This window comes from Cupriavidus sp. Agwp_2 (genome assembly GCF_040784895.1).
In the GTDB taxonomy this organism is placed as follows: domain Bacteria; phylum Pseudomonadota; class Gammaproteobacteria; order Burkholderiales; family Burkholderiaceae; genus Cupriavidus.
Map to the genome: position 1 here is coordinate 1,184,823 of NZ_CP088083.1, position 110,187 is coordinate 1,295,009.

The window sequence follows — 110,187 nt, forward strand, 5'->3', positions numbered from 1 at the left end:
CCGGTGCTGTTCGCCATCACGCTGCATGAGGCGTCGCACGGTTATGTGGCCAAGGTGTTTGGCGACAGCACGGCCTATTCGCTCGGGCGCGTCAGCCTGAACCCGATCCGCCATATCGACCCGATCGGCACCATCGCGGTACCGCTGCTGCTCTACATCATGACCAGCGGCCAGTTCGTGTTTGGCTACGCCAAGCCGGTGCCGGTGGTGTTCGAGCGCCTGCGCAACCCGCGCTGGCATGGCATGTGGGTGGCGCTGGCAGGTCCCGCCAGCAACGTGGTGCAGGCCTTTGTCTGGGTGCTGCTGGCGATCGGCCTGACCTGGGGCGGCGTGCGCGAACCCTTCTTCGGCGAAATGGCGCTGGCGGGGGTGCGTGTCAACCTGGTGGTGGCCGCCTTCAACCTGTTCCCGGTGCCGCCGCTGGACGGTGGCCGCGTGCTGACCGCGTTGCTGCCGCAGGGAATCGCGCGCGGCGTGTCGCGCATCGAGCCCTACGGCATCTTTGTCGTGCTGGCGCTGGTCGCCGCGGGCGTGATCACCACCATCTGGATGACGCCGGTGGTCAACGTGCTGATGTCGCTGATCGAGCTGATGCTGCGCCCGGTCGTGATGCTGCTGCACTGACGGGGGCGCCATGACCGACGTCCCAGTCGCGCCGCACGCCGGCTTGTCCGCTCCGTCCGCGTGGGTCACCCGCTGGGCGCACCTGCTGCGTCCCGGCGCCCGCATTCTCGACCTGGCCTGTGGCAGTGGCCGCCATGCCGCCTGGCTCGCCGCGCGTGGCCATGCGGTGCTGGCGGTCGATCGCGATGCCGGCGCCATCGCCGGCCTGCCGGCCGGCGTGACCGGCCGCGTGGCCGACCTGGAGCAGGGCGCCTGGCCGCTGGCGGACGAGGCGCCGTTCGACGCCATCGTCGTCACCAACTACCTGCACCGGCCGCTCTGGCCGCACCTGGCCGGCGCGCTGGCGCCGGGCGGGGTGTGGCTGTACGAGACCTTCGCAGCCGGCAACGAAACCGTCGGCAAGCCGTCGCGGCCGGATTTTCTGCTGTGCCCCGGCGAATTGCTTGAAGTGGCGCGCACGCACGGCCTGCGCGTCATCGCTTATGAAGACGGTGTGCAGGAAGTGCCGAAAACAGCCTTCGTGCAGCGCCTGTGTGCGGTGCGCGAGGCCGCCGCGGCGCTGGATGCGGCCACCCCGGCACGCTACCGGCTAGACCCCTGAAAGTGCGCTTTCGCTGTCGGCGAGAATCCCGCTGCACACGTTGAAACAGTTGGTATCAACCCCTGCCCCGCCGGCGGTCGAAGCCGCCTGCGGTTCCGGTACAATCCCGTTATTCGCATCCCGAATTCCTTAACGTTATGACACAGATTACCGGCAGCATCGTCGCCATCGTTACTCCGATGCATGAGGACGGCAGCCTGGATTTCCCGGCCCTGCGCGCACTGGTCGACTGGCACGTCGCCGAGGGCACCGATGGCATCGTGATCGTCGGCACGACCGGTGAATCCCCGACGGTTTCCGTCGAGGAACACTGCGAACTGATCCGCGTGGCCGTCGAACAGTCCGGCAAGCGCATCCCGATCATCGCTGGCACCGGCGGCAATTCCACCAAGGAAGCCATCGAGCTGACCGCCTTCGCGAAGAAGGTGGGTGCCGACGCATCGCTGCAGGTTGTGCCGTACTACAACAAGCCGACCCAGGAAGGCATGTACCGCCATTTCCGCACCATCGCGGAAGCGGCGGAACTGCCGGTGCTGCTGTACAACGTCCCGGGCCGCACCGTTGCCGACATGAGCAACGACACCATCCTGCGCCTGGCGCAGGTGCCGGGTATTGTCGGCGTCAAGGAAGCCACGGGAAATATCGACCGGGCCGCGCAGCTGATCAACGACGCGCCGGAGAGCTTTGCCATCTACAGCGGCGACGATCCCACCGCGGTCGCGCTGATCCTGCTGGGCGGCAAGGGTAATATCTCGGTCACGGCGAACGTGGCCCCGCGCAAGATGCACGAGATGTGCGCGGCGGCACTGAAGGGCGACGTCGTCACCGCGCGCCGCCTGCACATGGAACTGATCGGACTGAACAAGGCCATGTTTGTCGAAGCCAATCCGATCCCGGTGAAGTGGGCCCTGCAGCAGATGGGCAAGATGGCCGGCGGTATCCGCCTGCCGCTGACCCCGCTGTCGGAATCCAACCACGAAACCGTACGCAAGGCACTGGCCGCCGCCGGCCTGCTGGCCTGATTTACCGCGGCGTCTTGCTGTCGCTCCCTCAACTAGGATTGCGTGTCAATGAAATCGAAGCTTAACCGCCGCGGCGCGACGCAAGTCCGCCGCGCCGCCCTGGTTGTGCCCGTGCTGGCCGCGGGCGTGATCACCGGCTGCAGCAGCATCAATGAAGCGATGCAGCCCGACAAGATCGACTACAAGTCGTCGGCGTCGAAGCGCACGCCAACGCTGGACATCCCGCCGGACCTGACCAAGCTGGAAGGCGACCGCCGCTACTCGGTGCCCGATGCGAACGGCACCTCGACGCTGTCGACCTACAGCCAGGCCACCAAGGTGCGCGAGCAATCCCCGACCGAGAACGTACTGCCCTCGGCGCAGGGCATCCGCATGGAGCGTGACGGCAACCAGCGCTGGCTGGTGATCAGCAACGGCATGCGCGGCGACCAGCTGTGGCAGCAGCTGCGCGGCTTCTGGCAGGAAAGCGGTTTCCTGCTGGTGCAGGACTCGCCCGAGACCGGCATCATGGAAACCGATTGGGCCGAGAACCGCGCCAAGATACCGCAGGACATCATCCGCAATACCATCGGCAAGGTGTTCGACGGCCTGTACTCGACCTCCGAGCGCGACAAGTTCCGCACCCGCGTCGAGCGCTCGCAGAATGGCACGCTGGAAGTGTTCATCAGCCACCGCGGCGCGCAGGAGCAGCTGACCGGCATCGACAAGTCCAGCACCGTCTGGACCCCGCGTCCGGCGGACCCCGAGCTGGAAGCCGAATTCCTGTCGCGCCTGGCGCAACGCCTGGGCGTGCAGAAGGAACAGGCCGACCGCATGGCCAAGAACCCGGCGGCGGCTGGCAGCAGCGCGGCGACGGCTGATACGGCTGCGGCTGGCGCAGCGGGCGCCACGGCCGCTGCAGCCGGCGGCGCTGCGCAGAAGTCTTACCTGGCCCAGGTCAATGGCGCCCCGGCGCTGCAACTGCCTGAGCCGTTCGACCGCGCCTGGCGCTCGGTCGGCCTGTCGCTGGATCGCGTCAACTTCACCATCGAAGACCGCGACCGCGCGCAGGGCCTGTACTACGTGCGCTACGTCGATCCGCGCACCAACGTGGACAACCGTGGCTTCTTCTCCAAGCTGTTCACGAAGCCGGACGATCCCAAGACCGCCAAGAAGTACCGCGTGGCGCTCAAGGGCACCGGCAGCGGCACGCTGGTGACGGTGCTCAACGATGCTGGCCAGCCGGAGAACGGCGAAATCGGCAAGCGCATCCTGTCGCTGCTCGACGAGCAACTGCACTGAGCCGGCGGTGACCGGCTCCACCGCCGGCTGTCCTGGCCGGCCTGCCAACTGCATGGCGGGGAGGGCGCGGCCATGATGCGCTTCGCCTTCCTTGGCAGCGGCAGCGAGGGCAACTCGCTGCTGATCGAATCCCGCGAAGACACCACCACCACGCGCGTGCTGCTGGACTGCGGCTTCGGCATCCGCGAGACCACCCGGCGCCTGGAGCGCCTGGGTGTCACGCCGGACCAACTCGACGCCGTGCTGGTCACGCACGAGCATGGCGACCATGTCGGTTCTGCCTACGCCTTTGCGGCGCGGCACCGGCTGGCGGTCTACACCAGTCACGGAACCTGGCTTGCGACCTCGCACATGCGCGGCGCCGATGTCGCCGATGTGCGTGTGTGCGGCGCCGACCACGCCTTTGCCATCGGCGGCGTCCAGGTGATGCCGTACACGGTGCCGCACGACGCGCGCGAGCCGCTGCAGTTCGTGCTGTCCGATGGCCAGTCGCGGCTGGGCGTGCTGACCGACGCGGGCATGGAAACGCCCTATGTGACGGCGCGCCTGTCAGGTGTCGACGCGCTGGTGCTGGAGTGCAACCACGACCGCGAGATGCTGCGCAACTCAGTCTATCCGGCATCGCTGAAACGGCGAATTGGCGGTGACTTCGGCCATCTGGCCAACGAGGTGGCCGCGAGCATCCTCGTGCAGGTCGCGCATGCGGGCCTGAACCGGGTCGTGGCGGCGCACCTGAGCAAGCAAAACAACACGCGCGAATTGGCTACGGGCGCGCTGGCGGCTGCACTGGGCGCACTGCCGTCGGAGGTGCTGGTGGCGGATCAGGAATTGGGTCTGGACTGGCAGACGGTGCGCACCTGATCGGCGCACGATGCGCTTTGCAGCGCCGATAAAAAAACCGGCCCGAAGGCCGGTTTTTTTATCGGTCGGAACCGAGTACTGCTGGCGATTATTGCTTGGCGGCCGGAGCCGAAGCGTCAGCAGCCGGAGCCGAGGCGTCAGCAGCCGGGGCCGAAGCGTCAGCAGCGGCAGCAGCAGCCGGGGCTTCAGCAGCCGGAGCCGAAGCTTCAGCAGCCGGAGCGGCGGCAGCCGGAGCAGCCGTGTCAGCGGCCGGAGCAGCCGGTTCTTCCTTCTTGCCGCAAGCGGCGAGGGCAACAGCGGCCAGCAGCGATGCGATCAGGAGAGACTTCTTCATTGTTCGTCCTTTAACTTGTAATAACGAAAAACAGGCGATGAATAATTACCGGTAATTATCGCTCTTGAACTGCAAAATAAAGGCCCTCCCGGGTGCCGACAATGCAGTGGTCCGCAGTACTAGCCAGCCGACGATTATATCCGCGTTTTCCCGGCTTGTGTAGCGCCGAAATTTGCTGAATTGCAATGTTACGCATTATTACAGCAGGGGGCCCAATTGTAGCCATCCCTCCTGCGTCCAGTGATGAAATGTCTCCATCAGGTCGGGAAGGCTGGCACATGCGCTAACATCGTCGCCACTAAGGTGGCGATTATCGGCCAGCTTTTTCAGCCACGGCATCAATTCGGCTGGCGGCTCGTAGGCTTCGCCATTGAGGAAGAAATTGTTCCGGTCGTAAAGTGCGATCGAGGCGGACGCAAGAACAACGCCATGGTGGGCCGCAAGTTTCTCATAACGGCGCTGTGGCAGGTCGGCTATTTCGGCGAATTCAACTCCGGGCTTGGGTTCGGACAGATGCGAGCCAAGGAATTCCGACACCATCTGCGTATTCCATTGCAGTGCCTTGAGCCGTTCGGCGACTGCCTTGGCCATGCCGGCGGGCAGTTGCGCGGGCTTGGTCGCCGCACGTTCGCCGGCATCGGCGTAACGCCCGGTCAGGTCTTCGTTGTCTTCCACCGTCTCTGACAGCCAGGCGAGAAAGTGCCCGGCCAGTTCACGGTAGGCCGGGGCGCGGAAGCCGATCGAGCAGGTCATGCATTCCCCCTCGGCCACGCCGTCGTGGGCGTACTGCGGCGGCAGGTACAGCATGTCGCCCGGCTCCAGCACCCATTCCTCTTCTGTGCTGAAATCGGCAAGGATCTTCAGCGGCATGTCGGGGACCAGCTCGAGGCTGGTCTGCGACGAGATGCGCCAGCGGCGCCGGCCCGAGACTTGCAGCAGGAACACGTCGTAGGAGTCGAAGTGCGGACCGACCCCACCGCCGTCCGATGCGTAGCTGATCATCAGGTCGTCCAGCCGCGCGTCGGGCACGAAGCGGAAGCGTCCCATCAGTTCCGCGGCGGCGGCGTCGTGCAGGTTCACGCCCTGAACCAGCAAAGTCCACTGACGGGTCTTGACGGAAGGTAGGTTTTCGCGCGCAAATGGACCATGTTCGAGCTTCCAGCGATTGCGGAAGTGCGTCACCAGGCGCGATTCGACTTCGTCGCGATCGGCAAGGTCGAAAAGCGCATCGCGCGACACAGGCGGCACGATTCCGGGTACCGCCTGTCGAATCAGCAGAGGCTTGCGGTGCCAGACATCCCGCATGAATGCAGCCGGCGTCATGCCACCAAGCAGGTCGAGCGGAGTGTCTGGATCGACGGGGCCAGGGGGCAGGGCCTGCGCGTATAATGCGGAATCGTTCATGGAGTCAAGAATTGAAAATCGCTAAGAACACGGTAGTGTCCGTGATGTACAAGCTGTCGGACACGCAAGGCAATCTGATCGAGGAGTCAGATGAAGCCATGGTCTATTTGCACGGCGGGTATGATGGCACGTTCCCCAAGATCGAGGAAGCGCTCGACGGCCATGACGCCGGCTTCGAGACCCAACTGCAGCTCGAGCCCGAAGATGCCTTTGGCGACTACGATGCTGAGCTGGTCAAGGTCGAACCGCGCGACCGCTTCCCGGAGCCGCTGGAAGTCGGCATGCAGTTCGAAGGCATGCCCGAGGACGGCGATGAAGACGACTCCGTCATCTACACCGTGACCGACGTGGCCGAAGACAAGGTGGTCCTGGACGGCAACCACCCGCTGGCCGGCATGGCGCTGCGCTTCTGGCTGAAGGTCTCCGAAGTTCGCGAAGCCACCGCCGAGGAAATCGAGCATGGCCACGCCCACGGCGCCTCGGGCGTCGAGGTGGTGGACGAGGACGAGGACGACGATACCCCGCGCACGCTGCACTGATCCAGCGCCTGCGTGGTCCATGAAGGAAGCCGGCTCAGCCGGCTTTTTTCATTGGCGCGAGCCCAGCGCGGGCCCGGCAGCTCAGGGCGTGGTTGGTGCGTCCCTGAGCGATATCGAGAACGGCGCCGCCGCGTTCGGAGTGATCACGAGCTCCGTCCATTGCGCCATCGTGTTGTTCGGCAGCGAGACGCGCGTGAAATTCTGCAGCACCTTGCCTGCGCTGTCGCGCAGCGGCTTGTCGATGCCGAAGCCATTCTCGCCCGCATGCACCAGCAGCACCTGGCCGGGAAAACGCGCGCTCAGGTCGCGCAGTTGCCGCTTGAACTCCAGGTAGCCGTCGCGCGTGCGGTGGCGCATGAAGCCGTCCAGCAGCGTCGGGCGGCCTTTCTTTTCCCAGCCGTTGGCGAATTGCGGATCGGCATGGGCCACCACGACGATGCCGTTCATGTCGCGCTGCCGCGCCAGCGAGAATGCACGCGCCAGCCACTGCCGGTTGGCCTCGCGCCGGTCTTCGAACTCGCTGTTGCGCCCGCCCTCGTTGCGGAAGTGGTTGTTGTCGCCAGGCACGTTCAGGCCGACGATCAGGATGTCGCCCAGGGCGAGACGAACGTTCTCGCGGAAGGTGCGGAACAGGGCCTGGTCGGACTGCCGCAACACCGGCCGCGGATGCTGGCCCAGCGTGGCGTCTTCGGGGAAGAACAGCTCGCGCAGGCGGTTCAGCCGCTCGACCGCGTCGAACTTGCCATTGACCGGGAGCCGGCATTCGGCCCAGTCGGTTTCGCCGGGCACATAGAGCAGTGGCAACGGCGACTGGGCCAGCAGCTGCTGGCGGCTGGTCAGGATCGAGTCGCTGCAGGCTTCGGTATCGCCCTTGATGCCGCCGGCGTGGATCACGAAGTCGAGCTTACGTTCGGCAAAGCTGTCGAGGAGGGCGGTGGCGTTGGCTTCGGCGGCAGGCCATTGCGGCAGGTCGGCGATCAGCGCGATGCGGATCACCTTTGGCTTGGGCGCAGGCTTGCTGCCGCGACCGGCCGGTGCCGGCCACGCGGTGCTGGCCGCGCACAGCAGCAATGCCGCGGCGAGGATCCGGCCAGTGTGCCGGCGCGTGGCGTTCATGCCGTGCCGACCGCCTCGCCTGCAAGCGCCTTGAGCCGGTACAGCGCATCGAGCGCGGCACGCGGCGTCAGGCTGTCCGGGTCCAGGTCTGCCAGCGTGTCGATCAGCGCGGCATGCTCCGGTGCCAGTGCGGCCGGCTGCGGCACGGCCATCGTATAGTCGTTGTCCTCGTCTTCGGTGTCCGGCACCGTCGGCGCGGCAAACAGGTCGAGTTGCGGCGTCGGTGTGGCATCGGACGATTGCTGTTCCAGCCACGCCAGGTGCTTGCGCGCGGCGCGGATCACCGGCTGCGGCACGCCGGCCAGTTGCGCCACCTGCAGGCCATAGCTCTGGCTGGCAGGGCCGTCCTGCACCGCGTGCAGGAACACGATGCCGTCGCCGTGCTCCACCGCCGACAGGTGCACGTTGGCGGCCTGCGGGAATTCCTGCGGCAACTGCGTCAACTCGAAATAGTGGGTCGCGAACAGCGTATGGCTGCGGTTGTGCGACAGCAGGTGGCGCGCGATCGCCCACGCCAGCGCCAGGCCGTCGAAGGTGGACGTGCCGCGGCCGATCTCGTCCATCAGCACCAGCGACGACGGCGTGGCGTGATGCAGGATGCCGGCGGCTTCAGTCATCTCCACCATGAAGGTGGAGCGCCCGCCCGCCAGGTCGTCGGCAGCGCCGATGCGGGTAAAGATGCGGTCGATCGGGCCGATCATGGCGCGTCGCGCCGGCACGTAGGCGCCCACGCAGGCCAGCAGCACGATCAGCGCGGTCTGGCGCATGAAGGTCGACTTACCGCCCATGTTGGGGCCGGTGATCAGCAGCAGCTTGCGCGCTTCGTTGAGCTGGCAGTCGTTGGCGATAAACGCCACCGATTCCGCCGCCAGCTGGCCTTCCACGACCGGGTGGCGACCTTGCACGATATCGATCACGTTCTCGCGCACGCGTTCGGGCGCGGACCAGTCGAGCGTCTGCGCGCGCTCGGCCAGTGCCGCCAGCACGTCGAGGCGCGCCAGCGCACCGGCCACGCGCTGCAGCTCGCCGATATGCGGCAGCAGCGACTGCAGCAGGCCGTCGTAGAGTTGCTTCTCGCGCGCAAGCGCGCGGTCCTGCGCCGACAGCGCCTTGTCCTCGAACGACTTCAGTTCGGGCGTGATGTAGCGCTCGGCGTTCTTCAGCGTCTGGCGGCGGCGGTAGTCGTCAGGCACCTTGTCGGCCTGGCCATTGGTGACCTCGATATAGAAGCCGTGCACGCGGTTGAACTCGACGCGCAGGTTGGCAATGCCGGTGCGCGTGCGTTCGCGCGCTTCCAGGTCGATCAGGAACTGGCCGCAGTTCTCGGAAATATCGCGCAGCTCGTCGAGTTCGGTGTCGTAGCCGCGTGCGATCACGCCGCCGTCGCGCACCACGGTGGCGGGTTCTTCTGCGACCGCGCGCACCAGCAGGTCCAGGGACGCCTGCGGCACGGCCAGATCCTGCAGCGTCTGCGCCAGCAGCGCGCTGTCCTGTTCGTCGCGGATGCAGGCCTGCACGTCGGGCAGCGCTCGCAGCGTATCGCGTAGCGAGGACAGGTCGCGCGGGCGCGCGCTCAGCAGCGCGAGCCGCGAGGTGATGCGCTCGACGTCGGCCAGCCGGCGCAGCGCGGCGCGCAGCGTATCGGTGCCCTGGTCGATCAGCACGCCGATGGCCTGTTGCCGCGCCTGAGGCACGGCCGGGTCGCGCAGCGGGTGGTGCAGCCAGTGACGCAGCGCGCGGCTGCCCATCGTGGTGCAGCAGGTATCCAGCAGCGAGAACAGTGTCGGCGACTCGCCGCCGCGCAGGGTCTCGGTCAGCTCCAGGTTGCGGCGCGTGGCCGAATCCAGGCCGATGTATTCCGATTCACGCTCGACTTTCAGGCCCTGCACATGACGCAGCGACTGGCCCTGCGTGGTGGCGGCGTAGTTCAACAGCGCGCCGGCGGCCCCGATCGCAGCGCCCAGCCCGGCACAACCGAATGGATCTAGGCTGGCCACGCCCAGTTGCTCGCGCAGGCGGCGCGAACCGGCGTCCTGGTCGAAGTGCCATTCGGGCAGGCGCGTGCGCGCGCAATCGAGCGCCGGCAGGTCGATACCGTCGGCATAGAGCAGCTCGGCCGGGCGGATGCGCTCCAGCTCGCGGCCCAGCTGCGCAACCTCGCACTCCATCAGGCGCAATTCGCCGCTGGCCAGGTTCAGCCACGCCAGACCCGTCTTGCTGATGCCGCGCCGCGTGGTCTGCTGGTGCACCGCCATCAGGAAGGTGTCCACCTTGTCCGGCAGCAGCGCCGCGTCGGTCAGCGTGCCCGGCGTGACAATGCGCACTACCTTGCGCTCCACCGGCCCCTTGCTGGTGGCGGGATCGCCGATTTGCTCACAAATCGCCACCGACTCGCCCAGCTTCACCAGTCGGGCCAGGTACTGGTCCGCCGAATGGAAGGGAATGCCGGCCATCCGGATCGGCACGCCATTCGAGGCGCCGCGCGCGGTCAGCGTGATGTCGAGCAGGCGCGCGGCCTTCTCGGCGTCGTCGTGGAACAGCTCGTAGAAGTCACCCATGCGGTAGAACAGCAGGGTGTCGGGGTGGTCTGCCTTGATGCGCAAATATTGCTGCATCATGGGCGTGTGGCGGCTGCCTGCGGCGTCTGCCTGTGCCTGTTCAGGGTCGGTTTTCTTCTGCAATCCCATTGCCATTTAGCCTGTCTGGCGGTGGGCCTGCGTTGTGCCGCCCGATCCGCTCGGAGCGCCGCCTTGCGTGTCCCGGAAAAGCGCCCCCGCGGGGGCGGCCGGGCGCTGGTCCGGCGGCCTGTGGCCGCGGCACGAAGGGGCGTTTTCGAATATGGGCGATATGGTACAGCACGGTGCCGCCGCCGATGTGCCGCGCCGATGTGCCGCGAACAGGGCGATGCGCGTGCCGGCCGCCGATCAGCGGAACACCAGCACCGGGATGTCGCTATGGGTCAGCACTTTCTGCGTTTCGCTGCCCAGCAGCAGCCCGCTCAGGCCCCTGCGCCCGTGCGATGCCATGAAGATGACATCGCAGCCCAGTTCCCTGGCGGCATGGATGATGCCCTGGTACGGTACCGAGGCGCTGGAGACGTGGCCGGTGCAGGGCACGCCGGCCAGCGCGGCCGCGCTCTCGACCTTGGCGAGTTCCTGGCGCGCCTCGGCTTCCACGCGCTGCTGGTACACCTCTCGCTTTTCGTGCGAGCTGTCGCTGGACAGCACATAGGGATAGCTCTCCACGCACATATAGGGCGTGAGCCGCGCCGCCGCGGTGCGGGCAAACTGGATGGCTGCGGAAACGGCCTTGTGCGAAAGCTCGGAGCCGTCGACGGGGAGCAGGATGTGCTTGAACATAACGTCCTTTTCAGGTGAGGGAGACGAGAGGGTTGGGGCGGCGTCCTGCGTTGCCGCCAGGAATCAGTTGGCCAGCGCGCGCCCGACGATCAGCGGATCGGCCTGGCCGATGGCGGTGGTGTCCCGGTTGGCATACGGAAAGCGCGACAGGATGAAGCGCAGCGCATTCAGCCGCGCGCGCTTCTTGCAATCGGAGCGGATCACGGTCCAGGGTGCGTCGGCGGTGTCGGTATGCGCGAACATCGCCTCCTTGGCGTGCGTGTATTCGTCCCATTTGTCGAGCGAAGCAATGTCGACCGGGCTGAGCTTCCACTGCTTGAGCGGGTGGATCTCGCGCTCGCGGAAGCGGCGGCGCTGCTCTTTCTGGCTGACCGAGAACCAGAACTTGAACAGGTGGATGCCGCTGCGCACCAGATGGCGCTCGAACTCAGGCGCCTGCTGCAGGAAGTCCTGGTACTCGCGCGGGGAGCAGAAGCCCATCACGTGCTCGACGCCGGCGCGGTTGTACCAGGAGCGGTCGAACAGCACGATTTCACCGGCGGCCGGCAGGTGCTGCACGTACCGCTGGAAATACCATTGGCCGCGTTCGGATTCCGTCGGCTTTTCCAGTGCCACGACGCGCGCGCCGCGCGGGTTCATGTGTTCCATGAAGCGTTTGATGGTGCCGCCCTTGCCGGCCGCGTCGCGGCCTTCGAACAGGATCAGCACGCGCTGCCCGGTCTCGCGCACCCAGGCCTGGAACTTGAGCAACTCGACCTGCAGGCGGTATTTCTGCTTTTCGTAATTGCGGCGCGACATCAGGTTCTGGTACGGGTAGGCGCCGTCGCGCCAGCCGGCCGCGAGTTCGTCGTCGGGATGGCGCCGGCGGCCCGCCTGCCAGGCACCGGGGTCGCCCTCCAGGATGAGGCTGCGCAGCTGCGCGGCCTCATCCGGAGCGAGTCCGTCGAGCAGCGTGCGCATGGCGTCGAGCATGCTGGCGCCCTGGCCGGCGCGGCTGGCGAGAATGTCCTGCATGCTGCTGGCGGCCACCTGCACGGCAGCGTCGACGGCGCCGCTGACTTCATTGCGCTCGGCGGACAGGGCAGTATTGGTCGGCAGTACATCGCCGCGTGCGGCAGGGCGGCTACGGGCCTGCGAAGGGGTGCGGGGGTTGGCGGCAGGCGTGTCGCGATCGGTCATCTGCGGTCCTCCGTTCAGGCCGCGCGCTGGCGGAGGATCCGGTAGAGCTGGTCCTTGATCTGCAGCTTTTCCTTCTTCAGCCGCTCGATCTCGAAGCCCGAGGACGGAACCAGTCCGGACTCCATGTTGTGGATCTCCTGGTCCAGCGCATTGTGGCGATGGAACAGGCGGGCGAAATGGGCGTCCTGCGTCTTCAGGAGCGAGATCTGGTCGCGGTATTCGGGAAACATGCGGGCTCTCCTCGGCTTGATCCGCGCGCACGGGGCGTGGCGCATGGATTCATTCTGGGGAGAGCAGGGCGGTGCGACCTTGACGCGGATCATGGTCGGCCGGGGCGGCGGGAAATATGCGACTAGTCTCTGCGCGCCGGCAAGCGCAGCAGCTGGAAAGCAAAACGCCCGCCGGGGCGCGGCGGGCGTTTGTGTTTGGCAATGCCCGTCAGGACATGCCGCGGACTCAGGCAGTGGCCGGCTTGGCGTTGTCGAGCGAGTACCGCGACAGCAGTCGCACCATCTGGGCAAAAGCCTTGGGGTTGCCTGCGAGGACTTCGCCTTGCTCCATCTGGCGCGGCTCGCCGTTGTAGTTGCCAACCAGGCCGCCCGATTCGGTGATCAGCAGCATGCCGGCGGCCATGTCCCACGGCTTCAGGCCGCTCTCGAAGAAGCCATCCAGGCGGCCGCAGGCGACATAGGCCAGGTCCAGCGCGGCAGCACCCGGGCGGCGCAGGCCAGCGCAGCTGCGCGTCATCAGCGCGAAGATCTCGAGGTATTCTTCCAGGCCTTCCATGTCGCGGAAGGGGAAGCCGGTGCCGATCAGGCAGTCGGCCAGCTTGTCGCGGCGGGTCACGCGGATGCGGCGGTTGTTCAGGAAGGCGCCGGCGCCCTTGCTGGCGGTGAACAGCTCGTCGCGGGTCGGGTCGTAGACCACCGCCTGCACGGGCGTGCCACGGTGCAGCTGGGCGATCGAGACCGCGAACTGCGGGAAGCCGTGGATGAAGTTGGTGGTGCCGTCGAGCGGGTCGATGACCCAGGTGTATTCGTGGGCGTCTTCGCCCTCGGCCCAGGACTGGCCGGACTCTTCCGCTAGAATGGCGTGTTCCGGGTAGGCGGTGCGGATGATCTCGATGATCGCGGCTTCGGCGGCGCGGTCGACCTCGGTAACGAAATCGTTGTGTTGCTTGCGCGAGACGCGCACCAGATCGACGTCGAGCGACGCGCGGTTGATGATGGATCCCGCCTTGCGGGCCGCCTTGACGGCGATATTGAGCATCGGATGCATGAATCTCTCCAGGCCGGCTCACGAGGAAGCGGCGGGGTGCTCATGGCACCGCGCGCCCGCTCATGGGCAGCTGACAACACAACGGATTGTAGAAGAACGTCGGCCCGTCGCCGGTCTTGTGCAAAATGTGCCGCGAAGATCTCGCGGGCGAGCAAAAACCTGGCGCCGTGCCAAAGAAGAATCCCGAATTGTATATGAACCCGGCAAATGATACGAGCCAGCCCGCTGGCCGGCCTGATGCGTCACCCACGGCCGGCGCCGATGCCTTCGGGCGCGTGCGTTTCGTGCTGGTCGAGACCAGCCACCCGGGCAACGTCGGCTCGGTGGCGCGCGCGATCAAGACCATGGGCTTCGGCAGCCTGGTGCTGGTCTCGCCGCGCGAGCCTGACGTGCTGCGGCACGCCGATGCCATCGCCATGGCCAGCGGCGCCGACGATGTGCTGGCCGGTGCCGTCATCGTCGACCAGATCGACGCGGCGCTGGCCGGCGCGGCATTGACCGTAGCCATGACCGCGCGCCAGCGCGAGTTTGGCCCGCCCCGGCTGCTGCCGCGCGCCGCGGCCGCGCGCGCCTGCCAGACGCTGGCGGGCAGCGGCGACATTGCCTTTGTCTTCGGCAACGAGCGCTACGGCTTGCCTAACGAAGCGGTCGAGCGTTGCATGGCGGTCACCCATATCCCCGCCAACCCCGCATACACTTCGCTCAACCTGGCGCAGGCGGTGCAGCTGGTCGCCTACGAGATGCGGCTGGCGCTGCTGGACGCTGCTCCCGCCGGCGCGGCGGCGCCGGACGCGGGCGCCAATATCGGCTATGCTGGTGAGCCCGCCACGGCCGAGCAGGTCGAGGCCATGTTCGGACACCTGCAGTCGGGCCTGGAGGCAATCGGCTTTCTCGATCCCGCCAATCCGCGCAAGCTGATGACGCGGCTGCGGCGGCTGCTGGCCCGCAGCGGCCTGGAGCGCGAGGAAGTGAACATCCTGCGCGGCATCGCCAAGCACATGCTGATGACGCAGCATCGGCCAGCGCCAGACCGGAAAGAGTAAGCGAGCAGAGGAGCAAGCACAGTGGCAGCAACCCGCGGCATTTCGAGGCTGGACGACGCAGGCGTACGCGGCAAGCGCGCACGCTGTCGGCCCGTCGCGGCGGGTTGGCGCGTGCCGGGGCGATGTTGATCGTCGCACTGCCGCTGCAAAATCCCTGACGGATCAAGGGCCAATGGCCGGCGCCAGAGCGCCGGCCGCAAATCACTTACACTCCCTGATCCCGTCTCCACCGGCCACCGACCTCGCCGGCGACCCTGCCCCAGGCGCAAGCCTTGCGTGGCGCGGCGCACGGCGCGGCAACACGACACGACCAAGATGTTCTCTCGCCTGAAGGAAGATATTGACACGATCATGCTGCGCGATCCCGCCGCGCGCAGCCGCCTGGAAGTCCTGACCTGCTACCCCGGCCTGCATGCCGTGGTTTTCCACCGCTTTGCACACGCATGCTGGAACACGGGCTTCCATTGGCTGGGACGCTGGATCTCGCACTGGTCGCGTTTTTTGACCGGCATCGAGATCCATCCGGCGGTGAAGCTGGGGCGCCGGGTGTTTATCGACCACGGCATGGGCGTGGTGATCGGGGAGACCGCCGAGATCGGCGATGACTGCACCATCTACCAGGGCGTGACGCTGGGCGGCACCTCGCTGTACAAGGGCCAGAAGCGGCACCCGACGCTGGGCGCGAACGTGGTGGTGAGCGCGGGCGCCAAGGTGCTGGGCGGATTCGTGGTGGGTGACGGCGCGCGCGTGGGCTCGAACGCGGTGGTGCTCAAGCCGGTGCCGCCTGGCGCGACCGCGGTGGGCATCCCGGCACGCATCATCCTGCCCGATGCGCCGGCGGCGCAGCAGGGCGCCAAGCAGGAGTTCTCGGCCTACGGCATCACGCCGAATGCGGACGATCCGGTGTCGCTGGCGCTCAAGAGCCTGATCGACAATGCCGCGCGCCAGCATGAGCGCATCGAGACCGTGCTGGCGGCGCTCGACCGGCTGGGCGAGCATCTGGAAAAAACGCCGAACGATCGCTTCGATGCGAGCGAGTTGCGCAAGCTGATGAAGTAAAAGGAAGAAGGCGGCCGGCAACGGCCGCTTTTTTTCTGAGGCGCGATCTCAGTCAGTCTGCGGCAGCAGCCGGAATCCGCCGCCGTCGAGCTGCAGCACGGCCGCGCGCGGATGGCGCCCGTCCAGGTCCCAGTCAGTCAGCACCCAGCGCACGCCGGCATCGTCTTCGTGGCGCGCCGGGCGATGGGTGTGGCCATGCACCATCAACCTCGCGCCGGCCATGCCAAGGAGTTCGGCCGCGGCAGCGGGCGCCACGTCGCCGTAGACCATCCGTACGCCATTGCCTGAGGCGGCCTGGCGTGCGCGGTTGCCTTCGCTGTCCGCGCGCAATTTCTGCGCGATCCCCAATCGCGTACGCAGCGGCAGCGCCAGGAACAGCCGCTGCACCCAGCGCTTGCGGGTCCAGCGGCGGAAACGGTTGTAGCGCTCGTCGTCGATGCACAGCATGTCACCGTGGCTGAGCACCACGCGCTGGCCGGAGCAATCGATCACCGTGGGGTCGGGCAGGAGCTTCGCGCCCGCGGCGGCAGCAAAGCGTGCGCCAAGCAGGAAGTCGCGGTTGCCGTGCATCAGGTAGACGGCAACACCGCGCGCGGCCAGCGCGCGCAGGGCGCCGGCCACGCGTTGTGCGAACGGCGAGTCGGTTTCCTCGTCGCCGATCCAGAATTCAAAGAAATCGCCCAGGATGAACAGCGTGCGCGCGTCGTGTGCCGCGCGCTCGAGCGCGCGCTCGAAGGCTGCCAGCGTGCGCGGCATGCCGGGCGTGAGATGGAGGTCTGAAATGAACCACGCCGGCGCCTGTACCTCGAAGGGACCGGCCACCGGCGTGCGGGGGATTGCGGTCATGCGCGGGGTCGGGAAGAAGATGCCGGCAGGGCCGGGCGCGCGTAACCGCAATCAGGGGGCATGGCTTGCTCGACGCTTTAGTCGGCGCGTTAGTCGACGATTACTCGACGATTACTCGACGACGGTAGCCTTCTCGATCACCACGTCTTCCAGCGGCACGTCCTGGTGGAAGCCCGAGCTGCCGGTGCGCACGCCCTTGATCTGGTCGACCACATCGGTGCCTTCCACCACCTTGCCGAACACGGCGTAGCCGAAGCCTTGCGGCGTCGGCGAGGTGAAGTTCAGGAAGTCGTTGTCGACCACGTTGATGAAGAACTGCGCGGTGGCCGAGTGGGGCGCGTTGGTGCGTGCCATGGCCACGGTGTAGCGGTCGTTCTTCAGGCCGTTGCCGGCTTCGTTCTCGATCGGCGCGTCGGTGCCCTTTTGCTTCATGCCGGGCTCGAAGCCGCCACCCTGGACCATGAAGTTCTTGATCACGCGGTGGAAGATGGTGTTGTCATAGTGGCCCTTGCGGACGTACGACAGGAAATTCTCGACCGATTTCGGCGCCTTCTCGGCGTCGAGTTCGATGACGATGACACCCTGGTTGGTTTGGAGTTGGACCTTGGACATGGTTTCCTCTGTACGGTGTGTTATTTGACGACAGTGGCCGACTCGATCACGATCGGCGAGGCCGGCACATTGCGCATGGGGCCGTAGGCCGTGGTCGGCACGGTCTTGATCTTGTCGATCGTGTCCATGCCTTCCACCACCTTGCCGAAGACTGCGTAGCCGTTGCCGTCCGGCTGCGGGTAGTCGAGATTCGGATTATCCACCACATTGACGAAGAACTGCGCGGTGGCCGAATCGGGGTTGCTGGTGCGCGCCATGGCCAGCGTGCCGGCCTTGTTCTTCAGGCCGCCGCGGGCTTCCAGCGGGATCGGCGCACGCGTGGGCTTTTCCTTCATGTCGCGGTCGAAGCCGCCGCCCTGCACCATGAAGCCGTTGATCACGCGGTGGAAGATGGTGCCGCTATAGAAGCCGCTCTTCACGTATTCCAGGAAGTTGGCCACGGTCTTGGGTGCCACGTCCGGGTACAGCTCGACCGTGAACTTGCCGGCGCTGGTGACGAACTGGACGCGCTCGGCAGCCTTTTGCTGCGCCAGCGCGCTGAACGACGACAACGCGAGGGCACCGGCGGTCAGCGCGGCGAGGGCGATGCGACGGGAACGGATCATGGATGGAACTCCGGTAAGTCGGGATTCAAACGGTCCGGGCGCATCGCGTCCGGACATTCTTGGCAGGGGCGTCAGTTGGCCGCCGGGGCGCTGGCCGGGGCCGGGCGCTGTGCCGGAGCCGGCTTGCGGGTGCCGGCCGGGGCAGCCGCGGGCCCGGTCGTGCCGGTCGTGCCCGTCGCCGCGGGCGTGCCGGTGGCTGCCTCCGGGCGCAACTGGCGCAGCCCGGCGCTGGCGCGGGTATCGGCCGGGTTGCGGCGCAGCGCCTCGGCATAGGACTGCTCGGCCAGGCGGCGGTAGACGTCGCCCAGGTTGGTGTAGGCAATGGCAAAGGCCGGTTTGACCTCGGTGGCCAGCAGCAGTTCGGCCTCGGCGCGCTTCAGGTCGCCGCGCTTGGCATAGAGCAGCGCCAGGTTGTTGTGGGGCTCTGGCAGTTCGGGGAAGTCCGCGGCCATTTCCGTGAAGGCCTGGATGGCGGCGTCCTCGCGCCCGGACTGCGCCAGCGCCCAGGCGCGCTGGAAGCGGGCCTGGGCATTGCGCGGATTGGCCGCGATCACGCGGTCGAAGCCCTTGATGGCCTCGTCATAGCGGCGCGCGTTGGCGGCCTGCTGGGCCTGGGTCATGCCGGGGTCGGTTGAACGGATGCCATCCACCGGCGACGTGGGCGCGGGCAGCGACAACGGTCCGTGCTGGGCCTGCGCGGGGCCGGCCAGCGCGGCGGCAAGCGCCAGGACGGCCGCGGCGGCCAGTGCCGGACGCGGGCGGAGCGGGCGTGCAAGGGCGGCGGGGGACGCGGCGGGGAGCGCGGCGATAGGCGAGGAGGGCAGCAGCAGGCTCATTGAAGACGGGTCCGTTATACTCGGCGGCATTCTAGCAAAGCGGCACGGCCGGCACTAAAGCCATGGCCCGGGCAAGCGTCGGCAAGCGCCGGCGGCCGCGGCAAATCCCCCGGCGCGCGGCCTACCGGCACATCGCCTTCCGGTAAGATATGGGGCGCGGCGGAATTGCGCCAGTGCCGCCTCCCCTGACCATTCACTTCGTTTCATGCAGCCTCTGAACATCTACAACACGCTCGCGCGTGAGAAGCAGCCATTCGTGCCCATCGAACCCGGCAAGGTCCGCATGTATGTCTGCGGCATGACGGTGTACGACTACTGCCACGTCGGCCACGCGCGCGTGATGGTGGTGTTCGACATGGTGCACCGCTGGCTGCGTGCCGCCGGCTACGAGGTGACATATGTACAGAACATTACGGATATCGACGACAAGATCATCCGCCGCGCCGCCGAGAACGGCGAAACCATCGGCGCGCTGACCACGCGCTTCATCCAGTACATGCACGAGGACGCCGCCGCGCTGGGCGTGATCCGTCCCGACCACGAGCCGCGCGCGACCGACTACGTGCCGCAGATGCTTGACATGATCGGCAAGCTGGAGGCGAGGGGGCTGGCCTACCAGGCCAGCGATGGCGACGTGAATTACTCGGTGCGCAAGTTTGACGGCTACGGCAAGTTGTCCGGCAAGTCGCTGGAAGACCTGCGCGCGGGCGAGCGCGTCAGTGCCAACGACGCCAAGCAGGACCCGCTCGACTTCGTGCTGTGGAAGTCCGCCAAGACCAGCGAGCCGCCCGAGACCAAGTGGGACTCTAAGTGGGGCAGCGGCCGCCCGGGCTGGCACATTGAATGCTCCGCCATGAGCTGCGCGCTGCTGGGCGAGCATTTCGACATCCATGGCGGCGGGGCGGATTTGCAGTTCCCGCACCATGAGAACGAGATCGCGCAATCGGAAGGGGCCAGCGGCAAGCCGTTCGTCAACATGTGGATGCACAACGGTTTCGTGCGCATCAACGACGAAAAAATGTCCAAGTCGCTCGGCAATTTCTTCACGATCCGCGAAGTGCTGAAGGCGTACGACGCCGAGGTCGTGCGCTTCTTCATCCTGCGCGCGCACTACCGCAGCCCGCTGAACTACAGCGACGCGCACCTGGACGACGCGCGCCATGCGCTGACGCGCCTGTACACCGCACTGAAGGACACGCAGCCCGGCGGCTGCGCGGTCGACTGGGAAGAGCCGCACGCGAAGCGCTTCGCCGAAGCCATGGGCGATGACTTCAACACGCCGATCGCGATGTCGGTGCTGTTCGACCTGGCCAGCGAGATCAACCGCACCGGCTCCACCGCCGCCGCGCGCCAGCTCAAGGGGCTGGCCGGCACGCTGGGGCTGCTCGAGCGCGATCCGCATACCTTCCTGCAGGGCGGCAAGTCCGAGGACGGCCCCGGCGCGGAAGAAATCGAAGCCAGCATCGCCGCGCGCAAGGCCGCCAAGGCCGAGCGCAACTTCGCCGAAGCCGACCGCATCCGCGCTGAACTGCTTGCCGCCGGCATCGTGCTGGAAGACAAGCCGGGTGGTGCGACCGAGTGGAGGCGTGCTTGAACGCTGCCGCGCGCAAGCCTGTCAACGCCGCCGTGCCGGCAGCAGCCGGCCGGTCGAAGGCGTCCGGCCCGCGTCCGGCCAAGGCAGGCGCCAGCGAGGCACCGCTGCCCGACGGCAAGTCGGCGGCCAAGTCCACGCGCAACGCCAAGGCAGTGCTGCCCGAGGCCGACGCGGTACCGCTGCAGGTCGAGACAGTCATCGACGCGGTCCGGCCCGCCTATTGGGACGAGGCCTGCGCCGACCTGATGAAGCGCGACCGCATCCTGCGCAAGATGATTCCGACCTACGGCCCCGCGCACCTGGTGTCGCGCGGCGATCCGTTCGTCACGCTGGCGCGCGCCGTGGTGGGCCAGCAGATCTCGGTCAAGGCGGCGCAGTCGGTATGGGAGCGCCTGCACGCGGCCTGCCCCAGGCTGACGCCGGCACAGTTCCTGCGGGCGGGCACCGAGAAGCTGGCCGGCTGCGGATTGTCCAAGCGCAAGGCGGAATACATGATCGACCTGGCCGACCACTTCAAGGCAGGCCGGGTGCACGTGACCGAATGGGCGCAGATGGACGACGAAGCGGTGATCGCGGAGCTGACGCAGATCCGCGGTATCGGCCGCTGGACGGCCGAGATGTTCCTGATGTTCAACCTGATGCGTCCCAACGTGCTGCCACTCGACGACATCGGCCTGATCAATGCAATTTCCGCCAACTATTTCAGCGGCGAACCGGTCACGCGCAGCGAGGCGCGCGAGGTGGCGGCCAACTGGGAGCCGTGGCGGACGGTGGCAACCTGGTATATGTGGCGTAGTCAGGACCCGTTGCCTGTGACGTACTAGGCATCGGAACAATAAAATTCAGAAGCAGGTGCATTGCAGGCTATCTGGCAGGCGCTAAGATAGCGGCCAAATTCCGGTAGAATGCGCCCCTTCACAGACAGGTACGTGTGATTTTATGAAAACCACCTTCCTGGATTTTGAGCAGCCCATTGCCGAACTCGAGGCAAAAATCGAAGAACTGCGCTTTGTGCAGGACGATTCGGCTGTCGATATTTCCGAAGAGATTTCGCGGCTGGCCGGCAAGAGCCAGCAGCTGACCAAAGACATCTATGCCAACCTGACCCCGTGGCAGGTTGCGCAAATCGCCCGCCACCCCCAGCGCCCCTACACGCTGGACTACGTGCGCGAGATCTTCACCGATTTCCACGAACTGCACGGCGACCGCACCTTTGCCGACGACCTGTCGATCGTCGGCGGGCTGGCCCGTTTCAACGGCCAGTCGTGCATGGTGATCGGCCACCAGAAGGGCCGTGACACGAAAGAGCGCGCCCTGCGCAATTTCGGCATGCCCAAGCCCGAGGGCTACCGCAAGGCCAAGCGCCTGATGGAACTGGCCGACAAGTTCGGCCTGCCGATCTTCACCTTCGTCGATACCCCGGGCGCGTTCCCCGGCATCGACGCGGAGGAGCGCGGCCAGTCGGAAGCCATCGGCCACAACCTGTACGTGATGGCCGGCCTGAAGGTACCCCTGATCGCCACCATCATCGGTGAAGGCGGTTCGGGCGGCGCGCTGGCGATCGCCGTGGGCGATGTGGTGCAGATGCTGCAATTCGCCACCTACGCCGTGATCTCGCCGGAAGGCTGCGCCTCGATCCTGTGGAAGACCGCCGAAAAGGCACCGGAAGCCGCCGAGGCGCTGGGCCTGACCGCGCACCGCCTGAAGGCGCTGGGCCTGATCGACAAGATCGTCAACGAGCCGCTGGGCGGCGCGCACCGCGATCACAAGGCCATGGCGGCGCTGCTCAAGCGCACGCTGGCCGAGTCGCTGCGCCAGTTCCAGGGCATGAGCATGAAGGAACTGCAGGCGCGCCGCTACGAGCGCCTGCTGGCCTATGGCAAGTTCAAGGAAACCGGCGCCCAGGAGTGATCCGTCCGCCCGGCTGACCGACAAGGTCGCACAGGCCCTGCAGGGCGGTGCGGCCTTTGTTGTTTCTGGGAGCGGCGCGCCGGTGATCGCGGTGGCGCTGTCGGGCGGGCGCGATTCGGTTGCGCTGCTGCATGCCGCGTGCGTCGCCACGCAGGGCACGGCGGCGCGCGTGGTGGCGCTGCACGTGCATCACGGCCTGCAGGCTGCTGCCGACGAGTGGGACCGCTTCTGCGAGGCATTGTGCGAGCAGTGGCAGGTTGGTTATTTCGTACGCCGGGTCGCGGTGCAGCCGGCGGCGGGCGAGGGCGTGGAGGCCGCCGCGCGCCGGGCGCGCTATGCCGCGCTGGCGGCGATGTGCGCCGACAGCGGGGCACGGCTGCTGCTGTTCGCGCATCACCAGGATGACCAGGTCGAGACCGTGCTGCTGCGGCTGTTCCGCGGCGCAGGCGTGGCCGGCATGGCCGGCATGCCTGCAATGCGCGCGCTTGATGCGCACGGCGGCGTGATGCTGTTGCGGCCTTGGCTGGACGTGAGCCGCGACGAGATCGATGCCTACTGCGCCGCTAATGCGCTGCGCTGGATCGACGATCCTTCCAATGCTGACGCGCGCTATGCGCGCAACGCCCTGCGCGCGCATTTGCCCGCGCTGGTATCGGCCTTTCCCGCGCTGCGCGCCAACGTGGTCCAGGCAGCGGCGCATTTCGCGCAGGCCAGCGAACTGATCGACCAGCTTGCCGCTGCTGCCCTGGCGCAGCTGGCGCGTCACGGGCGCGATGCCGATACGCTGGCCGAACTCGACCTTGCCGGTTTGCGCGCGTTGCCCGCGGCGCAGGCCGATGCGGTGTTGCGGCTATGGCTGCGCGACCTCGGCACGCGCGCGCCATCGACCGCGCGGCTCGCGGCGATGCGCGCGCAACTGGTCGCGCACGAGGGTGGCGAGCCCGCCATTGCCCATGACGGCCTGGTGCTGCGCCGATTCCGCGACCGCGTGCTGGCCTGCACGCCGCCGCCTGCGCAACCTCCCGAAGCGGTATTGCTCGACTGGCGCGGCGAAGCCCGCATCGTCGTGCCCGCGTGGCGCGGCGAACTGCGCTTCTTCCGCGACGACAGCTTCGGCGTGCCGGAAGCCGTGTTGCGGCAACCGCTGCGGCTGGCGCCGCGTGCCGGCGGCGAACGCCTGGTGCTGCGCCCCGGCGGCCCTGCGCGCGCGCTCAAGCAGGCCTGCCAGGAGGCTGGCATTCCCGCCTGGCGCCGGGCGTGGCTGCCGCTGCTGTGGGCAGGCGACACCCTTGTGCTTGCCGCCGGACTCGGCATGCACCGCCGCTGGCCGGCCGACACGGCAGCGCCGCGCTGGTGTGTCGAATGGCATGCACAGCCACCGCAAGTGCCGGGCGCGCCGCGCTGAGCGTCATCGCCGTCACCGCGATCCGCCGCGTGGATCACATCGAGAAGCCCGCAACCTCGGCTGCGCCTTGCCTGATAAGCCTTGTTCGTGTATTTTCAACGGCTTTGCACAATCGCTGGCGTCGACAAGAAGATGGCTCTCATCGTTCACAAATACGGCGGCACTTCGATGGGTTCCACGGAACGCATCAAGAATGTCGCCAAGCGCGTTGCCAAGTGGCACCGCGCCGGTCACCGCGTAGTCGTGGTGCCTTCGGCCATGTCGGGCGAAACCAATCGCCTGCTGGGACTCGCCAAGGAAATTTCGCCGCAGCCGAACCCGCGTGAACTGGACATGCTCGCCTCCACCGGCGAACAGGCCAGCGTTGCGCTGCTCGCCATCGCGCTGCATGGCGAGGACATCGATGCGGTCAGCTACACCGGCTGGCAAGTGCCGGTGAAGACCGACTCGTCTTACACCAAGGCGCGTATCGAGTCGATCGACGACGAGCGCATCCTCGGCGACCTCGACGCCGGCCGCGTGGTCGTGATCACCGGCTTCCAGGGCATCGACGACGACGGCAACATCACCACGCTGGGCCGTGGCGGCTCGGACACCTCGGCGGTGGCGATTGCCGCCGCGATCGAAGCCGACGAGTGCCTGATCTACACCGACGTCGACGGCGTGTACACGACCGACCCGCGCGTGGTGGAAGACGCCCGCCGCCTGGACCAGATCACCTTCGAGGAAATGCTCGAAATGGCCAGCCTCGGCTCCAAGGTGCTGCAGATCCGCTCCGTGGAGTTCGCCGGCAAGTACCGCGTGAAGACCCGCGTGCTGTCGTCGCTGACCGACCCGCTTATGCCGCTCGAGCAGGAAATGCACTCGGGCACGCTGATCACTTTTGAGGAAGAGTCTGAAATGGAAGCAGCCGTCATCTCCGGCATCGCCTTTGCCCGTGACGAGGCCAAGATCACCGTTCTCGGCGTGCCGGACAAGCCGGGCATCGCCTACCAGATCCTGGGCCCGATCGCCGACGCCAACATCGACGTCGACATGATCATCCAGAACCAGTCCGTTGACGGCAAGACCGACTTCACCTTCACCGTGCCGCGCGCCGATTACCAGCGTGCGCTGGCGATCCTGAACGACGGCGTGAAGACGCATATCGGCGCCGGCAGCGTGTCGGGCGACCCGAAGGTGTCGAAGGTGTCCGTGGTCGGCGTGGGCATGCGCTCGCACGTCGGCATCGCCAGCAAGATGTTCCGCACGCTGTCGGAAGAGGGCATCAACATCCAGATGATCTCCACCTCGGAAATCAAGATCTCGGTGCTGATCGACGAGAAGTACATGGAACTGGCCGTGCGCGCCCTGCACAAGGCCTTCGAACTGGAACAGGCGTAATCCGTTCGTAAGCATTTTCTGGCGACGCTGCAGATTTTGTGTTGAGTCATAGATTTTTTCATTGACCAACCTGCGTGGCGTCGCTAGAATACGCGCTTCGTTGTGTGGCTCCCTCACACAACGCAAGTTTGGGAGACGTGGCCGAGAGGTCGAAGGCACTCCCCTGCTAAGGGAGCATCTGGGCCAAAACCTGGATCGAGGGTTCGAATCCCTCCGTCTCCGCCAAGATCGTTGGTAAGACGCTGATTTTAAAGTGTTTTATCAGGCGGAACCTGCAGTACCCATGTTGCTACCCATGTGGTGATGTGGCGCAGTAAAAGCAAAAGGCCCTGTCCATCGCGGTGGACAGGGCCTTTGTCTTTCTAGGGCCTACAGCGCCGCAGCCTCCTGCCAGATCACGCTATAGGCGCCGATCTTCAGGCCGCCTGTTTCGGCGTCTACCTTCACGATGCTTGCCGGCGAGCGCGCCGCAAAGTCCTTCAGCGACTGCGTGAGGGTCCACGCCTGCGCGTCGTCCACGGTGATGATGCGATCATGCAGACTTCTGGCGGGCGCCAGCCGAATTTCCAGCGGCCTGGCAGCACCGTACTGCTTGGACCAGCTTTCGGCCGCAGGCTTCAGGCTCGGCTTAACGGTGCCGGCGTCAGAGAGGATGCGGACCTGCACGCCTTCAGGAGCCAGCACTGCGAAGTCCGTCAGCACCTTGGCGTCTGCATACGGATCGACAATCAGGACGGTTTGACGCGCTCCAGCCAGAACCTTTGATACGGCAGCAACGGCGGAAAACGACTCTCCTACGGGGATGAACGAGCCTTGCGCACTGGCCGGGGCGCGAATCTCGGCGCGCGCCAATGCCCGGTGCAAAAGCAACGCTATTTCTTGCGTTAGGCTAGGCCGCATCCCCTGAAAATGCAGCCGACCCGTGAGGTTCCTGAACGTAACGGAATCAGCTATATCCCCGGATGCTTCAATTAACGCTGCTGCACGGCCAAGCCATTGCAGTACGTCATTCGAATAGTGACCGACACGGGTCAAATCGGGCATGGTCGCTATGATCTGACCAATTTGCATGTAGAGGGACTCGGGTTCGATTTTCATGGCGGGAGTTTGCTACAGAATGACTGGTACTCTGCCATATGGCCACTGTCTTCGCCAGTTACATTGGGCGCAATAACGGCCCCTAAAAGGCATGGGGTTCCAGAGCGTCGGCGGCATCGTCAGCCATGGCGCGAGCTAGGTTCTGCAGCAGTGCGGCGCGGGCGTTGTCGGCGTGTTGTTGCGGGGTGGTGACACTTGTTTAAACGGCGCTGCGCTACTGGGCTTGGGTGGCCAGTTCGTCAGCACCAGCTGCGCGCAGTGCCGCAGCCGCCAGGGCCAGCGCATCCACGCGGCGTCGCTCTCGGTCCTGCTGCGTCACGATGGGGCCTAGCAGCCTGGCCACCGCCATATCCCAGGTTTCACGATCTTCCTTGGCCGCGCTCATCGCGCATCCATCGCCAGTTCGCTGGCCCGAAACGCCAGGTCATCGCGGCCGGCGCGCAGGAATGCCACCGTGACTTCCAGCATCAGTGCGGCGGCACGCTCCATCGCGGCGGCGCGCTCGGCTTCGGTTTCGTGCGGCGGCGTCAGGAACACCATTGCGCGCTCGGCGGCTTTCAGGACTTCAGGGTTGATCGTCTGCATAGTCGTCAGTCTCGTTGTGCAAGTCGGGGTCAGTTTCAGCGGCGGTCTTGAGTGCCTGGATCAGTTCGGCTCGCAGCGTCTGTTTGAAAATGGTTTCGTCGGTTTCCCCGAGTAATTGCAGCACGGCGCGCGCTGGCACCCCGAGTATGTTGGTCTGGATAATCTGATACTTGGCCGACTGCGCGTGCTCGAATTCGCTGACCAAGGCCACTTCGTCGCGCGCCTTCGCCAGTTCTAATTGCGCCATCTGCGCATCGGCGGTCAGCTTCGCCAGCCTGGCCTTGTTGATCTGCTCGCCAATGTCGCCGCCGGTCAGTTCGGCCACCAGCGCCGGCAGTGCATCGCCCAGGCGGTATCTGTTGCGACCGATTCGTTCCAGGGCACCGCGCTTGGCGAATTCACGAACCCAGCGCGGCGAAACACCAACCAGGGCGGCCAGGTCGGCGTCGCCCACTTCCAGGTCCAGCACGGCGCTCACAGGCGGACCCCTCGCGCCACCTGGCGGGCTTGCTCGATCAGTGGGCCGTCAGCGTCGATATGAACCGCGCCGGCTGCAGCGCGGTGTTTCCCGCGTCGCAGCTTACGGCGGCCCTTGTGCGGCTTGTCAGCAGCCTGGTTCGTGGCTGGTGCAGCGGCCTGGCTGGCCTTGCGAGCGTGAAACAGTTTCAGGATTGTTTGCAGCATGCGTCTTGTTCCAGTCAGGGGAGGTTGGCAGACTATTTCCGGCCGTCTGCCAGGGCGAAGAAAAACCGGGATTTCATCCCGTGGCTCCCGGCGGGCCACGCCACATTTCACCCAACGGCGGAAGTGGGCCGCCGTCTCGCCTTTGTACCCCCGCGAGCCAGGGGAGAAAACTTAGGTGTGTCGCTGTTCCAGCGCGCGCCGCATCAGTGCGGCGGCTGTTGCGCTCAAGCTGGCACGCAAACCGGTTTGTTGCTGGACTCGGCGCTGCTCGGCCCTCAGGGCTTCCACCAGCTTGGCGTCCGCTAGGAAAGTCACGCGGTGATCTTGTTTCGGTGCTTGCATGAGTTGTCCTTAGAGTTTGGGCAGCGGCCGCCAGTCGGCCCACCGCTCGCCGTGCTCGGCAATCTCAGCGGCTTTCGCAGACTCGCGCAGCGCGATGCGGGCACGGTCCAGCAGGTACTGCGCGGCGCGCTTGGCCTGCTCGTCGTTCAGGTCGGGGAATGCCGCCAGGATCGTCGCCACGGCGCGGTCATCGTTGAGCACGAAGCCACGGCGCTCAGGCAGCATCACGAAGGCGCGCGCGCCATCGTCGCTCTTGAAACGCGGCACGATGTGGGCGGCGTCGATGGCCGCCAGCACATCGGCCGGCGGCTCTGAGGTGAGCGGCTTAGGCCGCTTCACCAGGCGTTCAAACCAGGTGCTGGCCATGATTAGGCTGCCTTCCAGAATGCAGTCGCGTCGGGCACCAGTGGCAGCATGTTGGCGAACACGGTCAATTCTAGATTGCCGGCCAGGCTGGTGCGCTTGGCGTGCACCGCGATTTCCGGGTGAATGGCCACGCCGGCGCGCGCGAATGATCCGATAACCGTTTCCGCGATGGTCGGCGTCAGTTCGCCCAGCACACCAGCGGCGCGCAGGGTGCCTTCCTGGCCAATCGCTGCGCCGGTGGCAGCGGTGCCGATCAGGGCGCGCAGTTCCGCGAATTCCAGGCCGTGCGCAGCTGCAGCGCCAAGCGTGAAGGTCGGCGCTGCAGCCAGGGCGGTAACGATGGCAGACAGCAGCGCCTTGTCAGCGGCGCGAGCCAGGCCCAGGACGATGGCATGCGCCACGGCGGCTTCCACGTCATAGCCGCTGTCCTTGCGCTGACGGCGGGTGATGGCCGTGCTGAACGCGATGTTGGGCGCGTCGCCCCAGGTGATGGCGGCGGACTTCACCGGCAGCGCGCTGGTGGTCGCGTTCGCGCCATCGGCCACGGTGCCAAAGGCCGCCGGGTCAACGATCACCAGTGCGCCGGCGTCGCGGTACAGCGCCAGTTCGTTGACCACCGGCGCGGGGCGCTCGGCAGCGACGATGACGTGGGCGCCGGCCTTGGCCACCAGGCTGTTGGCGATGACCGATGCCGAAACGCTGGTGGTCTTGGCGGCAGGCTCGCCAGCCGGCGCACTGGTCACGATGCCGTCTGCATTCAGCAGCGAAGGCAGCGACAGTTCGCGCAGGTCGAAGAACTGGGACAATGCAGCGGGCTTGCTGGTGACCGCGTGCGGCATGTCCATGCCAGCGGCGATGTGCTGCACGGCGGCTTGCTCGGTGCGGGCGCGGGCGAGCAGGGCGGAAAGGGAGAATTGGTGCATGAGGTCGTTTACCGGGTTGAAGAACTTATGGCCCGAGTTTGAATGACCTTCGCAATCACTTCCTCTTGTGGTTTTTCCGTTCATTGCAGTGCCAATGAATTGGCACTGGAAGCGAAAAAGGATGCTTCGCAGAACTCGATAGCTGCGGGAGCACTGCCCCCGCCCGCCGTACTGGCCTTAGGAGGACCCCGAGGCTCTTTTTGGCCGCCGCCGCCTTAGCAGCCCGCCCGCTTGCGGCCCTCAGTGGTCAGGCTGTACCTGCTCCTGCTATCTCTGGCCACCAGCCCAGCACGCGCCATCCTGGCAACCCTGCGGATGACTGTAGGGCGCGGCATGCCCACATAGGCCCGCAGAGTTTCATTGCATAATGGTGCTTCCCCCTAGTGAGGCGTCTATACCTATCATCGTGTACTGAATATGGCTCAACTTACCGCAGAACAAATCACTTTTCTGAAGTCACAACATATTTCGTTGTCTATGGTCTTCGACGCAACGGGATTGTCAGCGCCGGAGCGAAAGGCTTCAATGACGGCATTGGAAGTGCCGTTTTACTATGGTGGCGCAGAGTGTGCAGCGGGCGGACATAGCCTCCGCACCAAAGCCGGGCATTGCATTCAATGTGACACGGCAAAAATTGCCTATCAATTACGCAATTCTGCGCAGGGGTATGTGTATTTAGCTCATTCTAAGAGCACAGGGTACATTAAGGTGGGTTATTCACGTAGCCACCCGCAGGATAGAGGTCATTTTCTACGCAACGAAGCCTACGGCGGGGTTAAAGATTGGGATATAAAGAAAATTCAGCATCTCGATAAAGAGGCTGGACGAAAGGAATTTCTCATTCACGCAAGATTGGAAAGATACAGAAAATCGATCTCTTATCAGAAAGGCGCATCCTTAGTAGAGTGTCGTGAGATATTTTTATGTGATCTCGATCATGCGCTGAGCGTGTTTGTCGAAGTGTTGTCGGCGTAGTGGGCGTACGCATGGCGACTATGGGCTGGCCTGTTGCAGGTGTTCCCACTGTTCCCTCAGTTCCCATGTTCCTGCTGTTTTCCTATATTTACCCCCGTTCTCTGTAACAGCCCCTGTTACAGCATCTACCTAACTCTTACTGGTAGGTGGGAACAGTGGGAACGTAGGAACAACCCAGAATTCACAAGGGTTTGCGGTGTTCCCACCAATTCGACTAGATGGGAACAACAGCGCGCAGGCAGGAACAAAAAGCCCCGCCGCAGCGGGGTCATGTTCAGAACGGCGCTGAATCGTCGTCGTCCACATCGCGCACCCAGGCCCAAAAGGTACGTGAAGCACGGCGGACTTTCTTGCGTTGGAAACCGAGTGAAGCGAGCGCACGTGCGACGCGCATCTGCTCAGCCTTGCCCTGGCGGGCCAGTTCCACACCAATGCCGGCCAGCACGTCAGAAACGAGAACTTCGCTATGGCCGATGCACCATTCGGCAATTGCCGGCTCCCATGCGTCAGTTTCGCGTCGCGCATCGGTTTCCGCCTTCGCGGCTTCGGCCGGCACTTCCCACCACGTCGCGCCGTCCTTGAATCGCTCAACGGCTTCCGCGAACAGTTGCACGCGATTGCACTGCAGCCAGTCGTGGTCAATGCTTGCGACGGTCAGCGGCCAAAAGCGCCGTGCGCCTGTTGCATCGCGCAGATATTCGTGTTCGTTGGTCGTGCCAGCGAATGCTACGCGACGTGGCAGGTCAACGGCGCGCTTTGCGTAGGGCAGTCGGCACCGGTCCTGCTGCGATGACAGGACTTGCTTGATGCGCGTCACGTCAGCACGCCGGAAGGCGTCCAGTTCGGCAATCTCGATCAGCCACTTTCCCTGGATCACCACGAAAAAGTCTTTCGTGTCCAGGCTCTCCGTCAGTTCGGCGTAGTAGCTACCGCCTAGGATTGCCAGCAGGCGCGATTTCCCCGCACCTTGCGCGCCTTCAAACACCGGCATGGTGTCCGCCTTGCAACCAGGCACCAGTCCACGCGCAACCATCGACAGGACGAAGTTTCGGCCGATGGCGTTGTGGTATTCGTCAGCAGGCGCGCCAACTGCGCGCTGCAGCCAGTCGTCCAGGCGCTGCGTACCATCCCAGCGTAGCGACTGCAGCCAGTCGCGCAGTTCGTCGCGTTGGTCGGCGTGCGCCACGGCGATGGCCGCCTTATCCACGATTTCATCACCGAACTTCACCAGGCCGAATTCGCGCTGGAACACGGTTGCGACGCGCAGGCGGTCAGCATCCACCCACTGGCGCGGCTGGTCGCAGTCCCACGTGGTCATGATCTCCTGGTGGAACGTGTCGTACCAGATGCGACCAGCGAAGCGCGGATGCCCCTGCAGGACGGCGATGGCGTTGTCCAGGTTCGGATAAGGTTCCTGGCGCGTGTTGGCGGCCAGCGTGATGCCGTGACGCGCCATTAGTTCGATGGCGTTCCAACCGCAGGTTGGACGCGGCGCGTCGTCGTTCACAGGCACGGGCATGGCTTGCACGGCGCGCGTAGCCCGCGCCACAGCTTCGCGCACCGCATCCGCCCCACGCTCCAGGTGCAGGTCGTTCACGTCCGCGCCGTTTGTCATGTCAGCAGGCAGCGTCACGTATTCGCAACCCTGGCGTATTGCAGCGGCGCGTGCGTCGCCTTCCTTGCCTCGGTCTGCGACGATTACAGGCACTGCACCTGCCGCTTTGATCGTTGCTGCGGCTTTTTCAATGTTCGCAGCGCCAAACGAGACAACAGCAGCGTGGCCGGTGACCTCGTGAAGGCTCCAGGCGTGGCCGATGCCCTCCACGATGTACGCGGGCGTGTCATGCTGTAGCGTGCCAACGGTGAACGTTCCGGCCATCGGGCAACCGAAGGCGTTCAGTTTTTCGCCGCCGCTCGGGCCGATGAACTGAATGGAAACCATTTTTCCGTCAGCGCCCAGCACCGGCACCATCAGCCAGCCTTCCAGACTGCGGCCTTTGAACGCCGCCCAGCCCTGCAGGGGCCATGACACCAGGCGCAGCCCATCAGGCGTGCCATGCTTCCTGGTGATGTAGCCATGAGCGGCGGTTGCCGTCTGCCCACGGTCCCACCATTCGCGCAGCGGAGCGGCACGTTTCGCGTCCCGTTCCTGCTTGCGATCGTTCGCAGGGTCAGCCCAACCGGCTTGGCGCGCCAGGTGAAACAGGGTGCCGGCATTCACGCCGCCGTCCTGTTTAAACGATTTCCAGGCGTCGCTGGTGTCACCTTGGCCACCGTAGTTGCCAGCAGTCGCGCTCCAATCGTTGAAGTCCTCAAACGCCAGACTAGCAGCCTTTGCCGCGCAGCCGATGCGGACCCATTCACGACGATTCACGCCAGCGTCCAGCGCCCACAGCGCATCGCGGGCGCGGTCAATGTCGATTGCGGGTGCATTCATACCCGCGCCCCGCAACCATGCATAACGTCCGTTACGATGCGCCAGCAATCCAGCATTGAAAGCCGCAGTCTGCGCGGACCATTGGTCGCGTGGGCGCGCATCAGTCGGCAGCAATCCCATGCCAAGGTCGGGCCGCCGTAGCAGTGCGGCTCGCTAAAAAACGATTTCGCAGCATGCCAAGCGGAAGCGTGGCGCTCCGCCAACGTTTCCCCAGTTGCGCACTTGCTGAAGTAATGCAACGAACTACAATTGGTGTTGCACGCAGAGTTTTTGTTTTGAAGGAGGTTCGGCATTCGTCGGGCCTCCTTTTTTATTGCACACGCGATGCCGCGATGCGGCAATTGATCCAGGTTTGGATCTCGGAAGCGAGCCAGCCGGCGGCTTTCGGCCCCAGCTTGATTTGCTTGGGGAAGGTGCCCTGCTTCATGTGCAGGTAGATGGTGGGTTTGGCCAGGCCGGTAATCTCCATGACCTGCTTGATGCGAAGAATGCGGTTCGCCGTTTCCATGCCGGTATCACCTAGATAAAAGTAGACGGTGATACGCATTCTTTAGAACAAATCAGGTCATTTCCTCTTGTGGTTTTTCCACGCTGTTTCGCAAACCGTTTAAACGTTCATTGAACGTCATTCTGCTTCACTTTGCATCACGGAGATTCACGAAATTCCGTTTAAGAAATCATCGCAGTGGATAAAAAAACCCCGCACATGGCGGGGTGTATTTCACGCTGCTATGGCTTCCGGCTCGGCCGGCTGCTCTGTTTCTATGTACCTGGCCCAGTCGTCCATCAGGGCGCGCCGCTTGTCGAATAGGGTCCCGCGCTGATAAGCGGCCTCGGCCTTGTCCTTCAACTGGTGCGCCAGCGCGTGTTCGATGACTTCCCGCGCGTGGTGCGTCTGCTCGCCGGCCCAGTCGCGGAACGTGCTGCGGAAGCCGTGCACCGTCAGGTCGGTGCGGCCCATACCCTTCAGCAGCTTCAGCATGGCCATGTTGGACAAGCCCTTTTCCCCTGACCAGCCAGGGAACACGAATTCGCAACCGTCGCGCTTGTCACGCGCGTCCTGCATTTCCTTCAGGATTTCAACGGCTCGCAGCGACAGCGGAATGCGGTGTTCTTTCCCTGCCTTCATCCGGCCGGCCGGCACGGTCCACACCTTGTTGGTCAGGTCGATTTCCTTATCCCACTGGGCGCCAATGACTTCGCCGGTACGGGCGGCGGTCAGGATCGTGAATTCCAGCGCGCGAGGGGCAACGCCTGGCTGCTCCCGCAGTTCCTGCAAAAAGGCGTTGATGGCGCGATAGGGCAGGGCTTCGTGGTGCTTTTCCTTTTGGACGGCGCTGGGCTTCGGTAGGAGGGTGTCCAAATGGTTTCGCCACGCTGCCGGGTTGTCGCCCTGGCGCAGCTTCCGGGTGGTGGCCCAGGCAAGGATTCGCTCGATTCGGCCGCGCACGCGGGACGCGGTTTCGTTCTTCGTGGTCCAAATCGGTTCCAGGATGCGGACGATGTGCGGCGTGTCGATGTGTGCTACGTCCAGACTACCAATGATCGGGGACGCGTAGGTTTTCAGCGTGGCGTCCCACTGGTCCGCGTGCTTCGGGTTCTTCCAGCCGTCCTTGTGGGCGGCGATGTACTTTTCCGCGCATTGGTCGAACGTCATACGGCTGGCGGCATTGGCCTTCGCTGCCAAACGCTCGGCCTTGGGGTCATCGCCTCGCCCCAAGGTGGCGCGAAGCTCGGCCGCTTTCTCGCGCGCCACCTTCAGGCTGACGTTCAGGTACGAACCCAAGCCAAGGTCATGGGTTCGGCCCTGGCGCGAGTACCTGAACACCCACGATTTCGTTCCGGTTTGGCTAACCTGCAGCCAAAGACCGCCACCGTCGCCGTAGTAGCCTGGCTGTTTCTGTTCCCGCACTGCGCGGTCTGAAAGTTTGTTGATCCCTCGCGCCATCACGTTCTCCGCCTAACCAGTCTACCCATGTTTCTACCCATGTTTTGGGCGTAGATTCTATTATCACAAGCTAGACCGAATTAGACAAGAAAATCAGGATAAACAAAGGTTTGCGTGATGCAGCGTGAAGTTGCGTGAAGCTCCGTGAAGGCGGAGACAGACTCCGTCTCCGCCAGCAATGGCGGCGAACCCCGGAAGATCGCGGTCTTCCGGGGTTTTGTTTTTTGTGGCGCCGGTTTTTGCAGCGCCACTCTTTGTGGTCCGCTGCAACGACCAGCCGCTGCCGTCATGCACCGCTACGTGCAATTTTCCCGATACGCCTGCTCCAGCTCCTTGCGCGACTTGTCGCGCTCGATCTTGGGGATCGTGCGACCCTGCGCGGTCTGCGTAGCGGCGCCGGACGACTGGTACGTGCGCTTCTTGGACGTGGCGTTGTACTGCTCTTTCAGCGACTCGCACTTGTCGCGCGTTATCTGGTCGGGGTCGAGGGTGGGTGTCGACGGCGCGCGGTAGGGATTGCTGCCTTCCTGCACCGCTTCCGAGATGGCGCCCGCGGCGCCCGTTGGCGGGGATTGCTGGGCCTGGGCTGCCGAGACGCTGCCCAGGGCCAGCAATCCGGTCACCAGCCATCTTGTCGATATTGGCATTTTTGTCCCTCCTCGATCGCTGGGCAGCCAGCCGGCTTCCATGACAACCATCATATGTGCCGTGCCCGGAATTACCAGAACCCAATGGCGCCGGCATCGACGGACCGGGCCTGCGTGTCAGGGAGGGGCAGGGGAGGGCCATGGCACGCTGCCAGGCCGCGATTTGCGTTCTGGCCTTGCCTGCCATAAACCTAGGTCAGGGACGCGCTTAAAGTGCCTCCAGGACTTCAGGGGACGTCAATGAGTGTGCTGATGCTTTCGAACGTCGACATGGAAACCACCGACGACGAGATCCGCGAGTTCCTTATCCGCTACGGCTTCCCGGCGTTCGACGAGATCGAGCGGCTGCCGGGAGATGGATCTCGCCCGGCGGTCGCGGTGCATTTCAATGCGGTGGAGGGTGCCGCGCTGCGGATGCTGCAGCCGCGCATCAATCATTTGTTCTGGAAGAAGCGCCAGGTTGATGCGATGGTGCTCAACGAGCGCTTCGAATAGGCGGGGTGGGCAGGAAGGGCGCCTGCGGGCGGGATGTCCCGCAGGCTGCAGGCTGGGCCTGCCGGGTGCCGGTACTTAGCCGACGAAGGCCTTTTCCAGCACGAAATGGCCGGGCTCGCTCATATTGCCTTCCTCGAAGCCACGCTCTTCCAGCATGACGCGGATTTCCTTGAGCATATCGGGGCTGCCGCACAGCATCAGGCGGTCGTTCTCGGTCGAGAACGGGGGCAAGCCCAGGCGCTCGAACATCTCGCCCGACTCGATCAGCTCGGTAATGCGGCCGCGCGTGTGGAAGTCTTCGCGGGTGACCGTGGGGAAGTAGACCAGCTTCTCGCGCACCATCTCGCCCAGGTACTCGTGCTCAGGCAGGTGCTCGTTCAGCAACTGCTGGTAGGCCAGTTCCTCGACAAAGCGGCAGGTGTGGGTCAGCACGATCTTGTCGTAGCGCGCATACACCTCGGGATCGCGGATGATCGACAGGAACGGGGCCAGGCCGGTGCCGGTGGCAAGCAGCCACAGGGTCTTGCCGGGCAGCAGGTTTTCAACCAGCAGAGTGCCGGTGGGCTTCTTGCCGACAAAAATCTGGTCGCCTTCGCGCAAGTGCTGCAGGCGCGACGTCAGCGGGCCATCCGGCACCTTGATGCTGAAAAATTCCAGGGTTTCTTCATAGTTGGCGCTGGCGATGCTGTACGCACGCAGCAGCGGGCGGCCGTTGACTTCCAGGCCGACCATGGCGAACTGGCCGTTTTCGAAGCGGAAACCCGGGTCGCGCGTGCAGGTGAAGCTGAACAGCGTGTCGGTCCAGTGGTGAACGGAGAGGATGGATTGCTGGTAGAGATTGCTCATCGGAGAAAGCGCGAAGGCCCGCGGGCAAGCCGCCGGGAAGGAGGGTGACCGGACATGTGCGCCTGTCGGCGGTTACCGGCAAGGCGGCGGATCACGGGAACGCAATGATCCACTTCGTCGCGTATTGTAAAACGGTAGCGCCGGGCGTGCCCGGACCGCGATGACGGAACCCCGCGCGGGATAGGGTTATGCGCAGCGATGAAATGCGAAATTTCATTTCTGAAATTCGCATGCGCGGGTTTGCGTGGCGAAACCTTGCCGAATCAACGGAATCCGCGTTGGCCCGCTTTTTGCGCTCCGAGACGCGCCGCACGTCAAAGCCATCGTGCCGGCACAGCCGCCGTGACCCGACGATCGCATTGCGTTGCAGGGCAGGCCCCTTGGTCTTGAACAGGATTGCACCGCGATGTACTACGGAACCAACGCAGCCGGCGCGGATGGCTGCGCGCCTGGCGCAGACGCCAGCCAGCCACATGCCGGCCACCACCACGAAGATCGTTGCGGCGGCAAGCCGGCGCAACCGCGCATTAACTGGGCCTGGGCGAGCGTGACCAGGCATGACGACTGGATGGATTCACACACCCCGTTTGCGCAGTTCGCGCATCTCGACTAGCCGCCGGCCACGGCCCCTGCCGTGGCGCTGTCCCTTCGACTCACCCGAGCCGCCGTGCCGCCAGCGCGGCGTCTCAGTTGCCTTGTGCGTGCCATGAACTACGCTCCCATCAAATCGCTGCTGATTGCCAACCGTTCCGAGATCTCGATCCGCGTGATGCGCGCCGCGGCCGAGATGAATATCCGGACCGTGGCGATCTATTCCAAAGAAGACCGCCTAGCGCTGCATCGCTTCAAGGCCGACGAAAGCTACCTCGTCGGCGAGGGCAAGAAGCCGCTGGCGGCTTATCTGGATATCGAAGACATCCTGCGCATCGCGCGCCAGGCAAAGGTCGATGCGATCCACCCGGGCTACGGCTTCCTGTCGGAGAACCCGGACTTCGCACAGGCCGTGATCGACGCGGGCATCCGCTGGGTCGGCCCGTCGCCCGAGGTCATGCGCAAGCTCGGCAACAAGGTGGCCGCGCGCAACGCGGCGATCGAGGCGGGCGTGCCCGTCATGCCGGCCACCGATCCGCTGCCGCACGACCTGGAAGCCTGCAAGCGGCTGGCCGCGGGCATTGGCTATCCGCTGATGCTCAAGGCCAGCTGGGGCGGCGGCGGGCGCGGCATGCGCATCCTGGAAAGCGAGCAGGACCTGGAAGGCTCGCTGGCGGCGGCGCGGCGCGAGGCGCTGGCCGCGTTCGGCAACGACGAGGTCTATGTCGAGAAGCTGGTGCGCAACGCGCGGCACGTCGAAGTGCAGGCGCTCGGCGACACGCATGGCAACCTGGTGCACCTGTACGAGCGCGACTGTACCGTGCAGCGCCGCAACCAGAAGGTGGTGGAGCGCGCGCCCGCGCCTTACCTCGACGAGGCCGGCCGTGCCGAGCTGTGCGAAGCGGCGATGCGGCTGATGCGCGCGGTCGGCTATACCCACGCCGGCACGGTTGAGTTCCTGATGGATGCCGATTCCGGCCAGTTCTACTTCATCGAAGTCAATCCGCGCATCCAGGTCGAGCATACGGTCACCGAGATGGTCACCGGAGTCGATATCGTCAAGGCGCAGATCCGGATCACGGAAGGCGGCCATATCGGCATGACCGAGAACACGCGCAATGAGAACGGCGACATCGTCGTGCGCGCCGCGGGCGTGCCGGTCCAGCAGGATATCCACCTGAACGGCCACGCGTTGCAGTGCCGGATCACGACCGAGGACCCCGAGAACGGCTTCCTGCCGGACTACGGCCGCCTCACCGCGTATCGCAGCGCCGCGGGCTTCGGCGTGCGGCTGGACGCCGGCACTGCCTACGGCGGCGCGGTGATCACGCCGTACTACGACTCGCTGCTGGTCAAGGTCACCACCTGGGCGCCGACCGCGCCCGAGTCCATCCGGCGCATGGACCGCGCGCTGCGCGAGTTCCGCATCCGCGGCGTGGCCTCCAACCTGCAGTTCCTCGAGAACGTGATCAACCATCCCGCGTTTCGCGCCGGCGATGTCACCACGCGCTTTATCGACAAGACGCCGGAACTGCTGGAATTCACCAAGCGCCTGGACCGCGCCACCAAGCTGCTGCGCTACCTGGGCGAGATCAGCGTCAACGGCCACACGGAAATGTCCGGCCGCACGCTGCCCCCGTTGCCGTTGCCCCGGCCGGTGCTGCCTGCGGTCGACAACAGCGGGGCGCTGCCCTACGGCACGCGCGACCGGCTGCGCGAACTCGGCGCGGAAAAATTCTCGCGCTGGATGCTCGAGCAGAAGCAGGTGCTGCTGACCGACACCACCATGCGCGACGCGCACCAGTCGCTGTTCGCCACGCGCATGCGCACTGCCGACATGCTGCCGATCGCGCCGTTCTATGCGCGCGAACTGTCGCAGCTGTTCTCGCTGGAGTGCTGGGGCGGCGCGACCTTCGACGTGGCGCTGCGCTTCCTCAAGGAAGACCCGTGGCAGCGCCTTGAGCAATTGCGCGAGCGCGTGCCGAACGTTCTGTTCCAGATGCTGCTGCGCGGCTCCAATGCGGTGGGCTACACCAACTATGCGGACAACGTGGTGCGCTTCTTCGTGCGCCAGGCCGCCAGCGCCGGCGTGGATGTGTTCCGCGTATTCGATTCGCTCAACTGGGTGCGCAATATGCGCGTGGCGATCGATGCCGTGGGCGAAAGCGGCGCGCTGTGCGAAGGCGCGATCTGCTATACCGGCGACCTGTTCGACAAGTCGCGCGCCAAGTACGACCTGAAGTACTACGTCGCCATCGCGCGCGAACTGCAGCAGGCCGGCGTGCATGTACTCGGCATCAAGGACATGGCGGGCATCTGCCGTCCGCAGGCGGCGGCCGCGCTGGTCAAGGCGCTCAAGGAAGAGACCGGGCTGCCGGTGCATTTCCATACGCACGACACCAGCGGCATCTCGGCCGCGTCGGCGCTGGCCGCGATCGAGGCCGGCTGCGATGCGGTGGACGGCGCGCTCGATGCGATGAGCGGGCTGACCTCGCAGCCCAACCTGTCGAGCATCGCCGCGGCGCTGGCCGGCAGCGAGCGCGATCCGGGCCTGAGCCTGGAACGGCTGCATGAAGCCTCGATGTACTGGGAAGGGGTGCGCCGCTACTACGCGCCATTCGAATCCGAGATCCGCGCCGGCACCGCAGACGTGTACCGCCACGAGATGCCCGGCGGCCAGTACACCAACCTGCGCGAGCAGGCGCGCTCGCTTGGCATCGAGCATCGCTGGACCGAGGTGTCGCAGGCGTACGCCGAGGTCAACCAGGTGTTCGGCGATATCGTCAAAGTGACGCCGACCTCCAAGGTGGTAGGCGACATGGCGCTGATGATGGTGGCCAACGACATGAGCGCCGCGGACGTGTGCGACCCGGCCAAGGAAATCGCGTTCCCGGAATCGGTGGTGTCGCTGTTCAAGGGCGAACTTGGCTTCCCGCCCGATGGCTTCCCCGCGGAACTGTCGCGCAAGGTGCTGCGCGGCGAACCCCCCGCACCGTACCGGCCCGGCGACCAGATTCCGCCGGTCGACCTCGATGCCGCGCGCGCTGCTGCGGAAGCGGCTTGCGAGCAGCCGCTGGACGACCGCCAGCTGGCGTCGTACCTGATGTACCCGAAGCAGGCCGTGGATTACCACGCGCACGTGCGCAATTACAGCGACACCTCGGTGGTGCCGACGCCGGCCTTCCTGTACGGCCTGCAGCCGCAGGAAGAAGTGGCCATCGACATCGCCGCGGGCAAGACGCTGCTGGTTTCGCTGCAGGGCACGCACCCCGATGCCGAGGAAGGCCGCATCAAGGTCCAGTTCGAGCTGAACGGGCAATCGCGCACGGCATTGGTCGAGCAACGCATTGCCACGCAAGCGGGATCCGCGCGCCAGAGCCGTCCGGTGGCCGAGCCCGACAACCCGCTGCATATCGCGGCGCCGATGCCGGGCTCGATCGTGACCGTGGCGGTGCAGCCGGGGCAGCGCGTGGCCGCGGGCACGACGCTGCTGGCGCTGGAGGCGATGAAGATGGAAACCCATATCGCCGCCGACCGCGACTGCGAGATCGCGGTGGTGCATGTGAAGCAGGGCGACCGGGTGGCGGCGAAGGACCTGCTGATCGAGCTGAAGCCGTCGGAGTGAGGTGAAGGACGGGCGGCAACTGCGCGGGTTGCCGCCTTCGCTTCTGGCGCTCAGATCGCGCCGGCCGCATCTCCTGGTCCAGCCCGGCACGATTGGCGACGCGCAGGAGGTTTGAGTTGAAGCGCTCGTTCGCAAAGGGTGAGCTACGTTCCCAACCGCTTCCGAAGCGCGTCAGAAGAAAAAGCAGCGCAAGGTGGCAAGCTGGCAGTCTCGCCACCTTCCGGCGTCAGAAAATCTGCCGGATACCCACGGTGACGCCGACCATGCTCTTTTGTCCCGCCATCGTCGGATAGCGGAAGGCATAGGCGGTGGCGGCGCTGTCGAAGCTCAGCCCGCCGTTGCGGGCGTAGCCGGCCGACAGGTACACGTCGGTGCGCTTGCTGAAATTGTAGTCGGCGATAAAGCTGACCTGTTGCATGTTGGGCGGGTTGGTTTCGGCCGAGGTCGGGGTCGAGGCTACGCGGGCGCCTTTGACGTCCGCGTAGTAGTAGGCGAGCGACAGCCCCAGCGCCGGCGTGGCCTGGTAGTTGATGCCGGCCCACCAGTAGTCGTCACGCAGCAGGGTGTTGCCGTTGGCGAACTCGGCCTTGTTGTAGCGGTAGCCCAGCGTGAACTTGAACGGTCCGGTGTTGTACAGCGCCGCCGCGCCGAGCTTGGTCATGGTGCCGGGCTGGCCGGTTGTCGCGGCCGGGCGCCATACGTCGGCGGCGATCGACGCGCCGAAGCCGCTGCCGTTCAGGTACATCAGCGAGGCGCCGTAGGCGGTGTTGTCGCTGAAATGCCCCGGCACTTCGCCGGCGCCGCCGTTGGCCAGCAGGATGCTGGCATTCTGCACCGCCACGCCGGTGCCGAACGACCAGTGTGCCACTGCCTGCAGCGGGCCGAACTGGCCGGTGTACTTCACCATATTGTCTTCGCGGTAGTTCAGGCCCATCCACCAGATGCCCGGCTCGTAGGTGGCGGCGAAGCGCATCGGCGCGAAGTTGGCCATGCCTTCGAAAAACGAGGTGTACTGGCGGCCGAAGGTCAGCTTGCCGATGCCTTTGCTCTGCATCCCGATGAAGGACTGGCGGTTGAACAGCGGCGCGCTTTGCAGTTGGCCCGAGTCCCACTGGAAGCCGCTTTCCAGCACGAACAGCACCTGGTTGCCGGCGCCGAGGTCTTCCACGCCGCGCAGGCCCCAGCGCGAGGCGCTCAGACCGCCCACGCTGGGCATGCCGAAGCGTTTGCCGCCCTGGGTGGGCGTGGTGGCCGATGCCGCCACCCGGTTGACGTATTCGATCGATCCGTCGATGACCCCATACAGCGTCACGCCGGACTGTGCATTGGCGGCGCCAGACGCTACGCCAAGCACGGCCAGGGTGATAAGCGATTTCCTCATGCTAAGTCGTCTCCTGTCGGTTTTGTCGTTTCGGTACCCGGGTGCGATGCCCGGGCCAGCACCCATTAGACCTGTGTGCGTGCCGCCGTACCCCATCCCAAAAGGAGTGGTTCGGGGACTGTTGCAACGGGACACAAGCTGCTGGCAGGAGCGGTTTCCCATTGAGATGAATCGATGTGACTGAACGCGGTATCAGTCGTTGGACTGCACCGGCCAAAAGAAACAGGGCCCCGCAAGCGGGGCCCTGTCGGGCACAGCAAAACCGTCTGCTTACTGCACGTTGCCCGCGACCGCGATCACCTGGCCGGTGATGTAGTTCGAATCGGGCGAGCAGAACAGGTACACGCCGCCTGCCGCTTCCTCCGGCGTGCCGCCGCGGCCGAGCGGGTTGCGCTGGGCGTGAGACTTGAGCATTTCCGGGTTCAGGCCCACGCGGATCTCGCGGCCTTCGATGTTCACCGTGGCGCCGGCATGCGCGTCGGCCGAGGTCATGCGGGTGTGGATCAGGCCGAAGGCCACCGCGTTCACGTTGACGTTGAAGCGGCCCCATTCGCGCGCCATGGCGCGGGTCATGCCGATCACGCCGGCCTTGGCGCCGGAGTAGTTGATCTGGCCGGCGTTGCCGTTCAGGCCGGACGTCGACGAGATATTGACGATCTTGCGGTACACCTCTCGGCCGGCTTCCTTGTCGGCTGCCGACAGCGCCTTGATATGCGGGTAGGCGGCGCGCAGGATGCGGAACGGCGCGGTCATGTGGCAGTCCAGGATGGCGTACCACTGCTCGTCGCTCATCTTCTGCACCACATCGTCCCAGGTGAAGCCGGCGTTGTTGACGATGATGTCGATGCTCTTGAAGTTGCTCATCGCCGTGTTGATGAAGCGGTCGGCGAAATCCGGCGCGGTCACGTTGCCCACGCATGCCACCGCTTCCACGCCCATCGCCTTCAGTTCTTCCACCGTCTGCTGCGCGGGTTCGGCGTCGAGGTCATTGATGACCAGGCGCGCGCCTTCGCGCGCCAGGCGCTTGGCGATTGCATTGCCGATGCCGCGGCCCGAACCGGTGACCAGTGCCACCTTGCCTTCAAGTGCTCCCATTGCTGACTCCTTTGTGCTCGATTGGATTTACAGGGCGACGACGGCGTCGCCGAGGATCTTGGTTTCGCCGTACTGGTTGGCGGTCTGGATTTCCAGCTTGATGCGCTGCTCTTTGCCATTCGGGCCGTGCACTTCCAGCTTTTCGACCACGCGGCCGCTGCAGGTGATGCGATGGCCCAGGTGCGTGATGCCGACAAAGCGCACGCCGAACTGGCGCAGCTGGCGCTGGTCGACCCACTGCGTCAGCAGGCGGCCGAGGTATGCCATCGACAGCATGCCGTGCGCAAACACATCCGGCATGCCGGCCTTGCGTGCGTAGTCGGTATCGATATGGATGGCGTTGTGGTCGTTCGACGCGCCGGCGAACAGCGCCAGCGTGGTGCGGTTGATTGGTTCCAGCGTCAGCGGCGGCAGGGTGTCGCCCACCTTGACCTGGTCGAAGCTCAGTTTGCTCATGTGGGGTCTCCCGTTCAGCCGTTGCGTTGCACCAGTACGCTGCGCAGGTCGGCCACGTGCTCGCCATCCTGGTTGGTCACGCGCGTGATGCGTTCGACAAAGTCCAGCGCGCCGCCTTTCTTGTCGTAGATGTCGGAGATGGTGGTCTTGAAGTGCAGCGTGTCGCCGGCATAAGCCATGCGGTGATAGGTGAAGGACTGCTCGCCGTGCAGGATGCGCTCGACCTTGATGCCAAGCTCGTCGCGCCAGCCGCTGGGCGGGTTGACCAGCTCAAGCGAGAACAGGAAGGTCGGCGGCAGCGGCAGGCCGGGGTGGCCGGCGTCGCGCGCCGCGGCTTCATCGATATAGACCGGATCGGTCTGGCCGGTGGCCTTGGCGAAGAAGCGCAACTGGCTGGCCGGCGCGGACGTGCGGAAATCCGCGACGACCTTGCCGATGTGCTTTTTGTCGATCATGAGAAGTCTCCTTGGATGCGCGCGCTCAGGCGTGCTTCTGGTACAGGGTCACCACGCAGGCGCCGCCCAGGCCCAGGTTGTGCGTCAGCGCCAGGCGCGCGCCTTCCACCTGGCGCTTGCCGGCCGTGCCGCGCAGCTGCTGGACCATCTCGAAGCACTGCGCCAGCCCGGTGGCACCCAGCGGATGGCCCTTGGACAGCAGGCCGCCCGACGGATTGACCACCCACTTGCCGCCATAGGTGTTGTCGCCGTTGTTGACCAGCTTCTCGGCGCCGCCTTCCTCGCACAGGCCAAGGCCTTCATAGGTCAGCAGCTCGTTCTGCGCGAAGCAGTCGTGTAGTTCGATCACGTCGATATCCTGCGGGCCGACGCCGGCCTGCTCGTACACCAGCTGCGAGCCTTCGCGCGTCATGTCGAAGCCGACCACACGGATCATGTCGCGCGCGTCGTAGGTGCTGGGGCGGTCGGTAGTCAGGGACTGGCCGGCGATCAGCACATCGGTCTTCAGTCCCTTCCTGCGCGCGAATTCCTCCGACACCACGATCGCGGCCGCCGCGCCGCAGGTCGGCGGGCACGCCATCAGGCGCGTCAGCACGCCTTCCCACAGTGCCGGCGCGGCCAGCACATCTTCGGGAGTCATGACGTTGCGGAACACGGCCAGCGGGTTGTTGGCGGCATGGCGGCTGGCCTTGGCGCGGATCTTGGCGAAGGTTTCCAGCCTGGTGCCGTACTTGTCCATATGCGCCTTGCCGGCCCCCGAGAACTGGCGGATGGCGTTGGGCAGGTCCTTGCGGTCGACCAGTTCGTCGACCAGGTCGAGCGCGCGCTCCAGCGCCGGGGCGCGGTCGTCCCAGCGCGACCTGAGCGCGCCGGGCTGCATGTACTCGAAGCCGACCGCCAGCGCGCAATCCACGGCACCGCTCTGCACGGCCTGGCGCGCCAGGAACAGCGCGGTCGAGCCGGTGGCGCAGTTGTTGTTGACGTTGACCACCGGGATGCCAGTCATGCCGACCTGGTACAGCGCCTTCTGGCCGCAGGTGGAGTCGCCGTAGACGTAGCCGGCGTAGGCCTGCTGCACGTCGTCGTAGCTCAGCCCGGCGTCTTCCAGCGCCTGGCGCACGGCCGTGGCGCCCATCACGTCATAGGTGTCGCTGCTGCCCGGCTTCTTGAACGGGATCATGCCGGCGCCGGCGACGAAAACCTTGCGAGTCATGTGTGTCCTCCGATGGATGTTCTGGATGGTCTGGCGTTACAGCTTGCGCGAGATCAGTTCGCGCATCACTTCGCTGGTGCCGCCGTAGATGCGCGTGACGCGCGAATCGGCAAAGGCGCGCGCCACCGGGTACTCGAGCATGTAACCGTAGCCGCCGTGCAGCTGCACCATCTGGTCCAGCGCCTGGCCCAGCGCCTCGGTCGCATACAGCTTGGCCACCGCGGCTTCTTCCAGCGTCAGGCGGCGGCGGATGTGCTCGCCCAGGTAGTGGTCGATCATCAGGCGCACGGCGATGGCCTGCGCCTTGATGTCGGCCAGCTTGAACTTGGTGTTCTGGAAGTCCCACACGGTCTGGTTGAAGGCCTTGCGGTCCTTGACGTAGGCCAGCGTGTGCTCCAGCGAAACTTCGAGCTTGGCCGCGGCGCTGATGGCGATCGACAGGCGTTCCTGCGGCAGTTCGGCCATCAGGTAGCCGAAGCCCTTGCCTTCCTCGCCGAGCAGGTTGGCCACCGGCACGCGCACGTTGTCGAAGAACAGCTCGGCGGTGTCCTGCGCGTGCTGGCCGACCTTGTCGAGCTTGCGGCCGCGGCGGAAGCCTTCGCGGTCGGCTTCGACCACGATCAGGCTGACGCCGCGAGAGCCGGCGCTGGGGTCGGTCTTGCAGACCATGATGATCAGGTCGGCATTCAGGCCGTTGGAGATGAAGGTCTTGCTGCCGTTGATGACGTATTCGTCGCCCTCGCGGATCGCGGTGGTGCGGATCGCCTTGAGATCGCTGCCGGTGCCGGGCTCGGTCATGCCGATCGCCAGGATGTATTCGCCCGAGCAGACCTTGGGCAGCCAGCGCTGCTTCTGTTCCTCGTTGCCGATGCGGGCGAGGTACGGCGCAATGATGTCGGAATGCACGCCGAAGCCCGGGCCGCTGATGCCGGCGCGCGCCTGCTCTTCGTTGAAGATGGCGGAATGGCCGAAGTCGCCGCCGCCGCCGCCGTATTCGGTCGGCAGCGTCACGCACAGCAGGCCTTCGCGGCCGGCCTTGAGCCAGGTTTCGCGATCGACCTTGCCGGCCTTGTCCCACTCGGCCTGGCGCGGCAGGCACTCGCGTTCGAGGAAGCGGCGCACCGTGGTGCGGAACATCTCGTGGTCGTCGCGGAAGATGGTGCGTTGGATTTCCATGGAGGTCTCCGTATGTCTGCCCGCAAGTGGCGCCCGCGGCTTGCGGTCTGCGGCGTGACGAGTTTTCTGGAAAAGCGGTTCGGGCACAGGTCGCCGGCTGTTGCGGGCCGGGCCACTGGCATGTCGCTAAGTTACTGGGGGGAGGGGGGCGCGAACACCACCCGCGTCAGGTGGTGGGGTGGGCGCGGTTGCCGCGCCCGGCGCGGACGGGGCGGGCGGGCAGGGAGGCGGGTGCCGGGAGGCGGATCAGTGTGAGGCGCGCGCCCCGGAGAGGGCGAGGCCTCGGGCGCGCATGAGCAGTGCCAGCGGTGCCAGCGGTGTTAGTGGTGTCAGCGCGCCCCGTCGGGCGGCTGGCCGCCCTGGCCAAGTTCGCGGTCGCGCACGCGCGCCACCGCCTCGTCGCGGCTGCTCACGCCGAGCTTGCGGAATATGTTGCGCAGGTGCCATTTCACCGTCTCCGGCGACAGGCCCAGCGTGCGCGCGATCTTCTTGTTGGGCAGCGCCTGGCCGAGCAGGCGCACCACGTCGGCCTCGCGGTCGCTCAGTTCTTCGGTGCGCCCCTCCGCGAGCCCCGCGGGGGCGGTGCCGGCGGCCGCTGCACTGGCCGGTGCCCGCTGCAGCATGGCCTGCTGCAGCCGCTCGATGTAGAACGCCAGCACCGGGTCGAGCCCGGGCGTGCCGGCGATGGCTTCGATCTGCCGCATTGCTCCCGGGTAGGCATCGATCAGGCTGCGCATCAGCCCGAGCCGGTGCCCGCGGCGCAGGCCTTCGAGCGCATGCTCGTGCGAGGCTTCGGGATCGCCGCGGCGCTTGGCGACGCCCGCGGCCAGCATGTGCAGCTGCGCCACGTGGCGCTGCCAGCCGCGCGTCTCGCAGTAGGCGATCAGCGGCGCCAGCCGCGTCCAGGCGGCGCGCAGGTCGTCGTGCGCCAGGCTTGCCAGGATGTGCGCACGCTCGGTCACCATGTGGATCGCGTCGAGGAAGCCGCGCGGCGCATCGCGGTGGCGCGCGGCAATGGCGTCGAGCCGCGCCAGCACCGCTTCGGCCGTGGCGATGTCGCCGCTGGCCAGGTGCAGGCGAACCTGGTTGGAGAGGCTCTGCGCCACCAGTCGGTCCAGGCCCTGCTGCGCGCCGTAGTCCTCCAGCCGCTCCAGCTGCGCGAAGGCATCGAGCCGGTGGCCGATGATCCAGTGCGCGGCGGCCAGCGCGATATGCACGCGCAGCACGGAATCGGGGATCGACACGCGTTCCAGCACGTCGACGCGGTCTTCGAGCAGCTTGCGCGCGGCGTCCAGGTCGTTGTGCTCGTACAGCACTTCGCCCAGCAGCGCGGCGGCAAAGTACTCCGGCTCGGCGCCGGCGCCGCCGTGCCCCCCCACCTGCTCGACTTCGCGCAGCACGTCGCGGCTGATGCGCTCGACCTGCGTCACGTTGCCTTCCATCGCATGGCTGAACCCGGCCAGGCAGCGGCCGTTGAGCATGCCGCTGGCGGTGCCCAGCAGCGGCACACCGTCGACCAGCAGCGGCGGCGTCTCGGCGTGGATGGCGCGCGCGCGTTGGTAGTCACCCAGGTGCATGTACAGCAGTGACAGCAGGTTGTTGCGCGAGCCCATGTAGAAGGGCGCGAGATCGGCCGGGGCGGCTTCGATTTCGGGCAGCAGCGCCAGCGCGCCGGCGGTGTCGTCGCGCAGCAGCACGAGGCTGAAGCGCAGCAGCGCCAGCCGGTAGCGCAGCGAGGCGTTGCCGGGCCCGGGGCCGATATCGGCTTCGAGCCGGTCGGCCCCGGCGGCACAGCCGTCGAGGTCGCGGGTGAGCATCTGCATGCGCAGCGCCAGCAGCCGCAGTTCCGGGCGCGCCTGGATCTCGCTGGCGGGCAGCAGGCGCAACAGTCCGATCGCCTTGCGCACTTCGCCGCGCGCCATCAGGGTGTCGGTATAGCGTTCCACGAACTCGGCCGCGGTGCCGGCATCGCCGGCCAGCACGGCATGGTGGACGGCCTCGGCCAGCATGCGATGGTCGCGGAACCAGCGCCAGGCGGCCCCGTGGATGGCGCGCTGCTGCGCTTCGCCGCGCGCGCGGAAACGCTCGGCCAGGGTCTCGCGCAGCAGCGGGTGCAGGCGGTACCAGGCTTCACGCTCGGGGCCGTGCGTGGGAGTGATGAAGAGGTTCTCGTGCTCCAGCCGCGTCAGCAGGGCCAGCACCTCGTGCTCGCCCATCGCCTGTTCGCCCAGCGCCTGGCACAGCGACGCGGTAAAGCGTTCGCACGCGGCGGCGCGCACCAGCAGCTCGGCTTCGTCGGGCGCCAGCCGCGACAGGACTTCGCGCTCGAAATATTCGGCGAAGGCGCCGGCGTCCTGCACGTTGGCCTGTACGAAGCCGCTGGCAAAGGTGATGCCGCTGGCGTTGGCCTTCTTGCGCTTCCAGTGCGCGGCGAACAGTTGCAGGCCGGCGACCCAGCCGTCGGCCAGCTCGTGCAGCAGTCGCGCGTCGCGCGCGGAGATATCGCCGAGTTGCGCGCGCAGGAAGTGCTGCGATTCGGCCAGCGTGAAGCGCAGGTCGCGCTGGTCCAGCTCCAGCAGCAGGCCCTGGTCGCGCAGGCGCCCCAGCGACAGTGGCAGCGCCATGCGCGTGGCGAGCAACACGTGGAAATTCGGCGGGGCGTAGTCGAGCAGCCATTGCAGCGGCTGCAGCACCCTTGCCGAGGCCAGGTGCTGCACGTCGTCGAGCACCAGCGTCACTTCGCGCTGGTGCGCGCCGATGCCGCGCACCAGCGCCACGATGGCGCGCTCGACGGCTTCGTCGTCGCTGCCGCGGTCGGCCAGCAGCACGGCCTCGCGGGTGATGTCGGGGCTGACCTCGGTCAGGCAGCCGAGCACGCGGTCGAGCCAGCGCTGGCGCTCGTTGTCGGTGGGGTCCAGCGCCAGCGCAGCCATGTCGAAGCCCAGTGCCAGCAGATCCAGCCGCCAGGCGCTCAGCAGCGCTGTCTTGCCGTACCCGGCCGGCCCCTGCAGCACGATGCAGCGCCGGCGGCGCGCTTCGGTCAGGTGCGCCAGCAGGCGTTCGCGCGCGACCACCCGCGCGGCGCTGCGCAGCGATGCAGGACGCGACGGCGGCGAAGGCAGCGTGGCGGGCTGGCTGCCAGGTGGCGACGGAGGGTTGGCGGATGAATGGGGCATCGGTGCGGCGGAATTTGCAAGCCTATGGCATGCCTATGGGTGACCTAGGGAAGGCCTATGCAAGGCGGCTGCGCTGGCTCGCAAGCGCCAGGGCGTCCAGCCCCGGCGGGACAAGAGGCAGTTGTTGCGGCGATTGTAATGGCAGAAACCACGGCCGGGAGAAACCGCCCTGGCGCGGCCATCGGCATGCCGGGCCGGGCCGTGCCGGTGCCATGCCGGTGTCATCAGCGTGCTGGGGCGCACGCAGCACCTGCGCGCCACCCGGAACAGGTGGGGGAGGGTTTGCCGGATGCCGGGCTTTGCCATGCTGCGCTTATAGTCGCCCCGCGAAGCGCCCCCCGGCCAGGCGGGCCGTGCCCCGCCGTTTCGATTGCGCACCGCGAAAAAAATCGCCCATGGAAACCCTGAACGCCGTCGTGGCGACCCGGCTGCTGCCGCCGCGCGTGAGCCGCTGCTCGATCCCGCGTACAACGCTGCTGCACAGCCTGCATGCCGTCCGGCACAGCCGGCTGGTGCTGCTGACCGCGCCCGCCGGCTATGGCAAGACCAACGTGATGGCGCAATGGCGCCAGCGCCTGCTCGCCGACGGCGCGCGCGTGGCGTGGCTGGCGCTGGCCGCCGAGGACGACGATCCGCGCCAGCTTTGCGCCAGGCTCGAAGCGAGCCTGCGCCAGGCCGGCGTCCAGCCCCGGCGCGCCGGGGCCGCGCCGTTCCCGGACGGCGCCGGTCCGGCGGCGCTGCTGCCAGCCCTGGCGGCCCTTGTCGCGTTGCTCGACGGTGTGCCGGGAGAGGTCTACCTGATGCTGGACGGCTTCGACCACCTGCGCCAGCCCGCCACGCTGGCGTTCCTGCAAGACTTGCTGCGCGCGCGGCTGCCGCACCTGCACCTGGTCGCCACCGCGCGCGGCAGCACCGGGCTGGCGCTGGCCCGGCTGCGCGCCGGCCGCGAGCTGGCCGAGTTCGGCAGCGCCGCGCTGGCGTTCACACTCGCAGAGACGCTGGCGTTCGTCGGCCAGCGCGCCGATGGCTGTACCCCGGGGGACAGTGCGCAAGCCGCCATCGACACCGCGGTGGGGCTGCACGAGCTGACCGAAGGGTGGCCAGCCGGGCTGGAGCTGGCCGCCGCGTGGCCGGACACGGCCGGGCCGCTACAGTGCGGCTGGCAGGCACCCGCGTCCTTGCAGGCGTACTGGCGCGAGGAAGTGACCGCCACTCTGGCGCCGGCGCTGCTGGACTTCCTGCAGCGCATCGCCGTGCCGCGGCAGGTTGACGCGGCGCTGGCCGCGCAGCTGACCGGCGCCGCCGATGCCGGGCAGCAGCTCGCGCAGATTGCGGCGCGCGGGCTGTTCGTGGACGCCGTGCCCGGCCATGCCGAAGGCGGCTGGTACCGGCTGCACCCGCTGTTCCGCAGCCACCTGCTGCACGAGCTGGCATGCGCCGGCCCGGCCGGGCTGCCGGCGCTGCATGTGCGTACCGCCGCCTGGCTGGCGCGGCATGGCCAGCCTGCCGGCGCCATTGCGCACGCCCTGCAGGGCGACGATTTCGAATGCGTGCAGGCGCTGGTGGCGGCCAATGCGGCGCAACTGCCCGGGATGCATCCGCTGCGCGAGTTCCTGCAGTGGGCCGACCGCATCGCCCCGGCGCGGCTGGCCGCGCATCCCGCCTTGCTGCTGGCCGCGGCGTGGGCCTGCGTGGTGTCGGCGCGGCCACGCCAGGCGGAGCACTGGATTCGTCAATGGGAGGCCAGTGCGGCGCACGGCGCCGCCCTCCGCGGCATCGATGCCGAGCGGCACGCGACCGTGATGCGCGCCACCATTGCCGCGCAACGCGACGACCTGCCGCGCACGCAAGCCCTGCTCGACACGCTGCATGGCAAGCCCGCCGGCAATCCCGAGCTCGAACTGGTGCGCATGAGCCTCGGCCTGCGCTGCGCGGCGACGCTGGGCCAGCCGGCGCGTTCGCGCGCGCCATTCCGCGCCGCGGCGCAGCCGGGCGCCACCGAACTGGGCCTGCTGGGCGGCGCCATGATGGCGATGGTGGCGTGGCAGGAGGGCAATGCGTATGAAGCCTTGCGCCTGGGCCGGCAGGTGCTGGCGCTGGCGCAGCAGGCGTACGGGCGGCGCTCGATTGCCGCCAGCGTATGTGCCGTGCCGGTGGCCGCGGCACTCTACGAACAAGACCGCATCGACATGGCCAGCGAAGTGCTGGCCGGTCGGCTGCAGACGCTGCGCACCGGCACGCCGGACGTGCTGATCGAGGCCGGGCTGTGCTATGCGCGGCTGCAATGGCTGGCGGGCGCGCGCCAGGAAGCGCTGGCCGAGCTGGCCGAGGCCGAGGCCATGTTCCACCGCCGGGGCCTGCCGCGCGGCGTCGCGCGCATGGTGGCCGAGCGCCAGCGCATGGTGCTGGCGGGCAAGGACCTGCGCCATGCGCAGCGGCTGCAGGGCGCACTGGACGAGCTGGCGCGCCAGCACGCCGGCACGGCGCCACGCGACCAGGAGATTGCCGCGCTGGCGGCGCTTGGCCGCGCGCGCCTGGCGCTGGCCGCAGGCGAGCCGGCGTCGGCGCTGGCTGCGCTGGTGCCGATGCGCGGCCTCGCCCTCGTGACGGTGCGCGAGCCGCTGATGGCCAGTGCCGACCTGCTGCAGGCGGCGGCGCTGGACACGCTGTACCGTTCCGACGAGGCAGCGGCATCGCTGCAGGCCGCGCTGGCCGCGGGCGAGCGACTGGGGCTGGTGCGCACGTTCGCCGACGAGGGCGCGTGTGTGCAGGCCTTGCTCGACCGCGCCGCGCCATGCGGTACGGAATACCTTGCGCGGCTGCGCGCAGCGTCCGCGCCGGCGGCGGTGGCCATCCCGGCCATGTCGCAACCGTCGCCGCCGCCAAAACCGCTGCCGCCGGCGGACGCCGGCAAGGGCCGGCAGCTGACACGCCGCGAGCGCGAGATCCTGGCCCTGCTTGAGCAATCGATGTCTAACAAGCGCATCGCGCTGGCGCTGAACCTGAGCGTCGACACGGTCAAGTGGAACTTGCGCCAGATTTACGCCAAGCTCGAGGTGTCACGCCGCTACGATGCCATCCTGGTGGCACGCAGCGCCGCCCGGCACGCGGACTGACGGCGCCGCGGCCAGGGCCTATTCCGCGGTGGCGCCGCTGGCCTTGATCATGCGCGCGATCACCGGCTCGGTGGCATCGAACTCGCGCCGGAATTCGGCCGGGCTGTTGCCGACCGGCTCCATGGCCAGCGCGTCCAGGCGAGTGCGCATGGCGGGCGAGAGGATCGAGGCGCGCGCTTCCGTTTCCAGCCGCGACAGGATCGCCGCCGGCGTGCCGGAGCGCATGAACAGGCCGAACCACGCCGGCGAGCGCAGTTCGTGTTCCTTGAGCCCGGCCTCGGCCAGGGTCGGAACCTCGGGCAGTTCCTTGATGCGCTGCTCGCTTATTACGGCCAGCGGACGCACGCGGCCGCTCTTGATGTGCGGACCCAGGGTAGTCATCGAGCCGATCACCCACGACACGTTGCCGGCAATCATGTCCTGCACCATGGGCGCCTCGCCCTTGTAGGCAATATGCGCCATGTCGAGGTCGCGGGTCTGGTTCAGGTGCGAGCCGACCAGGTGCGGAAAGGTGCCGACGCCATACGAGCCGTAGCTGACCTTGCCCTTGTTTCTGGCGGCCCAGTCGAACAGTTCCTGCACGGACTTGGCCGGGACGTCGCGGTTGACCGCCAGCACGATCTTGCCGATGCACAGCTCGGTGAGAAAGGACAGGTCGCGGCGCACGTCGTACTGCACATTGCGGTACAGATGCGGCGTGTTGATCAGCGGCGACGAATGGCTGAGCAGCATCGTATAGCCGTCCGGCGCGCCGCGCGTGATGGCCTGCACCGCGATCACGCCGGCACCGCCGGGCTTGTTGTCGACGATGATGGTCTGGCCCAGGCGCTTGCCCATGTCTTCGGCCAGAGCGCGCGCCAGCGTGTCGGTGGCGCCGCCGGGCGGCCCCGGCACCACCAGGGTGATCGGGCGCGACGGATAGGTCTGCGCGCCGCAGGCGGCGCTAAAGGCGACCAGGGCCAATGCAATCAGGGATGTCTTGCTGCGCATGTCGTATTGCCTCGGTGGATCAGGAGTGTGGGAAAGGCGGGATACGACCAAGGTAGCGGATGGGACGGGGCGGTACCCCCCGCCGGAATGGGCGGGGCGGGATAGTCCTATCAGTGTCTACCCTAGACGGGTTGCGGCGGAACGGGTGCCATGCGCCGGAAAAGATGCCGGCCGCATAGGCGGCCGGCAAGGGAAGTGCAGGAACGGAGGGTAAGGCCGGCGCCGCCGGCGACGTCAGCGCGGTGGCTCAGCCTGCCGGGAGCACGCCAAGGCCCATGGCCTGTAGCTGCCCGATGCCGTCACCATCGAAGCCCCAGTCGCGCAGTGCGGCCGCACCGTGCTGGCCGCGTTCGGGGGCGCTGCGCATCACCTCCGAAGGCGTGCCGAGAAAGCGCGGCGCGGGAGCCGGCTGCACCACGCCGTCTACTTCGATAAAGCTGCCGCGCGCGCGGTGGTGCGGGTGCTGCGGCGCCTCGCTGAACTCGAGCACCGGCGCCACGCAGGCATCGCTGCCTTCGAATGCCGCGCACCATTCGTCGCGCGTGCGGGACTGGAACACTGCCTCGAAGCGCTGGCGCAGCACCGGCCAGCCGCTGCGGTCGTACTGCGCCGGCAGCTCGCTGGCATCGAGGCCGAGGCGTTGCAGCAGCTCGGAATAGAAGCGCTGCTCGACCGGGCCGATTGAAAAGTACTTGCCGTCGCGGGTCCGGTAGCTGTCGTACCAGGGCGCGCCGCCGTCCAGCACGTTCGACTGGCGTGCTTCCTTCCAGGTGCCGGAGGCCAGCATGCCCCAGAACACCGCGCCCAGCTGCGCCGCGCCTTCGGTCATGGCGGCGTCGACCACCTGGCCCTTGCCGCCGCGCTGCACGTTGAGCAGCGCCGCGACCACGCCCAGCGCCAGCAGCATGCCGCCGCCGCCGTAGTCGCCGACCAGGTTCAGCGGCGGCACCGGCGCCTCGCCCGCGCGCCCAATGCCCGACAGCACCCCGGACAGTGCCACGTAGTTGAGGTCGTGCCCGGCGCGGTCCGCCAGCGGGCCGGTCTGGCCCCAGCCGGTCATACGCCCGTAGACCAGCTTCGGGTTGCGCGCGAGCGCGACGTCCGGCCCCAGGCCCAGGCGTTCCATGGTGCCGGGGCGGAAGCCTTCGAGCACGACGTCGGCGCGCTCGATCAGCGCCAGCGCCGCGCGCTGCGCTTCGGGCTGCTTCAGGTCCAGCGTGACCGAGCGCCGGCCGCGGCCGGTGATGTCGATGCGGCGGGCGCCTTCGGCCTTCTTCGGGCCGAGGTCGGCGGGCGCCTCGGGGCGGTCGACGCGGATCACGTCGGCGCCCATGTCGGCCAGCAGCATTGCGCCGAACGGGCCCGGCCCGATGGCTTCGAATTCGAGTACGCGGATTCCGCTCAGTACGCCCATGTTCGCTCTCTCCTGTGGTGTGGCGGTGGCGCGCGCGCGGCCCCATGCCGGCGCATTGCCGTCTGCCTGCAAGTAGACCAAATGCCCGTTGGCGGCGAACCCACCCGTATCAGGTAGGACGGCGCGATATTCTTTTGCAGCGCACAAACGCACTCCTATAATCGGCAGACGCTGACGGACGGTCCGCACCGGGTCGCACGGCAAGCGAAATCCAGTGAGCCGGAGGCAGCAGTGAGCCAGACCCAGCGCGCCAGCGCATTGCCAACAGGAGCCGACCATTCCCTGCGGACCGCTTCCCCGGCGCGCCTGCTGCCGGTGCTGAGCGAGCTCAGGGAGGAAGTGCGCGCGCTCAGCCGCCAGGCGCACAAGCTCGCGCTGGCGCAGGCCGGCCGTGAAGCGCACGACAGCAAGGCGCACGACGGTGAAGGTGCCTACCATGCCTGCCTGGCGACGCTGTTCGAGCGCTGGGTCGAAGACCGCGCGGGCCGGGCGCAGGTGGTGTGCTTTGCTTCGGCGGCGGAGTTCGGCCTGCCGCTGCACAGCCATGCGGAGCGCTGCCGCGCGGCGGCCATGCGCGATGGCTCGCACGCGGTGCGCGCGCTGTACTGGGCGGCGCTGCACCGCACGCGCAGCCGTGTCGGCATGACCGCGCAGATGGACGATGCGCTGGCCGCGGTGCTGCCACACGCGGCGGCAGAAGCCATGCAGGCGCCGGCTGCTCCCGAGGCGTCCCGGCAAGCGCTGTGCCGCCATTGCGAGCGGTTGCGGCTGGACGCACGCTGCGCCGACGGCCACGGCGCGCTGCGCGCGTTGGGCGAGGCGCACTGGCGCAGCGTCGGCGCGGGCGTGCCCTGCCAGACGCGCGAGCACCAGTGCGCCTCGTGCAAGACCCGCTGGACGCAGCATCGCAGCGCCGCGGACCCGTTCACCGTCTGGACCATCAGCCGCCGCGGCCGCATCGCGGACACGGCCGTACAGGATGTGAAGATGGCCTGAGACGGCGGGGAGGGCGCGCCGATCCGGCACGGCCTCCCTCGTGCCAGCCGCGCTCAGTTCACCGCGCGTGCCTTGCCTTCCCAGTGCGGTGCGCGCAGGTCCCGCTTGAGGATCTTGCCGGCACCGGACAGCGGCAGCGCCTGGCGGAACTCGATGCTCTTCGGGCATTTGTAGCCGGCGATATGCGCGCGGCAGTGCTCGCGGATTTCTTCTTCCGTCGCCTGCGCCCCAGCCTTCAGCACCACCACGGCATGCACGGCCTCGCCCCATTTCTCGTGCGGCACGCCGATCACCGCGCTCATCGCCACCGCGGGATGGCGGCCGATGACGTTTTCCACCTCGGCCGAATAGACGTTCTCGCCGCCGCTGACGATCATGTCCTTGATGCGGTCGACGATAAAGATATAGCCCTGCTCGTTCATGTACGCGCCGTCGCCGGTATGCAGCCAGCCGTCGCGCAGCGCGCGGGCGGTGTCTTCGGGCCGGTTCCAGTAGCCGGGCGTGACGCCGCCGCTGCGCACCAGGATCTCGCCGACGGTGCCGCGCGGCACTTCGTTGCCTTCAGCGTCCGCTATCTTCACCTCGATGCCGATGCCGGCGCATCCGGCCGACAGGTGCAATCCCTGCGCGCGCGCCGTGCTGCCATGGTTGCCTGGCGGGTTGGTAGTGACGATCATCGACTCGGTCATGCCGTACGAGTGCGCGAATTCGACGCTGGGCAGCTTTTCCATGGCCTGTTCCAGTACCGCGGCGCTGATTGGCGACGCGCCATACCCCAGCCGCTGGACGCTGCCGAGGTCGCGCGAGGGAAAGTCCGGGTGGTGGATCAGCATCTGGATGGTGGTCGGCACCATGCCCAGCTCGGTGATGCGTTCGCGCTCGATAGTTTCCAATACCTCGCGCGCTTCGAACGACGGCAGGATCACGTGGGTCTCGCCGGCGATGAACTGCATCAGCACGCGCGCGATCGCGGCGATATGGAAGAACGGATTGGTATGCAGCACGCGGCCGCCTTTTAGCGGCGGGGTGTCGGCCATGCGCTGCAGGGTGCCGCACCACAGCGAGCTGTGGGTCTGCATGACGCCCTTGGGAAAGCCCGTGGTGCCACCGGTGTACATGACGATGGCGAGGTCGTCGCCGCCGCGCTCCGCATCCGGCACCGGCGCGGCGTCGTCGATCAGCCGCTCGTAAGACAGCGTGCCGGCGGGCGCGTCGCCGTCGCCGGCATGGATCAGCACCGGTTCGCGCCGCGCCGTGGCGCGGATGCCGTCGGCCATCGGCAGGAACTGGTCGTCGACCACCAGGATGCCGGTGTCGCAATCATCGAGCGAGTAGACCACCTCCGGCACGCTCCAGCGCACGTTGACGGGGTTGAGCACGCCGCCGCCCCACCAGGCGGCCATGGCGAACTCGAGGTAGCGGTCCGAGTTCTGCGCCAGGATGCCGACGCGGTCGTTCGGCCGCATGCCCAGCGCCTGCAGCGCGCCGGCCAGGCGCGCGACGCGCGCGCAGAACTCGCGATAGCTGCGGCGCCGGCCGCGGAAGATGGTAACGATTTCGTCCGGCTGCTGTTGCAGCGAGCGGTGCAGGGCTCGGGTCAGGTACACCGTTGTCTCCGTTCTTGCCTTCTTGTCCTTGGGCCGGCGCATGGTCAGGCCGGGTTGGCTGTATTGTGCGACGCCCGGCGATTATGGAATTCGGATATGCCGAAGGCAGTGTTTGCCAGACGGAAGCGCGCCGCCCCGCTGTTGGCGCCGGCCGCTACAATCCGCATGGGACATTTCTGAATACATGCAAAAAGACTCGATGACATACATCGTTGACGCGGTGGACGAGGCGCTGGGCCTGCTGATGCTGGTGGCCGAACATCCTTCGCTGGGGGTAACCGAGCTGGCCCGCCGCGCGGGGCTGACCAAGGCCCGTGCCTTTCGCCTGCTGGCCACGCTGGAGCATCGCGGCATGATCGCGCGCGAGCCCGCGGCCGCGGTCTACAAGCTCAGCTACAACGCCTTGCTGGTGGGCAATGCCGCGCGCGACCAGTTCGACCTGGTCAAGGTGGTGGCACCGCGGCTGGCCGCGATCGGCGCGGCCTGCGGCGAAAACGTGATCGTGCGCGTGCGCGACGGGCTGGAATCAGTCTGCGTGGCGCGGCACGAATCGTCGCAATCGGTGCGCGTGCATACCGAAGTCGGCAACCGGCGGCCGCTGCATGTGGGCGCCTCGGGCAAGCTGCTGCTGGCTTTCGCCGCGCCCGAGGTGGCCGACGCCGTGGCGGCGCAGGGCCTGGAGCGCTTTACCGAGCGCACCATTGCCAGCGCCGAGCAGCTGCGCGACGAACTTGCCGCGATCCGTGCCGCCGGGCACGCCGTGTCGCTGGGCGAGCGCGATGCCGATGCGGTATCGGCGGCGGCGCCATTGCACGACCACAGCGGTGCGGTGGTGGCATCGCTGAGCATTGCCAGCCCGGCCAGCCGGACCACGCCCGAGGCGCTCGCCAGGCATGTCGCGATGGTGGTGGAAGAGGCCGCGGCGCTGTCGCGGGCACTGGGATTTGCCGGCGGCTGACGCCGCGGCCGCGTAACAGTTGTCCGGTCATGGGCGGCGCTTCGGCGCCGCTATTTTTTTGTCCTCATTTTGTCTTGCCGGGTAAACCCTCGTTACTGGCGGCAGCCGAATGTTTTATTATCCGACACATCGTATCGGTAAATGAAACAATGTTTCGATCAGCGAGATTTTCCAGGGCCGCGATGGCTACTGCGTTTGCCTTGTCCACACTGGTGGGCGGGAACCATCCCGCGCATGCCGCCGAACTGCGCATCGGCTACAAAGCCGAGGTCAGCGCTGCCGACCCGCACGTGCTCGACGCCGCTGGCCGCAACCTCTGGGGTCACGTGTACGAGACCCTGGTCGGCCTCGACAACGCCCTGCGCCCGGTGCCGCTGCTGGCCACCAGCTGGCGCCAGCTGGATGACCACAACTGGGAATTCCAGCTGCGCCCGGGGGTGAAGTTCAGTAATGGAGCGCCGTTCACTGCGGAGGACGCTCGCTATTCGATCGAGCGTGCGCGCAAGCTGCCGGGCGCGCGCACCTTCCGCACCTACCTGAAATCCATCGAGGCGGTCGAGGCCACGGGCCAGCTGACGCTGCGCGTGCGCACCCGCACGCCCAACCCGGTGCTGCCGCAGAACATCGGCATGGTGGCGATGCTGCCGCACGGGCTGGGACAGGGCGTGCGCGAGGCGGACTTCGCCCATGGCCAGGCCAGCATCGGCACCGGCCCGTTCCGGCTGGTGGCGTGGGAGCATGGGCAGCAGCTGACGCTGGCGCGCAACCCCGGCTACTGGGGCGGCGCGCAGCCATGGGATCGCGTGGTGTTCCAGTTCATTCCCAAGGAGCCGGCGCGTGCGTCGGCGCTGCTGTCGGGGCTGGTGGATGTGATCGATGCCTCTTCGGCCAGCATTGCCGAGGCCTTCGCGCGTACCAACGGCCGCATCCGCACGGTGTCGACGACGTCGTACATGCTCAACTACCTGCAGCTCGACCAGGGGCGGGCGGTCTCGCCCTATGTGCAGGATGCCGCCGGCCGGCCGCTGCCCGCCAATCCGTTGCGCGACGTGCGCGTGCGCCAGGCCATCAGCCTCGCGATCGACCGCGACCTGATCGCCGCGCGCGTGACCAAGGGCGATTCGGTGCCGGCCGGGCAGATGGTGCCGGCAGGCTTTTTCGGCTTTGCTCCGGCCGTGCCCGCGCCGCGCGCCGATGCCGCGCAGGTGCGCAGGCTGCTCGCGCAAGCCGGCTATCCCGACGGCTTCCGCCTGACGCTGCACTGCCCGAGCGACCGCTACCTGAACGACGCCAAGGCCTGCGAGGCCGTGGGCCAGATGCTGACCCGCGCCGGCATCCGCACCGAGGTGCGCACGTTGCCGTACTCGGTCTACATCACGCGCGCCACCTCGGGCGGCGAGGGCGGCAAGCCAGAGTTCAGCGCCTTCCTGCTTGGCATCGGCGCGGTCAGCGGCGATTCGCTGGAACCGCTGGTGGCGGTGGCGCATGCGCAGGACAAGGCCGCCGGCCTGGGCGCGAACAACCGCAGCGGCTATGCCAATCCCGCGCTGGACGCGCTGGTCGAAACCTCCATGCGCACCATGGTGCCGGCGCCGCGAGAGCAGTTGCAGCGCCGTGCCGCCGAAATGCTGGCCGCCGATGCCGGCATCGTGCCGCTGCACCACCTGCGCGCCGCCTGGGCCTACCGGGCCGGGCTGGTGGTGCAGCCGCGCGCCGACGGCTTTACCTACGCCGGCAACATCCGCCCCGCAGCGCCTGCAGCGCCCCCTGCGGCGCACCCCTGACCGATTCACCGATTCCTGTCCTGATCGCTATGCTCGAAACCTTGTTGAAGCGGCTGCTGCAAAGCCTGGTCGTGCTGTGGCTGATGTCGGTGCTGACCTTCTGCGCCGTCAACCTGATCGGCGACCCGGTGCACCTGCTGGTCAGCCCCACCGCCACCGAGCAGGAAATCGCCGACGCGCGCCACGCGCTCGGGCTGGACCTGCCGGTGCTGCAGCAATACCTGCGCTTCACGCAGGGCGCGCTGCGCGGCGACCTGGGCGATTCCTTTATCTACAACCGTCCCGCGATCGAGCTGATCGTCAGCCGCGTGCCGGCCACGCTGGAGCTGGCTGTGACCGCGCTGCTGCTGTCGCTGGGCATCGGCATCCCGATGGGCGTGTTCGCCGGGCTCAGGCCGGATAGCCGGCTGGCGCGCGCGCTGATGGCGGGCTCGCTGGGCGGCGTGATCATGCCGACGTTCTGGGTGGGCATGATCGGCATCCTGGTGTTCTCGGTGAACCTGGGCTGGCTGCCATCGGGTGGGCGCGGGCCGGTCAGCACCGTGCTGGGCATCCCGCTGTCGGTGACCAGCTGGGAGGGCATCCGCTTCCTGCTGCTGCCGGCGCTGACGCTGTCGCTGTTCAAGATCTCGCTGGTGGCGCGGCTGGCCGAAGCCGGCACGCGCGAAGTGGCGGGGCAGGAGTACATCAAGTTTGCCCGCGCCAAGGGCGTGGGCGGCGCGCGGCTGGTGTTGCGCCACGTGGTGCCCAATGTGCTGATCCCGATCGTCACCGTGGTCGGGCTGGAATTCGGGCACCTGATCGCCTTCTCGGTGGTGACCGAGTCGGTGTTCTCGTGGCCGGGCATGGGCAAGCTGATCATCGATTCGGTGCTGGCGCTGGACCGCCCGGTGGTGGTGGCTTACCTGCTGGTCACGCTGGTGCTGTTCGTGGTGCTGAACCTGGTGGTCGACCTGCTTTATGTGGTGCTCGATCCGCGCCTGCGCCACAAGGCGGGCTGAGCCCGGCTGCATCCACCATCCCCCACAGAAGCAAAAGAACGAACCGGACCCACAAACGAGAACCCATCGATGTCCCTGCCTGCATCCCAACCTGACACTGCCGCGCCGGCGCTGGCGGCAACCGCCGCGCCTGCCGTGCCGCCGCCACCGGTGCGGCCCTCGCTGCTGCGGCGCTTCGTCGCCAACCGCGTCGCGGCGGCTTCACTGGTGCTGCTCGTGGTCCTGCTGTTGATCGCCGCGCTGGCCCATGTCATCAGCCCGCAGAACCCGTACGACCTGGCCACGGTGTCGGTGATCGACTCCGAGTTGCCGCCCGGCAGCGCCGGCTATGAAGGCAACACGCACTACTGGCTCGGCACCGACGGCGCCGGCCGCGACCTGGTCAGCGCGATCTTCTATGGCATCCGCATCAGCGTGGGCGTCGGCGTCATCAGCGCGGTGGTGGCGCTGATGGTCGGCAGTGCGGTCGGCCTGGCCGCGGCCTACTTCGGCGGCATCGTCGATGCCGCGATCATGCGCGTGGTCGACCTGCAACTGAGCCTGCCGGCGGTGCTGGTGGCGCTGATCCTGCTGGCGGTGCTGGGGCAGGGCGTGGACAAGACGCTGCTGGCGCTGGTGATCGTGCAGTGGGCCTACTTTGCCCGCACGGTGCGCGGCGCGGCGCAGGTGGAGCGGCGCAAGGAGTATGTCGAGGCGGCGCTGGGTCAGGGGCTGCCGGCGCTGCGCGTGATGTTCCGCCATATCCTGCCCAACTGCATGGCACCGCTGGTGGTGACCGGCACGCTGCAGATCGCGCACGCGATCACGCTGGAAGCGACCATGAGCTTCCTCGGCATCGGCCTGCCGCGCACGCAGCCGTCCCTCGGCATGCTGATCGCCAACGGCTTCGAATACATGCTGTCGAACAAGTACTGGATCAGCATCTTCCCGGGCGTGGCCCTGGTGTTGCTGATCGGCTCGATCAACCTGGTGGGCGACCGCCTGCGCCGCGTCCTGAACCCGCGGCTGGACGGCTGAGGCCACGGAGACACACATGGCACTACTGGAAGTCTCCGGGCTGAGCACGGCCTTCGCTTTCTCCAAGGCGGGACGCAAGCCGCTCAAAGCCGTCGACGATGTCTCGTTCACGCTGGAGCCGGGTGAAATCCTCGGCATCGTCGGCGAGTCCGGTTCGGGCAAGTCGGTGACGGCGTTCTCGCTGATGAACCTGCTGGACCCACCCGGGCGCGTCACCGGCGGCTCGATCCGCTTCAAGGGGCAGGAACTGCTGTCGTGCTCGGCGCGCCAGTGGCAGGCGCTGCGCGGCGATCGCATCGCGATGGTGTTCCAGGACCCGATGATGTCGCTGAACCCGGTGATGCGCGTCGGCGACCAGCTGGTCGAGACCGTGCGGGTGCACCACCGCCGCACCCGCGCGCAGGCGCACGCGCAGGCGGTCGATGCGCTGGCGCGCGTGGGCATCCCGGCGCCGCAGGAGCGCATGCGCGCCTATCCGCACGAGCTGTCCGGTGGCATGCGCCAGCGCGTGGCGATCGCCAATGCGCTGATCAACCGGCCTGACCTGATCATTGCCGACGAGCCCACCACAGCGCTGGACGTCACCATCCAGGCGCAGATCCTTTTCGAGATGAAGCAGCTGGTGCGCGAGACCGGCGCCGCCGCGATCTGGATCAGCCATGACCTGGCCGTGGTCAAGGACCTGGTCGACCGGGTCTGTGTGATGTACGCCGGCAAGGTGGTGGAGCAGGGGCCGGTGGCCGAGCTGATCGCGCGGCCGCTGCATCCGTACACGCGCGGGCTGCTCGACTCGTTGCCCACGCCTGAAATGCGCGGCGCCACGCTGCGCGCGATCCCCGGGGCCGCGCCCGCATTGGCGGCGCTGCCCCCGGGATGCGCCTTCGCGCCGCGCTGCCCGCGCGTGCGCGAGGCCTGCAACCGGCCGCCCGCGGCAACCGTGGTGCGCGGCCGTGCGCTGCGCTGCTTTTATCCCCTGGAGGCCGTATGACTGTCCTGCTGGAAACGCGCCAGTTGCAGAAACGCTTTTCGCTCAAGCCCGGCCTGCTCGGCCGCATGGCCGGCAAGCCGGTGCAGGCGGTGCATGCCGTCAACGAGGTCTCGCTGCAGGTGTGCAAGGGCGAGGTGCTGGGCGTGGTCGGCGAGTCCGGTTGCGGAAAATCCACGCTGGGCCGCATGCTGGCCGGGCTGCTGCGGCAGAGCGGCGGCGAAATCGCGTGGGAAGGGCGGCGCGCGGATGTTGCATCGGCCGGCTACCACCGCGCGGTGCAGATGGTGTTCCAGAATCCCTATGCCTCGCTCAATCCACGGCTGCGCATCGGCCAGGCCATCACCGAGGGCGCGGTCTACCATCGCCTGGCCAGCCGCGCGCGGGCCGCGGGGTTGGCCGGCGATCTGCTCCAGCAGGTCGGACTCGACCCCAGCTACGCCGAACGCTATCCGCACGAGTTCTCCGGCGGCCAGCGCCAGCGCGTGGCGATCGCCCGCGCGCTGGCGCTGCGCCCGCGGCTGCTGATCTGCGATGAAGCCGTGTCCGCGCTCGACGTCTCGGTGCAGGCGCAGATTATCAACCTGTTCATGCAGCTGCGGCGCGAGCATGGGCTGACCTACGTCTTTATCAGCCACAACCTGGCGGTGGTGGAGCATATGTCCGACCGCGTCGCGATCATGTACCTGGGCCGCGTCGTCGAGAGCGGCGATGCCCGTACCGTGTTCGGCGCGCCAAACCATCCCTACACCCGCGCGCTGCTGGCCGACGCGCCGCGGCTGGGTGGCGGCGCTGCCAGCCACCAGCCGATCCGCGGCGAGTTGCCGAGCCCGCTGGCGCCGCCCACCGGCTGCGCCTTCCATCCGCGCTGTCCTCATGCCAGCGCACGCTGCGCCGCCGAAGTGCCGGTGCTGCGCGATATCGGCGGACGCCTGTCCGCCTGCCACCTGAACGACTAGTACAACATCCCGCAAATAGGTTTAATAATTATCAGGCTGTAGGTACGGCTCCAGGAGCGTGACGACCAACTGGGCCATCTCGTCGAGCGAGCCTGCGCCTGGCAACGGCTCCCAACGCCCACTATGGGTGCGAAAGGCGGCGCCATAACGATTGCGGCCGAGCTCGGTCAGCCGAGCCACCACGGTCGGCTCCTCGTCGTCCAGACGTTTGATCAGCAGGTGACGCCCGTAGGCTTGCGTGATGATCTGCTCGTGGCCGAGCAGGCTGCGCAGTTGCCCCTGCAATTCGGCAGCGTAGTGTTTGGCGGGTAAGGCTGGCATGTCGATTCTCGATTACGATGCGCCGGTTTGTAGCGGATAGCCCCGGAAGCTCCATTTGAACGGGCGGGCCACCTGATTGTGCGCGCGGACAAACTGTTCGGTGCGCTCGCGCAGGTGCGCGATGCTGGTGTGGCTCGCTTGGCGCAGCACTCGGCGCGTGTAGCAGGCAAACCAGAGCTCGATCTGATTGACCCAACTCGCGTGCAATGGCGTGAAGTGGAAGTGAAACCGCCCATCGTGCCGCGCGTTGAACACCTGCCAGACTGCTTCGGCGCGATGCGTGTTCAGGTTATCCCAGACGACGTGCACCTGTTTGCCCGGGTACGCGCTTGCCACGCGCTCCATGAAGGCGACCAGATCGTCCTGGGTGCGCCGGTCGCGGCATTCTGCCAGCACCTGTCCGGTATGCACTTCGAGCGCGGCAATCAATGCCTGGGTGCCGTGACGAATATATTCAAACTCACGCCGACGCAGTCGCCCCGGCGCGGGGGCACGTCCCGGGTACTTACGCTCGATGGCCTGAATGCCGGTCTTCTCGTCGATACTGAGCACCACCGCGTTTCGAGGCGCCTTGCGGTACAGCGTGCAAATCCCGTTGACCTTCTCGCGAAACGCCGGGTCTGGGCTATGTAGCCATTGCTGGACCCGGTGCGGACGCACGTCGCCGGCCTGCAGAATGCGCTGCACCTGGCTGCGGCTGATCTGCTCGACGACGCCGCGCTCCACGGCGCGCGCCACAATCTCGTCGAGCGTGGGCGTGACCCGTCCCTCAGGTTCCTGCGTTTCACACGCCAGCGCGATCAACTGTAATCGTGCTTCCTGTGTGATGCGGGGCGGACGACCACTGCGCTCACCCTCGCGAATGCCTTGGGCACCTTGCTGGGCAATGCGCTTGCGCCACAGGCAGACCGTTTGCACCGATATCCCCAGCTCCCGCGCAATGGCTGTATTGGAGTGGCCCTCGTGGGCCCACAACGCGATTCGCGCCCGCATCACATCTCGCTGCGCTGCCGTCTTCCGCTCGATCAGCGATAGCAGTTCCTGTCTTTCTTTCTTCGCCAGCTTCACTGGCGTTGCATGGCGACCTCGACTCATCCCGCCATGATATCGGAGACGATTAATTATTCAAGCTATTTACGGGATGTTGTACTAGCTAGCCGCCGCGCGCGGCCGCGCCTCGCTCCGTGACTTGCGCTGCCATCCCGCCGTGGCGGGTCGGCGGGGGAGCGTTCGCGCTGCGCGCAGGAACAAGACGACGGCAGACGGGAGATCCAACGGGGGAAGTCATGCATCGCCAACGAGGGAAAGGGAGAAAGGCCATGATTCAAGTCAAACCTCAAGTCAACCCATTTCGGCGGCAGGTACGCCATGCGTGCATCGGTAGCGCGCTGGCGCTGCTGTCAGCCGCGGCCGACGCATCGGTGGTGCTGTACGGTCGCCTCGACACCGACGTCGAATACCAGAAGGGACCGGACGGCCCGGCCACGCAGATGGTCGACAACGCCTCGCGCTGGGGCATGCGCGGCAGCGAAGACCTCGGCGGCGGCCTGCGCGCCGCGTTCGGGCTGGAGCAGGGCTTTTCCGCCGACAGCGGCATGGCCACCAACCCGCAGTTCCGCAATGCCTTCGTCGGGCTGCAGGGCGGCTTCGGCGCATTTGCGCTGGGACGGCTGGATTCGGCGACCATCGTCGGTTCGCCGATCTATTCGCAGGTGACGCAGAACGTGGACTTTGCCATCCACGATGCCGGCGCCACCGCGATTGGCACCAAGGTGCTGAATGCGCGCAACCGCGTGTCCAATGCGCTCGGCTACATGACGCCCGACTTCGGCGGCTTTTCCGTGCGGGCGCGCGTGAACCTGGCGGGCCCCGATCCGGCCACGCCCAACACCGGCTCGCCGGTGAAGGCGGAAGACGATTTCCGCCAGGTCGACATCGGCCTGAACTACGCGGCAGGCAATTTTGCCGCGGGCCTGGGCTATTCGCGCGATGCCAAGACCGGCGGGCTGGTCTCCAACGACTTCCGCGGCAAGGTGCAGGCGGTGGCGTCCTACGACTTCACCGTGGTCAACGTGTATGGGCTCTACGGGCGCGACCGCTACGTCGGCACCGCCACCACGCGCACCGACGTGCCGTACTGGCTGGTTGGCTTCACCGTACCGTACGGCGCGCACAGCCTGACCGTCAACTACATGGAGCGCGCGGTGCAGCGCGACCTGCAAGGCCGGCTGACAAAGGTGCAGGCAGCCTATGGCTACCGTCTCAGCAAGCGCACCATGCCCTATGTGTTCTTCGACCGCGAAGACCCGAACTCGCACAAGGCCGGCGATACCGTGACCACGGCCGGCATCGGCATCCAGCATAAATTCTGAGCATGACGTTTCCTTATACGCTTACCGAACCGGCTGGCGCGGCGTTGCCGCTGGTGATCGATTCTCCGCACAGCGGGCAGGCCCGCGCCGGCAGCCTGCCGTCCGCGCTGCCGCTGGCCGCGCCGCCCGAAGCCCTGCTGACGGGCTGGGACGCCTATGTCGACAAGCTGTTCGGGCATGCGCCGGCGGTGGGCGGCACGCTGCTGTGCGCGGAGTTCCCGCGCTGGCTGGTGGACGTGAACCGCGCCCGCGACGATATCGATCCGGCGCTGGTCGGCGGCGCCATGCCGTTCGCGCTGCGGCCCAGTGACAAGGCCGGGCGCGGCATGGGTGTGCTGCGCCGGCTGGCGCTGCCGGGTGTACCGGTCTACGGCGCGCCGCTGTCGCCAGCCATGGCCGAGCAACTGCTGAAGACCTACTACGATCCCTACCATGCCGCGCTTGCCAGCGCGATGGCGGCGCACCATGCGCGCTTCGGCGCGGTGTGGCATCTCGACTGCCATTCGATGAAATCGCGCGGCAATGCCATGAACGTGGACTACGGCTCGGAGCGGCCGGACTTCGTCCTCAGCAACCGCGACGGCGCTACCTGCCCGGAAGCGTTTATCGAGCTGGTGGGGCAATGCCTGCGCGGCCTTGGCTACCATGTCGGCATCAACTGGCCGTACAAAGGCGCGGAACTGGTGACGGCGTATTCGGATCCGGCGCGCGGGCGCTACAGCCTGCAGATCGAGATCAACCGCGCGCTGTACCTGGACGAGGCACGCTTCGTGCCGCATGCCGGGTTTGCCCGGCTGCGCGGCCATCTGGATCAGTTGCTCGAGCGCGTGGCAGACCACATACGCGCGGAGCTGGCGCGCGGCGCATGAGCGTGCTCAGAGCACCTTGCCCGGATTCATCAGCCCCAGCGGGTCCAGCGCGCCCTTGATTGCGCGCATCAGCGTCAGCTCGACCTCGCTCTTGTAGTGCTGCAGTTCCTCGCGCTTGAGCTGGCCCACGCCGTGCTCGGCCGAGATCGAGCCGAAGTGCGAGCGCACGCTGTCGTGCACGATGCGGTTGACCTGGTCCTGGTTGGCAAGGAAGGCGTCATGGTCGACGCCTTCCGGCGGCGAGACGTTGTAGTGCAGGTTACCGTCGCCAAGGTGGCCGAAGGTCACCATGCGCGCGCCGGGGAAGGCGTTCTGCAGCAGCGCGTCGGTGGTCTCGATGAAGTCCGCCACGCGCGAGACCGGCACGGCGATATCGTGCTTGATGTTCTTGCCGTCCTCGACCTGCGCCAGCGGGATATGCTCGCGCAGGTTCCAGAAATCGCGCGACTGCTGCACCGACTCGGCCACCACGGCGTCAAGCACCACGCCAGAGTCGAAGGCGGCATTCATCAGCGTTTCGAAGATGCCGCGCGCGTGGGCTTCGCCTTCGCTGTCGGACAGCTCCATCAGCACCAGCTGCGGGTGGATGTCGGCGAACGGGTAGCGCAGCTGGGGGTAGTGCTGCGTCACGAGCGCCATGCAGCGCGCCGACATCAGCTCGAAGCCGGTCAGCATCGCCCCCGCATGCGACTGCGCGATCGCCAGCAGCGCCAATGCGGCGCGCGGGCTCTGCACCGCGGCCAGCGCGGTGACCGAGGCGCGCGGCAGCGGGAACAGCTTCATCACGGCGGCGGTGATGATGCCGAGCGTGCCTTCGGCGCCGATATACAGGTCGCGCAGGTCGTAGCCGGTATTGTCCTTGCGCAGGCCGCGCAGGCCATGCCAGGTGTCGCCCGTCGGCGTCACCACCTCCAGCCCCAGGCACAGCTCGCGCGTGTTGCCGTAGCGCAGCACCGCGGTGCCGCCGGCGTTGGTCGACAGGTTGCCGCCGATGGTGCAGCTGCCCTCGGCCGCGAGACTCAGCGGGAACAGCCGGCCGTGCTCGCGTGCCACGTCCTGGAGGTGCTGCAGCACCACGCCGGCTTCGACCGTGATGGTGTTGTTGAGCGGATCGATCTGGCGGATGCGGTTGAGCCGCTGCAGCGACAGCACCACCGTATCGCGCCGGGCCGCCGGCGTGGCGCCGCCGCACAGGCCGGTATTGCCGCCCTGCGGCACCACCGCCACCTTGTGCGCATGGCAGGCATGGACCGCGGCGGCGACTTCCTCGGTGGTGCCGGGACGCAGCACGGCCAGCGCCTCGCCGCTATAGCGCTTGCGCCAGTCGGTCAGGTAAGGAGCCTTGTCGGCGGCCCCGGTCAGCACGTGCTGCGGGCCGAGCGCCGCGCGGCAAAGGGCGAGGAAGGAGTCTTGGGACGAGGTCATGGGCGGGGAATCGATTGCATGGGGAGCGCGGGCTCAGCGTTCTTTTGCAGCTGCCTTCGTGGCCGCGCGGGCGCGGCGCTTGTACGGCCGCAGGTACAGGATGGTGCTGACGAAGAACACCAGCGTCAGCGCCACCTCCACCCAGGCCAGCGTCGCCGAGAAGCCGCGGTCGCTGGTCGCGCGCACGATGCCCTCGGTGAAGAACAGCAGGATCAGCATCGACGACCACTGCATGGTGTAGCGGTTGCGCGTCAGCACGCCGCGCAGCGGCAGCAGCAGCGGCAGGAACTTGATGATCAGCCACGAGCCGCCTGGACGCAGCGGCGCCAAAAACCATTCCCAGGCAATGCACAGCACCATCAGCGCCACCAGGCTGCCAGCGCTGATCCGGTGCAGCCAGGGGCTGTGCAGCGTGTTGTCGCTGTCTGCGGGTGCGTTCATGCGTGCGCTCCGGACAAGCGCAGCGCGGCTTGCGCCAGGCGCCGGCCCATGGCCATGGCCAGTGCCGACTCGTCGTCGGTGATGGGGCCGCGGTTGTCGACGTAGGCATGGTGGCTGGGGCCGTAAGGCGTGCCACCCGACGTGGTCGTCATCAGGCCCTTCTCGGAATAGGGCAGGCCCATGATCAGCATGCCGTGGTGCAGCAGCGGCAGCATCATCGACAGCAGCGTGGTCTCCTGGCCGCCGTGCAGGCTGCCGGTGGCGGTGAACACGCAGGCGGGCTTGCCGGACAGCGCGCCCGACAGCCACTGGGCCACGGTGCCGTCCAGGAAGTACTTGACCGGGGCGGCCATGTTGCCGAAGCGCGTGGGGCTCCCCAGCGCCAGGCCCGCGCATTCTTCCAGGTCGCGCAACTCTGCATAGGGCGGGCCGTCGGCGGGAATGTCGGAAGCGGTGGCTTCGCACACCGTTGAGACCGGCGGCACCGTGCGCAGGCGCGCCTGGGCGCCGGGGACGCTGTCGATGCCGTGGGCGATCAGTTCGGCGAGTTTGCGGGTGCTGCCGTGGCGGCTGTAGTAGAGGACGAGGATGTCGGTCATGGAGCGGGATGGCCGGCGCTGCCGGAAAGGGGCGGCAGGTGCCGCAGGCAATGCGCGTATTATAGATGTGCCCCCGCGCGCGCTCCCCCGCGAAGCGCCGCTTCCGCATCCCGGCAGTCGCCGGTCCGCTTGCCGGCCGATGCCATCGTTCACAACTACCGATCCATCCACGAGGAGATTGCTGCCGCATGCTTGGTACCCGCGTTGCCCGTCTGCGCAGGGAATGGAACCTGCAGAAGGTCCGCGCACTGGCGCGCTATGTCGTACGCCGCGCCGGCGAGGACCGGCTGCCGCAGGTATCCGCGAGCCTGACCTTTACCACCGTGCTTGCCGTGGTGCCGGTGCTGACGGTGGCGTTCGCGCTGCTGGCCGCGTTCCCGGTGTTCCGCGAATTCCGCAATGCCATCGAGGCGTTCCTGTTCCAGAACCTGATCCCCGGCAACGTCAGCGAATCGATCTCGCGCTATATCGGCCAGTTCGCCAAAAGCGCGCGCGGGCTGACAGCGATGGGCCTGGGCGGGCTGATGGTGACGTCGGTGCTGACCATGCTGACGGTGGAAGACGCGCTCAACGCGATCTGGCGCGTCAAGCAGCGCCGTCCGCTGGCGCAGCGGGTGCTGGTGTTCTGGGCGGTTCTGACCTTCGGCCCCGTGCTGATCGGCGCCAGCCTGTCGATCAGTTCGTACCTGATCTCGATTTCGGCCGGCTACGTCGGCACCATGCCGGTGGGGCTCGGGCTGCTGGTGAGCGCGACCCCGGTGGTGCTGTCGGCGCTGGCCTTTGCTTTCCTGTACACCGCGGTGCCCAACGCCTACGTGGAGTGGCGCGATGCCATCGTCGCGGGCGTGGTGGCGGCGATCGCGTTCGAGTTCGCCAAGCGCGGCTTCGGCTATTTCATCACGCATATTCCGGCCTATACGGCGGTCTACGGCACCTTTGCCGCGCTGCCGATCTTCCTGCTGTGGATCTACCTGAGCTGGCTGGTGACGCTGCTGGGCGCCACCATCGCCGCCAACATGCCGGTGATCCGGCAGGGCTACTGGCGCCGCCGCACCTTTGCCGGCAGCGAGTTCTTCGATGCACTGGGCGTGCTGCTGCTGCTCTACCGCGCCCGCGACGAGGTCCCGCGCAGCGTGGGCGAACTGGACCTGGGACGCAAGCTGCGCGTGGAAGCGGATTACCTGGCGGGGCTGCTCGGCAAGCTCAAGACCATGCACCTGGTCGGGCGGCTGCAGCAGGAGGGCGGGCAGGCCCACTGGGCACTGCTGTGCGATCCGTCGCAGGTGACGCTGCGCATGTTGTACGACCGGCTGGTGCTGAATCTGCCGCGGCTGCCGCGCACGGCATTGGCGCAACACCTGCGTGGCGCCGACTCGCTCAGGTCGGTGCTGGACAACCCGCAGCTGGACCAGACGCTGGAGGCGGTCTTCAACCAGCAACCAGCCGGCCTGCCACCGGCAGCGGACGACGCCGCGCAGCAGCGGCGCACGCTGGAAGTGGTGCCGCCGGGCTGGCACGGGCAGGTGTGACTCCGCAGGCCGCGGGCAAGGTCGCCCGTGGTCAGAACGGGATCTTGCCGCGCCAGATATCGGCGTACATGACCCAGTCGCCCATCAGGCTGTAGAGCGGATGGCGGAAGGTCGCCGGCCGGTTTTTCTCGAAGCCGAAATGGCCGACCCAGGCGAAGGCGTAGCCGGCGACCACGGCGCCCAGCAACCACCACGCGTTGCCGGTCACTACCAGCGCCACCAGGCACAGCAGCGCCACGGTGGAGCCGATGAAATGCAGCCGCCGGCAGGTACGGTCCTGGTGCTCGCTCAGGTAGTTGGGGTAGAAGGCCGCGAAGTTCGCGAACTCGCGGGCGCGCGCGTGAGCCATGAATGTCTCCGGCAGGTCTTTTGTGCAGTGTAGACCTTCCATGCCCCTGAAGGGAGGATGGCCGCCGGCAGCCGGCCAGCCATCCTGTGCGGCGTCAGCCTGCCGCAACCACCTTGCGGGCGAAGCCCGCCAGCGCGTCCAGCACTTCGTCCGGGCGCTCGCCCATCAGCGCATGGCCGCACGGTACCGACACCATGCTCGCCTTGCCCATCTTGCCGGCCAGGGCCTGCGCCGCCTTGGGCGAGGTCATCATGTCCTTGCTGCCGGTGATGAACAGCGCCGGGCAGGCCACCGCGGCAGTGGCTTCCTCGCCGTGTGCGTAGGCATTGCAGGCGGAGAAGTCGTTGTGGAACACATGCGCCTGCGGGTTGTTTCTCGACACGCGCTCCATCAGCCGCTGGCTGCCGCCGTGCATCCACGCGCCCGGACCCGGCGACGAGGGCTTGTTGGCCAGGCTCGAATGCGACCAGGCGTTGACCATGGCGATGGCCTCGCTCTCACGGTTCAGCGACGCATCAAGCAGCGCATCGGAAACCTTCATCGGATAGGCCGTGGCCAGCAGGGCGATGCCGCGCACCGCCTGCGGATGCCGCGCCGCGCATTCCAGCGCGATCAGCGAGCCCATGCTGTGCCCGAACACGAAGGCCGGCGCCTTGACGCCGGCGGCAGCCACCAGCTCCATCACCCAGTCGGCCATGGCCTCGACAGTGGCCAGCGGCGTGCCCTGGCTGCGGTTATGGCCGGGCAGGTCCACCGCCAGCACGGAAAAACCGTGGTTGGCGAACCAGCGCGTCTGCAGCGCCCACACGCTGTGGTCGTTCTGCGCGCCATGGACGAACACGGCGCAGGGCAGGGCGGGATCGAAGGGTTTGCCGCCGGTATAGGCGTAGGCCGGCTGGCCTGCAACGTTCAGTTCCATCAGGCCTGACCTCCCTTGGTCATGGTCTTCTCGGCGGCCTTCAGGCCGCGCTTGAGGTCGTCGATCAGGTCGTCCGGGTCTTCCAGGCCGATCGACAGGCGGATCGTGCCCTCGGCGATGCCGGCCGACTGCAGCGCCGCCGCGTCCATGCGGAAGTGCGTGGTCGACGCCGGGTGGATCACCAGCGAGCGCGCATCGCCGACGTTGGCCAGGTGCGAGAACAGCGACATGCTTTCGATGAAGCGCTGGCCCGCCAGGCGGTTGCCCTTCAGGTTGAAGCTGAACACCGCGCCGCAGCCGCGCGGCAGCAGGCGCTTGGCCAGTTCATAGTCGGGGTGCGATTCCAGTTCGGGGTACGACACCGACTCCACCATCGGGTTTGAGGCCAGGAACTGCACCACCTTGCGGGTGTTGTCGACGTGGCGGCTCATGCGCAGCGGCAGCGTCTCCACGCCCTGCAGCAACTGCCATGCCGCCATCGGGTTCATGCAGGCGCCGAAGTCGCGCAGGCCTTCGCGGCGCGCGCGCAGCAGGAAGGGCGCCACCGTGCTTTCCTCGGTGAACACCATGTTGTGGAAGCCTTCGTACGGCTCTGACAGCTCCGGGAAGCGGCCCGACTTCTCGAAGTCGAACGTGCCGCCTTCCACCAGCACGCCGCCGATGGTGGTGCCGTGGCCGCCCAGGAACTTGGTCGCGGAATGGTAAAGCAGGCCGGCGCCGAGATCGAAGGGGCGCAGCAGGTAGGGCGTGGTGAAGGTGGAATCGACCAGCAGCGGGATGCCGTTGTCCTGGCCGAGTTGCGCCAGCGTGGGGATGTCGAGCACGTCCAGCCCCGGGTTGCCCAGCGTCTCGCCGAACAGCAGTTTGGTATTGGGGCGGATCGCGGCGCGCCAGGCGTCGATGTCGCGCGCCTTGACGAAGGTGGTCTCGATGCCGAAGCGGCGCAGCGTGTAGTGCAGCAGGTTGTGCGAGCCGCCATACAGTGCCGACGAGGCCACCACGTGCGAGCCGGCGCCCATCAGCGTGGCCACGGCAAGGTGCAGCGCGGCCTGGCCCGAGGCGGTGGCGATCGCGCCGGCGCCGTTCTCCAGCGCGGCGATGCGCTCTTCCAGCACGGCCACGGTCGGGTTGGAAATGCGCGAATAGACGTGGCCCGCGCGCTCCATGTTGAACAGCGATGCAGCATGCTCGCTGTCGCGGAACACGAAGGAGGTGGTCAGGTGGATGGGGGTGGCGCGCGCCCCGGTGGCGGGGTCTGGCGCGGCGCCGGCGTGCAGCGCCAGCGTGTCGAAGCGGGTTCCGGACATGGTCGGTCGGGTGTAGTTATCTCCGGCCAGCATCGTAGCATCGTGCGCGCGCCCACGCTGCGCCATCACCCGCAAACCGGCCTCCTGCTTTACTTTGCCGGCTGGTTTGGGCTAGGATCGGTCGCACGGGCATCTCTGCCCGCACATCCCTAAACAGATAACGAAGTGGCCGGCATCGCCCTGCGATGCTTTCAGCGCAGTTCGGCACAGCTCAGTACAAGGCAGCGGAGACCAACATGAAAGTCAGCGACATCCTGCAGATCAAGGGCAATACGCTCTACACCGTGACGCCTGACACCTCCTTGCTGATCGCCGCCAACACCATGGCCGAGCGCGATATCGGCTCGCTGGTGGTCATGGAATACGGCGACCTGGTCGGCATGCTGACTTTCCGCGAGATCATCGAGACCCTGGCCCGCAACGGCGGCACCCTCGGCACCAGCAGCATCCGCAAGGTGATGGACGATGCGCCGCTGACCTGCACGATGGAAACCGACGTCAACGAGGTGCGCCGGATGATGCTTGAGCGTCACACCCGCTACCTGCCGGTGCTCGACAATCGCACGCTGATGGGCGTGATTTCCTTCTACGACGTCGCCAAGGCGGTGGTCGAGGACCAGAGCTTCGAGAACAAGATGCTCAAGGCCTATATCCGCGACTGGCCGGAAGAGCGGCCCTGAACGCCCGGCCTGCGCCCATCCGGGCGGCGGGGCAGCCCATCCTGTAGCTTCCTTCGGAAAATTGTTGCGACTGGCGCCGCGCGGCCGCGTGGTGGTGGCATGATGGCGGCCGGTTTCCGGCTCCGGCAAATTGCCGGCGTTTCCATTTCCGCGGCGGCCCCAGCAGGCCGACCGGTCATCCATGAGCCAACACAGCCAGTTCCGACTGCTCGGCGCGCGCCGCTTCGCCCCCTTTTTCTGGACCCAGTTCCTGGGGGCGATGAACGACAACGTCTTCAAGGTCGCCTTCACCTCGCTGGTGACCTACCACACGGCGCTGTTCGAGGGCGTGGACGCGCGCAGCGCCGCCTTCCTGATCTCGGCCATCTTTATCGCGCCGTTCGTGCTGTTCTCAGCCACCAGCGGGCAGGTCGCCGACAAGATGGAGAAGTCGCGCCTGATCCGGCTGGTGAAGTCGCTGGAAATCGCCATCATGGTGCTTGGCCTGGCCGGCTTTGCCTGGCACAGCGCGCCGCTGCTCTACGCCGGCACCTTCCTGATGGGGCTGCATTCGACGCTGTTCGGGCCGGTCAAGTTTGCCTACCTGCCGCAGCACCTGGATGAAAGCGAGCTGGTCGGCGGCAACGGGCTGGTCGAGATGGGCACCTTTGTCGCGATCCTGATCGGCACGCTGATCGGCGGCGAGCTGGCAGGATTGCAGCAGGGCGGCACGGTGGTGGGGCCGCTGTATGTCGGCGCCGTGTGCGTGGCGATCGCCGTGGCGGGGCGAGTCGTGTCGGGCCGGATCCCGGTGTCGCCGGCGCCCCAGCCGGAACTGCGCATCAACTGGAATCCTTTTTCCGAGACCTGGCGCAACCTGGTGCTGGCGCACGGCAATCGCACGGTATTCCAGAGCCTGCTCGGGATTTCGTGGCTGTGGTTCCTCGGCGCGACCTTCCTGACCTCCTTCTTCAGCTATGCCAAGGACGTGCTGGGCGGCGACCAGAATGTGGTCACGCTGCTGCTGGCGGTGTTCTCGCTGGGCATCGGCACCGGCTCGCTGCTGTGCGAGCGGCTGTCCGGGCGCCATGTGGAGGTCGGACTGGTGCCGTTCGGCTCGATCGGCATGACGGTGTTCGCCATCGACCTGTACTTTGCCAGCCAGGGGCAGCCACCGGGCGCGCTCACCGGCATCGGCGGCTTCCTGGCCGAGGCGCGCCACTGGCGCGTGCTGGCCGACCTGTTCCTGCTGGCGATGTTCGGAGGCTTCTACAGCGTGCCGCTGTACGCGCTGATCCAGAGCCGCAGCGCGCCCACGCACCGCGCGCGCATCATCGCCGCCAACAACATCCTGAACAGCTTCTTCATGATCGCGGCGTCGCTGTTGGGCGTGGCGATGGCGCTGGCCGGCTACAGCATCCCGCAGCTGTATCTGGTGGTGGGGCTGCTCAATGCGGTGGTGGCGGTCTATATCTACTCGCTGGTGCCGGAATTCCTGCTGCGTTTTATCGCCTGGATCCTCGTCCACACCCTGTACCGGCTGCGCCGCGTGAACGCCGAGCGCATTCCCGCCGACGGCCCGGCGGTGCTGGTCTGCAACCATGTCAGCTTTGCCGATGCGGTGGTGCTGATGGCATGCAGCCCGCGCCCGGTGCGCTTCGTGATGGACTACCGCATCTTCAGCGTGCCGCTGCTGTCGTGGTTCTTCCGCCAGGCCCGCGCAATCCCGATCGCGCCCGCGCACGAACACCCGGACATGCTCAAGCGCGCGTATGACAGCGTGGCGCAGGCACTGGAGGAGGGCGACCTGGTCTGTATCTTCCCGGAGGGCAAGATCACCGCCACCGGCGAGATCAACCCGTTCCGCCAGGGCGTGCAGCAGATCATCCGCCGCACGCCGGTGCCGGTGGTGCCGATGGCGCTGCGCGGGCTGTGGGGCAGCTTCTTCTCCCGCAAGGACGCACCGGCGATGTCGCGGCCGTTCCGCCGCGGCATCCTGAACCGGCTGGAACTGGTGGTGGGCGAGCCGGTGCCGCCTGAGGCGGCCACGCCTGAGGGGCTCCAGCAGATGGTGCAGGCCCTGCGCGGCGACTGGCGCTGAATGCATGTTCTCCTACGCGGACCCCGACCCACCATGATCACGCTCTATACCTTCGGCCCGGCCTTCGGGCTGCCTGACGCCAGCCCCTTCGTCACCAAGGCAGAGATGCTGCTCAAGCTCGCCGGCCTGCCATATCAGGCGCGCCCCGGCAGCCTGCGGCGAGCGCCCAAGGGCAAGCTGCCGTACCTCGACGACATGGGCCGGGTCGTGGCGGATTCGACCATGATCCGCTGGCAAATCGAGAAGACCTACCACATCGACTTCGACGCCGGCCTGAGCCCGGCCGAGCGCGGCATCGCCTGGGCCGCCGAGAAGCTGATGGAAGACCACCTGTACTGGGCGGTGGCGCGGGTGCGCTGGCTCGACCAGGCCAATTTCGATAAAGGACCGGCGCAGTTCTTCCGCGGCGTGCCGGCGCCTGTGCGCGGCCTGGCCGAGCGGCTGGTGCGCTACAAGGTCAAGAAGACGCTCTGGGGGCAGGGGCTGGGCCGGCACAGCGAGGAAGAACTGGTGGCACTGGCCAGCAAGGGCGTGACCTCGATCGCCGATATCCTGGGCGACAAGCGCTACCTGATGGGCGACAAGCCATGCGGCGCCGACGCCACGCTGTTTGCCTTCGCCGGCAGCCTGCTGTGTCCCACGTTCGACACGCCGATCCGCACCGCGGCGGAAGGGCACGCCAACCTGGTGGCCTATATGGAACGGATGCGGGCGGAGTTCTACCCCGAATTCACACCGGAAACCGCGGCGGCCTGAGCCGGCCGGGCCGCCAGCGGCCGGGCATTGGCCTTACAATGGAGGCCGTCCCCAATTCCTGTGCGGTTTCCATCATGTCCGGCAACACCCTTGGCCTGCTCTTCACTGTCACCACCTTCGGCGAATCGCACGGCCCCGCCATCGGCGCGGTGGTGGATGGCTGCCCGCCGGGCATGGCGCTGAGCGAGGCCGATATCCAGGGCGACCTGGACCGCCGCAAGCCCGGCACCTCGCGCCACGTCACCCAGCGCAAGGAACCCGATCAGGTCGAAATCCTGTCCGGCGTGTTCGAGGGCAAGACCACCGGCACCCCGATCTGCCTGCTGATCCGCAACACCGACCAGCGCAGCAAGGACTACGGCAATATCGTCGAGACCTTCCGCCCGGGACACGCGGACTACACCTATTGGCAGAAGTACGGAATCCGCGACTATCGCGGCGGCGGCCGGTCGTCAGCTCGCCTGACCGCGCCGGTGGTGGCCGCGGCAGCTGTGGCCAAGAAGTGGCTGCGCGAGCAGTACGGCACCGAGATCCGGGGCTACATGTCGCAGCTGGGCGAGATCGCGGTGCCGTTCGCCGACTGGTCGCATGTGCCCGAGAATCCGTTCTTCGCGCCCAACGCCGACATCATCCCCGAGCTGGAAACCTATATGGACGCGCTGCGCCGCGACGGCGATTCGGTCGGCGCGCGCATCGAGGTGGTGGCCAGCAACGTGCCGGTCGGGCTGGGCGAGCCGCTGTTCGACCGCCTCGACGCCGATATCGCGCACGCGATGATGGGCATCAACGCAGTCAAGGGCGTGGAGATCGGCGCCGGCTTCGACAGCGTGTCGCAGCGGGGCAGCGTGCATGGCGACGAGCTGACCGCTGACGGCTTCCGCACCAACAATTCCGGCGGCGTGCTGGGCGGCATTTCCACCGGCCAGGATGTCACCGTGTCGCTGGCGATCAAGCCGACGTCCTCGATCCGCACGCCGCGCGAGTCGATCGACAAGGCCGGCAATGCCGCCACGGTCGAAACCTTCGGCCGCCACGACCCGTGCGTCGGCATCCGCGCCACGCCGATCGCCGAGGCCATGCTGGCGCTGGTGCTGATGGACCACGCGCTGCGCCACCGCGCGCAATGCGGCGACGTCAAGACCGACACGCCGCACATTCCGGCGCAGGTCGGCCAGACGCGCTGAGTTGAGCACGCTCCCTGGGGCTGGCGGTGCCATGGGTACCGCTCGCCCGGATTACGCCCGCTTCGGGCTTTTCTATCTTGGCTACTACGGCTATGTCGGCGTCATCTCGCCGTACGTGAGCCTGTATTTCGCCGATCGCGGTTTCAATCCGGTGCAGATCGGCGTGCTGATGGCCAGCTTCCAGGTCAGCCGCATCGTCGGGCCCTACCTGTGGGGCTGGCTGTCCGACGTAATGCACACACGCGTGCGCATCCTGCGCGTGAGCGCGTTCACCTCGCTGCTGGCGTTCCTGATGCTGCCCGGCGTGGGCAGCTACGGCGGCATGATGGCGATGATGCTGACGCTGAGCCTGCTCACCAGCGCGATGTCGCCGCTGGGCGATGCCCTCACCATCTCCACGCTGCGCCGCTACGGCGCCTTTGACCATAGCTATGGCCGCATCCGCATGTTCGGCTCGGTCGGCTTTATTGGCGCGGTGCTGGCCGGTGGGGCACTGTTCGAGATGGTCGGCATGCGCGCCTTCCCGTGGGTGGCCAGCGGCTTGCTGGCGATCCTGGCAGGCGTGGTGCTGAGCATGCGCGATGCCGTCGACGACGGGCCGCGCGTGCCCGCGCCGCGCGCGCTGCCCTTGCTGCTCCGGCCGGACGTGGCGTGGTTCCTGGCATCGGCCTTCCTGATGATGTTCGCGCACGCCGCGCTCTACGTGTTCTATTCGCTGTGGCTGGAGAAGCTTGGCTACAGCAAGTTCGCCATCGGCGTGATGTGGACCATCGGCGTGGTCGCCGAAATCGTTTTCTTCTATTACCAGGGCCTGTTGTTCGCGCGCTTCGCGCTGCGCACGATCCTGGCCGGCACTTTCGTGCTGGCTGCGGTCCGCTTTGGCCTGACCGGCTACTTCGCGCAGCTTGCCTGGCTGATGGCGCTGGTGCAGGTGTTGCACGCGGCCACTTTCGCCGCGCACCACAGCGCCAGCCTGAAGCGGCTGCAGGCATGGTTTGCCGGGCCGCTGCAGGGACGCGGGCAGGCGCTGTACACGGGGATTTCCTACGGCGTCGGCGGCACGCTCGGGGGGCTCGCCATGGGCTGGACCTGGAATGCGCTGGCGCCCGAACACACCTTCGGGCTGGCCGCCCTGGCCGCAGCGGCCGGCGCCTTCTGCGCGGCGATGAGCTTCCGCGCGGAGGGTGCGGCAGGCGGCGATGCGCTTCAGGCCAGCGCGGCGCAGACGCGCTCGGCGATCGCCAGCGACGAGGTCAGCCCCGGCGACTCGATGCCGAACAGGTGAACCAGCCCCGGCACGCCATGCACGGCGGGGCCATCGATGCGGAAGTCCGCCGCCGTTTCGTGCGGGCCGCTGATCTTCGGGCGGATGCCGGCATAGCCCGGCTGCAGCGCGCCGTCGGCCAGTCCTGGCCAGTAACGGCGCACCTCGTCATAGAAGCTGTCGGCATCGGCCGGGTCGACGCTGTACTCGATGTCATCGATCCAGCGCACATTGGGGCCGAAGCGCGCCTGGCCGCCCAGGTCCAGCGTCAGGTGCACGCCCAGGCCGGCGGCCTCCGGCACCGGGTAGATCAGCCGTGAGAACGGCGCGCGCCCGGCCAGCGTGAAATAGCAGCCCTTGGCGTAGTACTGCGGCGGGATATGGGCCTCGGGCATGCCATCGAGGCGGCGCGCCAGTTCCGGCGCTGTCAGGCCGGCCGAGTTCACGACCGTGCGCGCCAGCAGCGTGGTCGCGCCGCCATCCTCGCTGCCCACTTCCAGGCGGATCCCGTCCGCGGTGATCGCGCCGCCCAGCACCGGCGACTGCACCGCCAGCATCGCACCCGCGTTCTCGGCATCGCCCAGCAGTGCGGTCATCAGGCCGTGGCTGTCGACGATGCCGGTGGAGGGCGACAGCAGCGCGGCATGGCATTGCAGCTGCGGCTCCAGCGCCTGCGCTTCGTCGCGCGAGAGCAGCCGCAGGTCGTCGACGCCGTTGGCCGCGGCCTTGGCGCGGATGCCGTCCAGCGTGGCCACCTGCGCCGCGCTGGTGGCGACGATCAGCTTGCCGCAGCGCTGGTGCGCGACGTGGTGCGTGGCGCAGTAGTCGTACAGCATGGCCTTGCCACGTACGCACAACTCCGCCTTCAGTGAACCGGCGGGGTAGTAGATGCCGGCGTGGATGACTTCGCTGTTGCGCGCGCTGGTGATGGTGCCGAAGGCGTTCTCGGCTTCCAGGACGATCACCTCGCGGCCCTGCAGCGCGAGGGCGCGCGCGGCTGCCAGTCCTACGACACCCGCGCCGATGACGACGCAATCCACCTTTTCCATGCTCGATTCCTTGTTGCTGAGGTTTGTTGCCAGTGCTGACTGCTGTGTGGCGGAATTCAGCCCGCCAGGCCCAGCCGGGAGGCCGCGGCGGCCAGGTGCCGTTGCGCAGCCTCGCGCGCTGCCGGGGCATTGCCGGCGGCGATGGCGTCGGCCAGCGCCGTGTGTTCGGTGTCGGCGGCGCGCGGGCTGCCGGTGGCTGCGCCGAGCCGCGCGGTGTTCTCCCATGCGCGCTGTCGTGCCGCCAGCATCTGCTGGCTGACGAAGTCGGTCAGGCCGGTAAAGCAGGGGTTGTGCGCGGCTTCGGCGATGGCGTGGTGGAAGGCCATGTCGGCGGCAGCCGCGTTGGCCATGTCGCCACGGCCGTCGGCCTGCGCCTGCATGGCCGCGAGTGCGGCGCGGATCGCATCGACATCGGTTGCGGTACGGCGCTCGGCCGCCATCTCGGCGCAGGCGGTCTCGACCACGCGGCGCAGCTCGAACAGCTGCGCCAGCGTCGGTCCGCCGTCCGGTGCGCTCGCCACGCGCCAGGCCTGGCCGCCCGGGGTTTCCGAAACAAAGGCACCGGAACCCTTGCGCGTGACCAGCACGCCGTCGGCCTTGAGCTGGGCGATGGCTTCCCGCACGATCGGCCGGCTTACGCCGAAGGTGTCGGCCAGGCTCGCTTCGGCGGGCAGGCGTCCGCCCGCGGCGTAGCGGCCGGCGAGGATGTCGTCGTGCAAGGACTGGGCGATGCGGCTGGCCAGGGAGGCCGGGCGGTGCAGGGTCATGGGTAGATATGTCAGGCTGTCAGACAGCTTTGTGCGATTGTGCTGGCGAAGTTGTTGCGCGTCAAGCTTGCCGCAGATTGCCGGTGCTAAACATGGCGGCCTCGACCCGCAGTATTCGCTAAATTTCTTTGGCCAACGGCCGATAGATCCCGGATACAGGTGGCGGATACTGCCCGGCAGCTCCGCCGTGGGTTTGCCATGCCCCGTGCGCGGCGACAAACGCGGGGCCCTTTGCAAACAACCATGATCCAGCTCACTCCCAACGATCTCCCGGTCGGACACCCGCTGCCCTGGTCGCTGCTAGACGGCGACGGCAACCTGGTGCTCGGCAGCGGCAGCGTCATCCCCGATGCGCGCGACCTGGCGCTGGTGTTCCGCCACGGCGTGGTCTGCCGCGCCGGTAATAGCGGCAATAGCGATGACACCGACGATAGAGGCAATAGCGGCAATAGCGGCAATAGCGGCAATAGCGGCAATAGCGGCGATGCCGAGGCCGCCACCCGCACCGCGCCCGGGCCGCTTGGCCTGCAGGTCGGTACGCTGCTTCACGTCAAGCACGAAGGCGAGTCCGCGCGCGCCGCCGCCAGCCGCCTGATCGGCTTTATCGAGCAGGGGCTGTTCGTGACCTGGCCGCAACTGGGCGGGCGCGACCTGCCGCTGCAGGCGGGCGACACCGTGTTGCTGCGGGGCTTCTCCGGGCAGGCGATCCATAGCTTTACCTCGACCATCACCGCGGTCTGCCGCAGCCCGTTCCGTTACCTGGTGCTGTCGGCGCCGACCAACCTGCATGCGACCCCGGTACGCAAGGCGGCGCGCGTGCCAACGCGTCTGGCGGCATACCTGACCGAGCCCCCGGAAGACGACGATGACGATCATGGCGTGGCCGTCGCGGTGCGGACGGGTACGGCCCGGCTGGCGCTGCTGTCCGACCTCAGCACCGGCGGAGCGCTGGTGCAGACCACCGCGCCGTCGCCCGCGCCGGGCAGCCGCGTGCGGCTGCGCTTCCAGCTGCGGGCCGCGTCGTTCGACAGCGAAGTCATCGTCGACGGCTGGATCCGGGCGGCGCCGGGAGCAGCCAGCCAGGACGATGCCGAATTCCCGGCCTTCGGTGTGGCCTTCGACGTGCTGGCAGAGCGCGAGATGACGCTGCTGCAGTGCTACATCTACGAACAGCTGCTGTCCACGACGCGCCTGCCGCTGTAGCCGGCGACCGGCGGCCTCGGTACCTGCGTTCAGCAGCGCGCCAATAAAAAAAACGGCACCGGGAGACCGGTGCCGTTCCATGCGCCAGGCGCTTGCGCGCCGGGGGCTTACATGCCGACGTAGTTCGGACCGCCGCCGCCTTCCGGCGTGACCCAGACGATGTTCTGCGTCGGGTCCTTGATATCGCAGGTCTTGCAGTGCACGCAGTTCTGCGCATTGATCTGCAGCCGTTCCTTGCCCGAGGTCTCGTCCTGCACGAACTCGTACACACCCGCCGGGCAGTAGCGCGACTCGGGGCCGGCGTACTTGTCCCAGTTGATGTTGACCGGTACGCTGGCGTCCTTCAGCGTCAGGTGCGCCGGCTGGTTTTCCTCATGGTTGGTGTTGCTGATGAACACCGAGCTGAGGCGGTCGAAGGTCAGCTTGCCGTCCGGCTTCGGGTAGACGATCTTCTCGCATTCGGCCGCCGGCTTCAGGTACACGTGGTCCGGCTTGACGCGGTGGATGGTCCAGGGCGGGTTGCGGATGCCCAGCTTGGGCAGCAGCCATTGCTCGATGCCGGTCATCAGCGTCGCGGTGGTGCGGCCCTTCTTGAACCACTGCTTGAAGTTCTTGGCCTGCAGCAGTTCCTTGTACAACCAGCTCTGCTCGAACGCGGCGGGGTAGGCGGTCAGCTCGTCGTGCTGGCGGCCGCCCTGCAGTGCGTCGTACGCGGCCTCGGCGGCCAGCATGCCGGTCTTGATCGCGGCGTGGCTGCCCTTGATGCGCGAGGCGTTCAGGTAGCCGGCATCGCAGCCGACCAGCGCGCCACCCGGGAACACGGTCTTGGGCAGCGACAGCAGGCCGCCGGCGGTGATAGCGCGCGCGCCGTAGCTCAGGCGCTTGCCGCCTTCAAAGTACTGGCGGATTTCCGGGTGCGTCTTGAAGCGCTGGAATTCCTCGAACGGCGACAGCCACGGGTTGGTGTAGTCCAGGCCGACCACAAAGCCGACCGCGACCTTGTTGTCTTCCATGTGGTACAGGAACGAGCCGCCATAGGTGGCCGGATCCAGCGGCCAGCCGGCGGTGTGCACCACCAGGCCGGGCTTGTGCTTGGCCGGGTCGATCTCCCACAGTTCCTTCAGGCCGATGCCGTAGCTCTGCGGATCCTTGCCGGCATCCAGGCCGAACTTGGCGATCAGCTGCCGGCCCAGATGGCCGCGCGCGCCTTCGGCGAAGATGGTGTACTTGGCATGCAGTTCCATGCCGAGCTGGAAGTTGTCGGTGGGCTCGCCTTCCTTGCCGATGCCCATGTTGCCGGTGGCCACGCCCTTGACCGAGCCGTCTTCGTTGTACAGCACTTCGGCCGCGGGGAAGCCCGGGAAGATCTCCACGCCCAGCGCCTCGGCCTGCTGGCCCAGCCAGCGCACGAAGTTCGACAGGCTGATGATGTAGTTGCCGTGGTTGTGGAAGCACTCCGGCAGCAGCGCCGGCGGGGTGCCCTTGGAGCCGGATTCGTTCAGGAACAGGAACTTGTCTTCGGTGACCGGCTGGTTCAGCGGTGCGCCCAGTTCCTGCCAGTTCGGGAACAGCTCGTTGAGGGCACGCGGATCCATGATGGCGCCCGACAGGATATGCGCGCCGGGTTCGGAACCCTTTTCAAGCACGCATACGTTGACGTCGCTGCCCTTCTCCTGCGCGAGTTGCTTCAGGCGGATGGCCGTGGCCAGGCCGGCGGGGCCGCCGCCGACGACGACCACGTCGTATTCCATGGCTTCACGCGGGCCGAACTGCTCCAGGAGCTGTTGCTGATCCATTGTCTCTAACCCTCTATTTCTTTGCTGCTAGCTTTGCAATTGTGGGAAGTGCGGTGATCGTTCTGCTCGAACCTGCGCCGGCGGGCACGGGGAGGAATTTTGACGGCTGTTTGCGGCCGATAGCCGGCCGGATCGCTCGTTTTCCCTCTTTCCCTTTGCGGGCCAAGTTCTTAGAATCTCCGGCATTGTCCGGGACTCGCCACCCACAGGCAAGGATTTTTTTGGAACGGTCGTTCTTTTTTATGGTATGCCGCCTTCCGCACCTGAAGAGGCTGGAGGGGCGCCCGCACAAGAGGTCATCATGGGTTTGTCGATCAATCTGGAAGGCAAGGTAGCGCTGGTCACAGGCGCGTCAAGCGGGCTCGGCTCGCGTTTTGCCACGGTGCTGGCCGCCGCCGGGGCCAAGGTCGTGCTGGCCTCGCGCCGCACCGAGCGCCTCAAGGAACTGCGCGCGGCGATCGAGGCCGAGGGCGGCAGCGCACACGTGGTGCGACTCGACGTCACCGATCCGGACAGCATCCGCGCCGCCGTGGCGCATGCGGAAACCGAAGCCGGCTCTATCGACATCCTGGTCAACAACTCGGGGGTGTCGACCACGCAGAAGCTGACCGACGTCACGCCGGACGATTTCGATTTCGTCTTCGACACCAATACCCGCGGCGCCTTCTTCGTCGCGCAGGAAGTGGCCAAGCGCATGATCGCGCGGGCCAAGGGCGCCGAGAAGAACGGCAGCCCGCTGCCGCAGGCGCGCATCGTCAATGTCGCGTCGGTGGCTGGCCTGAAGGTGCTGTCGCAGATCGGCATCTATTGCATGAGCAAGGCGTCGGTGGTGCACATGACCAAGGCCATGGCGCTGGAATGGGCGCGCCATGGCATCAACACCAACGCGATCTGTCCCGGCTATATCGATACCGAGATCAACCACCACCACTGGGACTCGGACGCCGGCCAGAAGCTGATCCAGATGCTGCCGCGCAAGCGCCTGGGCAAGCCCGACGATCTAGACGGCTTGCTGTTGCTGCTGGCGTCCGACCAGTCGCAATTCATCAATGGTGCCGTGATCACCGCCGACGACGGCATGGTCTGACTCCGGCCGCCGGCGCCGCGCCGCCCGCTTTCTACCCGCTACCTGCCCGCGCGCCACAAGCGTGCGGCGGGGCATCCCAGCTGTCCACCCCAGGGCTTATCCGGTCCCCTTGGGCGGGCTTTTCGAGCGCGGCTTCCAGTTCCCCATCAAAGAAAGTTGATGCGCGTCGTGCCAGTCTTGGCATAATCCGCCATGTCTTTAGACTAAGTCTTTACATACAAGCAAAAAATGCCGCAGTGGCCGCCTGGCCCAAGCGGCCCTGGACCGGAGGCCGGGGAGATGGAGCAACAAGAAGAGGCACGGCGCAATGCCGTGCCGCAACACGTCGTCGATTCCGCGGTGATCCCGCAGGCGGCAGACGAAGCGCAGGACACTGAATTCCGGGTTTCACCCCGCCTCGAGGACTGGATTGGCGTGATCGTGATGCTGCTGCTGGTAGGCATCACCTTCGCCAACGTGGTAGTCCGCTATTTCACTGACGAGTCGTTTGCCTGGACCGAGGAATTCTCGGTCTTCCTGATGATCGTGCTGGCACTGGTCGCGGGCAGCGCCGCGGTGGCGCGCGATCGCAATATCCGCATCGAATTCTTCTTTGAGCGCGGCAGCGCGGCGCGCCAGCGCCGGCTGGCGATCCTGTCGGCGCTGGCGGTGGCCGTGATGTTCATCGCGCTGGCAGTATTGGGTGCGCGCATCACCTGGGATGAGTACACCTTTGGCGAAACCTCGCCGGGCATCGGCGTGCCGAGCTGGTGGTACTCGATCTGGCTGCCGGTGCTGTCGGCCGGCATTGCGCTGCGCGCGCTGGGCCTGGCGTTGCGCAACGTGCGTGCGCTCAAGGCGCTGCATGAAGAGAACCGGATGGCGAAGGAGCGTTTGCAATGACGCTGGTTGCCATCATCCTGTTTGTGGTCTTTATCGGCCTGATGCTGCTGGGCGTGCCCATCGGCGTGTCGCTGGGGCTGAGCGGCCTGATCGCGATCGGCCTGTCCAACGTGGATACCCAGATGTTCGGCCTGCTGGCCGTGCCGCAGAACTTCTACGCCGGGCTGGCCAAGTACCCGCTGCTGGCGATCCCGATGTTCGTGCTGGTGGGGTCGATCTTCGACCGTTCCGGCGTGGCGCAGCGGCTGGTGACCTTTGCCATCGCCGTCGTCGGGCGCGGACCGGGCATGCTGCCGCTGGTGGCGATCCTGGTGGCGATGTTCCTCGGCGGCATTTCCGGCTCGGGTCCGGCCAACGCGGCCGCGGTCGGCGGCGTGATGATCGCGGCGATGTCGCGGGCGGGGTATCCCGGTTCGTACAGCGCCGCGGTGGTCGGCGCGGCGGCCGCGACCGACATCCTGATCCCGCCGTCGGTGGCCTTCATCATCTACAGCGTGCTGGTACCCGGCGCGTCGGTGCCGGCACTGTTCGCCGCGGGCATGATTCCGGGCGTGCTGGCCGGCGTGGCGCTGATCGTGCCGGCGGTGTGGCTGGCTCGCAAGCACAACATGGGTGCCGCCGAGGCTGCGCTGCCGCGTCCGCCGTTCTGGAAGAGCCTGCGCGAAGCGGCGTGGGGCCTGGTGGCGCCGTTCCTGATCCTGGGTGGCATGCGCGCCGGCTGGTTCACGCCGACCGAAGCCGCCGTGGTGGCGGTGGTGTACGGCCTCTTCGTCGGCATGGTGGTGTACCGCAGCATCGGCATGCGCGACCTGTTCACGATCTTCCAGGAAGCGGCCGAGACCTCGGCGGTGATCCTGCTGGTGGTCGCGCTGGCCGGCATCTTCGCCTATGCGCTGTCTACGCTGGGCGTGATCGATCCGCTGGCGCACGCCATCGCCAATTCCGGCCTGGGCGAGTACGGCGTGCTGGCGCTGATCGTGCTGCTGCTGATGACGGTAGGCATGTTCCTGGACGGCATCTCGATCTTCCTGATCTTCGTGCCGCTGCTGCTGCCGATCGCCAATGCCTTCCACTGGAACCCGGTGTGGTTCGGCGTGGTGCTGACGCTGAAGGTGGCGCTGGGCCAGTTCACGCCGCCGCTGGCCGTGAACCTGATGGTGTCGTGCCGGATCGCCCGCGTGCGCATGGAAGAGACCGTGCCCTGGGTGATCTGGATGCTGCTGGCGATGTTCGTTGCCATGCTGATGGTGCTGGCCTATCCGCCGCTGGCGACCTGGCTGCCGGAATACCTCGGCTATTGATCGCTGTTGACTTCACTTTGCATTCACAAACAAGAATTGACGATTCCCGAGAGGAGATAAGATGAAACGTCGTGCCCTGATGCTCGCAACGGCCGCCGCCATTGCCGCTTCCGCCTTCGCCCCCGCCGGCGCGATGGCGCAGACCTACAAGTCCGAGTACAAGATGTCGCTGGTGCTCGGCCCGGCCTTCCCGTGGGGCAAGGGTGGCGAGATCTGGGCCGACCTGGTCAAGCAGCGCACCAATGGCCGCATCAATATCAAGCTGTACCCGGGCACCTCGCTGGTGGCCGGCGACCAGACCCGCGAGTTCTCGGCGATCCGCCAGGGCGTGATCGACATGGCGGTCGGCTCGACCATCAACTGGTCGCCGCAGGTCAAGGAACTGAACCTGTTCTCGCTGCCGTTCCTGATGCCGGACTACAAGGCGCTGGACGCACTGACGCAGGGCGAAGTCGGCAAGTCGATCTTCACCACGCTGGAAAAGGCCGGCGTGGTGCCGCTGGCCTGGGGCGAGAACGGCTTCCGCGAGGTGTCGAACTCCAAGCGGGAGATCCGCAAGCCGGAAGACCTCAAGGGCATGAAGCTGCGCGTGGTGGGCTCGCCGCTGTACATCGAGACCTTCAACGCGCTGGGCGCCAACCCGACGCAGATGAGCTGGGCCGACGCGCAGCCGGCGATGGCCTCGGGCGCCGTGGACGGCCAGGAGAACCCGCAGTCGGTGTTCGCCGCCGCCAAGCTGTACACGGTGGGCCAGAAGTTCGTCACCGCCTGGGGCTACGTGGCTGACCCGCTGATCTTCGTGGTCAACAAGCAGATCTGGGAAAGCTGGACCCCGGCTGACCGCGAGATCGTCAAGCAGGCCGCCATCGACGCCGGCAAGCAGGAAATCGTGCTCGCCCGCAAGGGCCTGGCCGAGGCCGGCGCGCCCGCCTGGAAGGAAATGGAAGGCCACGGCGTCAAGGTCACGCACCTGACGCCGGCCGAGCATGACGCCTTCCGCAAGGCGACCGCCAAGGTCTACGACAAGTGGAAGAAGCAGATCGGCGCCGACCTGGTGACCAAGGCTGAAGGCGCGATCGCCAAGCGCTAAGTCACGAAGCAGGCCCGCCAGTGTTGGCGGGCCTGTTGCATTGGAGGCTGTGATGAAACACGTCTATACGGTGGTCATGCCGATCCGCTGGGGCGACATGGATGCGATGGGCCATGTCAACAACACCGTCTATTTCCAGTACCTGGAGCAGGCGCGCATAGAGTGGTTCGCGTCGCTGGGGCGCGGCGGCAAGGATCCGCAAGGGCAGGGCCCGGTCATCATCAATGCGCATATGACCTTCCTGAAGCAGTTGCGCTATCCGGGGGATATCGAGTGTCGGGTCTATGCCGGGCAGCTGGGGCGTACCAGTTTCGAGACGCGCATGGAGATCCGGCGTACCGATCTGCCCGACGTGGTCTGGGCAGAGGGCGGGGCCAAGGTGGTGTGGTGCGATTATTCGGTGGAGAAGTCGGTGCCGGTGCCCCCGGAAATCCGCGCGATCATCGAGGGTTGAGCTTCAGTGGTTGACCAGCCGCTGGACCAGGTCGACCGACGTGCTCGCCCCATACTTCTTCATCAACCGCGCGCGGTAGATATCCACCGTGCGCGGGCTGATTGCCAGCAGCTTGCCGATCTGCTTGCTGGTCTTCCCCTCCACCAGCTGCGCCGCGATGTCGCGCTCGCGCGCGGTCAGCTCGGCCGTGACCTGCCGCTTCTGCGACAGGTCCTCAAAGGTCCAGATCCCCGCGCCCAGCGGCTGCGAACGATCGAGCGCGCGCCCGGTGACATGGCACCAGAACAGCTCGCCGCCGGCGCGCTTCATGATGCGCTCGTCCGAGTACATGCCGTGCTTGTTCATGATCGGCACGATGCGCGCGCCGGTGCGCTCGAATTCGTCCGGGGTGGGGTAGAGCACCTGGAACGACTGGCCCAGCAGCGCCTCGCGCGTCGTGCCGAAAATGCGGCAGACTTCTTCGTTGCAGTCTTCGATCACGCGCTCGCGTGACAGCACCAGGCCCACGGGGGCGAGCTGGAAAGCGGTCTGGTAGTCGATGGCGGGCATCTACTTATGTATTTTTACGTAATGGCGTAGCCGGCGGGGCTTGCGTATCCTGTCGGTCGGACGAGAGACGGTGGTAATCGCCGATTGTACCGTTACAATTTCCCTGCGTCGCCCGCCGCACAAGCCGGCGGGGGAAGCACGACAGCGGAACCCCGAGGAACTACCGAGGAAGGAGCGAACATGAACAAGGTCCACGCCAGCGCCGCAGAAGCGCTTGCAGGCGTCGTCCGCGACGGCCAGACGATCGCCGTTGGCGGTTTCGGGCTGTGCGGCATCCCCGAGGCGCTGATCGTCGCGCTGCGCGACAGCGGCGCCAAGCAGCTTACCTGCATCTCCAACAATGCCGGCGTCGACGGCTTCGGGCTGGGCCTGCTGCTGGCCACCCGCCAGATCAAGAAGATGATCTCGTCCTACGTGGGCGAGAACAAGGAATTCGAGCGCCAGTACCTGGCCGGCGAACTCGAGCTGGAATTCACCCCGCAAGGCACGCTGGCCGAGAAGCTGCGCGCCGGCGGCTCCGGCATCCCGGCGTTCTTCACCAAGACCGGTGTCGGCACCATCGTCGCCGAAGGCAAGGAAATCCGCGAATTCGACGGCGAGCAATACGTGATGGAGCGTTCGCTGACCGCTGACGTCGCGCTGGTCAAGGCCTGGAAGGCCGACAAGGCCGGCAACCTGGTGTTCCGCCGCACCGCGCGCAACTTCAACCCGATGTGCGCGATGGCAGGCAAGGTCACCGTGGCCGAGGTCGAACAGATCGTCGAGACCGGCGAACTGGATCCGGACGAGATCCACCTGGCAGGCATCTTCGTGCAGCGCCTGGTGCTGAACACCAATCCCGAGAAACGCATCGAGCAGCGCACCGTGCGCGCGGCCAGCTAAGGAGACACCATCATGGCATGGACACGTGACGAAATGGCCTCGCGCGCCGCGGCCGAGCTGCAGGACGGTTTCTACGTCAACCTGGGCATCGGCCTGCCGACGCTGGTTGCCAACTGGGTGCCCGAGGGCATGGAAGTGTGGCTGCAGTCCGAGAACGGCCTGCTCGGCATCGGCCCGTTCCCGACCGAAGACCAGGTCGACGCCGACATGATCAACGCCGGCAAGCAGACCGTGACGACGCTGCCGGGCTCGTCGATCTTCTCGTCGGCCGACTCGTTCGGGATGATCCGCGGCGGCCACATCAACCTGGCCATCCTGGGCGCGATGCAGGTCAGCGAGAAGGGCGACCTGGCCAACTGGATGATCCCGGGCAAGATGGTCAAGGGCATGGGCGGCGCGATGGACCTGGTCGCAGGCGTCGGCCGCGTGGTGGTGCTGATGGAACACACCGCCAAGAAGAAGGACGGCACCGAGGACATCAAGATCCTGAAGCAGTGCAACCTGCCGCTGACCGGCGTGGGCGTGGTCAATCGCATCATCACCGACCTGGGCGTGATCGACGTGACCCCGGAAGGCCTGAAGCTGGTCGAGACCGCCCCGGGCATCAGCCGCGAGGAAATCCAGGCGAAGACTGGCGCGCCGCTGCTGTAAGCAAGCCTCGGCGATTGCCTGACGGGCCCTGTGGCGCACTGCGCCCCAGGGCTTTTTCATTTGGTGCCCGGGGTAACCGATGACGCCAATCGGCTGTACGGGCTAGCTCTATCGGCGAATGGCCCGCCCGCGCACAAGTCACTATGCTGGCCGCTTCCCAGCAGGCGTGTTCCTGCCAACACAAGTCTTTACGGAAGGTGCGCGATGCCGGCTTCCCCCACCCGATCCCTGCCACTGGTGTACGCCTGCTCCGGCTGCTCCAGCGTGGCGCAACTGGCCAATGCCTGCGCGGTGCGGCTGGACCGCAGCGGCCGCGCCGAAATGTCGTGCATCAGCGGCGTGGGCGGCGGCGTGCCGGCGCTGACGCGCGTGGCGCAATCGGGCCGGCCGATCCTGGCGCTGGACGGTTGCCCGCTGGCGTGCGTGCAGGCTTGCCTGGCAAACGTGGGCGTGGTGCCGGACCAGCATTTGGTGCTGAACCGGCTGGGTGCGGTCAAGCGCCAGCACGGCGAATGCACCGAGGGCGAGACCGAGTCGGTATGGCGGGAAGTTGAAGCGGCCTTGGAAAGCCTTGCGGGTGTGTAGGGCAGGCCGGACGCGCGGCGGCGCATCCGGCGGGGCGGCTGGGCGGCGCCTTAGGCCGCCGGCTTGTTGTAGCGTGCGAACACCGAGGCCGCGCCGTCGGCCTTGACCAGCAGCACGTCGAAGGGATCCTTGCGCGAGCCCTGTTCCATGCCGGGCGAGCCGACCGGCATGCCCGGCACCGCCAGCCCGACCGCCTTGGGTTTGGCGGCCAGCAGCTTGCGGATATCGGCCGCCGGCACGTGCCCCTCGATCGCATAGCCGCCGATGTAGCCGGTATGGCAGGAGCCGAAGCGCTCCGGCATGCCGAAGCGCTTGCGGTATTCGCCGGTATCCTCGACGTCATGCACCGTCACGGTGAATCCGTTTGCCCGCAGGTGCTTGACCCATTCCTCGCAGCAGCCGCACAGCGGGCTCTTGTAGACCTCGATGGCCAGGGGCTTGGCTTGCGCAAACGCATCGGCCGCGGGCCCGAGCACGCCCACGGCGAGCGTGCCGAGCGCCAGCGCGCCCAGGGTGCCAAGAAAACGTCGTCGTTGCATCCGTTGCTCCTTGTTTTGCCGCCTGACTGTGCCGCCGGACTGTGCCGCCGGACTGCGCCGTCTTACTGCGCGACCCAGCCGCCATCCATGTTCCAGATTGCGCCGCGCACCTGCCGGGCCGCGTCGGACGACAGGAACACGGCCAGCGCGCCCAGTTCGTCGGGCGTCACGAATTCCCCCGAGGGCTGCTTCTCCAGCACCAGCTCGCGCTTGGCCTGTTCGACCGGGATGCCTTCCTTCTGCGCGCGTGCTTCCACCTGCTTCTGCACCAGCGGCGTCAGGACCCAGCCCGGGCAGATCGCGTTGGCGGTCACGCCGGTCTGCGCGGTTTCCAGCGCAATTACCTTGGTCAGGCCGACGATGCCGTGCTTGGCTGCCACGTAGGCCGATTTCTGCGCCGACGCCACCAGCCCGTGCGCCGAGGCCACGTTGATGATGCGGCCCCAGTTCTTCTGGCGCATGCCGGGCAGCGCGAGGCGGGTGGTGTGGAAAGCGGAGGTCAGGTTGATGGCGATGATGGCGTCCCAGCGCTCCGTGGGAAAGTCCTCGATCGGCGCCACATGCTGGATGCCGGCGTTGTTGACCAGGATGTCGGCGCCGCCGAAGTCGGCCTGCGCATAGCGCATCATGTCCTCGATCTCTGCCGACTTGCTCATGTCCGCGCCGTGGTAGCCGACCTTGATGCCCTGGCCGGCCTGCGCGATCTCGTTCTTTGCGGCGTCCGCGTCACCAAAGCCATTGACGATGATGTTGGCGCCCTGGGCCGCCAGCGCCTTTGCGATGCCGAGCCCGATACCACTGGTCGAGCCAGTCACCAGAGCGGTCTTGCCTTTGAGCATGTAAGCCTCCGTCGAGAGAGAGATTCCACAGGAAGGAAAGGGCGGCCCGGGTGGCCGGGACCGCCTGGTCTGGGACAACCACGCACCAGCATGTGGCGCGTGCGGTGGCGCAGACAGTGTGCTGTGGCATTGTACCCGGTGCGGCGTACAATCCAGTTTTGCTCAACTACCGGCAGCGCCGCTTTTTCGCGGTCCCGGCCGGGTCCGTCAGGAGTTCAGATGTCTGCCAGTCCGCGCCTCGGTTTTGTCCAGTGCATCAGTCCGGCGGGCCTGCACCGCATGGCCTATCACGAATGGGGAGATCCCGCGAATCCTCGCGTGCTGGTGTGCGCGCACGGGCTGACGCGCACCGGCAGGGATTTCGATGCCGTCGCCAGCGCGCTGTGCGGCGACTATCGCGTGATCTGCCCCGACGTGGTCGGGCGCGGCCGCTCGGAATGGCTGGCCAACCCGGACGGCTACATCGTGCCGCAGTACGTGTCCGACATGGTCACGCTGATCGCCCGGCTCAACGTCGAGCAGGTGGACTGGTTCGGCACGTCGATGGGCGGGCTGATCGGCATGGGGCTGGCAGGGCTGCCCAAGTCGCCGGTGCGCAAGCTGCTGCTGAATGACGTCGGCCCCAGGATCGCGCTGTCGGCGGTGGAGCGGATCGGTGCCTACCTGGGCCTGCCGGTACGCTTCAAGACCTTCGAGGAAGGCCTGGCCTACCTGCAGACCATCAGCGCGTCGTTCGGGCGCCACACGCCTGACCAGTGGCGCGAGCTTAACGCCGCCATCTTGAAACCGGTGCAGGGTGGCGAGGGGCTGGAATGGGGCTTGCATTACGACCCGCAACTGGCCGTGCCTTTCCGCAAGTCCACGCCCGAAGCGGTGGCAGCGGGCGAAGCCGCGCTGTGGCGCAGCTTCGAGGCCATCGAAGCCTCGGTGCTGGTGGTGCGCGGTGCACAGTCCGATTTGCTGCTGCGCGAGACCGTGGCCGAGATGGTGGCGCGCGGCAAGCATGTCAGCTCGGTGGAAGTCCCTGAAGTGGGGCATGCACCAACCTTTGTCGATCCGGCGCAGATCGCGATCGCCCGGCAGTTCTTTGTCGGGTGAGTTTGCGCGCATCGCGCGGCGGACCTGTTTTTATCGATCAACGCATTGTCATGAGTAACCTTGAACTGAAGCGCGCCCACGTGGGCAAGCGGTTGTCCGAATACGCGGTCTATAACGGCGTGGTCTACCTGGCCGGCCAGGTTCCGGAAGTCGATCCCAAGGCCGATCTCCGCGGCCAGACGAGCGAAGTGCTCGGCCATATCGACCGCTTGCTGGCCGAGGCCGGCAGCGACAAGACCCGCATCCTGTCGTGCCAGATCTTCCTGACCGACATCACGCAGATCGGCGTCATGAACGAGGTCTGGGACGCCTGGGTCCCGCAGGGCAATACGCCCCCGCGCGCCACCGTCGAAGCCCGCCTGGGCAATCCCGATTACCTGATCGAAGTGGTGGTGACCGCTGCGCTCAACTGATGCAGGCGTTGTGACATGGTGACGTCGACCGACCTGGCTGGCCGGGTCGCAGGCATTCCGGATACCGAGCTGGTTGAGCGCGCACTGGCGTACGTGCGCGAGCATGGAGCCGGCGTGGCGCTGCCCACCGGCGAGACCGTGCAGTCGCACGCTGAGGGGATGCTGCGCATCCTCGATGGGCTGCGCGTGGACGATGCCGCGCGCGCCGCCGCATGCCTGTTCGGGCTGGCGGCATTCGTGCCCGGGACCGAGGCCGAGATCGAGCCGCGCTTCGGCGAAGAAGTGGCGCGGCTGGTCAACGGTGTGCGGCAACTGCTGCGCATCGGCGCCATCGCCGGCAATCGCCCTGATGTGGAAGCGGCCGCGCCGTCAAAGAACGAGGCGCAGGCGCGCCACGAACAGGTCGAGGCGCTGCGCAAGATGCTGCTCGCGTTCGCGCAGGACATCCGCGTGGTGCTGGTGCGGCTGGCGTCGCGGCTGCAGACGCTGCGCTGGCTTGCGGAGACCAAGCACACGCCGACCCCGGGCGTGGCGCGCGAAACGCTCGACATCTACGCGCCGCTGGCCAACCGCCTGGGTATCTGGCAGATGAAGTGGGAGCTGGAAGACCTGGCGTTCCGCTTCGAGCAGCCCGACACCTACAAGCGCATCGCCAGGCTGCTGGACGAAAAGCGCATCGAGCGCGAAGGCTATATCGCCGGCGCCATCGCGCGGCTGCAGTCCGAGCTGACGGCCGCCGGCATCCGTGCCGAGGTGTCCGGCCGGCCCAAGCACATCTACAGCATCTGGAAGAAGATGCGCGGCAAGGAGCTTGATTTTGCCGACCTGTACGATGTGCGCGCCTTCCGCGTGATCGTCGAAGATATCAAGGACTGCTATACGGTGCTGGGTATCGTCCACCATATCTGGCAGCCGATCCCGCGCGAGTTCGACGACTACATCTCGCGGCCCAAGGCCAACGGCTACAAGTCGCTGCACACGGTGGTGATCGGCGATGACGGTCGCGCTTTCGAGGTGCAGATCCGCACGTACGAGATGCACCACTTCGCCGAATACGGCGTGGCGGCGCACTGGCGCTACAAGGAAGCTGGCAGCAAGGGCTACGGTGGGCAGTTCTCCGCCAGCGAACGCTACGACGAGAAAATCGCCTGGCTGCGCCAGCTGCTGGCATGGAAGGACGATGCCGATCACAGCGTGGCGCACGACGAGTGGGAGCAGCTCAAGCACGCCGCGATCGACGACCACATCTACGTGCTGACGCCGCAGGCCCGCGTGGTAGCGTTGCCGCACGGCGCGACGCCGCTGGACTTCGCCTATTACCTCCACAGCGACCTCGGCCACCGTTGCCGCGGCGCGCGCGTGGACGGCACCATGGTGCCGCTGAATACCACGCTGAAGAACGGCCAGACCGTCGAGATCATCGCGGTCAAGCAGGGCGGGCCCTCGCGCGACTGGCTCAATGCCGAGCTTGGCTACCTGGCCAGCAGCCGTGCGCGCGCCAAGGTGCGCGCGTGGTTCAACGCGCTCGATTCGCAGGAGACCATCGCACAGGGCCGCGCCCTGATCGACAAGACCCTGCAGCGCGAGGGTAAGACCGCGGTCAAGCTGGAAGACCTGGCCGCGCGGCTGAACTTCAAGACGCCCGACGACCTGTTCGCGGCGGTGGCCAAGGATGAGTTCAGCCTGCGCCATGTCGAGCACGCGCTGCGCCACCCCGAAGGCGAAACCCAGGCGCCGCTCAGCGAGGAAGACGCCGTTACCAAGAAGAGCCGTGCCACCAGCGTGGCGCGCGGCGCCAAGAGCGGCGTGCTGGTGGTGGGCGTGGATTCGTTGATGACGCAGATGTCGCGCTGCTGCAAGCCGGCGCCACCGGACGATATCGTCGGCTTTGTCACGCGCGGACGCGGGGTGTCGATCCACCGGCGCAACTGCCATACCTTCCAGCAGTTGTCGGCGCGCGCGCCCGAGCGGGTGATCCAGACCGAGTGGGGGCAGAAGAGCCACGCGGCGGTGTATCCGGTTGATATCCACGTCGAGGCAATCGACCGGCAGGGGTTGCTGCGCGATATCTCTGAAGTGCTGTCGCGCGAGAAGATTAACGTCACCGGCGTGAAGACTTTGTCGAGCAAGGGCGTGGCACGCATGCAGTTCACCGCCGAGGTGTCCGAGGCGACGCAACTGCAGCGCGCGCTGTCGCTGATCGAAGAGGTGCAGGGGGTATTGCAGGCAAAAAGAAAGTGATGCTATACTTGCGTCTTCGCTAGGCTCGTAGCTCAGCTGGTTAGAGCACCACCTTGACATGGTGGGGGTCGTTGGTTCGAGTCCAATCGAGCCTACCAACGAATTGCAGTAACAACGAAGTGCAGCAAATCCGATTCAACCTGACATGGAACGGAAAGGCATCATGTTCATGACACCGCGAACTACTACCGCTGGCAAGCGACAGTAGTCGAGGTGCGCCTTCCGACCCGGTTGAAGCGGGTTTGACAAAGAGAAACGCGGCCTTGGCCGCGTTTTTTTTCGTCTGTCGCCTGCCAGCAGCCTGATAAGCTGCCGCTCGCGCGCGTTGGCGTGCATGCGCAGTGTGCAGCAATAAACAATCGAACAATCGCCGGGCCGTGCAGCCGCGGACCGGTGCCCGCAAGATGCAGTTTGATCCGCCTGGCCGAGGCGCTACGCGCCGCCGGCGGAATCCTGGAGAGTCCAAATGATCGCAATCACGCTGCCGGATGGGTCCCGCCGCGAGTTTCCGGGCCCGGTGACGGTTGCCGAAGTGGCGCAGAGCATCGGCTCCGGCCTGGCCAAGGCCGCGCTGGCCGGCAAGGTCGACGGCAAGCTGGTCGACACGAGCTACAAGATCGAAGACGACGCCCAGCTGGCCATCGTCACGGACAAGGACGCCGACGGCGTCGATGTGATCCGTCACTCCACGGCGCACTTGCTGGCCTATGCCGTCAAGGAACTGTATCCGGAAGCGCAGGTGACGATCGGGCCGGTGATCGAGAACGGCTTCTACTACGACTTCGCCTACAAGCGCCCCTTCACGCCCGAAGACCTCGCCGCCATCGAAAAGAAGATGACGGAACTCTCCCGCAAGGACGAGAAGGTCGTGCGCGAAGTGTGGAACCGCGACGAAGCCGTGGCGCTGTTCGAGTCGATGGGCGAGAAGTACAAGGCCGAGATCATCGCCTCGATCCCGGCCGACCAGGAAATCGGGCTGTACCGCGAAGGCAAGTTCGTCGACCTGTGCCGCGGCCCGCACGTGCCGTCGACGGGCAAGCTCAAGGTCTTCAAGCTGATGAAGGTGGCCGGCGCCTACTGGCGCGGCGACGCCAACAACGAGATGCTCCAGCGCATCTACGGCACGGCCTGGGCCAGGAAGGAAGACCAGGAAGCCTACCTGCACATGCTGGAAGAGGCCGAGAAGCGCGACCACCGCAAGCTGGGCAAGACGCTCGACCTGTTCCACCTGCAGGAAGAGGCGCCCGGCATGGTGTTCTGGCATCCGAAGGGCTGGCAGGTGTGGCAGGCCGTCGAGCAGTACATGCGCGGCCGCCTGGGCAACGCCGGCTACGACGAGGTGCGCACGCCGCAGGTGATGGACCGTTCGCTCTGGGAAAAGTCCGGCCACTGGCAGAACTACAAAGAGAACATGTTCGTCACGGAGTCGGAGAAGCGCGACTACGCGATCAAGCCGATGAACTGCCCGGGCCACGTGCAGATCTTCAACCACGGCCTGCGCTCTTACCGCGACCTGCCGCTGCGCCTGGCCGAGTTCGGCGCCTGCCACCGCAATGAGCCTTCGGGCGCGCTGCACGGCCTGATGCGCGTGCGCGGCTTTGTGCAGGACGATGCCCACATCTTCTGCACGGAAGAGCAGATCGTGGCCGAAGCCAAGGCCTTCAATGAGCTGGCGTTCTCGGTCTACGACGACTTCGGCTTCAAGAACGTTTCGGTGAAGCTGTCGCTGCGCCCCGAACAGCGCGCCGGCTCGGACGAGGTCTGGGACCACGCCGAGGAAGGCCTGCGCCTGGCGCTGCGCGCGTGCGGCGTGGAGTGGGAAGAACTGCCGGGCGAGGGCGCGTTCTATGGCCCGAAGGTGGAATACCACATCAAGGACGCGATCGGCCGTTCGTGGCAATGCGGCACGCTGCAGCTTGACCTGGTGCTGCCAGAGCGCCTGGGGGCCGAATACGTCTCCGAGGACAACTCGCGCAAGCGCCCGGTCATGCTTCACCGCGCCATCCTGGGCTCTTTCGAGCGCTTCCTGGGCATCCTGCTGGAAAACCACGCCGGCGCGCTGCCCGCCTGGCTGGCCCCGGATCAGGTCGTGGTCATGAATATTGCGGATTCGCAGGCAGAATACGCCGAAAACGTCGTGCAATTGCTGCAAAAACAAGGGTTTAGGGCCAAGGCCGATTTGCGCAACGAGAAAATTACGTATAAAATCCGCGAGCATTCCCTTCAGAAGGTTCCTTACCTGCTCGTGGTAGGCGACAAGGAGCGGGATGCCAGTCAAGTGGCCGTGCGTGCCCGTGGCAACGTGGATCTGGGTGTGATGCCCGTCTCCGCGTTTGTTGAGCGTCTGCAACACGACGTCGCCAGCAAAGCCTGATGGGTGGTGAGCACGGCTTGTTTTTTTCTTCTTGAGGTAACGCAACATCGCTACGGACAAAGGTCATCGCATCAACCGGGAAATCAGCGCGCCTGAGCTGCGCCTGGTAGGGGTTGATAACGAGCAGCTCGGCATCGTCAAGTTCATGGACGCTCTGCGGCTGGCTGAGGACAAGGACTTGGACCTGGTGGAGATCGCCCCGAACGCGACTCCTCCCGTCGCCCGGATCATGGATTACGGGAAGTTCAAGTACGAGGAAGCCAAGCGCGCCCACGAGGCCAAGCTGAAGCAGAAAATCATCCAGGTCAAGGAAGTCAAGTTCCGGCCGGGTACGGATGATGGCGACTACAACGTCAAGCTGCGCAACCTGAAGCGCTTCCTGGAAGATGGCGACAAGACCAAGATCACGCTGCGGTTCCGTGGTCGCGAGATGGCGCACCAGGAAATCGGCGCGCGCATGCTCGAACGCCTGAAGGCGGACCTGGAAGAAATCGGCCAGGTCGAGCAAATGCCGAAGATGGAAGGGCGCCAGATGGTGATGGTGCTCGCTCCCAAGAAGAAGAAGTAATTCTTGCACGGTGCAGCGGCCGGGATGCCAGTGCATCCCGGCGTTGCTTCGTGCGGAAGTCGCGCGTGCCCTGCAAGGGGTGTCGTGCAACAACAAGTGGATGCGGGTCTTGCAAGCGTCGGCGTGAGCCGTCCACCTGCATGCATGTCATATGAGCTGGAGTTTTTCATGCCGAAGATGAAGACGAAGAAAAGCGCTTCCAAGCGCTTTACTGCCCGTCCGAACGGTTCGTTCAAGCGTGGCCAGGCCTTCAAGCGTCACATCCTGACCAAGAAGACCACCAAGAACAAGCGTCAACTGCGCGGCACTCAGGACGTCCATGAGACGAACCTGAAGTCGGTGCGCGCGATGATGCCTTACGCATAACCCCTGACGATAACGAAAGGAGAATTACATGCCTCGAGTAAAGCGTGGGGTCACTGCACGGGCCCGTCACAAGAAAGTCATCGATGCTGCCAAGGGTTACCGCGGCCGTCGCAATAATGTCTATCGCATCGCCAAGCAGGCGGTCATGCGTGCTGGCCAGTACGCGTACCGCGATCGCCGCAACAAGAAGCGCGTGTTCCGCGCTCTGTGGATTGCGCGTATCAATGCCGCGACGCGTGAGCATGGCATGACCTACAGCGTGTTCATGAACGGCCTGAAGAAGGCCTCGATTGAGCTGGACCGCAAGGTGCTGTCGGACATGGCTATTCACGACAAGCCTGCCTTTGCCGCCATCGTCAACCAGGTGAAAGCCACCGTTGCCTGATGCCGGCTGCGGTAGCGCATAAGCGCTGCCGGGCAAGCACCGACCGCAAGGTCGACCGCTGACCGCAAGGTCTGCTGAAACGGGGCTCCTCACCGAGCCCCGTTTTTATTTGCGTTTCCGCATACCGTTTTGTGCTTGTTATCGGGACGGCATCCGGAAACGCATACCGCACGTAGTGCCAACCCACGTCGAGCCGGCTTTGTTTTTTTGACATTGTTCCGCCGACGTCAGAACACTCCACGACCGCCGCCATGTCTCAGGATCTGGACCAAATCGTCGCTGACGCCCAGGCCGCTTTCGCCGCCGCCAATGACAACGCCACGCTGGAAAACGAAAAGGCCCGCTTCCTGGGCAAGACCGGCGCGCTGACCGAACTGCTCAAGGGCCTCGGCAAGCTCGACCCGGAGACCCGCAAGAGCGAGGGCGCGCGTATCAACCAGGTCAAGCAGCAGGTGGAAGCCGCGCTGCAGGCGCGACGCCAGGCGCTGGCCGACGCGCTGATGAACGCGCGCCTGGCCGCCGAAGCCATCGACGTCACGCTGCCCGGCCGTGCGGTTGCCGGCGGCAGCCTGCATCCGGTGATGCGCACGTGGGAGCGTGTCGAGCAGATCTTTGGCTCGATCGGCTTCGACGTGGCCGACGGCCCCGAGATCGAAACCGACTGGATGAACTTCACCGCGCTGAACAACCCGGACAACCATCCGGCGCGTTCGATGCAGGATACGTTCTACGTCGATGGCCGCGACAGCGACGACAAGCTCCTGCTGTTGCGCACGCACACCAGCCCGATGCAGGTCCGCTACGCCAAGATGCACGTGGAGAAGTACGCCGGCAAGCCGATGCCGCCGATCAAGGTGATCTGCCCGGGCCGTACCTACCGCGTCGACAGCGATGCCACCCACTCGCCGATGTTCAACCAGGTCGAAGGCCTGTGGATCGGCGAGGACGTCAGCTTTGCCGACCTGAAGGGCGCGTACACCGACTTCCTGCGCAAGTTCTTCGAGCGCGATGACATCCAGGTGCGCTTCCGTCCGTCGTACTTCCCGTTCACCGAGCCGTCTGCCGAAATCGACATGGCCTTCGGCAATGGGAAATGGCTGGAAATTTCCGGTTCGGGCCAGGTGCACCCGAACGTGCTGCGCAACATGGGCCTCGATCCCGAGCGCTATATCGGTTTCGCGTTCGGCTCCGGCCTGGAGCGCCTGACCATGCTGCGCTATGGCATCAACGACCTGCGCCTGTTCTTCGAGGGCGACGTGCGCTTCCTGCGCCAGTTCGCCTGATAAGGCGCGCCGTCAAACTCGTCACCGACTACACAGAATACTTACCGGATCAGAAGCGCCATGCAATTCTCGGAATCCTGGCTTCGCACCTTCGCCAACCCTGAAAAGATTTCCACCGACGCGCTGTCGCACAGCCTGACCATGGCCGGGCTCGAAGTGGAAGAGGTGGGCCCGGTCGCGCCGCCGTTCGACAAGGTGGTGGTCGCGCACGTGCTGTCGACCGAGCGCCATCCCAACGCCGACCGCCTCAACGTGTGCCAGGTCGATGCCGGCACCGGCGAGACCCTGCAGATCGTTTGCGGTGCGCCCAACGTCAAGCCCGGCATCAAGGTGCCGTGCGCGCTGGTCGGCGCGGTGCTGCCGCCGGCAGAGGACGGCGGCAACCCGTTCGAGATCAAGGTCGGCAAGCTGCGTGGCGTGGACAGCTACGGCATGCTGTGCTCGGCGCGCGAACTGAAACTGTCCGAAGACCACGGCGGCCTGATGGTGCTGCCGGAAGACGCGGTGGTCGGCCAGAACATCCGCGAACACCTGAACCTGGACGACCAGGTCTTCGTCATCAAGCTGACGCCGAACAAGGCCGACTGCCTGTCGATCCATGGCGTGGCGCGCGAGGTGTCGGCGCTGACCGGTGCCGCGCTGAACCTGCCTGACATGTCGCCGGTGCCGGTGACGCTCCAGGACAAGCTGCCGGTCAAGGTGTCGGCGCCCGACCTGTGCGGTCGCTTCTCCGGCCGTATTATCCGCGGCGTCAACGCACGTGCCGCCACGCCGCAGTGGATGGTGCAGCGCCTGGAGCGCTCGGGGCAGCGCAGCGTGTCCGCGCTGGTCGATATCTCGAACTACGTGATGCTGGAACTGGGCCGTCCGTCGCACGTGTTCGACCTGCACAAGATCCACGGCGGCCTCGACGTGCGCTGGGGCCGCAAGGGCGAGCAGATCAAGCTGCTGAACGGCAACACCATCGAGGTCGACGACCAGGTCGGCGTAATCGCTGACGACAAGGAAATCGAGAGCCTGGCCGGCATCATGGGCGGCGACAGCACTGCCGTCACGCTGGACACCACCGACATCTACCTCGAAGCCGCATTCTGGTGGCCGGCCGCGATCCAGGGCCGCAGCCGCCGCTACAACTTCTCGACCGACGCCGGACATCGCTTCGAACGCGGCGTGGACTACGCCACCACTGTCGAGCATATCGAGCGCATCACCGCGCTCATCCTCGAGATCTGCGGCGGCCAGGCCGGCCCGGTGGATGACCACGTGGTCAACCTGCCGGTGCGCAAGCCGGTCAGCCTGCGCGTGGCGCGCGCCGAGCGCGTGCTCGGCATCGAGCTGTCGCCGGCAGTGATCGCCGACGTGTTCCAGCGCCTGCAGCTGCCGTTCACGCGCTCTCAAGGCGCCGAAGGCGAAGTTTTCGAAGTCACGCCGCCGAGCTACCGTTTCGACATCGAGATCGAGGAAGACCTGATCGAGGAAGTCGCGCGTATCTACGGCTTCGAGCGCATCCCGGCGCGTCCGCCAGTCGCCGAAAGCGAAATGCGCCCGACCAACGAGGCTCGCCGCTCGACGCATGTGGTGCGCCACGCGCTGGCTGCGCGCGACTACCAGGAAGTCATCAACTTCGCCTTCGTCGAAGAGAAGTGGGAACGCGACTTCGCTGCCAACGACAAGCCGATCCGGCTGCTGAACCCGATCGCCAGCCAGCTGGCCGTGATGCGTTCGTCGCTGGTCGGCGGCCTGGTCGAAAAGGTGCGCTACAACCTGAACCGCAAGGCCGCGCGCGTGCGCCTGTTCGAGGTGGGCCGCGTGTTCCATCGCGACGAGAACGTGAAGGACGGCGGCCTGACGGTGGCCGGTTACCACCAGCCGATGATGGCCGCGGGCATCGCCTACGGCCCGGCGTTTGAAGAGCAGTGGGGCATCGCCACGCGCAATGTCGACTTCTTCGATGTGAAGGGCGATGTCGAAGCACTGTTCCATCCGCGCGTGCCGCGCTTCGAGCCGGTGTCACACCCGGCGCTGCATCCTGGCCGCGCCGCGCGCGTGCTGGTCGATGGCAAGCCGGTTGGCGTCGTCGGCGAGCTGCATCCGCGCTGGCTGCAGGAATACGAACTGCAGCACGCACCGGTGCTGTTCGAACTGCAGCTCGACGCGCTGCGCGAGACCGGCCTGCCCGCGTACACCGAGGTCTCCAAGTTCCCCGCTGCCGTGCGCGACCTGGCGGTGGTGGTGAAGCAATCGGTACGCGTGCAGGACATGCTCGACGCCATGCGCGCGGCGCTGGAAAAGCAGGGCTATGGCCGCTTCTGCCAGGGCCTGGTGCTGTTCGACGAGTTCCGTCCCAAGGCCGCTTCCGCCGCCATTGGCGCGGACGAGAAAAGCCTTGCGTTCCGGGTGACCTTGCAAGATACTGGGTCGACCCTCCAGGACGAAACCGTCGACAGCGCAGTGCGCTGCATGGTCGACGCGCTGACAGAGGCCTTCCAGGCCCGGCTGCGCGGCTAGACCGACATCACCAGCGACGGCTTTACGATAAACAAGGGCGCCCGAGCCTGGCCTCGGGCGGATCGCCAGACAGACACTTGAGCGATCGACATGAATGATCGAGACGCGAATTCCATGACCGCTGCAGCACTGGGTGACATGAGCGACCGGCAGGCTTCCACCCTTGACGACGCGACGCCGGATACCCGCGCGCCCGAAGTTCCTACGCTGACCAAGGCCGAACTTGCCGAGATGCTGTTCGACCAGGTCGGCCTGAACAAGCGCGAATCCAAGGACATGGTCGAAGCCTTCTTCGACGTCATCCGCGAAGCGCTGGAGCACGGCGACAGCGTCAAGCTGTCCGGCTTCGGCAACTTCCAGTTGCGCGACAAGCCGCAGCGGCCCGGGCGCAATCCCAAGACCGGTGAAGTGATTCCGATCACCGCGCGCAGGGTCGTGACGTTCCACGCCAGCCAGAAGCTCAAGGGCCTGGTGGAAGAACGCGCGGACATCGCCGGCTGACGCGTCACCGCCTCACCCGAAAGGCGGATTGCTTCGGCAGGCCTGCATCGGTATCCTTCTGGGCGCGCAAAGCCTTGCGCGCCAACCTCATGGCCGGCATGGCCTGACGCTCGTCTACACACCGCATGTCGGACAAATCCAGCGAACGCATCGCCTTGCCGCCGATCCCGGCCAAGCGCTACTTCACCATCGGTGAGGTGAGCGAGCTTTGCGCCGTCAAGCCGCATGTCCTGCGCTACTGGGAGCAGGAGTTCACGCAGCTCAAGCCGGTCAAGCGCCGCGGCAACCGCCGCTACTACCAGCACCATGAAGTGCTGCTGATCCGGCGCATCCGCGAACTGCTGTACGAGCAGGGCTTCACCATCAACGGCGCGCGCAACCGGCTCGACGAAGGCCGCCATCACACTGCCGCGGCGCCGGAAACCGCCGACGAAAGCCGCGAGGAAAGCCCGGCAGCGCTGTCGATCGATGTGGCCGGTTTGCGCAATGAACTGGTCGAGGTACAGCACCTGCTCGCACAACTACGCGAGATCGCGAAGCAGGGATAATTTGTGCCTCGGGAGCTAGTCATGCACGAAATGCTTCTGATATAATCTTCTTCTTTCGGGGCGTAGCGCAGCCTGGTAGCGTACCTGCATGGGGTGCAGGTGGTCGGAGGTTCAAATCCTCTCGCCCCGACCAGACAAGAAACCCGCTTGGTGAATGCCAGGCGGGTTTTTTCATTGTGCGTCTTGTTCGCAGCGATGCGATCTTCTTTTGCTTCAGCTTTGCAACGCTTCCCCATGCGGTCCCACGGTGGAAGGCGATGAGGCGTAACGCTTTGATACACCCTCTGACAGCGGCTGTTGTTATGCTCAGCGACTTCATGCGCAGGTCGTTCTTATGGCACGCACGTTCATTACTCGATTCCTCATCCTCTCCTGCCTGGTCGCCTCACCTGTCACTCACGCAGGCGGCGAGTACAAGGAGAAATTTCGCAGTGGTCCGTGCAAGATCGAACGCGAGGTCAAGCGCGATGGCGAGTACAAGGAAGAGCGCAAGTGCAAAGGCGGTCCGCGCGGCTATGAGCACAAGGAAAAGTACCGCGACGGTCCATGCCTGATCGAGCGTAAATGGGACGACGACGGAGAATATGAAGAGAAGGTCGAATGCAAGCGGTCATGAACGCGTGACCTGCGCCGTAACCGGCTCCGCATTGCGCCTATAGTGGATGCTCTGGCTGCGGCCATGGCATGACAGGATGATGGCGTCCTGTCGCAATGACGGAGGACGGGATGTCGGACAAGGACCATGGGATGGGGATTGCCGGTACCACCTGCATCGCGCTGGCGGTGGCGGGGCTTGCGCTGACCGCGTCGTTGATTCTCGCTTACTATGCGACGCGGTCGCGCATCGAGGGCTTGTATCTCGGTGGCGGCGGGCAGGAGTCCGCTGGCGAGTAGTCCGGTATTACCCTTTGATATCGGGCGGGTCATTACCGAAGCTGTTGCGCAGGCGGATCTGACCGTCGCGGCCGTGAATCAGCAGTTCGACGCGCAGTTGCTTCGCTTTCTCCGTGCCCGCAGCGATGGCGTCTTCCTGCGACGCAAACAGTTGGCGCCCGCCGGCACCGCCTTCGGATTCGATTGCCCAGCCGTGTTCGACGGGAACGACATGGATGTTGTTGCCTGGCATGGAGATCTCCGGTTGTGTCGATGCAGCCAGTCTCGGCGCGCTCGCGGGGCGCCGGTATCCGTCTTCGTCCGACAGCCATGTGCCGCGCGCAAGACTCCCGGTTACGGGGCTGGCTCGGGCTCGGCGCGGTAGGCGGACCAGTAGTAGTGCGTGTACCGCCCATGGCGCGCCTGCTTCTTTTCGATGAACAGCCGTACGGTGCCGGCGTGCCCGGCCTCGAGCAGCACTTCGCGGTGGCCAGGGCCGTCGCGAGTGGCCGGTCCGAGCGTGCCCAGCGCGGCGGCAATGTAGTGGCCGGGGATGCGGCCCAGGATGCCGTTGGCCCCGGGAACCGGATAGCTGTCGGGCGCCGCCGCCGGCATGTGGCAACGGGAAGCGAGCTTGTTGTTGCCCATCGGTCAGGGCCTGCCAGGACTGATGCTGATGACATCCCGGGTCACGTCCAGGAGCGGCAGGTGACCGTAGGCGCGCAGCCGGCGGATATCCTCGCGGGCCGAGGCCGGCATGCCGGGGCGGCACGATAACGCCCTGGAGCTGATCTGGAAGGTGCCGCAGCAGGGACAGGTGTAGCGGTAGCCGCGTGGCGCGGCGCGCAGGCGCTCGGCGGCGGCGCCGCAAACGGGGCAGTTGGCGGGTTCGGGTGACATTGGCGCACAGGAAAAATACTGTATGGATATACAGTATAGCGCTGCTGCGCGGACTGTCGGCGGAAAAAGCGGTGGGATACCAGGGTTCTTCGCTGATGGGGGCGCGGCGTGGCGGCGTAGACTGGCGCAGCAGTCCTGACCGGCCCGCCCGCACCCCGCCGTGGCGGGCTGTTTTTTTGCCAGGGGCTAACGCGAGAGCCGGCGAAACAGGGAGTGATGGGCGCTTGCCAGGCCGGCAAGCGCGGCGGGATCCGCTAGTTCGAACTCGCTGAACTGGAAGGCCGGTGCCACGGTGCAGCCGACCAGCGCAAAGTCGACGTTGTCCCCCAGGTCCACGCGTTCCGCGGCAAACCATCGGCCGGCTGGAACTATCGCCTGGAAGGTTGCGCCGGCGTGGCGCAACGGGTCGCCGAGACGTTGCGTGACAATGCCGCCGTCGACAATGCTGTGCAAGTCTACCGGCGAGCCGCGGTGGAAGTGCCACAACTCGTCGGAACGGATGCGGTGCCAGGCGGAATAGTCGTTGCCACAAAGCATGTAGTAGATCGCCGTGCTGGCTTCGCGCATACGCTGGTCGGCACACACGACCCGTTCTGCGCTGCGGTAGGTCTCGCGATAGAAGCCGCCTTCGGGGTGCGGCTTCAGGTCAAGGGTGCGGATCAGTTCGCTGGCGGCAAGGCTGCGGTCTGGCATGTTGGCGTCGGCAGGGCATGGTGTTGGCGGAAGCCTAGCTTAAAGCAGGGCGAAGCGGGCCTGCGCGGGGCCGACCAGCACCGGGCGGCTGACCGGGTAGCGGTGGTGCGTGCCGTGCGTCTCGAATGAGAGGAAATCGGGTGTCCAGCGCAGCGACCGGAGCAGGTCCGGCTCGATGCCGTGGACGATGATGGCGCCCGCGTCAACGCTGACGCTGCCGCAGGGCAGGCGCAGGGATTCAGCATCGTCGCCGAAGTAGAAGGCCTCAAGCAGGATGGAATCGGACTGGTACAGGGGCATATGGCAAGGACCATGCGGCAGCGCGGCCAGCGGCAGGACGCCTGTCGGATTACTGTATGGATATACAGTATAGTCGCCGCCAGTGGTTCGGTCACGCCCGGATTCTTATTTCAGGAGGCTGGTGCGCCGCAGTGGCCTTCTTCCGGATTGGTATAACCTGAAACCAACACCGCGCACGCTGCCAGTGTCTTGCGCAGGTGACAGGATTGCCGGCAGGGGCCAATGACAGGGGATGCCGATGGAGTGTGGAAGCAGGGCTTGCTGGTTTGGCCTGGGCGTGGCGCTTGGCGCGGCGCTGGGCGGCGCTTGCGTGGCGCTGGTGCGGGCAAGTCCGGCGCGAGGCGGGTCGAACCCCCGGGCGGATGCACCGGTGGTGCCATCCGATGCCAGCGCCGACCGGGCGCTGACCGATGACGCGACCGACGTGGTCGAGTATCGCGGCTTTGTGGTCCACGTGTTTTGCCACGCGCTGGGGCCGGGACGTTTCAAGGCCTTGTGCGACATTTGGGAATCTGGCGCAGTCGTGCTGGAAGGCGGTGCGCCGCCGACCACGCATGCCACGCCGGAGGATGCCCGCACCGCGGCGATATCATGGGCGCGGCAGTGGGTGCAACGAAATGGCTGAGCGGTTCGCTGTCGAGGCCTTGATTATCAATTTTCAGGAGAGTTCATGTTTGTTTGTGGGAACCAGGCTTGCGGCGCGCGCTGGGAGCCGGACGAGGTGCAGATCCGCAACGAAGGGCAGGGGCCGGTGTTCCGCTGCCCGCAGTGCGGCGCCCGCAACCACGTCCAGGCCCGTACCGCGCGCGATGGCACCACGGTCTACCGGCAGGTAGCTGCGAAGCCGGCAGCGCGATAGCCGTATCGGCGTCGCAAGCCTGTGCGCACCCCACGCATGTGGGGTCAAATTCACATGGCTGCCGACTTAAGCTCGCTCCGGCGGGACCGTTAAACACAAAATGGACTTTGCCGACTTTCCTCAAGACTCCGCTTCCAATGCTGAACGCATGGGCTGGGCGAATGCTTCCCCGGAAGTCATCGCCAAGGTATTGAATTCGGCGCTGGCGGCGCAGGACCTGTCCGGGTTTGCCGCGCTGCTGTCTGATATCGCGCGCGACCGCGGCCTCAAGGGGC

Annotated in this window: 112 protein-coding genes and 3 tRNA genes (2 of these 115 running past the window's edge); 60 read left to right on the forward strand and 55 right to left on the reverse strand. The window is 66.5% G+C overall.

What is annotated here, in order from left to right; genetic code table 11:
- The 5 genes from LPA45_RS05525 to LPA45_RS05545 form a co-directional block, all read left to right on the forward strand.
- Positions 1-624, forward strand: partial view of a site-2 protease family protein gene (locus LPA45_RS05525; RefSeq protein WP_116317652.1) — the 3' portion only. 42 nt of this gene lie to the left of the window's left edge; 624 of the gene's 666 nt are visible here — the last part of the coding sequence; the start codon falls outside the window, past its left edge; its stop codon occupies positions 622-624.
- 10 nt (positions 625-634) lie between these two features.
- Complete coding sequence (locus LPA45_RS05530; protein WP_116317653.1) at positions 635-1,225, forward strand: bifunctional 2-polyprenyl-6-hydroxyphenol methylase/3-demethylubiquinol 3-O-methyltransferase UbiG; 591 nt, start codon at positions 635-637, stop codon at positions 1,223-1,225.
- A 137-nt stretch (positions 1,226-1,362) separates the two neighbouring features.
- Positions 1,363-2,247 (forward strand): 4-hydroxy-tetrahydrodipicolinate synthase, encoded by an 885-nt coding sequence (gene dapA, locus LPA45_RS05535; protein WP_317925802.1) that lies wholly within the window; start codon positions 1,363-1,365, stop codon positions 2,245-2,247.
- A 48-nt stretch (positions 2,248-2,295) separates the two neighbouring features.
- Positions 2,296-3,528: an outer membrane protein assembly factor BamC gene (bamC, locus tag LPA45_RS05540; RefSeq protein ID WP_317925801.1), complete on the forward strand. Its 1,233-nt coding sequence runs from the start codon at positions 2,296-2,298 to the stop codon at positions 3,526-3,528.
- A 72-nt stretch (positions 3,529-3,600) separates the two neighbouring features.
- Positions 3,601-4,389, forward strand: coding sequence for an MBL fold metallo-hydrolase (locus tag LPA45_RS05545; protein WP_317925799.1), 789 nt, complete (start codon positions 3,601-3,603; stop codon positions 4,387-4,389).
- 88 nt (positions 4,390-4,477) lie between these two features.
- Here the strand turns inward: LPA45_RS05545 and LPA45_RS05550 are convergent, their stop codons facing one another.
- Together LPA45_RS05550 and LPA45_RS05555 are read right to left on the reverse strand one after the other, a co-directional pair.
- The gene (locus tag LPA45_RS05550) at positions 4,478-4,723 is read right to left on the reverse strand and encodes a hypothetical protein (RefSeq protein WP_116317657.1); all 246 of its coding nucleotides are present in this window, start codon (positions 4,721-4,723) and stop codon (positions 4,478-4,480) included.
- Between the two features lie 198 nt (positions 4,724-4,921).
- On the reverse strand, positions 4,922-6,127 hold the full coding sequence (locus tag LPA45_RS05555) for a cupin domain-containing protein (protein WP_317925798.1): 1,206 nt from the start codon (positions 6,125-6,127) through the stop codon (positions 4,922-4,924).
- Between the two features lie 11 nt (positions 6,128-6,138).
- Between LPA45_RS05555 and LPA45_RS05560 the strand changes: the two genes are divergently transcribed.
- Complete coding sequence (locus tag LPA45_RS05560) at positions 6,139-6,666, forward strand: peptidylprolyl isomerase (RefSeq protein WP_116317659.1); 528 nt, start codon at positions 6,139-6,141, stop codon at positions 6,664-6,666.
- 81 nt (positions 6,667-6,747) lie between these two features.
- Here LPA45_RS05560 and LPA45_RS05565 read toward each other — a convergent pair whose 3' ends face one another.
- The 6 genes from LPA45_RS05565 to LPA45_RS05590 all read right to left on the reverse strand — a co-directional run bounded on the left by LPA45_RS05565 (position 6,748) and on the right by LPA45_RS05590 (position 13,598).
- Complete coding sequence (locus LPA45_RS05565) at positions 6,748-7,782, reverse strand: metallophosphoesterase (RefSeq protein ID WP_317925797.1); 1,035 nt, start codon at positions 7,780-7,782, stop codon at positions 6,748-6,750.
- On the reverse strand, positions 7,779-10,469 hold the full coding sequence (mutS, locus tag LPA45_RS05570; protein WP_367395013.1) for a DNA mismatch repair protein MutS: 2,691 nt from the start codon (positions 10,467-10,469) through the stop codon (positions 7,779-7,781). The genes LPA45_RS05565 and mutS overlap by 4 nt, the downstream gene beginning before the upstream one ends.
- Positions 10,470-10,706: 237 nt before the next feature.
- On the reverse strand, positions 10,707-11,141 hold the full coding sequence (locus LPA45_RS05575) for a universal stress protein (RefSeq protein ID WP_116317662.1): 435 nt from the start codon (positions 11,139-11,141) through the stop codon (positions 10,707-10,709).
- Positions 11,142-11,204: 63 nt separating this feature from the next.
- Positions 11,205-12,320, reverse strand: a complete 1,116-nt coding sequence (gene ppk2, locus LPA45_RS05580) for a polyphosphate kinase 2 (protein WP_317924561.1) — start codon at positions 12,318-12,320, stop codon at positions 11,205-11,207.
- Positions 12,321-12,334: 14 nt separating this feature from the next.
- Positions 12,335-12,550: a YdcH family protein gene (locus LPA45_RS05585; RefSeq protein WP_116317664.1), complete on the reverse strand. Its 216-nt coding sequence runs from the start codon at positions 12,548-12,550 to the stop codon at positions 12,335-12,337.
- A gap of 226 nt (positions 12,551-12,776) precedes the next feature.
- Complete coding sequence (locus tag LPA45_RS05590; RefSeq protein WP_116317665.1) at positions 12,777-13,598, reverse strand: inositol monophosphatase family protein; 822 nt, start codon at positions 13,596-13,598, stop codon at positions 12,777-12,779.
- A gap of 125 nt (positions 13,599-13,723) precedes the next feature.
- Between LPA45_RS05590 and LPA45_RS05595 the strand changes: the two genes are divergently transcribed.
- Together LPA45_RS05595 and cysE are read left to right on the forward strand one after the other, a co-directional pair.
- On the forward strand, positions 13,724-14,641 hold the full coding sequence (locus tag LPA45_RS05595) for an RNA methyltransferase (protein ID WP_376790633.1): 918 nt from the start codon (positions 13,724-13,726) through the stop codon (positions 14,639-14,641).
- Positions 14,642-14,956: 315 nt separating this feature from the next.
- Positions 14,957-15,700, forward strand: coding sequence for a serine O-acetyltransferase (cysE, locus tag LPA45_RS05600; RefSeq protein WP_116317871.1), 744 nt, complete (start codon positions 14,957-14,959; stop codon positions 15,698-15,700).
- Positions 15,701-15,748: 48 nt separating this feature from the next.
- Here the strand turns inward: cysE and LPA45_RS05605 are convergent, their stop codons facing one another.
- The 4 genes from LPA45_RS05605 to LPA45_RS05620 all read right to left on the reverse strand — a co-directional run bounded on the left by LPA45_RS05605 (position 15,749) and on the right by LPA45_RS05620 (position 18,599).
- The gene (locus LPA45_RS05605; protein WP_317924566.1) at positions 15,749-16,546 is read right to left on the reverse strand and encodes a UDP-2,3-diacylglucosamine diphosphatase; all 798 of its coding nucleotides are present in this window, start codon (positions 16,544-16,546) and stop codon (positions 15,749-15,751) included.
- Between the two features lie 111 nt (positions 16,547-16,657).
- On the reverse strand, positions 16,658-17,158 hold the full coding sequence (locus tag LPA45_RS05610) for a peptidylprolyl isomerase (RefSeq protein WP_116317667.1): 501 nt from the start codon (positions 17,156-17,158) through the stop codon (positions 16,658-16,660).
- A 20-nt stretch (positions 17,159-17,178) separates the two neighbouring features.
- Positions 17,179-17,763: a peptidylprolyl isomerase gene (locus LPA45_RS05615; protein WP_317924569.1), complete on the reverse strand. Its 585-nt coding sequence runs from the start codon at positions 17,761-17,763 to the stop codon at positions 17,179-17,181.
- Positions 17,764-17,834: 71 nt separating this feature from the next.
- On the reverse strand, positions 17,835-18,599 hold the full coding sequence (locus LPA45_RS05620; protein WP_317924570.1) for a tetratricopeptide repeat protein: 765 nt from the start codon (positions 18,597-18,599) through the stop codon (positions 17,835-17,837).
- 205 nt (positions 18,600-18,804) lie between these two features.
- Between LPA45_RS05620 and cysS the strand changes: the two genes are divergently transcribed.
- From cysS to LPA45_RS05650, 6 genes are all read left to right on the forward strand, one after another.
- On the forward strand, positions 18,805-20,193 hold the full coding sequence (gene cysS / locus LPA45_RS05625; protein WP_116317670.1) for a cysteine--tRNA ligase: 1,389 nt from the start codon (positions 18,805-18,807) through the stop codon (positions 20,191-20,193).
- Positions 20,190-21,017 carry a DNA-3-methyladenine glycosylase gene (locus tag LPA45_RS05630; protein ID WP_317924571.1) on the forward strand — a complete coding sequence of 276 codons (828 nt, stop codon included), beginning with the start codon at positions 20,190-20,192 and terminating at the stop codon, positions 21,015-21,017. The genes cysS and LPA45_RS05630 overlap by 4 nt, the downstream gene beginning before the upstream one ends.
- Before the next feature lie 115 nt (positions 21,018-21,132).
- Complete coding sequence (locus LPA45_RS05635) at positions 21,133-22,104, forward strand: acetyl-CoA carboxylase carboxyltransferase subunit alpha (RefSeq protein WP_116317672.1); 972 nt, start codon at positions 21,133-21,135, stop codon at positions 22,102-22,104.
- A complete protein-coding gene (tilS, locus tag LPA45_RS05640) occupies positions 22,070-23,509 on the forward strand; it encodes a tRNA lysidine(34) synthetase TilS (RefSeq protein ID WP_367394974.1) in 1,440 nt (479 codons plus the stop codon). Before LPA45_RS05635 ends, tilS begins: the two co-directional genes overlap by 35 nt.
- A 132-nt stretch (positions 23,510-23,641) precedes the next feature.
- A complete protein-coding gene (locus LPA45_RS05645; protein ID WP_116317873.1) occupies positions 23,642-24,892 on the forward strand; it encodes an aspartate kinase in 1,251 nt (416 codons plus the stop codon).
- 131 nt (positions 24,893-25,023) lie between these two features.
- Positions 25,024-25,117: transfer RNA gene (locus LPA45_RS05650), tRNA-Ser, on the forward strand.
- Positions 25,118-25,261: 144 nt separating this feature from the next.
- On the opposite strand, the gene LPA45_RS05655 is transcribed toward LPA45_RS05650, so the two are convergent.
- From LPA45_RS05655 to LPA45_RS05690, 8 genes are all read right to left on the reverse strand, one after another.
- Entirely contained in the window at positions 25,262-25,990 is a 729-nt protein-coding gene (locus LPA45_RS05655; RefSeq protein ID WP_367394975.1) for a hypothetical protein, read from the reverse strand.
- A 214-nt stretch (positions 25,991-26,204) separates the two neighbouring features.
- Positions 26,205-26,375: a hypothetical protein gene (locus tag LPA45_RS05660; RefSeq protein WP_367394976.1), complete on the reverse strand. Its 171-nt coding sequence runs from the start codon at positions 26,373-26,375 to the stop codon at positions 26,205-26,207.
- A complete protein-coding gene (locus LPA45_RS05665) occupies positions 26,372-26,575 on the reverse strand; it encodes a hypothetical protein (RefSeq protein ID WP_367394977.1) in 204 nt (67 codons plus the stop codon). Before LPA45_RS05665 ends, LPA45_RS05660 begins: the two co-directional genes overlap by 4 nt.
- Positions 26,556-27,053: a hypothetical protein gene (locus LPA45_RS05670; RefSeq protein WP_367394978.1), complete on the reverse strand. Its 498-nt coding sequence runs from the start codon at positions 27,051-27,053 to the stop codon at positions 26,556-26,558. The genes LPA45_RS05665 and LPA45_RS05670 overlap by 20 nt, the downstream gene beginning before the upstream one ends.
- Positions 27,050-27,259, reverse strand: a complete 210-nt coding sequence (locus LPA45_RS05675) for a hypothetical protein (protein WP_367394979.1) — start codon at positions 27,257-27,259, stop codon at positions 27,050-27,052. Before LPA45_RS05675 ends, LPA45_RS05670 begins: the two co-directional genes overlap by 4 nt.
- A gap of 171 nt (positions 27,260-27,430) precedes the next feature.
- Positions 27,431-27,601, reverse strand: coding sequence for a hypothetical protein (locus tag LPA45_RS05680; RefSeq protein ID WP_367394980.1), 171 nt, complete (start codon positions 27,599-27,601; stop codon positions 27,431-27,433).
- Positions 27,602-27,610: 9 nt separating this feature from the next.
- Entirely contained in the window at positions 27,611-27,967 is a 357-nt protein-coding gene (locus LPA45_RS05685) for a hypothetical protein (protein WP_367394981.1), read from the reverse strand.
- Positions 27,968-27,969: 2 nt separating this feature from the next.
- Positions 27,970-28,890: a hypothetical protein gene (locus LPA45_RS05690; protein WP_367394982.1), complete on the reverse strand. Its 921-nt coding sequence runs from the start codon at positions 28,888-28,890 to the stop codon at positions 27,970-27,972.
- A gap of 417 nt (positions 28,891-29,307) precedes the next feature.
- Between LPA45_RS05690 and LPA45_RS05695 the strand changes: the two genes are divergently transcribed.
- Positions 29,308-29,865 carry a GIY-YIG nuclease family protein gene (locus LPA45_RS05695; RefSeq protein ID WP_367394983.1) on the forward strand — a complete coding sequence of 186 codons (558 nt, stop codon included), beginning with the start codon at positions 29,308-29,310 and terminating at the stop codon, positions 29,863-29,865.
- 274 nt (positions 29,866-30,139) lie between these two features.
- Here LPA45_RS05695 and LPA45_RS05700 read toward each other — a convergent pair whose 3' ends face one another.
- The 4 genes from LPA45_RS05700 to LPA45_RS05715 all read right to left on the reverse strand — a co-directional run bounded on the left by LPA45_RS05700 (position 30,140) and on the right by LPA45_RS05715 (position 34,897).
- On the reverse strand, positions 30,140-32,302 hold the full coding sequence (locus LPA45_RS05700; protein WP_367394984.1) for a VapE domain-containing protein: 2,163 nt from the start codon (positions 32,300-32,302) through the stop codon (positions 30,140-30,142).
- Between the two features lie 310 nt (positions 32,303-32,612).
- On the reverse strand, positions 32,613-32,810 hold the full coding sequence (locus LPA45_RS05705) for a helix-turn-helix transcriptional regulator (protein ID WP_367394985.1): 198 nt from the start codon (positions 32,808-32,810) through the stop codon (positions 32,613-32,615).
- Positions 32,811-33,023: 213 nt separating this feature from the next.
- A complete protein-coding gene (locus tag LPA45_RS05710; RefSeq protein WP_367394986.1) occupies positions 33,024-34,250 on the reverse strand; it encodes a tyrosine-type recombinase/integrase in 1,227 nt (408 codons plus the stop codon).
- Positions 34,251-34,546: 296 nt separating this feature from the next.
- On the reverse strand, positions 34,547-34,897 hold the full coding sequence (locus LPA45_RS05715; protein WP_116317673.1) for a hypothetical protein: 351 nt from the start codon (positions 34,895-34,897) through the stop codon (positions 34,547-34,549).
- A gap of 240 nt (positions 34,898-35,137) precedes the next feature.
- Between LPA45_RS05715 and LPA45_RS05720 the strand changes: the two genes are divergently transcribed.
- The gene (locus LPA45_RS05720) at positions 35,138-35,392 is read left to right on the forward strand and encodes an RNA-binding protein (RefSeq protein WP_116317674.1); all 255 of its coding nucleotides are present in this window, start codon (positions 35,138-35,140) and stop codon (positions 35,390-35,392) included.
- A 75-nt stretch (positions 35,393-35,467) separates the two neighbouring features.
- Here LPA45_RS05720 and LPA45_RS05725 read toward each other — a convergent pair whose 3' ends face one another.
- Both LPA45_RS05725 and LPA45_RS05730 read right to left on the reverse strand, forming a co-directional pair.
- Positions 35,468-36,238: a ferredoxin--NADP reductase gene (locus LPA45_RS05725; protein ID WP_116317675.1), complete on the reverse strand. Its 771-nt coding sequence runs from the start codon at positions 36,236-36,238 to the stop codon at positions 35,468-35,470.
- A 91-nt stretch (positions 36,239-36,329) separates the two neighbouring features.
- Positions 36,330-36,797 carry a hypothetical protein gene (locus tag LPA45_RS05730; RefSeq protein WP_367394987.1) on the reverse strand — a complete coding sequence of 156 codons (468 nt, stop codon included), beginning with the start codon at positions 36,795-36,797 and terminating at the stop codon, positions 36,330-36,332.
- A gap of 147 nt (positions 36,798-36,944) precedes the next feature.
- Between LPA45_RS05730 and LPA45_RS05735 the strand changes: the two genes are divergently transcribed.
- Positions 36,945-40,454, forward strand: coding sequence for a pyruvate carboxylase (locus LPA45_RS05735; RefSeq protein ID WP_367394988.1), 3,510 nt, complete (start codon positions 36,945-36,947; stop codon positions 40,452-40,454).
- A gap of 226 nt (positions 40,455-40,680) precedes the next feature.
- On the opposite strand, the gene LPA45_RS05740 is transcribed toward LPA45_RS05735, so the two are convergent.
- The 7 genes from LPA45_RS05740 to LPA45_RS05770 form a co-directional block, all read right to left on the reverse strand.
- Positions 40,681-41,835 (reverse strand): porin, encoded by a 1,155-nt coding sequence (locus LPA45_RS05740; protein WP_317924576.1) that lies wholly within the window; start codon positions 41,833-41,835, stop codon positions 40,681-40,683.
- Between the two features lie 270 nt (positions 41,836-42,105).
- A complete protein-coding gene (locus LPA45_RS05745; protein WP_116317679.1) occupies positions 42,106-42,930 on the reverse strand; it encodes an SDR family NAD(P)-dependent oxidoreductase in 825 nt (274 codons plus the stop codon).
- Between the two features lie 27 nt (positions 42,931-42,957).
- The gene (locus LPA45_RS05750; protein ID WP_317924579.1) at positions 42,958-43,386 is read right to left on the reverse strand and encodes a MaoC family dehydratase; all 429 of its coding nucleotides are present in this window, start codon (positions 43,384-43,386) and stop codon (positions 42,958-42,960) included.
- 14 nt (positions 43,387-43,400) lie between these two features.
- On the reverse strand, positions 43,401-43,841 hold the full coding sequence (locus LPA45_RS05755; RefSeq protein WP_116317681.1) for a MaoC family dehydratase N-terminal domain-containing protein: 441 nt from the start codon (positions 43,839-43,841) through the stop codon (positions 43,401-43,403).
- Positions 43,842-43,866: 25 nt separating this feature from the next.
- Positions 43,867-45,054 (reverse strand): lipid-transfer protein, encoded by a 1,188-nt coding sequence (locus tag LPA45_RS05760; protein ID WP_317924581.1) that lies wholly within the window; start codon positions 45,052-45,054, stop codon positions 43,867-43,869.
- Positions 45,055-45,090: 36 nt separating this feature from the next.
- Positions 45,091-46,230, reverse strand: a complete 1,140-nt coding sequence (locus LPA45_RS05765) for an acyl-CoA dehydrogenase family protein (RefSeq protein WP_317924583.1) — start codon at positions 46,228-46,230, stop codon at positions 45,091-45,093.
- 329 nt (positions 46,231-46,559) lie between these two features.
- On the reverse strand, positions 46,560-49,406 hold the full coding sequence (locus tag LPA45_RS05770; RefSeq protein ID WP_317924584.1) for a LuxR C-terminal-related transcriptional regulator: 2,847 nt from the start codon (positions 49,404-49,406) through the stop codon (positions 46,560-46,562).
- A gap of 395 nt (positions 49,407-49,801) precedes the next feature.
- On the opposite strand from LPA45_RS05770, the gene LPA45_RS05775 reads away from it, so the two are divergent.
- Positions 49,802-52,522 (forward strand): LuxR C-terminal-related transcriptional regulator, encoded by a 2,721-nt coding sequence (locus LPA45_RS05775; RefSeq protein ID WP_317924585.1) that lies wholly within the window; start codon positions 49,802-49,804, stop codon positions 52,520-52,522.
- Positions 52,523-52,540: 18 nt separating this feature from the next.
- Here LPA45_RS05775 and LPA45_RS05780 read toward each other — a convergent pair whose 3' ends face one another.
- The gene (locus LPA45_RS05780; RefSeq protein ID WP_317924586.1) at positions 52,541-53,512 is read right to left on the reverse strand and encodes a tripartite tricarboxylate transporter substrate binding protein; all 972 of its coding nucleotides are present in this window, start codon (positions 53,510-53,512) and stop codon (positions 52,541-52,543) included.
- Between the two features lie 247 nt (positions 53,513-53,759).
- Positions 53,760-54,926, reverse strand: a complete 1,167-nt coding sequence (locus LPA45_RS05785) for a CaiB/BaiF CoA-transferase family protein (RefSeq protein WP_317924587.1) — start codon at positions 54,924-54,926, stop codon at positions 53,760-53,762.
- A gap of 231 nt (positions 54,927-55,157) precedes the next feature.
- Between LPA45_RS05785 and LPA45_RS05790 the strand changes: the two genes are divergently transcribed.
- Entirely contained in the window at positions 55,158-55,922 is a 765-nt protein-coding gene (locus tag LPA45_RS05790) for a hypothetical protein (RefSeq protein WP_317924588.1), read from the forward strand.
- Between the two features lie 53 nt (positions 55,923-55,975).
- Here LPA45_RS05790 and LPA45_RS05795 read toward each other — a convergent pair whose 3' ends face one another.
- Positions 55,976-57,529, reverse strand: coding sequence for a long-chain-fatty-acid--CoA ligase (locus LPA45_RS05795; RefSeq protein WP_317924589.1), 1,554 nt, complete (start codon positions 57,527-57,529; stop codon positions 55,976-55,978).
- A gap of 199 nt (positions 57,530-57,728) precedes the next feature.
- Here LPA45_RS05795 and LPA45_RS05800 point away from each other — a divergent pair, with 199 nt between their 5' ends.
- From LPA45_RS05800 to LPA45_RS05825, 6 genes are all read left to right on the forward strand, one after another.
- Positions 57,729-58,487 (forward strand): IclR family transcriptional regulator, encoded by a 759-nt coding sequence (locus tag LPA45_RS05800; RefSeq protein WP_116317689.1) that lies wholly within the window; start codon positions 57,729-57,731, stop codon positions 58,485-58,487.
- A gap of 182 nt (positions 58,488-58,669) precedes the next feature.
- A complete protein-coding gene (locus tag LPA45_RS05805) occupies positions 58,670-60,271 on the forward strand; it encodes an ABC transporter substrate-binding protein (RefSeq protein ID WP_317924591.1) in 1,602 nt (533 codons plus the stop codon).
- A gap of 29 nt (positions 60,272-60,300) precedes the next feature.
- Positions 60,301-61,272 carry an ABC transporter permease gene (locus LPA45_RS05810; RefSeq protein WP_317924592.1) on the forward strand — a complete coding sequence of 324 codons (972 nt, stop codon included), beginning with the start codon at positions 60,301-60,303 and terminating at the stop codon, positions 61,270-61,272.
- A 69-nt stretch (positions 61,273-61,341) separates the two neighbouring features.
- Entirely contained in the window at positions 61,342-62,289 is a 948-nt protein-coding gene (locus LPA45_RS05815) for an ABC transporter permease (RefSeq protein WP_317924593.1), read from the forward strand.
- Between the two features lie 16 nt (positions 62,290-62,305).
- Positions 62,306-63,277: an ABC transporter ATP-binding protein gene (locus LPA45_RS05820; RefSeq protein WP_317924594.1), complete on the forward strand. Its 972-nt coding sequence runs from the start codon at positions 62,306-62,308 to the stop codon at positions 63,275-63,277.
- The gene (locus LPA45_RS05825) at positions 63,274-64,233 is read left to right on the forward strand and encodes an ABC transporter ATP-binding protein (RefSeq protein ID WP_317924596.1); all 960 of its coding nucleotides are present in this window, start codon (positions 63,274-63,276) and stop codon (positions 64,231-64,233) included. The genes LPA45_RS05820 and LPA45_RS05825 overlap by 4 nt, the downstream gene beginning before the upstream one ends.
- Before the next feature lie 21 nt (positions 64,234-64,254).
- Here the strand turns inward: LPA45_RS05825 and LPA45_RS05830 are convergent, their stop codons facing one another.
- Both LPA45_RS05830 and LPA45_RS05835 read right to left on the reverse strand, forming a co-directional pair.
- Positions 64,255-64,554: a hypothetical protein gene (locus LPA45_RS05830; RefSeq protein WP_114132056.1), complete on the reverse strand. Its 300-nt coding sequence runs from the start codon at positions 64,552-64,554 to the stop codon at positions 64,255-64,257.
- 12 nt (positions 64,555-64,566) lie between these two features.
- Positions 64,567-65,649, reverse strand: coding sequence for an IS630 family transposase (locus LPA45_RS05835; protein WP_317924599.1), 1,083 nt, complete (start codon positions 65,647-65,649; stop codon positions 64,567-64,569).
- Between the two features lie 224 nt (positions 65,650-65,873).
- Here LPA45_RS05835 and LPA45_RS05840 point away from each other — a divergent pair, with 224 nt between their 5' ends.
- The gene (locus LPA45_RS05840; protein WP_317921209.1) at positions 65,874-66,926 is read left to right on the forward strand and encodes a porin; all 1,053 of its coding nucleotides are present in this window, start codon (positions 65,874-65,876) and stop codon (positions 66,924-66,926) included.
- 2 nt (positions 66,927-66,928) lie between these two features.
- Positions 66,929-67,795: an N-formylglutamate amidohydrolase gene (locus LPA45_RS05845; RefSeq protein ID WP_317921211.1), complete on the forward strand. Its 867-nt coding sequence runs from the start codon at positions 66,929-66,931 to the stop codon at positions 67,793-67,795.
- 6 nt (positions 67,796-67,801) lie between these two features.
- Here the strand turns inward: LPA45_RS05845 and LPA45_RS05850 are convergent, their stop codons facing one another.
- Genes LPA45_RS05850 through wrbA form a run of 3 tightly spaced genes read right to left on the reverse strand, consistent with a single transcriptional unit; the run spans position 67,802 to position 70,260 of the window.
- Positions 67,802-69,220 carry an FAD-binding oxidoreductase gene (locus LPA45_RS05850; RefSeq protein WP_317921213.1) on the reverse strand — a complete coding sequence of 473 codons (1,419 nt, stop codon included), beginning with the start codon at positions 69,218-69,220 and terminating at the stop codon, positions 67,802-67,804.
- Between the two features lie 33 nt (positions 69,221-69,253).
- Complete coding sequence (locus LPA45_RS05855; protein ID WP_317921214.1) at positions 69,254-69,661, reverse strand: DUF2069 domain-containing protein; 408 nt, start codon at positions 69,659-69,661, stop codon at positions 69,254-69,256.
- Positions 69,658-70,260, reverse strand: coding sequence for an NAD(P)H:quinone oxidoreductase (gene wrbA / locus LPA45_RS05860; protein ID WP_317921216.1), 603 nt, complete (start codon positions 70,258-70,260; stop codon positions 69,658-69,660). Before wrbA ends, LPA45_RS05855 begins: the two co-directional genes overlap by 4 nt.
- A gap of 188 nt (positions 70,261-70,448) precedes the next feature.
- Between wrbA and LPA45_RS05865 the strand changes: the two genes are divergently transcribed.
- The gene (locus tag LPA45_RS05865; protein WP_116317698.1) at positions 70,449-71,789 is read left to right on the forward strand and encodes a YihY family inner membrane protein; all 1,341 of its coding nucleotides are present in this window, start codon (positions 70,449-70,451) and stop codon (positions 71,787-71,789) included.
- Positions 71,790-71,820: 31 nt separating this feature from the next.
- Here the strand turns inward: LPA45_RS05865 and LPA45_RS05870 are convergent, their stop codons facing one another.
- The 3 genes from LPA45_RS05870 to LPA45_RS05880 all read right to left on the reverse strand — a co-directional run bounded on the left by LPA45_RS05870 (position 71,821) and on the right by LPA45_RS05880 (position 74,364).
- Positions 71,821-72,138: an Mpo1-like protein gene (locus LPA45_RS05870; protein ID WP_317921219.1), complete on the reverse strand. Its 318-nt coding sequence runs from the start codon at positions 72,136-72,138 to the stop codon at positions 71,821-71,823.
- 94 nt (positions 72,139-72,232) lie between these two features.
- Entirely contained in the window at positions 72,233-73,057 is an 825-nt protein-coding gene (locus tag LPA45_RS05875) for an alpha/beta fold hydrolase (RefSeq protein WP_317921221.1), read from the reverse strand.
- Complete coding sequence (locus LPA45_RS05880; protein WP_317921222.1) at positions 73,057-74,364, reverse strand: O-acetylhomoserine aminocarboxypropyltransferase; 1,308 nt, start codon at positions 74,362-74,364, stop codon at positions 73,057-73,059. Before LPA45_RS05880 ends, LPA45_RS05875 begins: the two co-directional genes overlap by 1 nt.
- A gap of 236 nt (positions 74,365-74,600) precedes the next feature.
- Here LPA45_RS05880 and LPA45_RS05885 point away from each other — a divergent pair, with 236 nt between their 5' ends.
- The 5 genes from LPA45_RS05885 (at position 74,601) to LPA45_RS05905 (ending at position 80,349) form a co-directional block, all read left to right on the forward strand.
- On the forward strand, positions 74,601-75,044 hold the full coding sequence (locus tag LPA45_RS05885; RefSeq protein ID WP_116317702.1) for a CBS domain-containing protein: 444 nt from the start codon (positions 74,601-74,603) through the stop codon (positions 75,042-75,044).
- A gap of 181 nt (positions 75,045-75,225) precedes the next feature.
- On the forward strand, positions 75,226-77,124 hold the full coding sequence (locus LPA45_RS05890; RefSeq protein WP_116317703.1) for an MFS transporter: 1,899 nt from the start codon (positions 75,226-75,228) through the stop codon (positions 77,122-77,124).
- Positions 77,125-77,157: 33 nt separating this feature from the next.
- On the forward strand, positions 77,158-77,880 hold the full coding sequence (locus LPA45_RS05895) for a glutathione S-transferase C-terminal domain-containing protein (RefSeq protein WP_317921224.1): 723 nt from the start codon (positions 77,158-77,160) through the stop codon (positions 77,878-77,880).
- Positions 77,881-77,954: 74 nt separating this feature from the next.
- Positions 77,955-79,064, forward strand: a complete 1,110-nt coding sequence (gene aroC / locus LPA45_RS05900; protein ID WP_116317705.1) for a chorismate synthase — start codon at positions 77,955-77,957, stop codon at positions 79,062-79,064.
- Between the two features lie 31 nt (positions 79,065-79,095).
- Positions 79,096-80,349 carry an MFS transporter gene (locus LPA45_RS05905; protein WP_317921225.1) on the forward strand — a complete coding sequence of 418 codons (1,254 nt, stop codon included), beginning with the start codon at positions 79,096-79,098 and terminating at the stop codon, positions 80,347-80,349.
- On the opposite strand, the gene LPA45_RS05910 is transcribed toward LPA45_RS05905, so the two are convergent.
- Both LPA45_RS05910 and LPA45_RS05915 read right to left on the reverse strand, forming a co-directional pair.
- Complete coding sequence (locus LPA45_RS05910) at positions 80,271-81,377, reverse strand: NAD(P)/FAD-dependent oxidoreductase (RefSeq protein WP_317921226.1); 1,107 nt, start codon at positions 81,375-81,377, stop codon at positions 80,271-80,273. The two genes, LPA45_RS05905 and LPA45_RS05910, sit on opposite strands and share 79 nt — an antisense overlap.
- 56 nt (positions 81,378-81,433) lie before the next feature.
- Positions 81,434-82,144 carry a FadR/GntR family transcriptional regulator gene (locus LPA45_RS05915; RefSeq protein ID WP_116317708.1) on the reverse strand — a complete coding sequence of 237 codons (711 nt, stop codon included), beginning with the start codon at positions 82,142-82,144 and terminating at the stop codon, positions 81,434-81,436.
- Positions 82,145-82,387: 243 nt separating this feature from the next.
- On the opposite strand from LPA45_RS05915, the gene LPA45_RS05920 reads away from it, so the two are divergent.
- Entirely contained in the window at positions 82,388-83,347 is a 960-nt protein-coding gene (locus tag LPA45_RS05920; protein WP_317921227.1) for a flagellar brake protein, read from the forward strand.
- A gap of 107 nt (positions 83,348-83,454) precedes the next feature.
- On the opposite strand, the gene LPA45_RS05925 is transcribed toward LPA45_RS05920, so the two are convergent.
- Positions 83,455-85,143: an electron transfer flavoprotein-ubiquinone oxidoreductase gene (locus LPA45_RS05925; RefSeq protein ID WP_116317710.1), complete on the reverse strand. Its 1,689-nt coding sequence runs from the start codon at positions 85,141-85,143 to the stop codon at positions 83,455-83,457.
- A 301-nt stretch (positions 85,144-85,444) separates the two neighbouring features.
- Here LPA45_RS05925 and LPA45_RS05930 point away from each other — a divergent pair, with 301 nt between their 5' ends.
- From LPA45_RS05930 to LPA45_RS05950, 5 genes are all read left to right on the forward strand, one after another.
- A complete protein-coding gene (locus tag LPA45_RS05930) occupies positions 85,445-86,230 on the forward strand; it encodes an SDR family oxidoreductase (protein ID WP_029049693.1) in 786 nt (261 codons plus the stop codon).
- Positions 86,231-86,509: 279 nt separating this feature from the next.
- On the forward strand, positions 86,510-87,112 hold the full coding sequence (locus LPA45_RS05935) for a TRAP transporter small permease (RefSeq protein WP_317921230.1): 603 nt from the start codon (positions 86,510-86,512) through the stop codon (positions 87,110-87,112).
- Positions 87,109-88,413 (forward strand): TRAP transporter large permease, encoded by a 1,305-nt coding sequence (locus LPA45_RS05940; RefSeq protein ID WP_317921231.1) that lies wholly within the window; start codon positions 87,109-87,111, stop codon positions 88,411-88,413. The genes LPA45_RS05935 and LPA45_RS05940 overlap by 4 nt, the downstream gene beginning before the upstream one ends.
- 61 nt (positions 88,414-88,474) lie before the next feature.
- Entirely contained in the window at positions 88,475-89,503 is a 1,029-nt protein-coding gene (locus tag LPA45_RS05945; RefSeq protein ID WP_317921232.1) for a DctP family TRAP transporter solute-binding subunit, read from the forward strand.
- A gap of 52 nt (positions 89,504-89,555) precedes the next feature.
- Positions 89,556-89,957, forward strand: a complete 402-nt coding sequence (locus tag LPA45_RS05950; RefSeq protein ID WP_116317714.1) for a thioesterase family protein — start codon at positions 89,556-89,558, stop codon at positions 89,955-89,957.
- A gap of 3 nt (positions 89,958-89,960) precedes the next feature.
- On the opposite strand, the gene LPA45_RS05955 is transcribed toward LPA45_RS05950, so the two are convergent.
- On the reverse strand, positions 89,961-90,506 hold the full coding sequence (locus LPA45_RS05955; RefSeq protein WP_116317715.1) for a PAS and helix-turn-helix domain-containing protein: 546 nt from the start codon (positions 90,504-90,506) through the stop codon (positions 89,961-89,963).
- 180 nt (positions 90,507-90,686) lie between these two features.
- Between LPA45_RS05955 and LPA45_RS05960 the strand changes: the two genes are divergently transcribed.
- The 3 genes from LPA45_RS05960 (at position 90,687) to LPA45_RS05970 (ending at position 92,624) form a co-directional block, all read left to right on the forward strand.
- Positions 90,687-91,388, forward strand: a complete 702-nt coding sequence (locus LPA45_RS05960) for a CoA transferase subunit A (RefSeq protein ID WP_116317716.1) — start codon at positions 90,687-90,689, stop codon at positions 91,386-91,388.
- 12 nt (positions 91,389-91,400) lie between these two features.
- The gene (locus LPA45_RS05965) at positions 91,401-92,039 is read left to right on the forward strand and encodes a CoA transferase subunit B (RefSeq protein WP_116317717.1); all 639 of its coding nucleotides are present in this window, start codon (positions 91,401-91,403) and stop codon (positions 92,037-92,039) included.
- Between the two features lie 204 nt (positions 92,040-92,243).
- Positions 92,244-92,624, forward strand: coding sequence for a putative zinc-binding protein (locus LPA45_RS05970; protein WP_317921234.1), 381 nt, complete (start codon positions 92,244-92,246; stop codon positions 92,622-92,624).
- Between the two features lie 50 nt (positions 92,625-92,674).
- On the opposite strand, the gene LPA45_RS05975 is transcribed toward LPA45_RS05970, so the two are convergent.
- On the reverse strand, positions 92,675-93,163 hold the full coding sequence (locus tag LPA45_RS05975) for a DUF411 domain-containing protein (protein WP_317921236.1): 489 nt from the start codon (positions 93,161-93,163) through the stop codon (positions 92,675-92,677).
- A gap of 62 nt (positions 93,164-93,225) precedes the next feature.
- On the reverse strand, positions 93,226-94,002 hold the full coding sequence (locus tag LPA45_RS05980; protein WP_317921237.1) for a 3-hydroxybutyrate dehydrogenase: 777 nt from the start codon (positions 94,000-94,002) through the stop codon (positions 93,226-93,228).
- Positions 94,003-94,221: 219 nt separating this feature from the next.
- Between LPA45_RS05980 and LPA45_RS05985 the strand changes: the two genes are divergently transcribed.
- From LPA45_RS05985 to LPA45_RS06055, 15 genes are all read left to right on the forward strand, one after another.
- A complete protein-coding gene (locus LPA45_RS05985; protein ID WP_116317721.1) occupies positions 94,222-95,100 on the forward strand; it encodes an alpha/beta fold hydrolase in 879 nt (292 codons plus the stop codon).
- Between the two features lie 50 nt (positions 95,101-95,150).
- Positions 95,151-95,513 (forward strand): RidA family protein, encoded by a 363-nt coding sequence (locus tag LPA45_RS05990; protein ID WP_116317722.1) that lies wholly within the window; start codon positions 95,151-95,153, stop codon positions 95,511-95,513.
- A gap of 15 nt (positions 95,514-95,528) precedes the next feature.
- Positions 95,529-97,754: a bifunctional (p)ppGpp synthetase/guanosine-3',5'-bis(diphosphate) 3'-pyrophosphohydrolase gene (locus LPA45_RS05995; RefSeq protein WP_116317723.1), complete on the forward strand. Its 2,226-nt coding sequence runs from the start codon at positions 95,529-95,531 to the stop codon at positions 97,752-97,754.
- Between the two features lie 21 nt (positions 97,755-97,775).
- Positions 97,776-97,852 (forward strand) — tRNA-Val (locus LPA45_RS06000).
- 368 nt (positions 97,853-98,220) lie between these two features.
- The gene (gene thrS, locus LPA45_RS06005; protein WP_116317724.1) at positions 98,221-100,128 is read left to right on the forward strand and encodes a threonine--tRNA ligase; all 1,908 of its coding nucleotides are present in this window, start codon (positions 98,221-98,223) and stop codon (positions 100,126-100,128) included.
- Positions 100,129-100,174: 46 nt separating this feature from the next.
- Positions 100,175-100,696, forward strand: a complete 522-nt coding sequence (gene infC / locus LPA45_RS06010; protein ID WP_081479471.1) for a translation initiation factor IF-3 — start codon at positions 100,175-100,177, stop codon at positions 100,694-100,696.
- A 168-nt stretch (positions 100,697-100,864) separates the two neighbouring features.
- A complete protein-coding gene (gene rpmI / locus LPA45_RS06015) occupies positions 100,865-101,062 on the forward strand; it encodes a 50S ribosomal protein L35 (protein ID WP_006575466.1) in 198 nt (65 codons plus the stop codon).
- A gap of 28 nt (positions 101,063-101,090) precedes the next feature.
- The gene (rplT, locus tag LPA45_RS06020) at positions 101,091-101,447 is read left to right on the forward strand and encodes a 50S ribosomal protein L20 (RefSeq protein WP_008650487.1); all 357 of its coding nucleotides are present in this window, start codon (positions 101,091-101,093) and stop codon (positions 101,445-101,447) included.
- A 251-nt stretch (positions 101,448-101,698) separates the two neighbouring features.
- Entirely contained in the window at positions 101,699-102,730 is a 1,032-nt protein-coding gene (pheS, locus tag LPA45_RS06025) for a phenylalanine--tRNA ligase subunit alpha (RefSeq protein WP_116317725.1), read from the forward strand.
- A 60-nt stretch (positions 102,731-102,790) separates the two neighbouring features.
- Positions 102,791-105,238 (forward strand): phenylalanine--tRNA ligase subunit beta, encoded by a 2,448-nt coding sequence (gene pheT, locus LPA45_RS06030; RefSeq protein WP_116317726.1) that lies wholly within the window; start codon positions 102,791-102,793, stop codon positions 105,236-105,238.
- A gap of 90 nt (positions 105,239-105,328) precedes the next feature.
- A complete protein-coding gene (locus tag LPA45_RS06035; protein WP_116317727.1) occupies positions 105,329-105,739 on the forward strand; it encodes an integration host factor subunit alpha in 411 nt (136 codons plus the stop codon).
- 125 nt (positions 105,740-105,864) lie between these two features.
- On the forward strand, positions 105,865-106,287 hold the full coding sequence (locus LPA45_RS06040; RefSeq protein WP_116317728.1) for a MerR family transcriptional regulator: 423 nt from the start codon (positions 105,865-105,867) through the stop codon (positions 106,285-106,287).
- Positions 106,288-106,343: 56 nt separating this feature from the next.
- Positions 106,344-106,420: transfer RNA gene (locus LPA45_RS06045), tRNA-Pro, on the forward strand.
- Positions 106,421-106,621: 201 nt separating this feature from the next.
- Positions 106,622-106,903: a hypothetical protein gene (locus LPA45_RS06050; RefSeq protein WP_317921239.1), complete on the forward strand. Its 282-nt coding sequence runs from the start codon at positions 106,622-106,624 to the stop codon at positions 106,901-106,903.
- Positions 106,904-107,013: 110 nt separating this feature from the next.
- Positions 107,014-107,181: a hypothetical protein gene (locus LPA45_RS06055; RefSeq protein WP_158577635.1), complete on the forward strand. Its 168-nt coding sequence runs from the start codon at positions 107,014-107,016 to the stop codon at positions 107,179-107,181.
- Between the two features lie 7 nt (positions 107,182-107,188).
- Here LPA45_RS06055 and LPA45_RS06060 read toward each other — a convergent pair whose 3' ends face one another.
- From LPA45_RS06060 to LPA45_RS06080, 5 genes are all read right to left on the reverse strand, one after another.
- Positions 107,189-107,413 carry a DUF2188 domain-containing protein gene (locus LPA45_RS06060; protein WP_116317730.1) on the reverse strand — a complete coding sequence of 75 codons (225 nt, stop codon included), beginning with the start codon at positions 107,411-107,413 and terminating at the stop codon, positions 107,189-107,191.
- A 101-nt stretch (positions 107,414-107,514) separates the two neighbouring features.
- Positions 107,515-107,808, reverse strand: coding sequence for a hypothetical protein (locus LPA45_RS06065; protein WP_317921242.1), 294 nt, complete (start codon positions 107,806-107,808; stop codon positions 107,515-107,517).
- A gap of 3 nt (positions 107,809-107,811) precedes the next feature.
- Positions 107,812-108,060, reverse strand: coding sequence for a hypothetical protein (locus tag LPA45_RS06070; RefSeq protein WP_317921243.1), 249 nt, complete (start codon positions 108,058-108,060; stop codon positions 107,812-107,814).
- A 186-nt stretch (positions 108,061-108,246) separates the two neighbouring features.
- A complete protein-coding gene (locus LPA45_RS06075; protein ID WP_317921244.1) occupies positions 108,247-108,753 on the reverse strand; it encodes a cupin domain-containing protein in 507 nt (168 codons plus the stop codon).
- A gap of 39 nt (positions 108,754-108,792) precedes the next feature.
- The gene (locus tag LPA45_RS06080) at positions 108,793-109,053 is read right to left on the reverse strand and encodes a hypothetical protein (protein ID WP_116317734.1); all 261 of its coding nucleotides are present in this window, start codon (positions 109,051-109,053) and stop codon (positions 108,793-108,795) included.
- A gap of 238 nt (positions 109,054-109,291) precedes the next feature.
- Between LPA45_RS06080 and LPA45_RS06085 the strand changes: the two genes are divergently transcribed.
- The 3 genes from LPA45_RS06085 to LPA45_RS06095 all read left to right on the forward strand — a co-directional run.
- Positions 109,292-109,678, forward strand: coding sequence for a hypothetical protein (locus LPA45_RS06085; protein ID WP_317921245.1), 387 nt, complete (start codon positions 109,292-109,294; stop codon positions 109,676-109,678).
- 45 nt (positions 109,679-109,723) lie between these two features.
- Positions 109,724-109,912 (forward strand): hypothetical protein, encoded by a 189-nt coding sequence (locus LPA45_RS06090; protein ID WP_116317735.1) that lies wholly within the window; start codon positions 109,724-109,726, stop codon positions 109,910-109,912.
- Between the two features lie 100 nt (positions 109,913-110,012).
- On the forward strand, positions 110,013-110,187 hold the 5' portion of the coding sequence (locus tag LPA45_RS06095; RefSeq protein ID WP_116317736.1) for a hypothetical protein. The gene runs 203 nt beyond the window's last position; the window shows 175 of its 378 coding nt (coding positions 1-175); its start codon is at positions 110,013-110,015; its stop codon lies off the right edge, out of view.

Coding starts and splice junctions, on each gene's coding strand:
- LPA45_RS05530 (WP_116317653.1), top strand. CDS start 635: ATGACCGACGTCCCAGTCGCGCCGCACGCCGGCTTGTCCGCTCCGTCC.
- dapA (WP_317925802.1), top strand. CDS start 1,363: ATGACACAGATTACCGGCAGCATCGTCGCCATCGTTACTCCGATGCAT.
- bamC (WP_317925801.1), top strand. CDS start 2,296: ATGAAATCGAAGCTTAACCGCCGCGGCGCGACGCAAGTCCGCCGCGCC.
- LPA45_RS05545 (WP_317925799.1), top strand. CDS start 3,601: ATGATGCGCTTCGCCTTCCTTGGCAGCGGCAGCGAGGGCAACTCGCTG.
- LPA45_RS05550 (WP_116317657.1), bottom strand. CDS start 4,723: ATGAAGAAGTCTCTCCTGATCGCATCGCTGCTGGCCGCTGTTGCCCTC.
- LPA45_RS05555 (WP_317925798.1), bottom strand. CDS start 6,127: ATGAACGATTCCGCATTATACGCGCAGGCCCTGCCCCCTGGCCCCGTC.
- LPA45_RS05565 (WP_317925797.1), bottom strand. CDS start 7,782: ATGAACGCCACGCGCCGGCACACTGGCCGGATCCTCGCCGCGGCATTG.
- mutS (WP_367395013.1), bottom strand. CDS start 10,469: ATGGGATTGCAGAAGAAAACCGACCCTGAACAGGCACAGGCAGACGCC.
- LPA45_RS05575 (WP_116317662.1), bottom strand. CDS start 11,141: ATGTTCAAGCACATCCTGCTCCCCGTCGACGGCTCCGAGCTTTCGCAC.
- ppk2 (WP_317924561.1), bottom strand. CDS start 12,320: ATGACCGATCGCGACACGCCTGCCGCCAACCCCCGCACCCCTTCGCAG.
- LPA45_RS05585 (WP_116317664.1), bottom strand. CDS start 12,550: ATGTTTCCCGAATACCGCGACCAGATCTCGCTCCTGAAGACGCAGGAC.
- LPA45_RS05590 (WP_116317665.1), bottom strand. CDS start 13,598: ATGCATCCGATGCTCAATATCGCCGTCAAGGCGGCCCGCAAGGCGGGA.
- LPA45_RS05595 (WP_376790633.1), top strand. CDS start 13,724: ATGTGCCGCGAAGATCTCGCGGGCGAGCAAAAACCTGGCGCCGTGCCA.
- cysE (WP_116317871.1), top strand. CDS start 14,957: ATGTTCTCTCGCCTGAAGGAAGATATTGACACGATCATGCTGCGCGAT.
- LPA45_RS05605 (WP_317924566.1), bottom strand. CDS start 16,546: ATGACCGCAATCCCCCGCACGCCGGTGGCCGGTCCCTTCGAGGTACAG.
- LPA45_RS05610 (WP_116317667.1), bottom strand. CDS start 17,158: ATGTCCAAGGTCCAACTCCAAACCAACCAGGGTGTCATCGTCATCGAA.
- LPA45_RS05615 (WP_317924569.1), bottom strand. CDS start 17,763: ATGATCCGTTCCCGTCGCATCGCCCTCGCCGCGCTGACCGCCGGTGCC.
- LPA45_RS05620 (WP_317924570.1), bottom strand. CDS start 18,599: ATGAGCCTGCTGCTGCCCTCCTCGCCTATCGCCGCGCTCCCCGCCGCG.
- cysS (WP_116317670.1), top strand. CDS start 18,805: ATGCAGCCTCTGAACATCTACAACACGCTCGCGCGTGAGAAGCAGCCA.
- LPA45_RS05635 (WP_116317672.1), top strand. CDS start 21,133: ATGAAAACCACCTTCCTGGATTTTGAGCAGCCCATTGCCGAACTCGAG.
- tilS (WP_367394974.1), top strand. CDS start 22,070: ATGGCAAGTTCAAGGAAACCGGCGCCCAGGAGTGATCCGTCCGCCCGG.
- LPA45_RS05645 (WP_116317873.1), top strand. CDS start 23,642: ATGGCTCTCATCGTTCACAAATACGGCGGCACTTCGATGGGTTCCACG.
- LPA45_RS05655 (WP_367394975.1), bottom strand. CDS start 25,990: ATGAAAATCGAACCCGAGTCCCTCTACATGCAAATTGGTCAGATCATA.
- LPA45_RS05660 (WP_367394976.1), bottom strand. CDS start 26,375: ATGAGCGCGGCCAAGGAAGATCGTGAAACCTGGGATATGGCGGTGGCC.
- LPA45_RS05665 (WP_367394977.1), bottom strand. CDS start 26,575: ATGCAGACGATCAACCCTGAAGTCCTGAAAGCCGCCGAGCGCGCAATG.
- LPA45_RS05675 (WP_367394979.1), bottom strand. CDS start 27,259: ATGCTGCAAACAATCCTGAAACTGTTTCACGCTCGCAAGGCCAGCCAG.
- LPA45_RS05680 (WP_367394980.1), bottom strand. CDS start 27,601: ATGCAAGCACCGAAACAAGATCACCGCGTGACTTTCCTAGCGGACGCC.
- LPA45_RS05685 (WP_367394981.1), bottom strand. CDS start 27,967: ATGGCCAGCACCTGGTTTGAACGCCTGGTGAAGCGGCCTAAGCCGCTC.
- LPA45_RS05690 (WP_367394982.1), bottom strand. CDS start 28,890: ATGCACCAATTCTCCCTTTCCGCCCTGCTCGCCCGCGCCCGCACCGAG.
- LPA45_RS05695 (WP_367394983.1), top strand. CDS start 29,308: ATGGCTCAACTTACCGCAGAACAAATCACTTTTCTGAAGTCACAACAT.
- LPA45_RS05700 (WP_367394984.1), bottom strand. CDS start 32,302: ATGAATGCACCCGCAATCGACATTGACCGCGCCCGCGATGCGCTGTGG.
- LPA45_RS05705 (WP_367394985.1), bottom strand. CDS start 32,810: ATGGAAACGGCGAACCGCATTCTTCGCATCAAGCAGGTCATGGAGATT.
- LPA45_RS05710 (WP_367394986.1), bottom strand. CDS start 34,250: ATGGCGCGAGGGATCAACAAACTTTCAGACCGCGCAGTGCGGGAACAG.
- LPA45_RS05715 (WP_116317673.1), bottom strand. CDS start 34,897: ATGCCAATATCGACAAGATGGCTGGTGACCGGATTGCTGGCCCTGGGC.
- LPA45_RS05720 (WP_116317674.1), top strand. CDS start 35,138: ATGAGTGTGCTGATGCTTTCGAACGTCGACATGGAAACCACCGACGAC.
- LPA45_RS05725 (WP_116317675.1), bottom strand. CDS start 36,238: ATGAGCAATCTCTACCAGCAATCCATCCTCTCCGTTCACCACTGGACC.
- LPA45_RS05730 (WP_367394987.1), bottom strand. CDS start 36,797: ATGCCTGGTCACGCTCGCCCAGGCCCAGTTAATGCGCGGTTGCGCCGG.
- LPA45_RS05735 (WP_367394988.1), top strand. CDS start 36,945: ATGAACTACGCTCCCATCAAATCGCTGCTGATTGCCAACCGTTCCGAG.
- LPA45_RS05740 (WP_317924576.1), bottom strand. CDS start 41,835: ATGAGGAAATCGCTTATCACCCTGGCCGTGCTTGGCGTAGCGTCTGGC.
- LPA45_RS05745 (WP_116317679.1), bottom strand. CDS start 42,930: ATGGGAGCACTTGAAGGCAAGGTGGCACTGGTCACCGGTTCGGGCCGC.
- LPA45_RS05750 (WP_317924579.1), bottom strand. CDS start 43,386: ATGAGCAAACTGAGCTTCGACCAGGTCAAGGTGGGCGACACCCTGCCG.
- LPA45_RS05755 (WP_116317681.1), bottom strand. CDS start 43,841: ATGATCGACAAAAAGCACATCGGCAAGGTCGTCGCGGATTTCCGCACG.
- LPA45_RS05760 (WP_317924581.1), bottom strand. CDS start 45,054: ATGACTCGCAAGGTTTTCGTCGCCGGCGCCGGCATGATCCCGTTCAAG.
- LPA45_RS05765 (WP_317924583.1), bottom strand. CDS start 46,230: ATGGAAATCCAACGCACCATCTTCCGCGACGACCACGAGATGTTCCGC.
- LPA45_RS05770 (WP_317924584.1), bottom strand. CDS start 49,406: ATGCCCCATTCATCCGCCAACCCTCCGTCGCCACCTGGCAGCCAGCCC.
- LPA45_RS05775 (WP_317924585.1), top strand. CDS start 49,802: ATGGAAACCCTGAACGCCGTCGTGGCGACCCGGCTGCTGCCGCCGCGC.
- LPA45_RS05780 (WP_317924586.1), bottom strand. CDS start 53,512: ATGCGCAGCAAGACATCCCTGATTGCATTGGCCCTGGTCGCCTTTAGC.
- LPA45_RS05785 (WP_317924587.1), bottom strand. CDS start 54,926: ATGGGCGTACTGAGCGGAATCCGCGTACTCGAATTCGAAGCCATCGGG.
- LPA45_RS05800 (WP_116317689.1), top strand. CDS start 57,729: ATGACATACATCGTTGACGCGGTGGACGAGGCGCTGGGCCTGCTGATG.
- LPA45_RS05805 (WP_317924591.1), top strand. CDS start 58,670: ATGGCTACTGCGTTTGCCTTGTCCACACTGGTGGGCGGGAACCATCCC.
- LPA45_RS05810 (WP_317924592.1), top strand. CDS start 60,301: ATGCTCGAAACCTTGTTGAAGCGGCTGCTGCAAAGCCTGGTCGTGCTG.
- LPA45_RS05815 (WP_317924593.1), top strand. CDS start 61,342: ATGTCCCTGCCTGCATCCCAACCTGACACTGCCGCGCCGGCGCTGGCG.
- LPA45_RS05820 (WP_317924594.1), top strand. CDS start 62,306: ATGGCACTACTGGAAGTCTCCGGGCTGAGCACGGCCTTCGCTTTCTCC.
- LPA45_RS05825 (WP_317924596.1), top strand. CDS start 63,274: ATGACTGTCCTGCTGGAAACGCGCCAGTTGCAGAAACGCTTTTCGCTC.
- LPA45_RS05830 (WP_114132056.1), bottom strand. CDS start 64,554: ATGCCAGCCTTACCCGCCAAACACTACGCTGCCGAATTGCAGGGGCAA.
- LPA45_RS05835 (WP_317924599.1), bottom strand. CDS start 65,649: ATGAGTCGAGGTCGCCATGCAACGCCAGTGAAGCTGGCGAAGAAAGAA.
- LPA45_RS05840 (WP_317921209.1), top strand. CDS start 65,874: ATGATTCAAGTCAAACCTCAAGTCAACCCATTTCGGCGGCAGGTACGC.
- LPA45_RS05845 (WP_317921211.1), top strand. CDS start 66,929: ATGACGTTTCCTTATACGCTTACCGAACCGGCTGGCGCGGCGTTGCCG.
- LPA45_RS05850 (WP_317921213.1), bottom strand. CDS start 69,220: ATGACCTCGTCCCAAGACTCCTTCCTCGCCCTTTGCCGCGCGGCGCTC.
- LPA45_RS05855 (WP_317921214.1), bottom strand. CDS start 69,661: ATGAACGCACCCGCAGACAGCGACAACACGCTGCACAGCCCCTGGCTG.
- wrbA (WP_317921216.1), bottom strand. CDS start 70,260: ATGACCGACATCCTCGTCCTCTACTACAGCCGCCACGGCAGCACCCGC.
- LPA45_RS05865 (WP_116317698.1), top strand. CDS start 70,449: ATGCTTGGTACCCGCGTTGCCCGTCTGCGCAGGGAATGGAACCTGCAG.
- LPA45_RS05870 (WP_317921219.1), bottom strand. CDS start 72,138: ATGGCTCACGCGCGCGCCCGCGAGTTCGCGAACTTCGCGGCCTTCTAC.
- LPA45_RS05875 (WP_317921221.1), bottom strand. CDS start 73,057: ATGGAACTGAACGTTGCAGGCCAGCCGGCCTACGCCTATACCGGCGGC.
- LPA45_RS05880 (WP_317921222.1), bottom strand. CDS start 74,364: ATGTCCGGAACCCGCTTCGACACGCTGGCGCTGCACGCCGGCGCCGCG.
- LPA45_RS05885 (WP_116317702.1), top strand. CDS start 74,601: ATGAAAGTCAGCGACATCCTGCAGATCAAGGGCAATACGCTCTACACC.
- LPA45_RS05890 (WP_116317703.1), top strand. CDS start 75,226: ATGAGCCAACACAGCCAGTTCCGACTGCTCGGCGCGCGCCGCTTCGCC.
- LPA45_RS05895 (WP_317921224.1), top strand. CDS start 77,158: ATGATCACGCTCTATACCTTCGGCCCGGCCTTCGGGCTGCCTGACGCC.
- aroC (WP_116317705.1), top strand. CDS start 77,955: ATGTCCGGCAACACCCTTGGCCTGCTCTTCACTGTCACCACCTTCGGC.
- LPA45_RS05905 (WP_317921225.1), top strand. CDS start 79,096: ATGGGTACCGCTCGCCCGGATTACGCCCGCTTCGGGCTTTTCTATCTT.
- LPA45_RS05910 (WP_317921226.1), bottom strand. CDS start 81,377: ATGGAAAAGGTGGATTGCGTCGTCATCGGCGCGGGTGTCGTAGGACTG.
- LPA45_RS05915 (WP_116317708.1), bottom strand. CDS start 82,144: ATGACCCTGCACCGCCCGGCCTCCCTGGCCAGCCGCATCGCCCAGTCC.
- LPA45_RS05920 (WP_317921227.1), top strand. CDS start 82,388: ATGATCCAGCTCACTCCCAACGATCTCCCGGTCGGACACCCGCTGCCC.
- LPA45_RS05925 (WP_116317710.1), bottom strand. CDS start 85,143: ATGGATCAGCAACAGCTCCTGGAGCAGTTCGGCCCGCGTGAAGCCATG.
- LPA45_RS05930 (WP_029049693.1), top strand. CDS start 85,445: ATGGGTTTGTCGATCAATCTGGAAGGCAAGGTAGCGCTGGTCACAGGC.
- LPA45_RS05935 (WP_317921230.1), top strand. CDS start 86,510: ATGGAGCAACAAGAAGAGGCACGGCGCAATGCCGTGCCGCAACACGTC.
- LPA45_RS05940 (WP_317921231.1), top strand. CDS start 87,109: ATGACGCTGGTTGCCATCATCCTGTTTGTGGTCTTTATCGGCCTGATG.
- LPA45_RS05945 (WP_317921232.1), top strand. CDS start 88,475: ATGAAACGTCGTGCCCTGATGCTCGCAACGGCCGCCGCCATTGCCGCT.
- LPA45_RS05950 (WP_116317714.1), top strand. CDS start 89,556: ATGAAACACGTCTATACGGTGGTCATGCCGATCCGCTGGGGCGACATG.
- LPA45_RS05955 (WP_116317715.1), bottom strand. CDS start 90,506: ATGCCCGCCATCGACTACCAGACCGCTTTCCAGCTCGCCCCCGTGGGC.
- LPA45_RS05960 (WP_116317716.1), top strand. CDS start 90,687: ATGAACAAGGTCCACGCCAGCGCCGCAGAAGCGCTTGCAGGCGTCGTC.
- LPA45_RS05965 (WP_116317717.1), top strand. CDS start 91,401: ATGGCATGGACACGTGACGAAATGGCCTCGCGCGCCGCGGCCGAGCTG.
- LPA45_RS05970 (WP_317921234.1), top strand. CDS start 92,244: ATGCCGGCTTCCCCCACCCGATCCCTGCCACTGGTGTACGCCTGCTCC.
- LPA45_RS05975 (WP_317921236.1), bottom strand. CDS start 93,163: ATGCAACGACGACGTTTTCTTGGCACCCTGGGCGCGCTGGCGCTCGGC.
- LPA45_RS05980 (WP_317921237.1), bottom strand. CDS start 94,002: ATGCTCAAAGGCAAGACCGCTCTGGTGACTGGCTCGACCAGTGGTATC.
- LPA45_RS05985 (WP_116317721.1), top strand. CDS start 94,222: ATGTCTGCCAGTCCGCGCCTCGGTTTTGTCCAGTGCATCAGTCCGGCG.
- LPA45_RS05990 (WP_116317722.1), top strand. CDS start 95,151: ATGAGTAACCTTGAACTGAAGCGCGCCCACGTGGGCAAGCGGTTGTCC.
- LPA45_RS05995 (WP_116317723.1), top strand. CDS start 95,529: ATGGTGACGTCGACCGACCTGGCTGGCCGGGTCGCAGGCATTCCGGAT.
- thrS (WP_116317724.1), top strand. CDS start 98,221: ATGATCGCAATCACGCTGCCGGATGGGTCCCGCCGCGAGTTTCCGGGC.
- rpmI (WP_006575466.1), top strand. CDS start 100,865: ATGCCGAAGATGAAGACGAAGAAAAGCGCTTCCAAGCGCTTTACTGCC.
- rplT (WP_008650487.1), top strand. CDS start 101,091: ATGCCTCGAGTAAAGCGTGGGGTCACTGCACGGGCCCGTCACAAGAAA.
- pheS (WP_116317725.1), top strand. CDS start 101,699: ATGTCTCAGGATCTGGACCAAATCGTCGCTGACGCCCAGGCCGCTTTC.
- pheT (WP_116317726.1), top strand. CDS start 102,791: ATGCAATTCTCGGAATCCTGGCTTCGCACCTTCGCCAACCCTGAAAAG.
- LPA45_RS06035 (WP_116317727.1), top strand. CDS start 105,329: ATGAATGATCGAGACGCGAATTCCATGACCGCTGCAGCACTGGGTGAC.
- LPA45_RS06040 (WP_116317728.1), top strand. CDS start 105,865: ATGTCGGACAAATCCAGCGAACGCATCGCCTTGCCGCCGATCCCGGCC.
- LPA45_RS06050 (WP_317921239.1), top strand. CDS start 106,622: ATGGCACGCACGTTCATTACTCGATTCCTCATCCTCTCCTGCCTGGTC.
- LPA45_RS06055 (WP_158577635.1), top strand. CDS start 107,014: ATGTCGGACAAGGACCATGGGATGGGGATTGCCGGTACCACCTGCATC.
- LPA45_RS06060 (WP_116317730.1), bottom strand. CDS start 107,413: ATGCCAGGCAACAACATCCATGTCGTTCCCGTCGAACACGGCTGGGCA.
- LPA45_RS06065 (WP_317921242.1), bottom strand. CDS start 107,808: ATGGGCAACAACAAGCTCGCTTCCCGTTGCCACATGCCGGCGGCGGCG.
- LPA45_RS06070 (WP_317921243.1), bottom strand. CDS start 108,060: ATGTCACCCGAACCCGCCAACTGCCCCGTTTGCGGCGCCGCCGCCGAG.
- LPA45_RS06075 (WP_317921244.1), bottom strand. CDS start 108,753: ATGCCAGACCGCAGCCTTGCCGCCAGCGAACTGATCCGCACCCTTGAC.
- LPA45_RS06080 (WP_116317734.1), bottom strand. CDS start 109,053: ATGCCCCTGTACCAGTCCGATTCCATCCTGCTTGAGGCCTTCTACTTC.
- LPA45_RS06085 (WP_317921245.1), top strand. CDS start 109,292: ATGGAGTGTGGAAGCAGGGCTTGCTGGTTTGGCCTGGGCGTGGCGCTT.
- LPA45_RS06090 (WP_116317735.1), top strand. CDS start 109,724: ATGTTTGTTTGTGGGAACCAGGCTTGCGGCGCGCGCTGGGAGCCGGAC.